General features: G+C 73.2%; 92 protein-coding genes, 1 tRNA gene and 1 pseudogene (2 of these 94 cut by a window edge). 43 read left to right on the forward strand and 51 right to left on the reverse strand.

Annotation, left to right across the window (positions count from 1 at the left end):
- From ACFYXU_RS07540 to uvrC, 5 genes are all read right to left on the reverse strand, one after another.
- Positions 1-813 carry the 5' end (the start) of a M14 family zinc carboxypeptidase gene (locus ACFYXU_RS07540; RefSeq protein WP_389408327.1) on the reverse strand. Its footprint begins 2139 nt before the window's first position, so the window shows 813 of its 2952 coding nt (coding positions 1-813); it begins with the start codon at positions 811-813; its stop codon lies off the left edge, out of view.
- A 166-nt stretch (positions 814-979) separates the two neighbouring features.
- Positions 980-1969 (reverse strand): DNA-binding protein WhiA, encoded by a 990-nt coding sequence (whiA, locus tag ACFYXU_RS07545; RefSeq protein ID WP_073806627.1) that lies wholly within the window; start codon positions 1967-1969, stop codon positions 980-982.
- A complete protein-coding gene (gene yvcK / locus ACFYXU_RS07550) occupies positions 1960-3102 on the reverse strand; it encodes a uridine diphosphate-N-acetylglucosamine-binding protein YvcK (protein ID WP_376517188.1) in 1143 nt (380 codons plus the stop codon). The genes whiA and yvcK overlap by 10 nt, the downstream gene beginning before the upstream one ends.
- Positions 2991-3953: an RNase adapter RapZ gene (gene rapZ / locus ACFYXU_RS07555; protein ID WP_376517180.1), complete on the reverse strand. Its 963-nt coding sequence runs from the start codon at positions 3951-3953 to the stop codon at positions 2991-2993. Before rapZ ends, yvcK begins: the two co-directional genes overlap by 112 nt.
- The gene (gene uvrC / locus ACFYXU_RS07560) at positions 3950-6085 is read right to left on the reverse strand and encodes an excinuclease ABC subunit UvrC (protein ID WP_376517178.1); all 2136 of its coding nucleotides are present in this window, start codon (positions 6083-6085) and stop codon (positions 3950-3952) included. Before uvrC ends, rapZ begins: the two co-directional genes overlap by 4 nt.
- Before the next feature lie 58 nt (positions 6086-6143).
- Here uvrC and ACFYXU_RS07565 point away from each other — a divergent pair, with 58 nt between their 5' ends.
- Positions 6144-6896 carry an SDR family NAD(P)-dependent oxidoreductase gene (locus tag ACFYXU_RS07565; RefSeq protein WP_389408326.1) on the forward strand — a complete coding sequence of 251 codons (753 nt, stop codon included), beginning with the start codon at positions 6144-6146 and terminating at the stop codon, positions 6894-6896.
- Positions 6897-7591: 695 nt separating this feature from the next.
- Here the strand turns inward: ACFYXU_RS07565 and ACFYXU_RS07570 are convergent.
- Together ACFYXU_RS07570 and ACFYXU_RS07575 are read right to left on the reverse strand one after the other, a co-directional pair.
- A complete protein-coding gene (locus tag ACFYXU_RS07570) occupies positions 7592-8383 on the reverse strand; it encodes a hypothetical protein (RefSeq protein ID WP_389408325.1) in 792 nt (263 codons plus the stop codon).
- Complete coding sequence (locus ACFYXU_RS07575) at positions 8380-8970, reverse strand: papain-like cysteine protease family protein (RefSeq protein ID WP_376517473.1); 591 nt, start codon at positions 8968-8970, stop codon at positions 8380-8382. The genes ACFYXU_RS07570 and ACFYXU_RS07575 overlap by 4 nt, the downstream gene beginning before the upstream one ends.
- Positions 8971-9207: 237 nt before the next feature.
- Here ACFYXU_RS07575 and ACFYXU_RS07580 point away from each other — a divergent pair, with 237 nt between their 5' ends.
- The gene (locus ACFYXU_RS07580; RefSeq protein WP_389408324.1) at positions 9208-10137 is read left to right on the forward strand and encodes a hypothetical protein; all 930 of its coding nucleotides are present in this window, start codon (positions 9208-9210) and stop codon (positions 10135-10137) included.
- 4 nt (positions 10138-10141) lie between these two features.
- On the opposite strand, the gene ACFYXU_RS07585 is transcribed toward ACFYXU_RS07580, so the two are convergent.
- Both ACFYXU_RS07585 and uvrA read right to left on the reverse strand, forming a co-directional pair.
- The gene (locus tag ACFYXU_RS07585) at positions 10142-10582 is read right to left on the reverse strand and encodes a Rieske (2Fe-2S) protein (RefSeq protein ID WP_376517468.1); all 441 of its coding nucleotides are present in this window, start codon (positions 10580-10582) and stop codon (positions 10142-10144) included.
- A gap of 424 nt (positions 10583-11006) precedes the next feature.
- The gene (gene uvrA, locus ACFYXU_RS07590; protein WP_389408323.1) at positions 11007-14042 is read right to left on the reverse strand and encodes an excinuclease ABC subunit UvrA; all 3036 of its coding nucleotides are present in this window, start codon (positions 14040-14042) and stop codon (positions 11007-11009) included.
- Between the two features lie 156 nt (positions 14043-14198).
- Here uvrA and ACFYXU_RS07595 point away from each other — a divergent pair, with 156 nt between their 5' ends.
- From ACFYXU_RS07595 to ACFYXU_RS07605, 3 genes are all read left to right on the forward strand, one after another.
- Entirely contained in the window at positions 14199-14888 is a 690-nt protein-coding gene (locus ACFYXU_RS07595; RefSeq protein ID WP_389408322.1) for a maleylpyruvate isomerase family mycothiol-dependent enzyme, read from the forward strand.
- 34 nt (positions 14889-14922) lie between these two features.
- Positions 14923-15579: an MBL fold metallo-hydrolase gene (locus ACFYXU_RS07600; protein WP_376517461.1), complete on the forward strand. Its 657-nt coding sequence runs from the start codon at positions 14923-14925 to the stop codon at positions 15577-15579.
- A 120-nt stretch (positions 15580-15699) separates the two neighbouring features.
- Positions 15700-16986 carry an MFS transporter gene (locus ACFYXU_RS07605; protein WP_389408321.1) on the forward strand — a complete coding sequence of 429 codons (1287 nt, stop codon included), beginning with the start codon at positions 15700-15702 and terminating at the stop codon, positions 16984-16986.
- Positions 16987-17072: 86 nt separating this feature from the next.
- On the opposite strand, the gene ACFYXU_RS07610 is transcribed toward ACFYXU_RS07605, so the two are convergent.
- The 5 genes from ACFYXU_RS07610 to ACFYXU_RS07630 all read right to left on the reverse strand — a co-directional run bounded on the left by ACFYXU_RS07610 (position 17073) and on the right by ACFYXU_RS07630 (position 24200).
- Positions 17073-18074 carry a TerC family protein gene (locus ACFYXU_RS07610; RefSeq protein WP_376514407.1) on the reverse strand — a complete coding sequence of 334 codons (1002 nt, stop codon included), beginning with the start codon at positions 18072-18074 and terminating at the stop codon, positions 17073-17075.
- A gap of 231 nt (positions 18075-18305) precedes the next feature.
- The gene (locus ACFYXU_RS07615; RefSeq protein WP_389408320.1) at positions 18306-20189 is read right to left on the reverse strand and encodes a TerD family protein; all 1884 of its coding nucleotides are present in this window, start codon (positions 20187-20189) and stop codon (positions 18306-18308) included.
- Positions 20190-20289: 100 nt separating this feature from the next.
- Positions 20290-20868 carry a TerD family protein gene (locus ACFYXU_RS07620; RefSeq protein WP_030692674.1) on the reverse strand — a complete coding sequence of 193 codons (579 nt, stop codon included), beginning with the start codon at positions 20866-20868 and terminating at the stop codon, positions 20290-20292.
- A 200-nt stretch (positions 20869-21068) separates the two neighbouring features.
- A complete protein-coding gene (uvrB, locus tag ACFYXU_RS07625) occupies positions 21069-23204 on the reverse strand; it encodes an excinuclease ABC subunit UvrB (protein ID WP_361399906.1) in 2136 nt (711 codons plus the stop codon).
- Between the two features lie 72 nt (positions 23205-23276).
- Positions 23277-24200 carry an MHYT domain-containing protein gene (locus ACFYXU_RS07630; RefSeq protein WP_389408319.1) on the reverse strand — a complete coding sequence of 308 codons (924 nt, stop codon included), beginning with the start codon at positions 24198-24200 and terminating at the stop codon, positions 23277-23279.
- Positions 24201-24451: 251 nt separating this feature from the next.
- Here ACFYXU_RS07630 and ACFYXU_RS07635 point away from each other — a divergent pair, with 251 nt between their 5' ends.
- Positions 24452-25018 (forward strand): methylated-DNA--[protein]-cysteine S-methyltransferase, encoded by a 567-nt coding sequence (locus ACFYXU_RS07635; RefSeq protein WP_389456834.1) that lies wholly within the window; start codon positions 24452-24454, stop codon positions 25016-25018.
- Between the two features lie 144 nt (positions 25019-25162).
- Positions 25163-26452, forward strand: coding sequence for an MFS transporter (locus ACFYXU_RS07640; RefSeq protein WP_389456836.1), 1290 nt, complete (start codon positions 25163-25165; stop codon positions 26450-26452).
- 14 nt (positions 26453-26466) lie between these two features.
- Here the strand turns inward: ACFYXU_RS07640 and ACFYXU_RS07645 are convergent, their stop codons facing one another.
- The 4 genes from ACFYXU_RS07645 to ACFYXU_RS07660 form a co-directional block, all read right to left on the reverse strand.
- Positions 26467-27447: a hypothetical protein gene (locus ACFYXU_RS07645; protein WP_389456839.1), complete on the reverse strand. Its 981-nt coding sequence runs from the start codon at positions 27445-27447 to the stop codon at positions 26467-26469.
- Positions 27448-27621: 174 nt separating this feature from the next.
- A complete protein-coding gene (locus ACFYXU_RS07650; RefSeq protein ID WP_389456841.1) occupies positions 27622-28893 on the reverse strand; it encodes an MFS transporter in 1272 nt (423 codons plus the stop codon).
- Entirely contained in the window at positions 28893-30233 is a 1341-nt protein-coding gene (locus ACFYXU_RS07655; protein ID WP_389456843.1) for a discoidin domain-containing protein, read from the reverse strand. Before ACFYXU_RS07655 ends, ACFYXU_RS07650 begins: the two co-directional genes overlap by 1 nt.
- Before the next feature lie 314 nt (positions 30234-30547).
- Positions 30548-30904 (reverse strand): cupin domain-containing protein, encoded by a 357-nt coding sequence (locus ACFYXU_RS07660; protein WP_361399927.1) that lies wholly within the window; start codon positions 30902-30904, stop codon positions 30548-30550.
- 275 nt (positions 30905-31179) lie between these two features.
- Here ACFYXU_RS07660 and ACFYXU_RS07665 point away from each other — a divergent pair, with 275 nt between their 5' ends.
- Together ACFYXU_RS07665 and ACFYXU_RS07670 are read left to right on the forward strand one after the other, a co-directional pair.
- A complete protein-coding gene (locus tag ACFYXU_RS07665; protein ID WP_389456845.1) occupies positions 31180-32112 on the forward strand; it encodes a pseudouridine-5'-phosphate glycosidase in 933 nt (310 codons plus the stop codon).
- Positions 32109-33023, forward strand: a complete 915-nt coding sequence (locus ACFYXU_RS07670; RefSeq protein WP_389456847.1) for a carbohydrate kinase family protein — start codon at positions 32109-32111, stop codon at positions 33021-33023. The genes ACFYXU_RS07665 and ACFYXU_RS07670 overlap by 4 nt, the downstream gene beginning before the upstream one ends.
- Before the next feature lie 135 nt (positions 33024-33158).
- On the opposite strand, the gene ACFYXU_RS07675 is transcribed toward ACFYXU_RS07670, so the two are convergent.
- Complete coding sequence (locus ACFYXU_RS07675; protein WP_376514452.1) at positions 33159-33794, reverse strand: uridine kinase; 636 nt, start codon at positions 33792-33794, stop codon at positions 33159-33161.
- Between the two features lie 106 nt (positions 33795-33900).
- Between ACFYXU_RS07675 and ACFYXU_RS07680 the strand changes: the two genes are divergently transcribed.
- From ACFYXU_RS07680 to ACFYXU_RS07690, 3 genes and pseudogenes are all read left to right on the forward strand, one after another.
- Positions 33901-34317, forward strand: a complete 417-nt coding sequence (locus ACFYXU_RS07680) for a VOC family protein (protein WP_376514425.1) — start codon at positions 33901-33903, stop codon at positions 34315-34317.
- Positions 34318-34369: 52 nt separating this feature from the next.
- Positions 34370-35122 carry an SDR family NAD(P)-dependent oxidoreductase gene (locus ACFYXU_RS07685; protein WP_389456849.1) on the forward strand — a complete coding sequence of 251 codons (753 nt, stop codon included), beginning with the start codon at positions 34370-34372 and terminating at the stop codon, positions 35120-35122.
- A gap of 26 nt (positions 35123-35148) precedes the next feature.
- Positions 35149-35493 (forward strand): annotated as a pseudogene (locus ACFYXU_RS07690) (MerR family transcriptional regulator); the annotation flags it as partial.
- Between the two features lie 5 nt (positions 35494-35498).
- On the opposite strand, the gene ACFYXU_RS07695 reads toward ACFYXU_RS07690, so the two are convergent.
- Positions 35499-36128, reverse strand: coding sequence for a winged helix-turn-helix transcriptional regulator (locus ACFYXU_RS07695; protein ID WP_376514429.1), 630 nt, complete (start codon positions 36126-36128; stop codon positions 35499-35501).
- Positions 36129-36229: 101 nt separating this feature from the next.
- On the opposite strand from ACFYXU_RS07695, the gene ACFYXU_RS07700 reads away from it, so the two are divergent.
- The 3 genes from ACFYXU_RS07700 (at position 36230) to ACFYXU_RS07710 (ending at position 38684) form a co-directional block, all read left to right on the forward strand.
- Positions 36230-37441 carry a pyridoxal phosphate-dependent aminotransferase gene (locus ACFYXU_RS07700; protein ID WP_389456852.1) on the forward strand — a complete coding sequence of 404 codons (1212 nt, stop codon included), beginning with the start codon at positions 36230-36232 and terminating at the stop codon, positions 37439-37441.
- Positions 37442-37510: 69 nt separating this feature from the next.
- Positions 37511-37969 carry a hypothetical protein gene (locus ACFYXU_RS07705; RefSeq protein ID WP_376514433.1) on the forward strand — a complete coding sequence of 153 codons (459 nt, stop codon included), beginning with the start codon at positions 37511-37513 and terminating at the stop codon, positions 37967-37969.
- Positions 37970-37982: 13 nt separating this feature from the next.
- Positions 37983-38684, forward strand: coding sequence for a DUF2293 domain-containing protein (locus ACFYXU_RS07710; protein ID WP_376514434.1), 702 nt, complete (start codon positions 37983-37985; stop codon positions 38682-38684).
- A 153-nt stretch (positions 38685-38837) separates the two neighbouring features.
- Here the strand turns inward: ACFYXU_RS07710 and ACFYXU_RS07715 are convergent, their stop codons facing one another.
- The 3 genes from ACFYXU_RS07715 to ACFYXU_RS07725 all read right to left on the reverse strand — a co-directional run bounded on the left by ACFYXU_RS07715 (position 38838) and on the right by ACFYXU_RS07725 (position 43974).
- Entirely contained in the window at positions 38838-39629 is a 792-nt protein-coding gene (locus ACFYXU_RS07715; protein WP_361399952.1) for a chaplin, read from the reverse strand.
- A gap of 185 nt (positions 39630-39814) precedes the next feature.
- On the reverse strand, positions 39815-41092 hold the full coding sequence (locus tag ACFYXU_RS07720) for an SWIM zinc finger family protein (protein WP_389456855.1): 1278 nt from the start codon (positions 41090-41092) through the stop codon (positions 39815-39817).
- Positions 41089-43974: a DEAD/DEAH box helicase gene (locus tag ACFYXU_RS07725; protein ID WP_389456857.1), complete on the reverse strand. Its 2886-nt coding sequence runs from the start codon at positions 43972-43974 to the stop codon at positions 41089-41091. The genes ACFYXU_RS07720 and ACFYXU_RS07725 overlap by 4 nt, the downstream gene beginning before the upstream one ends.
- Positions 43975-44151: 177 nt before the next feature.
- On the opposite strand from ACFYXU_RS07725, the gene ACFYXU_RS07730 reads away from it, so the two are divergent.
- Positions 44152-44487 (forward strand): hypothetical protein, encoded by a 336-nt coding sequence (locus tag ACFYXU_RS07730; protein WP_389408307.1) that lies wholly within the window; start codon positions 44152-44154, stop codon positions 44485-44487.
- A gap of 86 nt (positions 44488-44573) precedes the next feature.
- Positions 44574-44843, forward strand: a complete 270-nt coding sequence (locus tag ACFYXU_RS07735; protein ID WP_376514440.1) for a DUF6343 family protein — start codon at positions 44574-44576, stop codon at positions 44841-44843.
- Between the two features lie 20 nt (positions 44844-44863).
- Here ACFYXU_RS07735 and ACFYXU_RS07740 read toward each other — a convergent pair whose 3' ends face one another.
- The 3 genes from ACFYXU_RS07740 to ACFYXU_RS07750 form a co-directional block, all read right to left on the reverse strand.
- A complete protein-coding gene (locus tag ACFYXU_RS07740) occupies positions 44864-45232 on the reverse strand; it encodes a tetratricopeptide repeat protein (RefSeq protein WP_329856570.1) in 369 nt (122 codons plus the stop codon).
- A 137-nt stretch (positions 45233-45369) separates the two neighbouring features.
- The gene (gene coaE / locus ACFYXU_RS07745) at positions 45370-45984 is read right to left on the reverse strand and encodes a dephospho-CoA kinase (protein ID WP_329856572.1); all 615 of its coding nucleotides are present in this window, start codon (positions 45982-45984) and stop codon (positions 45370-45372) included.
- Between the two features lie 31 nt (positions 45985-46015).
- Entirely contained in the window at positions 46016-46954 is a 939-nt protein-coding gene (locus tag ACFYXU_RS07750) for a PAC2 family protein (protein WP_376514442.1), read from the reverse strand.
- 230 nt (positions 46955-47184) lie between these two features.
- Between ACFYXU_RS07750 and ACFYXU_RS07755 the strand changes: the two genes are divergently transcribed.
- Positions 47185-48132, forward strand: coding sequence for a right-handed parallel beta-helix repeat-containing protein (locus ACFYXU_RS07755; protein WP_376514444.1), 948 nt, complete (start codon positions 47185-47187; stop codon positions 48130-48132).
- Positions 48133-48279: 147 nt separating this feature from the next.
- Here ACFYXU_RS07755 and rpsA read toward each other — a convergent pair whose 3' ends face one another.
- Positions 48280-49794: a 30S ribosomal protein S1 gene (rpsA, locus tag ACFYXU_RS07760; RefSeq protein WP_030325237.1), complete on the reverse strand. Its 1515-nt coding sequence runs from the start codon at positions 49792-49794 to the stop codon at positions 48280-48282.
- A gap of 345 nt (positions 49795-50139) precedes the next feature.
- Between rpsA and ACFYXU_RS07765 the strand changes: the two genes are divergently transcribed.
- Together ACFYXU_RS07765 and hrpB are read left to right on the forward strand one after the other, a co-directional pair.
- Positions 50140-50979, forward strand: coding sequence for a class I SAM-dependent methyltransferase (locus tag ACFYXU_RS07765; protein ID WP_389408304.1), 840 nt, complete (start codon positions 50140-50142; stop codon positions 50977-50979).
- 112 nt (positions 50980-51091) lie between these two features.
- On the forward strand, positions 51092-53671 hold the full coding sequence (gene hrpB / locus ACFYXU_RS07770) for an ATP-dependent helicase HrpB (protein ID WP_389456860.1): 2580 nt from the start codon (positions 51092-51094) through the stop codon (positions 53669-53671).
- On the opposite strand, the gene ACFYXU_RS07775 is transcribed toward hrpB, so the two are convergent.
- The 3 genes from ACFYXU_RS07775 to ACFYXU_RS07785 form a co-directional block, all read right to left on the reverse strand.
- Complete coding sequence (locus ACFYXU_RS07775) at positions 53655-54650, reverse strand: DUF3068 domain-containing protein (RefSeq protein ID WP_389456862.1); 996 nt, start codon at positions 54648-54650, stop codon at positions 53655-53657. The genes hrpB and ACFYXU_RS07775 overlap by 17 nt on opposite strands.
- Before the next feature lie 10 nt (positions 54651-54660).
- On the reverse strand, positions 54661-54801 hold the full coding sequence (locus tag ACFYXU_RS07780; protein WP_329856585.1) for an SPW_0924 family protein: 141 nt from the start codon (positions 54799-54801) through the stop codon (positions 54661-54663).
- A gap of 377 nt (positions 54802-55178) precedes the next feature.
- Positions 55179-57020, reverse strand: coding sequence for a lytic transglycosylase domain-containing protein (locus tag ACFYXU_RS07785; protein WP_389456864.1), 1842 nt, complete (start codon positions 57018-57020; stop codon positions 55179-55181).
- A 223-nt stretch (positions 57021-57243) separates the two neighbouring features.
- Between ACFYXU_RS07785 and ACFYXU_RS07790 the strand changes: the two genes are divergently transcribed.
- Positions 57244-58161 (forward strand): DUF4184 family protein, encoded by a 918-nt coding sequence (locus ACFYXU_RS07790; RefSeq protein WP_389456866.1) that lies wholly within the window; start codon positions 57244-57246, stop codon positions 58159-58161.
- A gap of 130 nt (positions 58162-58291) precedes the next feature.
- Here ACFYXU_RS07790 and polA read toward each other — a convergent pair whose 3' ends face one another.
- Positions 58292-61003, reverse strand: coding sequence for a DNA polymerase I (gene polA / locus ACFYXU_RS07795; protein ID WP_329856590.1), 2712 nt, complete (start codon positions 61001-61003; stop codon positions 58292-58294).
- A gap of 122 nt (positions 61004-61125) precedes the next feature.
- On the opposite strand from polA, the gene ACFYXU_RS07800 reads away from it, so the two are divergent.
- The 7 genes from ACFYXU_RS07800 to ACFYXU_RS07830 all read left to right on the forward strand — a co-directional run bounded on the left by ACFYXU_RS07800 (position 61126) and on the right by ACFYXU_RS07830 (position 70560).
- Positions 61126-63408 (forward strand): FdhF/YdeP family oxidoreductase, encoded by a 2283-nt coding sequence (locus ACFYXU_RS07800; RefSeq protein ID WP_389456868.1) that lies wholly within the window; start codon positions 61126-61128, stop codon positions 63406-63408.
- A gap of 78 nt (positions 63409-63486) precedes the next feature.
- Entirely contained in the window at positions 63487-63990 is a 504-nt protein-coding gene (locus ACFYXU_RS07805; protein ID WP_329856593.1) for a hotdog fold thioesterase, read from the forward strand.
- 642 nt (positions 63991-64632) lie between these two features.
- A complete protein-coding gene (locus ACFYXU_RS07810) occupies positions 64633-65865 on the forward strand; it encodes an ABC transporter substrate-binding protein (protein WP_376509951.1) in 1233 nt (410 codons plus the stop codon).
- 128 nt (positions 65866-65993) lie between these two features.
- Entirely contained in the window at positions 65994-66923 is a 930-nt protein-coding gene (locus ACFYXU_RS07815; protein ID WP_329856596.1) for a branched-chain amino acid ABC transporter permease, read from the forward strand.
- Positions 66924-66928: 5 nt separating this feature from the next.
- A complete protein-coding gene (locus tag ACFYXU_RS07820; RefSeq protein WP_361394281.1) occupies positions 66929-68758 on the forward strand; it encodes a branched-chain amino acid ABC transporter permease in 1830 nt (609 codons plus the stop codon).
- A gap of 3 nt (positions 68759-68761) precedes the next feature.
- Entirely contained in the window at positions 68762-69847 is a 1086-nt protein-coding gene (locus tag ACFYXU_RS07825; RefSeq protein WP_389456870.1) for an ABC transporter ATP-binding protein, read from the forward strand.
- The gene (locus ACFYXU_RS07830) at positions 69844-70560 is read left to right on the forward strand and encodes an ABC transporter ATP-binding protein (protein ID WP_329856601.1); all 717 of its coding nucleotides are present in this window, start codon (positions 69844-69846) and stop codon (positions 70558-70560) included. The genes ACFYXU_RS07825 and ACFYXU_RS07830 overlap by 4 nt, the downstream gene beginning before the upstream one ends.
- A 70-nt stretch (positions 70561-70630) precedes the next feature.
- Here the strand turns inward: ACFYXU_RS07830 and ACFYXU_RS07835 are convergent, their stop codons facing one another.
- Entirely contained in the window at positions 70631-71284 is a 654-nt protein-coding gene (locus tag ACFYXU_RS07835) for a response regulator (RefSeq protein WP_329856602.1), read from the reverse strand.
- A 99-nt stretch (positions 71285-71383) separates the two neighbouring features.
- On the opposite strand from ACFYXU_RS07835, the gene ACFYXU_RS07840 reads away from it, so the two are divergent.
- Positions 71384-71456, forward strand: a tRNA-Leu gene (locus ACFYXU_RS07840).
- Positions 71457-71564: 108 nt separating this feature from the next.
- Entirely contained in the window at positions 71565-72344 is a 780-nt protein-coding gene (locus tag ACFYXU_RS07845; protein ID WP_389408298.1) for a helix-turn-helix domain-containing protein, read from the forward strand.
- A 4-nt stretch (positions 72345-72348) separates the two neighbouring features.
- On the opposite strand, the gene pyk is transcribed toward ACFYXU_RS07845, so the two are convergent.
- Complete coding sequence (pyk, locus tag ACFYXU_RS07850; protein ID WP_389456872.1) at positions 72349-73776, reverse strand: pyruvate kinase; 1428 nt, start codon at positions 73774-73776, stop codon at positions 72349-72351.
- A gap of 147 nt (positions 73777-73923) precedes the next feature.
- Complete coding sequence (locus ACFYXU_RS07855; RefSeq protein ID WP_376509959.1) at positions 73924-74607, reverse strand: SIMPL domain-containing protein; 684 nt, start codon at positions 74605-74607, stop codon at positions 73924-73926.
- A gap of 158 nt (positions 74608-74765) precedes the next feature.
- On the opposite strand from ACFYXU_RS07855, the gene ACFYXU_RS07860 reads away from it, so the two are divergent.
- Positions 74766-76568: a bifunctional metallophosphatase/5'-nucleotidase gene (locus ACFYXU_RS07860; RefSeq protein ID WP_389456874.1), complete on the forward strand. Its 1803-nt coding sequence runs from the start codon at positions 74766-74768 to the stop codon at positions 76566-76568.
- A gap of 3 nt (positions 76569-76571) precedes the next feature.
- On the opposite strand, the gene ACFYXU_RS07865 is transcribed toward ACFYXU_RS07860, so the two are convergent.
- The 6 genes from ACFYXU_RS07865 to ACFYXU_RS07890 all read right to left on the reverse strand — a co-directional run bounded on the left by ACFYXU_RS07865 (position 76572) and on the right by ACFYXU_RS07890 (position 84772).
- Complete coding sequence (locus ACFYXU_RS07865) at positions 76572-77984, reverse strand: lysine N(6)-hydroxylase/L-ornithine N(5)-oxygenase family protein (protein ID WP_376509963.1); 1413 nt, start codon at positions 77982-77984, stop codon at positions 76572-76574.
- Positions 77981-79360: a pyridoxal phosphate-dependent decarboxylase family protein gene (locus tag ACFYXU_RS07870; protein WP_389456876.1), complete on the reverse strand. Its 1380-nt coding sequence runs from the start codon at positions 79358-79360 to the stop codon at positions 77981-77983. Before ACFYXU_RS07870 ends, ACFYXU_RS07865 begins: the two co-directional genes overlap by 4 nt.
- Positions 79361-80023: 663 nt before the next feature.
- Positions 80024-82510 (reverse strand): aminopeptidase N, encoded by a 2487-nt coding sequence (pepN, locus tag ACFYXU_RS07875; RefSeq protein ID WP_389456878.1) that lies wholly within the window; start codon positions 82508-82510, stop codon positions 80024-80026.
- A 62-nt stretch (positions 82511-82572) separates the two neighbouring features.
- Positions 82573-83559 (reverse strand): asparaginase, encoded by a 987-nt coding sequence (locus ACFYXU_RS07880; protein ID WP_389456880.1) that lies wholly within the window; start codon positions 83557-83559, stop codon positions 82573-82575.
- Complete coding sequence (locus ACFYXU_RS07885; protein WP_361394250.1) at positions 83559-83873, reverse strand: chorismate mutase; 315 nt, start codon at positions 83871-83873, stop codon at positions 83559-83561. Before ACFYXU_RS07885 ends, ACFYXU_RS07880 begins: the two co-directional genes overlap by 1 nt.
- 11 nt (positions 83874-83884) lie before the next feature.
- Positions 83885-84772, reverse strand: a complete 888-nt coding sequence (locus ACFYXU_RS07890) for an AraC family transcriptional regulator (protein WP_329856618.1) — start codon at positions 84770-84772, stop codon at positions 83885-83887.
- Between the two features lie 81 nt (positions 84773-84853).
- On the opposite strand from ACFYXU_RS07890, the gene ACFYXU_RS07895 reads away from it, so the two are divergent.
- A complete protein-coding gene (locus tag ACFYXU_RS07895) occupies positions 84854-86617 on the forward strand; it encodes a beta-galactosidase family protein (RefSeq protein ID WP_389456882.1) in 1764 nt (587 codons plus the stop codon).
- A gap of 104 nt (positions 86618-86721) precedes the next feature.
- Here the strand turns inward: ACFYXU_RS07895 and ACFYXU_RS07900 are convergent, their stop codons facing one another.
- Positions 86722-87492: a serine protease gene (locus ACFYXU_RS07900; protein ID WP_329856919.1), complete on the reverse strand. Its 771-nt coding sequence runs from the start codon at positions 87490-87492 to the stop codon at positions 86722-86724.
- Between the two features lie 203 nt (positions 87493-87695).
- Between ACFYXU_RS07900 and ACFYXU_RS07905 the strand changes: the two genes are divergently transcribed.
- Entirely contained in the window at positions 87696-88580 is an 885-nt protein-coding gene (locus tag ACFYXU_RS07905) for a hypothetical protein (RefSeq protein ID WP_389408292.1), read from the forward strand.
- Positions 88581-88636: 56 nt separating this feature from the next.
- On the forward strand, positions 88637-90106 hold the full coding sequence (locus tag ACFYXU_RS07910; RefSeq protein ID WP_389408291.1) for an ankyrin repeat domain-containing protein: 1470 nt from the start codon (positions 88637-88639) through the stop codon (positions 90104-90106).
- Between the two features lie 18 nt (positions 90107-90124).
- Here the strand turns inward: ACFYXU_RS07910 and ACFYXU_RS07915 are convergent, their stop codons facing one another.
- Complete coding sequence (locus ACFYXU_RS07915; RefSeq protein ID WP_389408290.1) at positions 90125-90550, reverse strand: ribonuclease domain-containing protein; 426 nt, start codon at positions 90548-90550, stop codon at positions 90125-90127.
- Between the two features lie 556 nt (positions 90551-91106).
- Between ACFYXU_RS07915 and ACFYXU_RS07920 the strand changes: the two genes are divergently transcribed.
- Positions 91107-92003 (forward strand): tyrosine-protein phosphatase, encoded by an 897-nt coding sequence (locus tag ACFYXU_RS07920; protein ID WP_389456885.1) that lies wholly within the window; start codon positions 91107-91109, stop codon positions 92001-92003.
- Here the strand turns inward: ACFYXU_RS07920 and ACFYXU_RS07925 are convergent.
- The 6 genes from ACFYXU_RS07925 to ACFYXU_RS07950 form a co-directional block, all read right to left on the reverse strand.
- Positions 91928-93640 (reverse strand): DEAD/DEAH box helicase, encoded by a 1713-nt coding sequence (locus ACFYXU_RS07925; RefSeq protein WP_389456887.1) that lies wholly within the window; start codon positions 93638-93640, stop codon positions 91928-91930. The genes ACFYXU_RS07920 and ACFYXU_RS07925 overlap by 76 nt on opposite strands.
- Before the next feature lie 189 nt (positions 93641-93829).
- Positions 93830-94468 carry a TetR/AcrR family transcriptional regulator gene (locus ACFYXU_RS07930; RefSeq protein WP_361394336.1) on the reverse strand — a complete coding sequence of 213 codons (639 nt, stop codon included), beginning with the start codon at positions 94466-94468 and terminating at the stop codon, positions 93830-93832.
- A gap of 73 nt (positions 94469-94541) precedes the next feature.
- Positions 94542-95051 (reverse strand): pyridoxamine 5'-phosphate oxidase family protein, encoded by a 510-nt coding sequence (locus tag ACFYXU_RS07935; protein WP_376509982.1) that lies wholly within the window; start codon positions 95049-95051, stop codon positions 94542-94544.
- A gap of 161 nt (positions 95052-95212) precedes the next feature.
- Complete coding sequence (locus ACFYXU_RS07940) at positions 95213-95593, reverse strand: VOC family protein (protein ID WP_376509984.1); 381 nt, start codon at positions 95591-95593, stop codon at positions 95213-95215.
- 121 nt (positions 95594-95714) lie between these two features.
- Entirely contained in the window at positions 95715-96434 is a 720-nt protein-coding gene (locus ACFYXU_RS07945; protein WP_361394222.1) for a VWA domain-containing protein, read from the reverse strand.
- Entirely contained in the window at positions 96425-97009 is a 585-nt protein-coding gene (locus tag ACFYXU_RS07950; RefSeq protein ID WP_389456889.1) for a PadR family transcriptional regulator, read from the reverse strand. The genes ACFYXU_RS07945 and ACFYXU_RS07950 overlap by 10 nt, the downstream gene beginning before the upstream one ends.
- Positions 97010-97099: 90 nt before the next feature.
- Between ACFYXU_RS07950 and ACFYXU_RS07955 the strand changes: the two genes are divergently transcribed.
- Positions 97100-98215 (forward strand): LLM class flavin-dependent oxidoreductase, encoded by a 1116-nt coding sequence (locus ACFYXU_RS07955; protein ID WP_389456891.1) that lies wholly within the window; start codon positions 97100-97102, stop codon positions 98213-98215.
- A 107-nt stretch (positions 98216-98322) separates the two neighbouring features.
- On the opposite strand, the gene ACFYXU_RS07960 is transcribed toward ACFYXU_RS07955, so the two are convergent.
- The 3 genes from ACFYXU_RS07960 to ACFYXU_RS07970 form a co-directional block, all read right to left on the reverse strand.
- Positions 98323-99783, reverse strand: coding sequence for a glutamate synthase subunit beta (locus ACFYXU_RS07960; RefSeq protein WP_329856636.1), 1461 nt, complete (start codon positions 99781-99783; stop codon positions 98323-98325).
- Positions 99776-104335: a glutamate synthase large subunit gene (gene gltB, locus ACFYXU_RS07965; RefSeq protein ID WP_376509997.1), complete on the reverse strand. Its 4560-nt coding sequence runs from the start codon at positions 104333-104335 to the stop codon at positions 99776-99778. The genes ACFYXU_RS07960 and gltB overlap by 8 nt, the downstream gene beginning before the upstream one ends.
- 499 nt (positions 104336-104834) lie before the next feature.
- On the reverse strand, positions 104835-105563 hold the full coding sequence (locus ACFYXU_RS07970) for a VIT1/CCC1 transporter family protein (RefSeq protein WP_329856638.1): 729 nt from the start codon (positions 105561-105563) through the stop codon (positions 104835-104837).
- A gap of 252 nt (positions 105564-105815) precedes the next feature.
- On the opposite strand from ACFYXU_RS07970, the gene ACFYXU_RS07975 reads away from it, so the two are divergent.
- The 7 genes in view from ACFYXU_RS07975 to ACFYXU_RS08005 are tightly spaced (each overlapping or abutting the next) and all read left to right on the forward strand, a layout consistent with a single transcriptional unit that may run on beyond the window.
- Positions 105816-106811 carry an ADP-ribosylglycohydrolase family protein gene (locus tag ACFYXU_RS07975; RefSeq protein WP_361394206.1) on the forward strand — a complete coding sequence of 332 codons (996 nt, stop codon included), beginning with the start codon at positions 105816-105818 and terminating at the stop codon, positions 106809-106811.
- Positions 106808-108328 (forward strand): ADP-ribosylglycohydrolase family protein, encoded by a 1521-nt coding sequence (locus tag ACFYXU_RS07980; protein WP_389456894.1) that lies wholly within the window; start codon positions 106808-106810, stop codon positions 108326-108328. Before ACFYXU_RS07975 ends, ACFYXU_RS07980 begins: the two co-directional genes overlap by 4 nt.
- A complete protein-coding gene (locus tag ACFYXU_RS07985; protein ID WP_389456896.1) occupies positions 108294-109460 on the forward strand; it encodes an ADP-ribosylglycohydrolase family protein in 1167 nt (388 codons plus the stop codon). Before ACFYXU_RS07980 ends, ACFYXU_RS07985 begins: the two co-directional genes overlap by 35 nt.
- Positions 109457-110935: an ADP-ribosylglycohydrolase family protein gene (locus tag ACFYXU_RS07990; RefSeq protein ID WP_389456898.1), complete on the forward strand. Its 1479-nt coding sequence runs from the start codon at positions 109457-109459 to the stop codon at positions 110933-110935. Before ACFYXU_RS07985 ends, ACFYXU_RS07990 begins: the two co-directional genes overlap by 4 nt.
- Positions 110932-111852 carry a ribokinase gene (gene rbsK / locus ACFYXU_RS07995; protein WP_389456901.1) on the forward strand — a complete coding sequence of 307 codons (921 nt, stop codon included), beginning with the start codon at positions 110932-110934 and terminating at the stop codon, positions 111850-111852. Before ACFYXU_RS07990 ends, rbsK begins: the two co-directional genes overlap by 4 nt.
- Complete coding sequence (locus ACFYXU_RS08000; RefSeq protein ID WP_389456903.1) at positions 111849-113072, forward strand: CaiB/BaiF CoA transferase family protein; 1224 nt, start codon at positions 111849-111851, stop codon at positions 113070-113072. The genes rbsK and ACFYXU_RS08000 overlap by 4 nt, the downstream gene beginning before the upstream one ends.
- A protein-coding gene (locus ACFYXU_RS08005; protein WP_389456905.1) for an HpcH/HpaI aldolase/citrate lyase family protein crosses the window boundary here: on the forward strand, positions 113069-113867 show its 5' portion. It continues 125 nt past the right edge of the window; the window shows 799 of its 924 coding nt (coding positions 1-799); it begins with the start codon at positions 113069-113071; the stop codon falls past the right edge of the window. The genes ACFYXU_RS08000 and ACFYXU_RS08005 overlap by 4 nt, the downstream gene beginning before the upstream one ends.

Genomic DNA, 113867 nt, shown 5'->3' on the forward strand with positions numbered 1-113867 from the left:
GTCGTAGCCCCACTTGTAGGCGAAGTTCCGGTTGAGGTCGACTCCGTCGGCCGGGCCGATCCGCCCGTCGCCGTCGTTGTCCCGGAGGTTCTTCCGCCACTGCCGGTTGGCCGGGTCGGCGTGGGTGTAGTCGTAGCCGTCCGGGTTGGCGGAGAGCACGAACCACAGCTCGGTGGAGTCGACGATGCGGGTGACCCGCTCGTCCTTGCCGTAGCGGTCGAGGTAGTAGTGCATCAGCCGCCGGGTCATCTCCGGGGTGATCCACTCGCGCGCGTGCTGGTTGGACACGTACAGCGTGGCGGGCTTCGAGCCGTCCTCGGCGCGCCGGGCGCCCCTGGTCAGCTTGAGCGCGAGGATGTCCTGGCCCTTGACGGTCTTGCCGATGGAGACGACCTTGGTCAGCCCGGGGTTGGCCCGTGCGGTGTCGAGGATCTCCTGCTTGAGGCCGTTCGGGCCGCCGTACGGGCGGAAGACGCCGTCCCCGGCCGCGGCGACCCGCTTCTCGGCCTGGGCGCCGAGGGCGTGCTCGGTGAGCTCGACGCCCTGGCCGCGCAGCTGACCGGCCTGCCGGCCGGTGAGGAAGAGCTCGACCGTCGCGGAGCCCTTCGCCGGGACCCGCTCGGTGAGCTCGTGGGCGTCGGCGCCCGCGTCGAGGAGCAGCGGGACCTGCTCCTGGGTGACCTGGGCGCGCCACACGGTGAGGGCGTCACCGCCGTCCCCGTCGTTCGTCCGCGCTCCGGCGGCGGGTGCCGCCGCCACTCCGGCGATCAGCAGTGAAGCCGCGGCGAGGATCGATCTCGCTCTGCGTCTCATGAGCCCCCCTTGCTGTTGTCTGTCACGAAGGTGAACAGACGCCAGGCTCTTGGGCGCCCATGGGCCTGTCAAGGGTGCCTCGCGGGGCGTACGGAAAAGCTGCCGGTGCCTCAGAAAGGCACCGGCAGCCCGGAGTTCACTCTTCCGTGTGGATCACCCGTACGGGTCAGCCGACGAGGCTGTCGTCCAGCTCCTCCGTCAGATTGGACTCGGTCCCGGGGATCCCGAGGTCCTGCGCCCGCTTGTCGGCCATGGCGAGCAGCCGGCGGATCCGGCCGGCCACCGCGTCCTTGGTCAGCGGCGGGTCGGCGAGCGCGCCCAGCTCCTCCAGGGAGGCCTGCTTGTGCTCCATGCGGAGCCGTCCGGCGGCCGCGAGGTGCTCGGGCACCTCCTCGCCGAGGATCTCCAGGGCGCGCTGCACCCGGGCCCCGGCGGCGACGGCGGCGCGGGCCGAGCGGCGCAGGTTGGCGTCGTCGAAGTTGGCCAGGCGGTTGGCGGTGGCGCGGACCTCGCGCCGCATCCGCCGCTCCTCCCAGGCGAGCACCGACTCGTGCGCGCCGAGCCGGGTCAGCAGGGCGCCGATCGCGTCGCCGTCGCGGACGACGACCCGGTCCACGCCCCGTACCTCACGGGCCTTCGCGCCGATGGAGAGCCGGCGGGCCGCGCCGACCAGGGCGAGGGCGGCCTCCGGACCCGGGCAGGTCACCTCCAGGGAGGAGGAGCGGCCGGGCTCGGTCAGCGAGCCGTGCGCGAGGAAAGCGCCGCGCCAGGCCGCCTCGGCGTCGCAGGTCGCGCCGGAGACCACCTGCGGGGGGAGGCCCCGGATGGGACGCCCCCGGCCGTCCACGAGACCCGTCTGCCGGGCCAGCTGGTCGCCGCCCGCCACCACCCGCACCACGAAGCGCGAGCCGCGCCGCAGACCGCCGGGGGCCATCACGATGAGCTCGGAGCTGTGCCCGAAGATCTCCAGGATGTCCCGCTTCAGGCGGCGGGCCGCCATCGCGGTGTCGAGCTCCGCCTCGATCACGATGCGGCCGCTCACCAGGTGCAGCCCGCCCGCGAACCGCAGGATCGACGAGACCTCTGCCTTCCTGCAGCAGGTCCGGGTGACGGGAAGCCGGGAGATCTCGTCCTTCACCGCTGCCGTCATCGCCATGGGCCGATCCTTCCATGCATCCGAAAAATACGGTCGTACGCGGCGGCCAACAGCTCCGGGTCGTGCTTCGCGGAGCCGTCGGACCTGGCCACCGGCGCCAGCTCGACCGCGGCGCCGAGCCGCTTGGCGGCATCGACGAGGGGTTCCCTCGCTGACACGTCGGGCACGGCGGCCTCGTCGGCCAGCACCACGTCCAGGGCGAGTTTAGGGGCGTGTCGTCCCAAAACCTCCAAATGACGCTGCGGGGAGAAGCCCTCTGTTTCTCCGGGTTGCGGTGCGAGGTTCAGCGAGAGCACCTTCCGGGCCTTCGTCTCGGCCAGGGCGTCGAGGAGCTCGGGCACGAGGAGGTGCGGGATCACCGAGGAGAACCAGGAGCCGGGACCGAGGACCACCCAGTCCGCGTCCAGGACGGCGGCGACCGCCTCGGGCACGGCCGGCGGGTCGAGCGGCACGAGGTGCACGGACTGCACCTCGCCGGGGGTGAGCGCCACGGTCGCCTGGCCGCGCACGGTGTCCACGTCGTCCGGCCGCTCGGGGTCGTGGCCCCTGACCAGCGCCTGGAGCTCCAGGGGCACGGCGGACATGGGCAGCACCCGGCCCTGGGCGCCGAGCAGCCGGCCGACCAGGTCGAGGGCCTGGACGGGGTCGCCGAGCTGCTCCCAGAGGGCGACGATCAGCAGGTTCCCGACGGCGTGGCCGTTGATCTCGCCCTTGGACTGGAAGCGGTGCTGGATCACCCGGGCCCAGGTCTGGCCCCAGTCGTCGTCGCCGCAGAGCGCGGCGAGCGCCTTGCGCAGGTCGCCCGGGGGCAGCACGCCGAGCTCCTCCCGGAGCCGGCCGCTGGAGCCTCCGTCGTCGGCGACGGTGACGACGGCGGTGAGGTCGCCGGTGATCCGGCGGAGCGCGGCGAGGGAGGCCGAGAGGCCCATGCCGCCGCCCAGCGCGACCACCTTGGGCTGGGCTCCCCGCCTGCGGAGCGTGCGTCTCCCGGTGAGGGTGGAGGCACGCCGACGGTAGGGCTTCACTCGCGCCCCATGTCCCGGTGCACGACGACGGTCTCGACCCCTTCGGAGGCGAGGCGGGCGGCGAGGCGCTCGGCGGTGGCGACGGAGCGGTGCTTGCCGCCCGTGCAGCCCACGGCGATGGTCACGTACCGCTTGCCCTCACGGCGGTAGCCCGCGGCGATCAGCTGGAGCAGCTCGGTGTAGCGGTCGAGGAACTCCTTGGCGCCGGGCTGGTTGTAGACGTAGTTCGACACCTCCTCGTTGAGGCCGGTGAAGGGGCGCAGCTCGGGGACCCAGTGCGGGTTCGGCAGGAAGCGCATGTCGACGACGAGGTCGGCGTCGACCGGCAGGCCGTACTTGAAGCCGAAGGACATCACGGTGGCCCGGAGCTCGGGCTCCTCGTCGCCGGCGAACTGGGCGTCCATCTTGGCGCGCAGCTCGTGGACGTTGAGGCTGGAGGTGTCGATCACCAGGTCGGCGTCGCCGCGCAGCTCGCGCAGCAGGTCGCGCTCGGCGGCGATGCCGTCGGTGATGCGGCCGTCGCCCTGGAGGGGGTGCGGCCTGCGGACCGACTCGAAGCGCCGGACCAGGGCCTCGTCGGAGGACTCCAGGAAGACGATCCGCCGGGTGACCTGCTTGGCGTCCAGGTCGGCGAGGGACTCCCTGAGGTTGTCGAAGAACTGCCGGCCGCGGACGTCGACGACGACGGCGATCCGGGCGACGTTGCCCTGGGAGCGGGCGCCGAGCTCCACCATGGTGGGGATCAGCGCGGGCGGCAGGTTGTCCACGACGAACCAGCCGAGGTCCTCCAGACACTTCGCCGCGGTGGAACGGCCGGCTCCGGACATGCCGGAGATGATCACCAGCTCGGGAATGGCGGCCTCGGCGCCGTTGTCGCCGGGGGTCTCCTTCGTGCCCGTACTCACGTGTCCTGCTCCGTCTTCTCGGTCGTGCGGGTGGTGCGTGTCGCGCGCGCTCATGCGGTGGCGCCCCCGTCGTCTTCCATGATCTCTCCTGTGGCCGTGTTCACGGCGGGTGCGGCGGGGGCCGCCTGGGCCAGGGCCACGGCGACCGCCTCCGCGGTCTTCCGGCCGAAGCCGGGGACCTCACAGATCTGCTCGATTGTCGCCTGCTTCAGCCGCTTCACCGAGCCGAAATGCTTGATCAAAGCCTGTTTGCGCGACTCCCCGAGGCCGGGGACGCTGTCGAGCGGGCTGGTCCGGAGGCGTTTGGTCCGCTTGGACCGCTGGTAGCGGATGGCGAAGTCGTGAGCCGTGTCACGTACCCGCTGGAGCAGGTAGAGGCCCTCGCTGGACCGGGGCAGCACCACCGGGTCGTCCTCACCGGGCAGCCACACCTCCTCCAGACGCTTGGCGAGGCCGCAGACGGCGACGTCGTCGATGCCGAGCTCGTCGAGGGCACGGCGGGCCGCGGCGACCTGCGGCTGCCCCCCGTCGACGACGACGAGTTGCGGCGGGTACGCGAAGCGCCTGGGCCGCCCGTCGTCCTGGGCGTCCTCGGCGGGGACCTCCCCGCCGAGGGGCACGGCCCGGCCGCCGGGGATGGCCTGCGCACCGGCCAGGGGCTCCGTGCCGGGCGGGATATCCGCATCGGCTGGGGCCCCCACAGTGGCCAGGGGCTCCGTGCCGGGCGAGGTCTCCGCGCCGGTCGGGGTCTCCGCCTCCGCGGGGGTGACCCACTCCCCCGTGCGGTCCTTCTCGGCGAGGTAGCGCCGGAAGCGGCGGCTGATCACCTCGTGCATGGACCGGACGTCGTCCTGGCCCTCGAAGCCCTTGATCTGGAAGCGGCGGTACTCGCTCTTGCGGGGCAGTCCGTCCTCGAAGACGACCATGGAGGCGACGACGTCCTCGCCCTGGAGGTGCGAGATGTCGAAGCACTCGATCCGCAGCGGCGCCGAGTCCAGGTCCAGGGCCTCGGCGATCTCCTCCAGGGCCCGGGAGCGGGTGGTGAGGTCGCTGGCGCGCTTGGTCTTGTGCAGCACGAGCGCCTGCTGGGCGTTGCGCGCGACGGTCTCCATCAGGTCCTTCTTGTCGCCGCGCTGCGGGACGCGCAGCGAGACGAGGGAGCCGCGGCGTCCGGAGAGCCAGGCCGAGACGGACTCCGCGTCCTCGGGCAGCGCCGGGACCAGGACCTCCTTGGGGACCGCGTCGCCGCTCTCCTCGCCGTACAGCTGCTGGAGCGCGTGCTCCACGAGCCCCGCCGTGTCGACGGCCTCGACCTTGTCCGTGACCCAGCCGCGCTGGCCCCGGACGCGTCCGCCGCGCACGTGGAAGATCTGGACGGCGGCCTCCAGCTCGTCCTCGGCGAGGGCGATCAGGTCGGCGTCGGTGGCGTCGGCGAGGACGACCGCGCTCTTCTCCATGGCCCGGCGCAGGGCCCCTATGTCGTCGCGGAGCCGGGCGGCCTTCTCGTACTCCATGTCCTCGGCCGCGATCATCATCTGCTTCTCGAGCCGACGGATGTAGGTGCCGGTGCGGCCCGCCATGAAGTCGCAGAAGTCGTCGGCCAGTTCGCGGTGCTCCTCGGGCGTGACCCGGGCGACGCAGGGCGCGGAGCACTTGCCGATGTAGCCGAGGAGGCAGGGGCGTCCGGCCGAGGCCGCGTTCCGGAAGACGCCCGCCGAGCAGGTGCGGACCGGGAAGACCCGGAGCATCAGGTCGACGGTCTCGCGGATCGCCCACGCGTGCGCGTACGGCCCGAAGTAGCGCACGCCCTTCTTCTTGTGCCCGCGCATGACCTGGACGCGGGGGAACTCCTCGTTCATGGTCACCGCGAGGTACGGGTAGCTCTTGTCGTCCCGGTACTTGACGTTGAACCGGGGATCGAACTCCTTGATCCAGGAGTACTCCAGCTGAAGCGCCTCGACCTCCGTGGACACCACGGTCCACTCCACCGAGGCGGCCGTCGTCACCATGGTGGCCGTGCGCGGGTGCAGGCTCGCGAGCGGCTGGAAGTAGTTCGCCAGCCGCTGGCGCAGGGACTTCGCCTTCCCGACGTAGATCACCCGGCGGTGCTCGTCGCGGAACTTGTAGACCCCCGGGGAGTCGGGGATCTGACCCGGCTTGGGGCGGTAGCTGGAGGGGTCGGCCATGCTCCCCACCCTACTGGCGGGCACCGACACTCAGGGCGGGCACGCTCGTTGGCCGTGCATGGCTCAGGACACTTCAGGACGGCTGGCGGACCGGGTGTGCGTGATCACCGGCGCGGCGAGCGGGATCGGGCGGGCGACGGCGGAACGCTTCCTCCGGGAAGGCGCCCGGGTGGTCGCCGCGGACCTGGACGGGGACCGGCTCGCCACGCTCACGGGAGTGGTTCCGGTGGTCGGCGACGTCTCCCGGGAGGAGGACGCCCGGCGGATGATCTCCACGGCCGTGGAACGCTTCGGACGGCTGGACGTCCTGGTGGCGAACGCGGGCGTGATCCCGCTGCTCTCCGTCACCGAGGCGGAGGCCTCGGACTTCGACCGGGTGATGGCCGTCGACGGCCGGGGCATGTTCCTGACCTGCAAGTACGCGATCGACACGATGCTCGTCTCGGGCGGCGGGGCCATCGTGTGCACCTCGTCGGTCTCCGGCGTGGCGGGCCAGGCACGGCAGGCGGTCTACGGCCCGGCGAAGTTCGTCGCGACGGGCCTGACGAAGCACCTGGCGGTGGAGTGGGCGGAGCACGGCATCCGCGTCAACGCGGTCGCGCCCGGAACCATCGAGACGGAACGCGTCGCCGCCGTGCGCCTGGAGCCCGGCGGCCCCGAGTACCTGGCGGAGGCCGCCCGGGGCCACCCGATGGGCCGCTTCGGAACGCCGGAGGAGGTGGCGGCGGCGATCCTCTTCCTGGCGTCGGAGGAGGCGTCCTTCGTGACGGGCACGATCCTCCCGGTGGACGGCGGCTTCCTGGCGCGCTGAACGGGGGCGGTGGCCTGGTGTCCGGTACGGGGCCCGCCCCCGCCGACCGCACCTGCCCCGGACGGGCGGCGCCCTGCCGCCCACGCGGACCGGCCCGTCCGCCACCGGGGCCCGCCCGCCGGTCCGCACGGCGGCGCCTGTCCCTGGCAGCGGACGCCCCTGGCCCGTGCGGGCCGGCGGTACGCGCCCGGCGTGGCCCGCCGCCCGCTGCCCGCGCGGCGCGCGGTGTTCCCCCCGGCGGCGGTCGGCCAGGTCCCGCAGAGCCGCTGCCCGCGCGCCGTGTGCCTTGGCTGGCGCGCACCTGGACGGGGCCTACGCGCCCGGCCGCCCGTGCGGGCACGCGTCGAGGCAGGCCTGCGCCACTGGGCCGGTGCGACCCCCGCCCTGGCTGGGCGGTGCCCACGCCCGTGTGGGCAATCGTCCCGCTGGGCGGGACGGGTGGGCACACGGGACGGCGCCCTTTCGCGGCGCCTCCGCGTCCTGCGCCCGGACCCGCACCACCGGCGTGCTGCACCGGGGGTGCGGGTTCAGGCACTACAGCCTCTGGCGCCGGCAAGGGCGCCGTTCCGTTGTGCCCACCCGTTCCGCCCCTTGCGGAACGCCTGCCCACAACGGGGCCAGCGGGGCCGCCGCCCGCAACGGCCGGGTGCAGCCTGCTACGGGCGGGGCCCCAGCGGAGCGGCAGCGCGGCGTGGTCAGGCGCGGCGGCGGCGCCTCGCCGTCATCGCCAGCAGCAGCACCCCCAGCCCCGCGCCCGCCGCCACCGTGCCACCGACGCCACCGACGCCACCGGCTCCGTCCGTCGCCGTCGGGATCTCCGCGGCCGAGACGGCCGAGACCGCCGGCGACGCCGCGTCGTAACCGCCCGCCGCCCCCTTCCGCGCGTACGCCGAGCCCGGCAGCTTGTCGCCGTACGCGTGGGCGACGCGCGACCGGTAGGCCGCGAGGCTCGTCCCGTCGCGGCCGACGGCCCGTACCGCGTCCTCGTCCAGCGGCAGCACCTTCGTCCCCTTCTGGACGTACCACGCGTCGATCTGCGGCTCGCGGAAGACCAGACCGCCGCCGCCCTGCTCGGCGTAGCGGATCTCGTCGTCACCGGTGGCGATGTTCACCACCTGCCAGCCGCCCGCCTGCTTCACCGTCCACAGGGAGGCCTTCTGCCCGTCGGAGGCGACGGCCCTGCTGGCGCGGAACTCGACGCGGGCGACCGGAGCCCCGGGCTTCCCGGCGACGAAGTCCGGGGAGAGGATCCGCACCGGGACGGAGGCGCCTTCGACGCGCGGCGCCGCCGCCGTGCGCGCGAGGGCCCCGTCACGGGCGAAGAACCGGGACAGAGTGTCCAGCGTCTGCGGCGCCGACGCGGCCTGTTCGGGGGTCGGCGCGGCCGGGAGGCCCTCGGCGGCGGACGCCGGGAGCGCCCCGAGGGCGACGAGCGCGGTGAGCAGGCCGAGCGCGGCGGCGGTCCGTACAGTCCTCATCGTCGTCACGCCCCGATCCGGTAGAGCGAGTGGGTCCAGGAGAAGGAGCTGTTGTTGACGTACCAGGCGTGCGAGGCCCAGTTGTAGCGGTCGCTGGAGGGCCAGGGGTCGCCCCAGTAGACCCAGCTGTCGGCGTCGTCGTAGCCGTAGATCACGTGCATGTGGCCGCCGCCGCTGGACCACTGGATGCGGGTCTCGACGGGCCGGTCCGCGTTGATCTCGGTCTGGACGGTCGAGTAGCGCAGCCAGCCGTCGACGTACGAGCCGGAGCTGATGCCCGCCCACCGCAGCCCGGTCTGGACGTTGGCGAGGGTGGCCTGCGAGTTGGGGCAGTCGTAGCCCTGCTGGCGGTTGAAGGCGGCGTTGCAGAACTGGTTCTGGCTGTAGTTCCGGCCGTACCAGGTGGCGATGGTGTTGCCGCTCGCCGCCCAGCACCAGTTGGTCTTCTGCTGGGCCTGCATGGTGATGTCGAGCCGCTTGGAGGCGAGGGCCGAGTTCTCGCCGACGGGTGCGGCGGAGGCCGAGGCCGAGGTCGTGGGGACGAGGAAGAGGGCGGCGGCGACGAGTGCCGCGAGGTCGAGCCGTCTTCTGCGCATCGCGTTCCTCCCGAAGGTGGGGGGGTGGGGATGTGGGGGGTGGAGGAGCGCGTCCGGACGCTGGTCAGGAGCATCGGCCGTTGTCCGGAACGGGTCAACACGCTTCAATGCGGGGTGACATCGGACTGTGAACGGTGTGACCCGGGTGTGAACGGACACCCCGGGCCCACCTGCCCGCGCTCCCCACGCGGCACGACGGTCCGTGCCCCCACCGTGAACGTTCACTGAGGAGTCCTCGTGAGCCACACCGAGGCCGATCTGGCGCAGTTGCTGCACACCGGTCCCTTCCATCTGGCGCTGCGCACCGCGCTCGCCGTGCGCGGGCTGCCGCTCCAGCGGGTCCAGCACCATCTCGCGCACCGGGGCGTCAAGGTGGGGGTGACGAGCCTGAGCTACTGGCAGCAGGGCGCCCGCCGACCGCAGCGGCCGGAGTCCCTGAAGGCCGTCCGGGCCCTGGAGGAGGTGCTCCAGCTGCCCGGGAACTCGCTGCTGCGGCTCCTGACGGGGGACGCCGCCGCCCGCTCCGAGGTGGAGCGCCCGGCGGGGCGCTCGTACCGCTCACTGGTGGAGGCCTCGGGCTCGGTGGAGGAGCTGCTCGCCGAGCTGGAGTCACCGGCGGACGGCGGGCTGCACACCGTGGGGCACCACGAGCGGGTACGGATCGGGGCGGGGCGGGAGCTGGTGGGGCGCGAGTCGCAGCACGTGGTGCGCGCACACCGGGACGGCGTGGACCGCTACCTCGCGATCCACCACGGCGACCCCGGCTGCGATCCGTCCGGGGTGGTGGTGCGGGCCGTGGAGAACTGCCGGACGGGCCGGGTGCGGTGGCACGAGGGGACGGGCGTGGTGGTGGCGGAGCTGCTCTTCGACGCGCGGCTGCGGGCCGGGGACACGTACCTGTTCTCGTACGGCTTCGAGGACGGCACGGCGGGGCCGAGCGAGGAGTACGTGCGCGGATTCAGCTTCGCGGGCGGGCAGTACGTGCTCCAGGTCCGCTTCGACGAGGCGGCGCTCCCGGTGCGGTGCCGGAGGTTCGCGCAGGTCTCGGCGGGGGCGCCGCGCGGCGGCCGCGCGGAGCTGACCCTGAGCGGCCGGCACCGCACGGTGCACGTGGTGGAGCAGGGGGTGCGCCCGGGGATCCTGGGGATCGACTGGGACTGGGAGTGAGGTCTCAGGCCTTGGGTGCGGCGGACTCGGGTCCGGCCACGAGCCGGCCGTCCTCGACGCGGACGGGGACCTCGGGGAGCGGGACGGTGGCGGGGCCGCGCACCGCCTTGCCGGTGGTCACGTCGAATCGGCTGCCGTGGCAGGGACAGTTGCCGACGTTCTCCTCGATCTTGTCGAGGACGCAGCCGGCGTGGGTGCACTGGGCGCTGAAGGCCTTGTACTGGCCCTTGGCCGGGCAGCTCACCACGAGCCGCTGTTCGCGGTAGAGCTTGGAACCGCCGACCGGGACCTCGTCGGGCGCGCCGAGCGGGACCGGGGCGGTGGGGGTGGGCACCTCGGCGTGGCCGAGCTTGGAGTCGGTGGAGCAGGCGGCGACGCCCAGCCCGGCGGCTCCGGCGAGGGCCGCGCCTTTCAGTACGGTGCGGCGGCTGGACTGGCCGGACATGAGCGCTCCACGGTTCGCATCGGGGACAAGACCCCCCAGGACTGACCGAACCGACGATACCGGCGCCCCCTCCCCCACCGACGCCCGGCCCCGAGGCAGCGAGCGGAGCCCGGGAAGGGACCTGGGCAGGGCGCAGGCATGACCTTGTGGCAGAGAAACCCCCGGGGGGCCGGGGCAAGGCCCAGAGCGCCCCAGGTAGCTCCCGGACAGGCCCAGGTGGGGCCCCGGCCGGACCCGAGCAAGGCCACGGCCGGGCCCGGAAGGGGGCGCAGGCAGGACGGCTAGCCCCAGGCCCCGCAGGACCCGGGCAAGCCCCAGGCCCGGCAGGCCCCCGGGCGAGGACCAGGCGGGAAACCCGACAGGACCCCCGCCCGCCCCCCCCTTGGTCCCCGGCGGGGGTCCTCGTGGGCCCCCGCCCGGGACCTCAGGCCTTGCGGGTCCTGGCCGTCGACTTCTTGGCCGCGGCCTTCGTCGCGGTGGCCTTCGTGGCGGCCTTGGCCGCACCCGCCTTCGTCGCCGCCGCCTTCGTCGCGGTCTTCTTGGCCGGGGCCTTCGCCGCCGTCTTCTTCCGCGTCCCGCGGGCCGCCGGGATCGTCCCGCCGGCGTCGCTGATCCGGTCGGCGCCGAGGATCTCGCGGAGGAACTTGCCGGTGTGGCTCGCCGGGACCGAGGCGACCTCCTCCGGCGTGCCCTCCGCGACGACGAGACCGCCGCCGCTGCCGCCCTCCGGGCCCATGTCGACGACCCAGTCCGCGGTCTTGATGACGTCCAGGTTGTGCTCGATGACGATCACCGAGTTCCCCTTGTCGACCAGGTTGGACAGGACCTTGATCAGCTTCGAGATGTCCTCGAAGTGGAGACCGGTGGTCGGCTCGTCCAGCACGTAGACCGTGCGGCCCGTCGAGCGCTTCTGGAGCTCGGAGGCGAGCTTGACGCGCTGCGCCTCGCCGCCCGAGAGCGTCGGGGCGGACTGGCCGAGGCGGACGTAACCGAGTCCGACCTCGTTCAGCGTGCGCAGGTGCCGGGCGATCGTCGGGACGGCCTCGAAGAAGTCCAGGGCCTCCTCGATCGGCATGTTCAGGACCTCGGCGATGGACTTGCCCTTGTAGTGGACCTCCAGGGTCTCCCGGTTGTACCGGTCGCCGTGGCAGACCTCGCAGGGGACGTAGACGTCCGGGAGGAAGTTCATCTCGATCTTGATCGTGCCGTCGCCGGAGCAGTTCTCGCAGCGGCCGCCCTTGACGTTGAAGGAGAAGCGGCCGGGCAGGTAGCCCCGGACCTTGGCCTCCATCGTCTCGGCGAAGAGCTTGCGGACGTGGTCGAAGACGCCGGTGTAGGTCGCCGGGTTCGACCGGGGGGTGCGGCCGATCGGGGACTGGTCGACGTGCACGACCTTGTCGACGAGCTCGTCGCCGTCCACGCGCGTGTGCCGTCCGGGCACCGACTTGGCGCCGTTCAGCTCGCGCGCCAGGTGGGTGTAGAGGATGTCGTTGACCAGGGTCGACTTGCCGGAGCCGGAGACCCCGGTGACGGCGGTGAGGACGCCCAGCGGGAAGGAGACGTCGATGTCCCGCAGGTTGTTCTCACGGGCCCCGTGCACGGTGAGCCGGCGGCCCGGGTCCACCGGGCGGCGGATGTCCGGGGTGGAGATCGCCCGGCGGCCGGACAGGTACTGCCCGGTCATCGACTCCTCGTTGGCGAGGAGCTCCTTCAGGGAGCCGGAGTGGACGACCTTGCCGCCGTGCTCGCCGGCGCCGGGGCCGATGTCGACGACCCAGTCGGCGACCTTGATGGTGTCCTCGTCGTGCTCGACGACGATGAGCGTGTTGCCCATGTCCCGGAGCCGGACCAGGGTCTCGATGAGCCGGTGGTTGTCGCGCTGGTGGAGGCCGATGGACGGCTCGTCGAGCACGTAGAGCACGCCGACCAGACCGGAGCCGATCTGGGTGGCGAGCCGGATGCGCTGGGCCTCTCCGCCGGAGAGCGTGCCCGCCGCCCGGTTGAGCGAGAGGTAGTCGAGGCCGACGTCGACGAGGAAGCGCAGCCGCTCGTTGACCTCCTTGAGGACCCGCTCGGCGATCTTCTTGTCCCGCGCGTTCAGCTTGAGGCGCGAGAGGAACTCGGCGCAGTCGCTGATCGACATCGCGGAGACCTCGGCGATGGACCGGTCCATGACCGTGACCGCGAGGACGATCGGCTTGAGGCGGGTGCCCTCGCAGGTGGGGCAGGGCACCTCGCGCATGTAGCCCTCGAAGCGCTCGCGGCTGGAGTCGCTCTCGGCCTCGCTGTGGCGCCGCTTGACGAAGGAGACGGCGCCCTCGAAGGCCGGGGTGGTGTACGCCCGCTCGCGCCCGTACCGGTTGCGGTAGCGGACCTCGACCTGGGTCTTGTGGCCGTGCATCAGGGCCTTCTTGGCGCGCTGCGGCAGCCCGGCGTACGGGATGTCCGTGCGGAAGCCGAGGGCCTGGGAGAGGCCGCCGATGAGCCGGCCGAAGTACTCCTTGGTGTGGCCGTGCGACCAGGGGTGGATCGCTCCCTCGTCGAGGGACTTGTCCTCGTCGGGGACGATCAGCTCCGGGTCGACCTCCATGCGGGTGCCGATGCCGGTGCAGTCGGGGCAGGCGCCGAAGGGCGAGTTGAAGGAGAAGGAGCGGGGCTCCAGCTCCTCGAAGGAGAGGTCGTCGTACGGGCAGTAGAGGTGCTCCGAGTACATCCGCTCGCGCTCGGGGTCGTCCTCGGCGAGGTCGACGAAGTCGAGCACGACCATGCCGCCGGAGAGTCCGAGCGCGGTCTCGACGGAGTCGGTGAGCCGGCGCTTGGCGCTGTCCTTCACGGTGAGGCGGTCGACGACCACCTCGATCGTGTGCTTCTCCTGCTTCTTCAGCGTCGGCGGCTCGCTCAGCTGGACGGTCACGCCGTCGACCCGGGCCCGGCTGTAGCCCTTGGTCTGGAGGTCGGCGAAGAGGTCGACGAACTCGCCCTTGCGCTCGCGCACGAGCGGGGAGAGCACCTGGAAGCGGCTGCCCTCGGGCAGCTCCAGGACCTTGTCGACGATGGCCTGCGGCGACTGCCGGGAGATGGGCCGGCGGCACTCGGGACAGTGCGGCTTGCCGATGCGGGCGAAGAGCAGGCGGAGGTAGTCGTAGACCTCCGTGATCGTGCCGACCGTCGAGCGCGGGTTGCGCGAGGTCGACTTCTGGTCGATGGAGACGGCGGGCGAGAGCCCCTCGATGAAGTCGACGTCCGGCTTGTCCATCTGACCGAGGAACTGCCGGGCGTAGGAGGAGAGCGACTCGACGTACCGGCGCTGCCCCTCGGCGAAGATCGTGTCGAACGCGAGGGAGGACTTGCCCGACCCCGAGAGCCCGGTGAAGACGATGAGGGAGTCACGCGGGAGGTCGAGCGAGACGTTCTTGAGGTTGTGCTCGCGAGCGCCACGGACGATGAGACGGTCGGCCACGCCGGTCCGCACCTTTCTTGAGAGAGCGGATGTGCCTGACACATCCAACAACCAAGGATGCCGGATGCTTCCATCGAGCCTATAGCACGCACATTCGATTTCCGGCCGTCCCGAGACTGCTTCACCCGAACGAGTGGCGGCGCTAGGGTCGGCGCCATGATCGATCACGAACGTGACCTCGCCTCCGTGCACCAGGCGACGGACCGCCTGCTGGCCGCCGCCTCCTCCTGGGACAACGCGGCGACGGCCGAGCCGTCACGGCTTCCGGGCTGGACCCGCGGCCATGTCCTCGCCCACGTGGCCCGTAACGCCGACGCCCTCGTGAACGTCCTCCAGGGACGTCCCATGTACGCGGACGCCGCGACCAGGGACGCCGACATCGAGCGGGACGCCGCCCGTCCGCTCGACGTCCAGATCGCCGACCTGCGGGAGAGCGGCGACCGCTTCCGGGCCGTCGGCGCGGAGCCCGCCGACTGGAGCCGCACGGTGGAGCTCCGCAACGGGGTCACCGACAGCGCCTCCCGGATCCCCTTCCGGCGCTGGGCCGAGGTCGCCCTGCACCACGTCGACCTGGGCGCCGGTTACGAGCTGGAGGACCTGCCGGACGAGTTCGTCCTGCGGGAGATCGACTTCCTGGCGGAGCGGTTCGCCGGTCACCCCCACGTGCCCTCGACCGCCGTCCGCGCCGACGACGGCCGGGTCTGGACGACCGGCGGCGGCGCCGAGGGAGCCTCGGTGGGCGTCTCCGGCCCCGCCCCCGAGCTCCTCGGCTGGCTCGCCGGCCGCCGCGACGGCTCCGCCCTGAAGACCGAGGGCGGCCCCCTGCCGAAGCTTCCGGCGCTGTAGCCCCACCGTCACTCCCCGGGGCTAGTCTGAGGCCATGACGTACAGCGGAGTGGTGAAGGTCGGCGGCGCGGCGGACGTGCACGAGCTGACGGACCTGATGATCTCGAAGGTCGCGGTCGGCCCGATGGACAACAACGCGTATCTGCTGCGCTGCCGGGCCACCGGCGAGCAGCTACTGATCGACGCGGCCAACGAGGCCGGGACGCTCCTCACGCTGATCGGTGACGACGGCATCGCCGCCGTCGTCACCACCCACCGGCACGGCGACCACTGGCAGGCCCTGGAGGAGGTCGTGGCCGCGACCGGCGCCAGGACCTACGCGGGCGCGTACGACGCGGAGGGCGTCCCGGTCCCGACCGACGTGCCCGTCGAGGACGGCGACACGATCCGGGTGGGCCGGGTCGAGCTGACCGCGCGCCGGCTGGTCGGCCACACCCCGGGCTCGATCGCCCTGGTCTACGACGACCCGCACGGACACCCGCACGTCTTCACCGGCGACTGCCTCTTCCCCGGCGGCGTGGGCAACACGTGGAAGGACCCGGAGGCCTTCGCGAGCCTGATCCACGACGTGGAGACCAAGCTGTTCGCGGCCCTGCCCGACGAGTCCTGGATCTACCCCGGCCACGGCAGGGACACCACGCTCGGTGACGAGCGCCCGCACCTCGCGGAGTGGCGCGAGCGCGGCTGGTGATCCCCGGCGCGCGGCCCCCGAGCTGCGCGCCTCCGCACGCCCCCGTAACCGGGACGGCGGCGGGGTAGTTGGCGCCACATGCGCCAAAGTCACCCTCCGTCGCCGGTCCGGACGCCCTCGATGGGACGGCTCGCCGCCGCCTCGCTCGTCGGCACCGCCATCGAGTTCTTCGACTTCTTCGTGTACGGGACGGCCGCCGCCCTCGTCCTGGGGCCGCTCTTCTTCCCCACGTTCTCCCCGACGGCGGGGACCCTGGCCGCCTTCGGCACCTTCGCCGCCGGGTTCCTCGCCCGCCCCCTGGGCTCGGTCCTCTTCGGACACGTCGGCGACCGCCACGGCCGGCGGCCGGTCCTCTTCGCCTCGCTGCTCCTGACCGGCTGCGCCACCGTCGCGGTCGGCTTCGTCCCGACGTACGCGACGGTGGGCATCGCCGCGCCGGCGCTCCTGCTGACCCTCCGCTTCCTCCAGGGCCTCGGGCTGGGCGGCGAGTGGGGCGGGGCGGTCCTGCTCACCGCCGAGCACGCCCCCGAGCACCGGCGCGCGCTGTGGTCGAGCTTCCCGCAGATCGGGCCGTCGATCGGCTTCCTCCTGGCGAACGGGGTGATGCTGGCGCTCACCGCCGGGCTGAGCGACGCGGAGTTCCGCTCCTGGGGCTGGCGGGTGCCGTTCTGGGCGGCGGGGCTGCTGGCGCTCGTCGGACTGCTGCTGCGCTCCTCGCTGGCGGAGACCCCGCAGTTCGAGGCGCTGTCGGCGGCCGGGCGGCGCGCGGGCGCCCCGCTGGCCGAGATCGTGCGCGACCACTGGCGCCTCGTGCTGCTGACGGCCGGGGCGCTCGCCGTCGGGTACGCCGTCTTCTACTCGGTCTCCACCTGGGCGCTGGCCTACGGCACCGAGCGGCTCGGGGTGAGCAGCGCCGTGATGCTGGCCTGTGTGATGGCGGCGGTGGCCGTGATGGGCGTGGTGACCCCGTTCGTGGCGCTCCTCGGCGACCGGTGGGGCCGCCGCCCGCTCTGCATGGCGGGGTGCGCGGCCTCGGCGCTCTGGATGTTCCCGATGGCGGCCCTGCTGCACACCGCCCGGCCGCCGCTGATGTTCCTGGGGTTCCTGGGGGCGCTGCTGGCCTTCATCACGATGTTCTCGGTGGTCGCCGCGTACCTTCCGGAGCTGTACGAGCCCCGCGTCCGCTGCACCGGCGCCGCCGTCGGGTACAACCTGGGCGGTGTCCTGGGCGGTGCGCTGACGCCGATCGTGGCCACGACCCTCTCCGAGGGCGGCTCCGGCCCGCCCTGGGGCGTCGCGGCCTATCTGACCCTGGTCGCCCTGGTGAGCCTCGGCTGTTTCGCCCTCCTCCCGGAGACCCTTCCGGGCCGTGCCGGGGAACCGGCACCGGAGGCCGCCGTCATCTGAGCCCCCGGCACGGTGCGCGGGCCCCGCGGACACGGCGACGGCCGACCGGAGGGATCCGGTCGGCCGTCGGTGTGGGGGGAAGGGCGTCAGGCCTCGACGCTGTCCTTCTGGGTGTCCTCGGGGGCGCCCTCCGCGGCCTCGCGCTGTGCCTGCCTCCTGGAGGCGATCAGGCTGGTGATGGTCGTGATGACCAGGACACCGCCGATGAACGCCAGCGAGAACGGGATGGTGATCTCCGGGACGTGCACCCCGGACTCGTGCAGCGCGTGCAGCACGAGCTTCACGCCGATGAAGCCGAGGATCACCGACAGGCCGTAGCTGAGGTGGACCAGCTTCTTGAGCAGGCCGCCGATCAGGAAGTACAGCTGCCGCAGACCCATGAGGGCGAAGGCGTTGGCGGTGAAGACGATGTACGGGTCCTGGGTGAGGCCGAAGATCGCCGGGATGGAGTCGAGGGCGAAGAGGATGTCGGTGGTGCCGATGGCCAGCATGACGACCATCAGCGGGGTCATGATCCGCTTGCCGTTGTTGACGATGAAGAGCTTGGTGCCGTGGTAGCGGTCGGCGACGCCGAACCTCTTCTCGGCCATCTTGAGGAGACGGTTCTCCTCCCAGTCGTCCTCCTCCTCGTCGGAGCGCGCCTCCTGGATGAGCTTCCAGGCGGTGTAGATCAGGAACGCGCCGAAGATGTAGAACACCCAGGAGAAGCTCGCGATGATCGCGGCGCCCGCGGCGATGAAGATCGTGCGGAGCACCAGGGCGATCACCACGCCCACGAGCAGCACGCGCTGCTGGAGGTGCGAGGGGACCGCGAACTTCGCCATGATGAGGACGAAGACGAAGAGGTTGTCGACGCTGAGCGACTTCTCGGTGACATAGCCCGCGAAGAACTCGCCCGACGCCTGGCTGTTGCCGAAGACCAGCAGGCCGATTCCGAAGAGCACGGCCAGCACGATCCAGACGACCGTCCAGATTCCGGCTTCCTTGACCGACACGTCATGGGGCTTGCGCCCGATGAAGAAGTCGGCACCGATCAGGGCAGCGAGACCGAGAATGGTCACTACCCACAGGGTCATTGAAACGTCCACTGCGCCTCCGGCGTCGTACGGCTACTGATCAGCGTCGTCGCTGCCGGAGGTCTCTTCCACCCGGGCGGCCAACGGGCCGCCGGGCCGACGCCCCGGGATCGGATCGTTGAAGATCCGTCCGTATTGACGGGTACGCCGCGCAATGGGGAGTACTCCCCTCCGCACCAAGAAGACTACCCGAAAGACCAAGAGAAGGTAAAGGGAAGGGTAAAGAGCCCTCAAAAGACCAGGTCAGAGTGCCTTTCCGTGGCGGGCGATCGCCACCTGGGTGAGGACCTGGCGGAGGACCGTACTGCCCGGCGGAACCAGCGGCGGCTCGTACGACCAGGCGTGGCCGACCCAGGGATCGGCGAGGTGGTCGTCGGCCACGGGGGTGAGCCGCAGGAGCGAACGCCACAGGGGGTCGAGCAGCGGCCCGTACGCCGCCGCGTCCTCCCGGTCCGCGACCATCAGCAGGTGGACGCCGACCGAGGGGCCCTCGTCGGCGAGGTACCGCAGCCGGGTGACCGCCCGGTCGTCGAATCCGTGCGGGAAGTCGTGCACGATCAGCAGTTGCCGGGCCGCGTCCAGACCCGGCGGCAGCGCGTCGGCCGCACCGCCCCGCAGGGCCATCTGCAACAGGTCGACCCGCTCGGTGAGCTGCTCCAGGACCGCCGAGACACCCGCCGCTCCCCGGGCGGGCGGCGCGGCCGCCCCCGACTCCACGAGCGGCGCGAGAGCGGCGGCACCCGCGCCCGCCGGGTCGACGAGATGGACGGTGAAGGCGCCGGCGGGGTGCGCCGCGAGGAGCCGCGCCGCGTGCGCCACCGCGCAGTCCAGGGCGAGCCGCCGCAGTTCGGCCTCGTCGAGGAAGGCGGCCGCCTCGCTCCCGCCCCGGCCGGAGTCCACCCAGAGCCCACGCTCCAGCGGCAGCCGGAGGAGCATGGGGATCCGCAGGTCGGTCCGCTCGGGAAGGTGCAGGTCGCCGAGGCGGACGGCCATCGGCTCCTCCTCCGGGACGCGGTACGCCTGCCAGACGGGGCTGTCCCAGCGGGCGTACGCGACGGGCAGCGCCGGCTCGACGACCTCGGACTCGGCGGCGAGCTGGGCGAGGTCCCGGTCCAGCGCCTCGCGGGCGCGCCCCACGAGCTCGTCGTGCCGGGCGCGGGCCGCGGCCCGCGCGGCGTCGTTCGCGCCGCCGGCCCGGGCCCGGTAGTCGGTGAGCGTCTCGTCGAGCTCCCGGTCGAGCCGGGACTCCGCGAAGTCGCGGGCGCTGCGATAGGCGGCCGCGGTGCGGGCCAGGTCCTCGAACATGCCCCACACCTGGTTGTAGAGCCGCTCGTCCATGGACCAGCCGGAGGCGTCCCCGGCGACCGGCGCGGGCGGCGCCTGCCGGGGCTCGGGGGCGGGGGCGGCCGCGCGCCGGGGGTGCGCGTAGTTCAGGGGCCCGCCGGACGCCGGTGCGGGGGCGGGCGCGGGGGTGGGGACGGGTGCCGACGGGGGCGCGGCGGTCGGCTCCGGCGAGGGCGGCGCCGTGTGGTGGACCCGCTCCGGCTGCGGCAGACGGGGGGCGGCGGGCTCGGCCGGCCGGCCCCGCTCGGGTGCCACGGCCGCCAGGATCGACGCGGCCAGCTCCTCGGGGCGCTCCAGGCCCTGGTCGCCGAGGAGGGCGGCGAGCCCGCCCTCGTACCCCTGGCCCATGGCGCGGACCTTCCAGGTGCCCTGGCGGCGGTAGAGCTCCAGGGCCACGACGGCGGTCTCGCGGTCGAGTCCGGTGAGGGTGTAGCTGGCGATCTCCTCGCCGTCGGCCCCGGCGACGGCGACGAAGGGGGCGGCGAGGGCTCCGAAGCGGGTGGCGGCGCCGGTGAGCGCGAGGAGGACGGAGACCCGGTGGACGGCGTCGGGGACCGCGTCCAGGTCGACGGTGAGCCGGTGGTCGGCGGCGGCCCGTCCGGGCACGCCGATCCCGGGGACGGCGGGTGCGCCGGGGTGGGCGATCCGCTCCGCGCCGGTGACCCGGCCCTGTTCGTCCCCGAGGGTGACCCCGGCGACGACGGGGTGGCCGGCCGACACCCGGATCTCCAGTCGGGTCTCGGGCAGGGGGTGGTTCTGTCCCCGGACCAGCTCGGCCGTCATCGTCTCTGTCCCCTCAGCGGTTCCTGGTGCGCGTTCATGCGGGACAGCTCCCGGTGGCCTGGTGCCTCCGGGAGCTGCGGGTGTGCCGGGCGGGGCCCGACTACAGGTGCGGCAGGATCGCCGGCATGAGGTCCTGGAAGGTGCGGCCGTTGGCCGGGTTGCCCAGGGCGGTCATCTGCCAGCCGGAGCCGACCCGGTGCACCTTCGCCATGATCTGCGCGGTGTAGTTGCCGCCGCCGTCGAGGGTGTAGCGGGCGAGCTCCTGCCCGTTCGTCTCGTCGACGATCCGGCAGAAGGCGTTCTGTACCTCCTGGAACGTCTGGCCGGTGAAGGAGTTCACCGTGAAGACGATCTGGTCGATGTGGACCGGCACCCGCTCCAGGTCCACGAGGATCGCCTCGTCGTCGCCGCCCTGGCCCGCGCCGCCGACCAGGTTGTCACCGGTGTGCTTGACCGAGCCGTCGTCGCTGACCAGGTGACGGAAGAAGACGACGTCGACCGGCTGCTTCTCGGCGAAGAGCACGGCCGAGGCGTCCAGGTCGATCTCCCGCGTGCGCGAGCCGAAGAGGCCGCGGCGCGGCGCCGCCTGCCAGCCGAGCCCCATCCGCACCTGGGTGAGGCTGCCGCCGCCCCTCTTCTCCAGGCTGATGGCCTGACCCTTGGTCATGTTGACCGACACGCGCTTGCCCCTCTCGTTGGCGATTCCCCGCGCCCGCTGTCCGGTGCGTGCGGTTGTGTCGAGCACCCTACGCAGCGGCACCGACACCGAGGAGACTCGGTCCGGTTTTGTGTCGGTCTTGCAACACACCGGACCGTCCCCCGCGCCCGCCCCCGGCCGGGTCGGCTCCCGGCCGGGGGCGTCGGACCGCCGTCGCCCCGTCAGGCGAGTCCCGCCTCCTTCATCTGGCGCAGCTCCTTCTTCAGCTCGCCCACCTCGTCCCGGAGCCGGGCCGCGACCTCGAACTGCAGCTCCGCGGCGGCGGCGCGCATCCGGTCCGTCATCTCCTCGATGATCGCGGCCAGTTGGGTGGCGGGCCGGTCGCCGAGCTCGACGGTCGACCCGGCCTTGCCGCCCTTGCGGCCCGTGGGGCCGTGCGCGGCGAGCGAGGGCACGGGGGCCTTCGCGGCCTTGCCCTCCTTGCCCTGCCGGTAGCCGGTGCCGAGCAGCTCCTCGGTGTCGATCTCCTCGCGCGCGATGGTCGCGACGATGTCGTTGATCTTCTTGCGGAGCGGCTGCGGGTCGATGCCGCGCTCGGTGTTGTACGCGATCTGCTTCTCGCGGCGCCGGTTGGTCTCCTCGATGGCCTGCTCCATCGCCGGGGTGATCCGGTCCGCGTACATGTGGACCTGTCCCGACACGTTGCGCGCGGCGCGGCCGATGGTCTGGATGAGGGAGGTCCCGGAGCGCAGGAAGCCCTGCTTGTCGGCGTCGAGGATCGCGACGAGGGACACCTCGGGCAGGTCGAGGCCCTCGCGGAGCAGGTTGATGCCGACGAGGACGTCGTACTCCCCGGCCCGCAGCTCGCGCAGCAGCTCGATGCGGCGCAGGGTGTCGACATCGCTGTGCAGGTAGCGGACCTGGATGCCGAGCTCCAGGAAGTAGTCGGTGAGGTCCTCGGCCATCTTCTTGGTGAGCGTGGTGACGAGGACCCGCTCGTCGCGCTCGGCGCGCAGCCGGATCTCGTGGACGAGGTCGTCGATCTGGCCCTCGGTGGGCTTGACCACGACCTCGGGGTCGACGAGTCCGGTGGGGCGGATGATCTGCTCGACGAAGCCGTCGCCGCGCGAGAGCTCGTACGTCCCGGGGGTGGCGGAGAGGTAGACGGTCTGGCCGATCCGCTCCTGGAACTCCTCCCACTTCAGGGGGCGGTTGTCGAGGGCGGAGGGGAGCCGGAAGCCGTGGTCGACGAGGGTCCGCTTGCGGGAGGCGTCGCCCTCGTACATGGCGCCGATCTGCGGCACGGTGACGTGCGACTCGTCGATGACGAGGAGGAAGTCCTCGGGGAAGTAGTCGAGGAGCGTGTTGGGCGCGGAGCCGGGCTCGCGGCCGTCGAAGTGCATCGAGTAGTTCTCGATGCCGGAGCAGGAGCCGATCTGGCGCATCATCTCGATGTCGTAGGTGGTGCGCATGCGCAGACGCTGGGACTCCAGGTGCTTGCCCTGCTTGTCGAGCTCGGCGAGGCGGCCCTCCAGCTCGCGCTCGATGTCGTTGACTGCCCGCTCCATGCGCTCGGGGCCCGCGACGTAGTGGCTGGCGGGGAAGACGTACAGCTCGTCGTCGTCGCTGATGACCTCGCCGGTGAGCGGGTGGAGGGTGGAGAGGGCCTCGATCTCGTCGCCGAACATCTCGATGCGGACGGCGAGCTCCTCGTACACCGGGAAGATCTCGATGGTGTCGCCGCGCACCCGGAAGGTGCCCCGGGTGAAGGCCAGGTCGTTCCGGGTGTACTGGATGTCGACGAAGCGGCGGAGCAGCTGGTCGCGGTCGATCTCCTCGCCGACCTTCAGCGGGACCATCCGGTCCACGTACTCCTGGGGGGTGCCGAGGCCGTAGATGCAGGAGACGGAGGCGACCACGACGACGTCCCGCCGGGTGAGCAGCGAGTTCGTCGCGGAGTGGCGAAGCCGCTCCACCTCCTCGTTGATGGAGGAGTCCTTCTCGATGTACGTGTCCGACTGGGGGACGTACGCCTCGGGCTGGTAGTAGTCGTAGTACGAGACGAAGTACTCGACCGCGTTGTTCGGCAGGAGCTCGCGGAACTCGTTGGCCAGCTGCGCGGCCAGCGTCTTGTTCGGCGCCATCACCAGGGTGGGGCGCTGGAGCTTCTCGATCATCCAGGCGGTGGTCGCCGACTTGCCGGTGCCGGTGGCGCCGAGGAGCACGACATCCTTCTCGCCCGCGCGGACGCGCCGCTCGAGGTCGGCGATGGCGGTCGGCTGGTCGCCGCTGGGCTTGTACTCGCTGACGACCTCGAAGGGCGCCACCGAACGTTCGATCTTGGAAACGGGCCGCATGCAACCACCGTACGACCCGGCACCGACAGTCGTGCGCCGATCGGCCCGGCGTCCGGCCTCAGGGGCCCCCGCTCACCAGTCCTGGGAACGGTGCACGGCGCGCGGGACGCTCCGGCCGGCCGCCCGGCGCCCGGGGCGTCGGGCGGGGTGCCGGGTGGGGCGGGAGGTCCAGTTGGCGGGCTCGCCGTAGGACGGCACGTGGCGCGGGGCGGGCACGCCGGGCCGGTGCGGGGGCCGGGCGGCCGGCCGCTGCCAGTCCGGGTCGCCCATCACCAGCAGCGGGTCGAACATGACGACGACGGCGGCCAGGATCAGGAAGACCGCCGGGCCGATCAGCATGGGCAGGAGGAGCGAGGTGGCGGTGTCCCCGGTCCCGGGGCGGGCCCCGGCGCCGTGCAGGTGGACGCTGACGGCCGCCATGGCCGTGTAGTGCATACCGCTGACGGCTCCGCCCATCACCAGGCTCGCGCCGAGACTGGCCAGGAAGCCATGGACCGAGGCGGCCGCCCAGAGGGCCGCGGTCGCGGCGACGACGGCGATGACCACGGAGGCGGCGACGGTGAGCGGGTCGTACTCGATCCGGCCCTGGAAGCGCATTCCGGCCATGCCGAGGTAGTGCATGGTGGCGACGCCGAGTCCCGTGATGGTGCCGCCGGTGACCAGCGTGAGGGCGGTCGCGCCGCGATAGCCGACGATGAAGATGCCGACGCCGACCATGAGGACGGCGACGCCCAGGCTGGCGAAGGTGAGCGGGCGGTCGTAGCCGACGGGCGCCTGCTGGACGGAGAAGCCCATCATCGCGATGAAGTGCATCGTCCAGATGCCGGTGCCGATCGAGGTGGCGCCGAGGGCGAGCCAGCCCGCCTTGAAGCTGTCCCGGTGACGGAGCGATCTGGTGGTGCACCGCAGGCCGAGGGCGCCGCCGAGGCAGGCCATGAGAAAGGCGGCCACCGGCGTCACGAGCCCGTAGCTGAATCCGTCGACCGTGCCCTGCATGAGCGTCTGTCCTCCACCCCTGGTGGTGCAACGTCGTCCGAAAACAGTCGGTACCGCTGGGTAGTACTACCGGGGCGAGATTATGGCGCGCGCGGCGCCCGGCGACCACGTGACCGGGGAATTTCCGTTCGCGAGACCGGAGCGAGACCGCTCCGTGATCTCGGCCGGGGGTCCGGACCGGCCCGTCGGCCCCGCTCGCGCTTCTGGCCGACGGCCGGGGGTTGTCGGTGGCGGGCCGTACCGTGGGCGGCATGGACATCGACACGGAGGCGGCGGGCCCGGAGCGGGCCGGCACGGTGGAGTGGACGGTCGTGGAGAGCGCCATCGGGCCGCTCCTCCTCGCCGCGACCGGGCGGGGGCTCGTGCAGGTCGGTTTCCACGCCGACCCGGCGCGGCGCGAGCGGATGCTCGACCGGCTGGCGGGGCAGCTCGGCGCGGAGCCGGTGGAGTGCGCGTCGGGACGGCTCGCGGAGGCGGTGCGGCGGCTCGACCGGTACTTCGCGGGCGAGCGGGACGCCCTCGACCTGCCGCTGGACTGGACCCTGACGACCGGCTTCCACCGGCAGGTGCTGCGCGAGCTGGCGACGGGCGTCCCGTACGGCACGGTCGTCGGGTACGGGGAGCTGGCGAGGCGCGTGGGGCAGCCGGGCGCGGCGCAGGCGGTCGGCGCGGCGATGGGCGCCAATCCGCTGCCGCTGGTGGTGCCCTGCCACCGGGTGGTGGAGAGCGACGGCGGTCTCGGGGGCTTCGGGGGCGGCCTGGAGACGAAGAGACAGCTGCTGGCCCTGGAGGGCGTGCTGCCCGCCCCGCTCTTCTGACCTTCCGGACAGGGGGAGCGGGCGGAGGCGGTGCTTCTGGCCTTCCGACAGAAAAGCGGGCGGAGGCGACCCTCTGGCCCTCCGGGCAGGGGGCGGACAGAGGCGGCGTTCCCATCCTGTGGGACGGCTGGCACACTCACGTAAGTGACACATACCCCCAGTGCCCCTGACTCCGTCGCGCCCGGCCACAGATCCTTCCCCGTCACCCCTGACGCGCTGCCCGCGCTCCGACGGCGGGTCCAGGCCGGACTGATCGCCACCCAGATCCTGGGCGGCCTCGGCATCGCGATCGGCTTCGCGCTCGCCGCCGTGCTGGCGCGGGACGTGAGCGGCACCGAGGCGCTGTCCGGTCTGGCGTCGACGGCGTCGGTCGCCGGGTCCGCGCTGGTCGCCATGCCGCTGGCCACGCTGATGACCCGGCGGGGCCGCCGGGCGGGGCTCGTCCTGGCCTATCTCCTCGCGGCGGTGGGCGCCGGTGTGGTGGTGCTGGGGGCCGTCCTCGGGAACTTCCCCCTGCTGCTGGCCGGGCTCGTCGGCTTCGGGGCGGGGTCCTCGGCGAATCTGGCGGCCCGCTTCGCCGCCGCCGACCTGGCCGAGCCGGACCGCAGGGCCCGGGCCATCTCCACGGTGGTGTGGGCGACCACGATCGGCGCGGTGCTCGGCCCGAACGTCGCCGCGCCCGCCGGGAAGAGCGTCTCGGGCCTGGGCATACCGGCCGCCGCGGGCCCGTTCGTCTGGGCCGCCGGCGTCTTCGTGCTCGCCGCCGCCGTGGTGGCCGTGCTGCTGCGCCCGGACCCGCTGCTCACCGCCCGCGCCCTGGACGCCGGGGCGGGCGGGGCGCCGGAGGGGCGCTCCCTGCGGGCCGGGATGGAGGCGGTCCGGAGGTCCCCTCGGGCCCGGATCGCGCTGGTCACCATCGCGGGCGCGCACACCGCCATGGTGTCGATCATGTCGATGACGCCGGTGGCGCTCACGCATCACGGCGCCGGCATCCAGCTGGTCGGACTCGTCATCAGCGGGCACATCACCGGGATGTACGCCTTCTCGCCGCTGATGGGCTGGCTGTCCGACCGGCTGGGCCGCCTAGCGGTCATCGGACTCGCGGTCGGGCTGATCGGCACGGCGGCGCTCGTCGCGGGCACGGCGGGAGCGTCGCACGGCCGCACCGCCCTGGGCCTGTTCATCCTCGGCCTGGGCTGGTCGGCGGGGCTCGTGTCGGGATCGGCCCTGCTCACCGACTCGGTGCCGCAGGCGGCGCGGGCCGCGGTCCAGGGGCTCTCCGACTTCGTGATGAACACGGCCGCCGGGCTCGGCGGCCTCGCGGCGGGCCTGATCGTCGCGAAGGCGGGCTACGGTCCGCTGAACGCGATCGCCGCCTGTCTGCTCCTGCCGATGGCGGCGCTCGCGCTGCGGGGCGCGGTCCGCAAGGCCTGACCGGGTCCGGCCCCTCACCGCGGCGCCGCCGGGGACGAGGCCCCGTCGGCCAGCCGCCGCGGGGCGCCCGTGCCGTCGGCGGGCACCGACCAGACGGCGCCTCCGTATCCGTACGCGAGGGTCCGCGCGTCCGTCCACAGCGCCTGGTCGTCGATGCCGCGCCGCTCGGCGACGGCGTGCTCGCGTCCGGTGCGCAGGTCGTACACGTAGAGCCGCCAGGGCTCGCGCGGGCCGTCGGACACCCGCTTCTTGAAGGCGACGCGGCTTCCGTCCGGGGAGAGCGAGGGGCATTCGACGTTCTCCCGCAGGGCCCGGGCGGACCAGTTCCGCAGGTCCCCCTCGACCAGCCGGGTCCGGCCGCCCGTCGAGACGGTGGCGTAGAAGCGGTTGTCGTCGGAGGCGAAGCTGACGCCCCAGTAGTTGACGTCGGGGGCGTGGTGGCGACGGCCGTCGAGGGTGAGCGGGATCTGCTCGATGTTCTTGACCAGATAGCCGGTGCGCAGGTCGAGGATCGAAGTGCGGGTGGAGAAGGCCGAGCGCGCGTACGAGTCGCCGGTGGCGAACATCGTCCAGGACAGCACGCGCCCCGAGGCGGAGACCCGGGCCCGGCTCGGGATGCCCGGCAGGCCGATGCGGCGCACCTCGCGGAGCCGCCGGTCGAGCACCAGGACGTACGAGCGGGCCGGGACGCCCGGCCGCCGCCGGAGGCAGAGGGCGGTGCCCCCGGCGGCGTGGAAGCGGTCGCAGGAGGGGCCTCCGGCCACCCGTCCGCCGGGCGCGGCGGGGTCCACGCGGGCGACCCGCCCGCTCGCGGTGTCCCGGACGTAGAGCGCGCCGGGACCGGCGTCCAGGCCGAAGCCGGGGTCGGCGGTCCCGGCGGCGGCGGCCCGCCCGGAGGCGGCCCGCAGGGTGTAGGCGGTGGCCCCGCCGCCGAGCAGCAGGAGGGCGAGGACGAGGATCGCCGCACGCGCGCGCGTGGAGGCGGGAACGTTCATGTCGGGGTCCCTTCGGGATGCGGCCCGGACGGCGACGGCCTGACCAACGGCCCGGACGACGACGACCTGACGGACGGCCCGGACGACGACGATGACTGCGACTGCGACTGCGACTGCGACTGCGACTGCGACTGCGACTGCGACTGCGACGACGGTGACCACAGCGGCGCCGGATCACCCGCCCCCTCCCCTGGTCGGCCCGTCCCCGGCCCCCTTCGGCAGCAGCCGGGCGGCGGCGCACAGGGCGGCCGTGAGGGCGAGGAGCGCCGCCACGAGGGCCGTCTCCGGTCCGCTCGCCGTCCAGACGGCGCCGAAGGCGACGGCGGCACCGAGCCGGGCGAGGGCCTGCGCGGTCTGGACGACGGCGAGGCCGCCCGCCGGCCGCTCCTCGGCGAGGAAGGGTCCGGTGAGGGCCATGAGGACCCCGTCGGTGGTGGCGTAGAAGACGCCGAGGAGCACGAGGACGCCCACCAGGGCCACCGCGCCGGGTACGGGGGCCAGGAGGAGCCCGTAGGCGAGGAGCAGGGCCCCATGCCCGTACAGGAACGGCCCGCGGCGCCCGAGGCGGTCGGCGAGCCGGCCCGCCGGGACGGCGAGCAGCAGATAGACCCCGGCCGCGCCGAGCGGCAGGAAGGGGAACCAGGTCGGGTCGAGGGCCAGGCGCCGCTGGAGCAGCAGGTAGAGGAAGGAGTCGCCGACCGTGGCGGCGCCGAGGAGGGCGGCGCAGAGCACGATCCGGCGGTACGCGGGCGCGTGCCGGAGCCCGGCGAGGAGTGCGCCCCGCGCGCGTGGCGCGGCCTTCTCGCCCGACGGCGGGCTCGGCGTGCGTCCGGGGACGAGGAGCAGCCACAGCAGCACGCCGAAGGCGCCGGCGCAGAAGCTGACGGCGAAGACCGCCTCGTACGTCTCGGCCGTGGCCCACAGCAGCGCGAAGGCCGCGAGCGGTCCGAGGAGGGCGCCGGTGGTGTCCATGGCACGGTGGACCCCGAAGGCGCGGCCCAGGTCCTCGGGCGGGCTGTGCAGGGTGATGAGCGCGTCGCGCGGGGCGGTGCGGACGCCCTTGCCCAGCTTGTCGGCGGCGAGCGCCCCGGCGATCCAGCCGGTCGCCCCGCCGGCGAGGAGGAGGCCGAGCCGGGAGCAGGCGGAGAGGGCGTAGCCGAGTCCGCCGATCCGCTTGTGGTGGCCGCCCCGGTCGGCGGTGGCGCCGCCGAGCAGCCGCACCAGCGCGGTGGCGCCGGTGGAGAGGCCGTCGAGGAGCCCGAACTGGAGCGGGGAGAGGCCGAGTCCGAGGACGAGGTAGAGGGGCAGGACGGCGGTCACCATCTCCGAGGAGACGTCGGTGACGAGGCTGACCGTGCCGAGGGAGAGGACGGCGCCGGGGACGCGCCGCCGGGTCCCGTGGGGACGGGGCGGCGCGTCGCGGCGACCGGTGGTCGCGAGGTACATCAGTGGCAGGTGTAGGTCGGGCCGGAGTCCTTGACCTGGTCGTCGGTGCCGACGTACTGCCAGGTGTAGGTGGTGTCGGTGAGGTCCAGCTTCAGGACGCCGTACGGTCCGCTGATCCGCTTCTGGCTGTTCGGCTGGACGGTCTCGATGGGGTAGGGCTCGGCGCCGCCCATGCCGCCGACGATCTCGACGATGCCGTCGGCGGTGGCCCGCCCGTTCGGGTCCTGCGGGGCGAAGCGCTCGTAGTGGTGGTCGTGTCCGTTGAGGACGAGGTCGGCTCCGGCTCCGTGGAGGATCTGCCAGACGGGCTGGGAGACGGGGTCGTTGCCGTGGCCGCCGGAGGAGTAGAGCGGGTGGTGGAAGTAGGCGGCGACGCAGCCCTTGGTGTTCCGCGCGAGGTCGTCCTTGAGCCACTGGATCTGCGCGGCGTCGTCGAAGGTGTTGGAGTCGAGGGCGACGAAGTGCCAGTTGCCCTTGTCGTAGCTGTAGTACGGCTTGCCCTGCGGGTAGGCGATCGCGCCGAAGTACGACTTGTAGCCGGCGAAGGCTCCGGCCGGGTCGTAGGACTCGTGGTTGCCGGGCACGGGCCGGGTCTGCGCCTTGAAGGCGCCCCAGGTCTTGTCGTAGTAGTTCCGGAAGTCCGTCAGACGGGCGTCGTCGTACTGGTTGTCGCCCATCGTCAGGTAGAAGGACGGCGCGATCCGCTGGGCGAGCGCGGCCGTCTTCGGGTGGGCGCAGGAGCTGCTGGAGGCGGTGCACTGGGCGGCGATGTCACCGGCCGCGACGACGGTGAAGGCGCCGGTGGGCGGGGGCGTGGTGGAGGTGGTGCCGTAGACCTCGACGGTGTGGAGCGAGTAGCCGTACGAGGTGCCTCGGGCGGTGCCGTACACGCGCAGGTGGCGGCCGGTCCCGGTGAGTCCGGTCCAGTCGTCCGTGCCGCCGTTGCCTGCGGTCTCGGTGGCGAGCCGGGTCCAGGTGGTGCCGTCGGCGGAGATCTCGACGCGGTAGGCCTTGGCGTAGGCGGCCTCCCAGACGAGCTTGACGCGGGAGACGGTGGCGGAGGCGCCGAGGTCGACGCGGATCCACTGGGGGTCGGACCCCTCGGCGCTGGCCCAGCGGGTGGTGGCGTTGCCGTCGAAGGCTTTCTCGGGGCCGAAGGTGCTGTCCTCGACGGAGGAGGAGGTGGCCGGCCTGCCCTGCGAGATCAGGGTGTCGGCGGCGGCCCCGGCGCGGTCCGGGAGGGCGAGCAGGAGTCCGCCGACGAGCAGCAGCACGGCGGCGAGGACGAGGTGCGGACGGTCGGTGGTGCGGCGTGGTGGGGCGGAGGCGAACAGGCGCATACCTGGGCTCCCTGGCCTGGGGGCGGCGAGAGCTGGACACCGGTGCGGGGCACCTCGGCCGCGCGCCGGACGGCACGGACCGGGTCGCCCGTGCCGCGCGGTGCGGGCACGGGCGACCGGCCGGGTGGCGATTCGGGCGCCACGCGGTGGAGCGGTGCTCGGCGGCCGGGTCAGAGCTCTCGCTGAGCGCGTCACGCCCCTCGGGTGGGGCGCCGCGCCGAGCCGCTGACGGGGAGAGTAGCGGACAGGAAGGTTTCCTACCAGACCCTCGACTCCCGCTCCCCCCGGCGGAGTTCACGCGGCACGGGCGGGGCTCAGAGGCTGATGTGGTACGCCTTGCGCAGGGTCTCGTGCACGGTCCAGGTCGTCCGGTCGCCCTCCCGGAGCACGCACGCGTCACCGGGTCCGATCTCCAGGGTGGCGCCGCCCTCGACGGCGACGGTCGCGCGCCCGGACACCACCACGAAGAGCTCGTTGGCCTCGGTGTCGGTGACGACGCCGGGCGTGATCTGCCAGATGCCGCGCAGCTGCTTGCCGTCGGCCGACTCCCACAGCACCTTGCCCGTCACCTCGGGCGTGCCGGAGACGATCTGGTCGGGGTCGAGGGGCTCGGCCTCCAGCTCCGCGTCGGGGATGTGCACGGCGAAGGAAGGCAGGTCATGAGTCGTCATGGCCGGTGACTGTAGCCGGACTCCGGAGGGGTCCCGAGGCCGGGACCACCTGGAGGAATCGCCTCCGTTTCGGCTCCCACCAGGCGCGATGCCGAGGACCGGCCCCGGCGACGAAATCCGCACCGGCCCTCCGGCAGGGCGCGCCAAGGGCCTCGGGCCCCTCCCGGTCGCCGCGGTCCGGCGGTCCGTCACGGATTCCGCGGCGGCCTTCCGGTGCGTGGCGGGAGGTCGCCGACGAGGTTTGCGGGGCGGGTGGGCGCGCCAAGGAATGGGACATGTCCACACTGGTGTCCGAAGAGGTACGAGAAGCGCTCCACGAGGGCCGGCCCGTCGTCGCGCTGGAATCGACGCTCATCGCCCACGGTCTGCCGCGCCCGCGCAATCTCGCCGTGGCGGCGGAGCTGGAGGAGTCGGTACGGGCCGCGGGCGCCGTCCCGGCCACCATCGCCGTCGTCGACGGCACGGCCAGGGTCGGCCTCGACGGGGCGGCCCTGACCCGGATCGCCGAGGACCCGGCGTTGCGGAAGCTGGGCCACCGCGACCTGGCCCCGGCCCTCGCGACCGGGGCGACCGGGGCGACGACGGTCTCGGCGACCGCCTGGCTGGCGGAGGCGGCGGGCGTCCGGGTGTTCGCCACGGGCGGGCTCGGCGGCGTGCACCGCGAGTGGAGCGAGACCCAGGACGAGTCCGCCGACCTGCGGCTGCTCGCCCGCGTCGGGATCACCGTGGTGTGCGCCGGGGTCAAGTCGATCCTCGACGTGCCCGCGACGCTCCAGCGCCTGGAGACGCTGGGGGTGACGGTCGTCGGATACGGCACGGAGCACTTCCCCGGCTTCTACCTCTCGTCCTCGGGCGAGCCGGTCGACTGGACCCTGCGCACCCCGGCGGAGGTGGCCGGGGTGATACGCGCGCAGGACCGTCTCGGCGGGCCGCGGGCGGCGCTCGTCGTGGCGAACCCGGTGCCGGTGGCCGAGCAGCTGGACCCCGCCCTGCACGACCGGGTGCTCGCGCGGGGCCTCGCGGCGGCGCGGGAGAAGGGGATCACCGGACAGGCGGTGACGCCGTTCCTCCTGGAGTACCTGATGGTGCACACCGAGGGGGCGTCCCTGGAGGCCAACCTCGCGGCGGTCCGCGGGAACGTGCGGCTCGCGGCGGACATCGCGGGCGCGTACGCCTCGGGGGCGGCGCCCGGCGCCGGCGGACGGTGACCCGGACCGGGGGCGCGCTGCTCGTCGTCGGGGACGTCGTCACCGACGTCGTCGCCCGGCACCGGACCCCGCTCGCGCCCGCCACCGACACGGCGGCGGACATCCGGACCCTCCCCGGCGGCGCCGGGGCCAACGCGGCCTGCTGGGCGGCGCGGGCGGGCGGCCCCGAGGTGCGGATGCTCGGCCGGGTGGGCACGGACGCGGCCGCGTGGCACGACCGGGCGCTGCGGAGGGCGGGCGTGCGCCCCCTGCTCGTCCCGGACCCGGAGGCGGCGACGGCCACCGTGATCGCGCTCGTGGACGGCTCGGCGGAGCGCACCTTCCTGACGGACAGCGGGGCGACGCTGCGCCTCTCCCCCGCCGACTGGTCGCCCGCCCTTCTCGACGGCGTGGCCCGGCTGCACCTCTCGGGGTACCTGTTCTTCGCCGCGACCAGCCGCGAGACGGCCCGCCGGGCGCTGCGGGACGCCCGCGAGGCGGGCGTCGCGGTCAGCGTGGACCCGGCGTCCGCGGGGTTCCTGGCGGAGCTGGGGGCGGACCGGTTCCTGGCGGCGGCGGAGGGCGCCGAGACGCTGCTGCCCAACGCCGACGAGGCCGCCTCCCTCACCGGGCGGGCGGAACCGGGCGCGGCGGCGGCGGAGTTGAGCCGGCGCTTCCCGCTGGTCGTGGTCACCCTCGGGGCGGCGGGCGCCCTGGTCGCCGAGGGCGGCGCGGTGACCGCGCGGGTGGCGGCGCCCCGGGCGCGGCCGGTGGACTCGACGGGCGCGGGCGACGCCTTCACCGGAGCGTTCCTGGCGGCGCGGCTGGCCGGCGCGGACGCGGCGGAGGCCGCCGGGGCGGGCTGCCGGGCGGGCGCGGAGGCGGTCGCCACGGTGGGCGGCCGACCCCCGTCGGGACCGCGTGACGACTGACGCGGTGACCGGCCGACGGGGTGACGGGGGGGGGACGCGGTGACGCGCCGCCCGGCTGACGGGGTGACGGAGTGACGCGTGACCGGCTGACGCCGTGACGCGGTGACGTTCCGGGCCTTCCCCGGCCGGCCCGCGCTACGACCGGAGGCCCGTCCAGGCGGGGTGGCGCGGGTCGTCGGCGCGCACGACGGCGTCGGCCGTCTCCTCGGGGCCGACCTCCTCCTCGTACCGGGCGAAGGCGGGCAGCGTCCAGGGCTCCTCCGTGCGCCGGGCGAGCGCGGCGGGCGACAGGCGCAGGTGCACGGTGAGGTCGAAGGGGAACCAGTGACCGAGCAGGAAGGGCCCGTGCAGGACGAGCACCCCGCGCGGCGGCAGTGTGACGTAGGGGCTGCGGGTCGCGCGGTCCGTGGCCGGGTCCCACAGGTCGGGCAGGACCCGCCCGGTGCCGCCCGGGTCCAGCGGGCCGAAGACCTCCCGCCAGAGGGCCCCGGTGTCGGTCCACCCGCTGTAGTAGGCGTCGGGGTCCCGCTTGCCGTACTCGTACCGGAGGGAGGCGGGCCGCAGGAAGCCGCCCGTGCCGACGACGTGGACCGCGCGCCCCCGGGTGCGCAGCTCCTCCGCGAGGAGGCCGGCGAGCCGGTCCCCGGGCGCGGCGGGCGGCCCGTCGACGCCCACCTTCAGCCAGGCGTCGCCCGCCGCCGCGGGGGACGCGTCGAGGTGGCCGGCGAGTGCCTCCGCCAGCCGGTCCCAGGTGATCGCCTCGTATCGCATCCCGCTCATCCTGCCCGTCGCTCCCCTGACGTGTACCGGCTGCCGTCCACCGCATTACGGTGACCTGGCCGTGCGACCGTACGGCACCCCGGCCGGAGAGGTCCGCATGAGCCCGCGTCAGGAAGCGCTGCCCTACGACACCACGGAGACGACGACGCCCTTCGGCCTCGGGCTGCACCACGTGCAGCTCTCCCTGCCGCCGGGCGAGGAGGAGGTGTGCCGCCGCTTCTACGTGGACGTGCTCGGCATGACCGAGATCCGGAAGCCGCCGGTCCTCGCGGCGCGCGGCGGCCTCTGGGTGCGCTCGGACGCACTGGAGATCCACCTGGGCGTCGAGGACGACTTCCGGCCGTCCCGGAAGGGGCACCCGGGCATCCTGGTCGGCGATCTCGACGGCCTGGCGGAGCGGCTGACCGGCCGGGGGACCGCGGTGACGTGGGACGACGACTTCCCGGGCCACCGGCGGTTCTACGTCGCGGACTGCCACGGGAACCGGCTCGAGTTCCTCAGCCCCGCACACTGATCCGCCTCCCGGCTTGACCTTGTCACTGGCGTCACGGTCCGACCATCGGTCCATGGACACCACCACACCCACCAGGGTCGTCGTCGTCACCGGCGCGGGCACCGGCATCGGCCGGGCCACCGCGCGCTTCTTCGCCGGGCAGGGGGCGACGGTCGTCGCCGTCGGCCGCCGGGAGCAGCCGCTGCGGGAGACCGCCGAGGGGCACCCGGGCATCCACCCGTTCACCGCCGACGTCACGGCGGACGGCGCGGCCGAGGAGATCGTCGGGTCCGTGCTGGCGGCGCACGGGCGTCTCGACGTGCTCGTCAACAACGCCGGGATCGCCACCGGCGGCCCGCTCGGCACACTCGACCGCTCCGTGATCGCCCCGCTCCTGGAGACCAACCTCGTCGCCCCGGTCCTGCTCACGCAGGCGGCCGTCCCAGCGCTGCGCGCGTCCCGGGGCGTCGTCGTGAACGTGACGACGACGATCGGTCAGCGCGGCTGGCCCGCCAACTCCGTCTATCCGGCCACCAAGAGCGCCCTGGAGACCCTGACCCGCTGCTGGGCGGTGGAGCTCGCACCGTCCGGCGTCCGGGTCGTGGCGGTCGCGCCCGGCGCGATCGAGACGCCGATCGCGGACCACACCGCCCTCTCCCCCGAGCGGCGGAAGGCGCTGCGGGCGTGGCAGATCGCGCACACCCCGCTGGGGCGGATCGGCCGGCCCGAGGAGGTCGCCTGGGCCGTCACCGCGCTCGCCGCCCCGGACGCGGCCTTCCTGACCGGAACCGTCCTGCCCGTCGACGGCGGTGCGCTGGTCGCGTGATACGACTGCGCGCGGAGGTGGCGTCCTTGCGCATCGGTGAACTGGCCCGGCGGACCGGGGTGTCGGCCCGCGCGCTGCGGCACTACGAGCGGGCGGGGCTGATCTCGTCGGTCCGCGCGGCCAACGGGTACCGGGTGTACGAGGAGGTCGCGGTGGTGCGGGTGTCGAACATCCGGTACCTGCTGGACTCGGGGTTCACCCTGGACGACGTGTCCGCGTTCCGGACCTGCCTGGACGGGGACGTCTCCGCGGTGCCGCCGTCCGCCCGCGCGCTGGAGATCGCCCGGGACCGGCTCGCCGTGATCGACGCGCGCATCGCCGCGCAGACGGCGGCCCGCGACCGGCTGGCGCGCGCCCTGGCCGCGCGGGGCGTGGTTCAGGCCGGCGCGCCCGCCGGAGCGGGGCGTTCGAGCGCGGCGCGGCCGGCCGCGACGGCCTCGCCCAGCGACAGCTCCCCGGAGGCCAGGGCCCGGCAGGTCGCCGTGTCGGTCCGCAGCCGGACGTCCGGGTCGGCCACTTCTCCGTCTCCGTAGGCCGCGCCGCCGTCGGCCCCGATGCGTACGTGGAACTCCCCCTCGTCGACGGTCACCTGGACGAGGCCCGCGCCGAGTTCGGCGAGCGCGCCGAGCAGCGGGATCGCGTACCAGTGGGCGCGGACGGCGTCGGTGGGCCGCGGCTCCCCGAGGTCGGGGGCGCCCCAGACGGCCAGGGCGCGCAGGACGGGCAGCAGGTCGCGTCCGCGCGCGGTGAGTTCGTACACGGAGGCCGAGGCGGGCGGGGGCAGCCGGCGCCGGGTGACGAGCTCGGCGCCCTCCATGTCCTTGAGCCGCCCGGCGAGCATGTCGGTGCTGACACCCGGCAGATCGGCGTGGAGGTCGGTGTAGCGGCGCGGCCCGGCGAGGAGTTCACGGACGACGAGCAGGGTCCAGCGGTCGCCGACGAGGTCGAGGGCGCGCGCGGCGGCGCAGTGCTGGTCGTAGCTGCGGCGGCGTGGCTGACGTGGCATGCGACGCAGTCTAGACATGTTGTTGGACTTTCCAAGCTCAAACTTGGTAAAACCAAGCAACACCACGCATCACTGATTCCGGGGACCTGGGGAGGTCGGACATGGAGTTCCGGCAGTCGAGCAAGCTGAGCGAGGTCTGCTACGAGATCCGCGGCCCGGTGATCGAGCACGCCAACGCGCTGGAGGAGGCCGGCCACAGCGTCCTGCGCCTCAACACCGGCAACCCGGCGCTCTTCGGCTTCGAGGCGCCCGAGGAGATCGTCCAGGACATGATCCGGATGCTCCCCAGGGCCCACGGCTACACCGACTCGCGCGGCATCCTCTCCGCCCGCCGCGCGGTCGCCCAGCGCTACCAGTCCATGGGCCTGCCGGACGTGGACGTCGACGACATCTACCTCGGCAACGGCGTGTCCGAGCTGATCTCGATGGCCGTCCAGGCCCTCCTGGAGGACGGCGACGAGGTGCTCGTCCCCGCCCCCGACTACCCGCTGTGGACGGCGGTGGTCACCCTCGCGGGCGGCAGGCCGGTGCACTACCTGTGCGACGAGGCGGCCGACTGGTACCCGGACCTCGACGACATGGCGTCCAAGATCACCGAGCGGACCAAGGCCGTCGTCGTCATCAACCCGAACAACCCCACCGGTGCCGTGTATCCGAAGGAGGTCCTGGAGGGCATCTTCGAACTCGCCCGCCGCCACGGCCTGATGGTCCTCGCCGACGAGATCTACGACCAGATCGTGTACGACGACGTCGTGCACCACCCGGCCGCCTCCCTCGCCCAGGACCTGGTCGTCCTCACCTTCGGCGGACTCTCCAAGACCTACCGGGTCGCGGGCTTCCGCTCCGGCTGGCTGGTCGTCACCGGGCCGAAGCAGCACGCGAAGAACTACCTGGAGGGCCTCACCATGCTGGCCTCCATGCGGCTCTGCCCCAACGCCCCCGCCCAGTACGCCATCCAGGCCGCGCTCGGCGGCCGGCAGTCCATCCACGAGCTGACCGCCCCGGGCGGCCGGCTGCGCGAACAGCGCGACCGGGCCTGGGAGAAGCTCAACGAGATCCCGGGCGTCTCCTGCGTGAAGCCGAAGGGCGCCCTGTACGCCTTCCCGCGCCTGGACCCCGCCGTGCACCGGATCCACGACGACGAGAAGTTCGTCCTCGACCTGCTGCTGCGGGAGAAGATCCAGGTCGTGCAGGGCACCGGCTTCAACTGGCCGCGCCCCGACCACTTCCGCATCCTCACGCTGCCCCACGCCGACGACCTCGACGCCGCGATCAGCCGCATCGGCCGCTTCCTGAGCAGCTACCGGCAGTGACGTCCGCCCCCCTCTCCTGTCATGATCTACGGATCTGGAGGGCCGAGGGAAACGGGAGGGCGGCCGGTCATGGATGCGGCGCTGATAGCCGTGGCGGGAACCCTGTTGGGCGTCGTCTTCACGCACTGGTTCCAGGGGCGGGCCACCGAGCGCACGGCCGCCCTCGCCCGCACCGAACAACTCCGGCAGGAGCGGATCGCGACCTACAGCGCCTTCGCCGGCGCCGTCGTCGACTACCGGCACAGCCAGAACGACCGCTGGTTCCGGGCGCTCCGGCAGCCCGGCTCGGAGGAGGCGGAGGAGTCCCGGCACGCCTCCTACCGGCAGCGCACCGCCGCCCGGCAGGCGCTCTTCCGCGTCCAGCTGGTGTGCGACGACCCGGAGGTCCGACGACTCGCCGAGGAGGCCTTCGTGGACTCCCACTGCATGCACGAGGCCGTCGACGAGGCGGACCGCGCCCGCCGCTCCGCGCAGGCCAAGGAGGCGCTCGCCGTGTTCATCGCCGCCGCCGCGCCCGGCGTCCGCTGAGCGGGGAGCGGCCGTGGACCTCGTCGCCCCCGTCGTCGTCGAACCGCTGAGGCGCCGCCGCTGCTCGGAATGCCACCGGGGGCCCTTGGAGCGGATGATCGTCGAGTTCAACGCGCCGGTCTGCCTGGACTGCGCCGACCTCGGCCATCTGGTCTTCCTGCGCCGGGGCGACACGGCGCTCACCCGCCGCGCCCGGGAGGCCAGCACGCTCTGGGCCGTGGTGGTACGGCACAACCGGCGGCGCACCCGGTACGAGCGCCAGGGCCTGCTCGTCGAGGAGGCGGCCCTCGCCGACGCGGAACGGGCCTGCCTGGCGGACGCGGACGCGCGGGCCGCCCGGCGGGCCCGGGACGCGGTGCGGCGCGCGGCCCTCGACGCCGCGATCACCGAGGTCCTGCGGACCGAGATCCTCCGGCTCTTCCCGTCCTGCCCGGCGGACCGGGCCACGGAGATCGCCGTCCACGCCTCGGCGAAGGGCACGGGCCGGGTGGGCCGGACCGCGGCGGGGCGCTCGCTGGACCGCGGCGCGGTCACCGCCGCGGTACGAGCCTCCGTGCGGCACGTGGACACGCCGTACGACACGCTGCTGATGCAGGGCGTGCCCCGGCACCAGGCCCGGACCAGGATCGGGCCCGCCGTCGAGGCGGTCCTCCGGACCTGGCGCGGGGACGACGGGCCGGGCGGCGGGCCGCGCGGCGGCCTGACGCACGGCTGACGGCTCGGGCGTCAGCCGTGCCGGCCGGGTCGCGCGGAGGCGGACCCTCGGACCTGGCCGGGCGGATCCTCAGGCCGGGTCGCGCGGGGGCGAACCCTCAGGCTTGACCGGCACGGGGGCGGATCCTCAGGCCCGGCCCCGCGGAGGGGCCCCTCAGGCCTGGTCGCCGGCGCGGCGTCCCCGGCGGTACAGCACGGCGCCGCCGAGGAGCAGCGCGGCGCTTCCGGCCGCGGCGAAGCCCATGGCGTCCGAGCCCGTGTGGGCCAGCGAGGCCGTGCTCCTCTCACCCTGCGGCGCGGGGGCCGGGGCGGGCGGGGTCACGGTCTCGGCCTGCGGCACCGGCACGTGCTTCACCGGGGGCTGCGGGCGGGGCGTCGGCTTCTCGATCGGCTGCTGGGGCTTGGCCGGGCCGTTCACCCCGGTGTTCCCGATGGCCGGGTTGCCGATGCCGACCACGTTGACCGAGTTCCCGACGACGTTCACCGGGAGGTCGATGGGCAGCTGGAGGCCGTTCCCGGAGAGGACGCCCGGGGAGCCCTGGGCGTGGGTCTCGGCGGTGGACCCGCCCCCGTTGGAGGAACCGCCGTGCGAGGAGCCGCCGTGGGAACCGCCGGCCTGCTCGCCGCCGCGCGGGGTGCCGGGCTGGTCCTTGTGGATGCGGCCGCCGCCCTCGTCGCCGTAGCCCCCGTTCTCGTGCGTGGCCGAGCGGTTGGCGCAGCTGTTGCCCGCAGCCGGGTTGAGCAGCCCGACCACGTTGACCGTGTTCCCGCAGACGTTGACCGGCACGTGCACCGGCAGCTGAAGCGTGTTGCCGGAACCGACTCCCGGCGAACCGACCGCGGCGCCCTGCGCACCGGCGTCGGCGTGCGCGGCGCCCGCCGAGAGGGCGAGTGCTCCGCCCGTGACCAACAGTGTGGCCAGACCACTTCGGCGAATCTGCCTCATGGCTTCCTGCCTTCCGGAGGTATACACGGGCAAGCGCCCGTACCGGAATCAACGCGTCAAACGTGCGTGCCGGATCCGCCCGTTGACGGGTTTCACTCCATCGAGTGGGACTCCGTTCGAGTGTCGGGTCAACGTCCGTCGACGCTTTCCCGCACCGGGGAGGCCCCCCGGCGCCTCGACTCCCGTCAGCGGCCCAGGAGATCGGTGAGCGCGCCGACCGGGTCGGGGTCGGGTGCGCCGCGCGGCCACCAGTCCTCGCGGCCGGCGTCCGACTCGTACCCGTACCAGAGGCCGTCCCGGCCGAGCCGGAGCTGGAGGGTGTCCCCGGAGAGGTGGTTGCGCCAGGGCCGGAACGCCGGGAAGTCGGCGGCGAGCAGGGCGGGTCTGGCCCGGTCGAACGGTCCGGCGGGCGGGTCCCAGGGCTCTTCGAGGACCGAGAGGCCCGCCGCGCCGCCCTGCCGCCAGGCGGCGACGGCGCGGGCGAGGTCCGTGGGGGTGCGGTCGAGGGCGTACGCCAGGTCGCGGTAGAGCGCGCGGGAGGACGCGGTCAGCCCCGAGCCGGGGTGCGCGGCGGCCAGTCGGACCGCGTCCTGCCAGGGGGTGAGCGCGGCCACCGGGTCACGCCCGGTGGCGAGGAAGGCGTGGGCGCGGGCGGCGGCCTCCGTGGCCAGGAGGTCGAGCGCGAGCGGATCGGGGGCGTGCGGATCCGGCGGGAAGACCGGGGGGCGGCCGGGCCGGTCCGGGACCGGCAGCTCGGGAGGCAGCGGCGGGAGCCCGGCGCCGGTGGCCGCGCCGACCGCGATCCGGGCGGGGACGGTCGGCATCGGCGGGGCGGCGGCCGCCTCCACGGCGCCGCGGGCGGCATTGCGGCGGGTGAGTTCGGCCAGGAGCTCCTGCTCCCCGCGCCCGCGCATCAGGAAGAGGACGAACGGGTCCTCGTCGAGGAGGCGGGCGGCCTGGTAGCAGAGGGCGGCGGCGTGCTTGCAGGGCCAGCCGTCGTCCGGGCAGGTGCAGTCGGGCACGAGGTCGCCCGGCGCGGGCAGCAGTCCGGTGACGGCCTCCAGGGCGTGCGGCACGTCCTTGTCGAGGAGGGCCGCGATGTGGTCGGGGCGGGCGGTCGCCTCGTCGAGGAACCGCTCCCAGCCGTCGTCGCCGAGGGTCCGCATCCTGATCTCGGTGCGGTACGGGCGGGGCCTGCTGCCGTGGACGTAAGCGACGACCCGGCCGGGCGTGACCGTGATCGCGTCGACGTGGCCGCGCCCCGCATAGGCCTTGCCGCGCGCGAGCCTGGCCTGGTCGAGGGCGGTGGCCTCCAGGGCGGCGACCCAGGCGTTCCCCCACCAGGAGGAGGCGAACCGGCCGTCGGGAGCCGTGCGGGGCGCGACCTGCGGGAAGCTGCGGCGGCGGTCGTCGTGGCGGGGGGCGGCGCCCCGTGCGGCGCGAGGGCCCCGAGGACGGTTCACGAGGGCCTCCTCAGGGACACCAGGTCGGCGAGCTCCCGGTCGGTGAGCTCGGTGAGGGCGGCCTCGCCGGAGCCGAGCACGGCGTCGGCCAGGGCCCGCTTGGCGCGGAGCATCTCGGCGATGCGGTCCTCGACGGTCCCCTCGGCGATGAGCCGGTGGACCTGGACCGGCTGGGTCTGCCCGATCCGGTAGGCCCGGTCGGTGGCCTGCTCCTCCACGGCCGGGTTCCACCAGCGGTCGTAGTGGACGACGTGGCCGGCCCGGGTGAGGTTGAGCCCGGTGCCCGCGGCCTTGAGGGAGAGCAGGAAGACGGGAACCTCGCCGGCCTGGAAGCGGTCGACCATCCGCTCCCGCTCGGCCACCGGGGTGCCGCCGTGCAGGAGTTGGGCCGGGATGCCGCGGGCGGCCAGGTGGTCCGCGAGGAGCCGCGCCATCGACACGTACTGGGTGAAGACGAGGACGGACCCGTCCTCGGAGAGGATCGTGTCGAGCAGCTCGTCGAGCAGGGCGAGCTTCCCCGAGCGTCCGGCCAGCCGTGCGGTGCCGCTGCCGCGCGGCGCCTGCTCCTTGAGGTACTGCGCGGGATGGTTGCAGATCTGCTTGAGGGAGGTCAGCAGGCCCATGACGAGGCCCCGGCGGGCCATGCCCTCGGCGCCCTCGATGCGCGTCATGGTCTCGCGGACGACCGCCTCGTAGAGCGAGGCCTGCTCCCGGGTGAGGGCGACGGGGTGGTCGGACTCGGTCTTGGGCGGGAGCTCGGGGACGATGCCGGGGTCGGACTTGCGGCGGCGCAGCAGGAAGGGCCGGACGAGCCGGGCGAGCCGCTCGACGGCCTCCGCGTGCTCGATCTCCTCGTTGTTCTCGACGGCACGGGCGTGGCGGGAGCGGAAGGCCTTGAGCGGGCCGAGGAGGCCGGGGGTGGTCCAGTCGAGGAGCGCCCAGAGCTCGGAGAGGTTGTTCTCCACGGGGGTGCCGGTGAGGGCGACCCTGGCGGGTGCGGGGATCTCCCGGAGCGCCTTGGCGGTGGCGGAGAACGGGTTCTTGACGTGCTGCGCCTCGTCCGCGACGACCATCCCCCACTCCCGCTCGGCCAGTCGCGCGGCGCTGGTGCGCAGGGTGCCGTAGGTGGTGAGGACGAAGCCGCCCTCCGTACCGTCGAGGTCCCGGTCGGTGCCGTGGAAGCGGCGGACGGGCACGTCGGGGGCGAACTTCCGCACCTCGCGCTGCCAGTTGCCGAGGAGGGAGGCGGGGCAGACGACGAGGGTGGGGGCCCGGCGGGCGCGGCGGAGGTGGAGGGCGATGAGGGTGACGGTCTTGCCGAGCCCCATGTCGTCGGCGAGGCAGCCGCCGAGGCCGAGCGAGGTCATCAGGTCCAGCCAGGCCAGGCCGCGCAGCTGGTAGTCGCGCAGGGTGGCGGTGAGGCCGGGTGGGGCCTGCACGTCCTCGGGGCCGGCCAGGAGCCGGTCGCGGAGGGCGGCGAGGGCCCCGACGGGGACGGCGGGCACGGACTCGCCGTCCACCTCGGCGGTGCCGGTGAGGGCGGCGGCGAGGGCGTCGACCGGTTCGAGCAGGCCGAGTTCCCGCTTGCGGGCCTTGCGGACGAGGGCGGGATCGACGACGACCCACTGGTCGCGGAGGCGCACGATCGGCCGGTGGGCCTCGGCCAGCAGGTCCATCTCGCGCTCGGTGAGCGGATCGCCGTCGAGGGCCAGCTGCCAGTTGAAGCGCAGGAGCTCCTCGCTGTCGAAGAAGGAGGTGCCGTCGGTGGCCGAGCCGGGCGCGGCCTGAGCCGGCCGGACGACCGCGGAGGCGCTGAGCGAGCGGGCGAGCTCCCGCGGCCAGTGGAGGGCGACCCCGGCGTCGGCGAGCCGGGCGGCGGCCGGGCCGAGCAGCTCGTACAGCTCGTCCTCGGTGACGGCGAGGACGTCGGGCACGTCCCGCTCCAGGAGCCGGGTGAGCGGGGGCCAGACCCGGGCGGCCCGGCGCAGGGCGAGGACGGCGTCGATCCGGGCGCGGGGCCCGAAGTGCTCGCCGTCGCCCGCCCACAGCTCCGCCGCGTCGATGACGAGGGTCGGGTCGGCCAGGCTGTGGATCTGGAGCAGCGCGGCGGCGGCGTGACGCTCTCCGGCGAGCGCCCCGCCCCCGGGCCCGCGCTCCGTGGCGTCGGGGCTGTCGGGGCTGTCGGGGCTGTCGGGGCTGTCGAAGAGTTCGTACGGCGACAGGTCGAGACGGAGCGAGACCCGCACCCCCGCGTCCATCCCGGCCGCGGCCTCGGCGGCCCAGGCGCGTGCCCGGGGCAGGTGCTGCGGCTCGCGCGCCGCGAACGGCGCGCCGGCCGCGTGCGCCGCGGCCGGGGTGCGGGGCAGGACGTCGGCGACCGCGTCGAGGAACGCGCGGACCAGCGCCTCCGGCTCGGGGAGCCGCAGCGGCCCCCGGCCGGGCACGGGCACGGCGTATCCCTCGTGGGGCAGGGCGGCGGCGACGGCCCGCAGGTGGGCGATGTCCTCGGCGTCCAGGGGTCCGGCCCGCCAGGCGTCCAGGTCGTCGGCGGTCAGTCCCGGGAGCAGCCTCCCCCGCGCGGCGAGGTGCAGGGCGTGCAGGGCGGCGGCGCCCCAGCCGGCGGTGGCGGGGTGCGCGGCCGGGTGGTAGCGGGCCGCGACGAGATGCGGCAGGGCCGCCGCGACGGGCAGCGTCACGGCGGGGACGGCGCGGCTCCGGGCGCCGCTGCCGTGCCGCCGGGCCACGGTCAGCTCGATCCGCTCCGCGTCGGCTCCGGGGTCCGGGAGCGCACCGCCGTCGGGGGCCCAGAAGGCGATCCTGCCGTCACGGGGGAGGGCGGCCGGCAGGAAGACGGCGGCGCTGGTCGTCCAGGTGTGTGCCACGGCTCCGCCCTCCTTCCGCTGTCCGTCGTCCGTCGTTTCCCGACTGGACCTCCGACCTTACGGGTGGGGTCTGACAACGGGCGCCGGACGGTTCCCCCGGGCGGCCCAACAGCGGATGACAGCGGTCGTGGCGGGCGGGATGGTGGCCTGAAACGACCCGACAGAAGAGGATCCGCCATGTCCGTTCGCCGGCGTCTCACGACCGCCACCGGGGCCGTGCTGCTCACTCTCGCCGTCGCCGGCTGCTCGGGCCTCGGCCGTACCGCCGTGGGCACGATCAAGTCCGAGACGCAGCACAGGTTCGTGGTGACCGTGACGAGTCCCCTGGTGAGGGGCTGCCACCGCCTGCCGCCCTCGGGCGTGACCAGGATCGAGAACAACGCCCTGACCGACATCATCATGTACCGGACCCGCAACTGCGACGGTCCGAACTCGATCTACGTCCCCACCAACTCCGCGAACCGGATCGCCCCGAACACCCTGCCCTGGCGCAGCTACAGCGTCGTGCACTGAGCGGCCTGACGGCAGCCGTTCCGTTTCCTCCGCCCCGGGTCCATGCTGGAAGTGGCCCCGGGGCTTCGTGGGGAGGTGCGACCGTCATGCGGACCGGGAACGAGCCGGCGAACGCGCGGAGCGCGCTGCGTCTGCGGTTCTGGCTGAGCTTGTGGGGGCTGCTCTGGGCCGCCTTCGGCACGACCGTGTTCTCCCTGCTGGACCGTCCGGGCTGGGCGGCGGCCTGCGGGGTGCTGTTCCTGGTGGCCCTGGTCGACCTGGCGGTGGTGGCGCACCACCTGCACCGGGGAGCGCACTGGCAGCCGGGCCGGGGCATCCCTCCGTACGAACCGGATCACGGCGGTGGGCGACGCTGAGGCCGGCTCTTCCGGACGTCTCAGTTCCGGGTGTCGAAGCCCGCGGCCTGGAGGTACTCCGGCTTCGGGTCGAGTGCGGCAGCGAGCCTGAAGTGGCGCGTGGCCTGGGCCGTCAGGCCGGACCGCTCGAAGGTCCTGGCCAGCGCGAAGTGCGCGAAGGCGTTGTCCGGCTCGCGCTCCAGGACCAGCTCGAACTCCAGCTGCGCGGGTCGCAGCTGCGCGGCGGCGAAGAAGGCACGGGCCCGCAGCAGGCGCGCCGCGGTGTTCTCGGGATGGGCGGCGATCACCGAGTCCAGCAGCTTCACGGCCCCGCGAGGGTCCCGCGCGGCCAGCAGGTGCTCGGCGGCGCGGAAGTCGATGACGTGCGTTTCCGGGTTCCTGTCGGCCACGATGGAATCCTTCCCCTCGATCCGGTGGTTGAACACCGGACCGGGCAGGCGCATTCCGCCGGAGGGCGGTCCCAGGGCCCGTCGTGCCACTCCCGTCGTCGCCCGGAGAGCAGCCCCGCGGCGCCCGACGACACGCTCTAGCCCTCCCCGGCCGCGGCCTCGGCGCGGCGCGCCAGCTCGTCCCAGACCTTCCGCACCTGCGGTTCGAGCGCGTCGAGCGGCCCGTCGTTGTCGATGACGAGGTCCGCGACGGCCAGCCGCTGGGCGCGCGAGGCCTGGGCCGCCATCCGGGCCTCGGCCTCGGACGCGGCCATCCCCCGCAGCCGTACGAGACGGTCGAGCTGGGTCTCCGGGGACGCGTCCACGACCACGACCAGGTCGTACAGCGGCGCCAGGCCGTTCTCGGCGAGCAGGGGCACGTCGTGGACGACGACGTCTCCGGCGCCCGCGCGGGCCTCCAGCTCCGCCGACCGTGCCCCGACCAGCGGGTGGACGAGGGCGTTGAGGGTGGCCAGGCGCTCGGCGTCGGCGAAGACGATGGAACCGAGTTTCGGCCGGTCGAGCGTCCCCTCGGCGGTGAGGACGCCGTCCCCGAAGGCGCCGACGACGGCCGCGAGCCCCGGGGTCCCGGGCTCGACGACCTCGCGCGCGATCCGGTCCGCGTCGATCAGCACCGCTCCGTAGGAGACGAGCAGCTTGGACACTTCGCTCTTGCCGGCGCCGATCCCGCCGGTCAGGCCCACCTTCAGCATGAGCGGCAGCTTAGGGCCTGCCCCGGCGGGGCTAGGAGTCGCCCTCCCGCTCCGCGAGGAAGCGCTCGAACTCACGGCCCAGCTCGTCGGCCGACGGCAGGTCGACCGGCTCGGCCACCAGGCTGCCGCGGGTCTCGGCTCCGGCCGCGGCGTCGTACTGGTGCTCCAGGCCCTGCACGAGCGCGACGAGCTCCTCGTCGCCCTCGCCGATCTGGCGGTCGATCTCGGTCTGGGTGCGGCGGGCCTCGGTCCGCAGCGCGTGCGCGACACCGGGCAGGACGAGCCCGGTGGCGGCGGTGACGGCCTCCAGGGCGGTCAGCGCCGCGTCCGGGTACGAGGACCGGGCCACGTAGTGCGGGACGTGCGCCGCGACACCGAGGGTGTCGTGGCCGGCCTCGGAGAGCCGGTACTCGATGAGGGCCTCGGCGCTGCCGGGCACCTGGGCCTCGTCGAACGGGCTGCGGTGGCCGGGCATCAGGTCGGTGCGGCTGCCGTGCGGGGTCAGGCCCACCGGACGGGTGTGCGGCACGCCCATGGGGATGCCGTGGAAGTTGACGGAGAGGCGCACGCCGAGGCGCTCGACGATCTGGCGGACGGCGACGGCGAAGCGCTCCCACTCCACGTCCGGCTCGGGACCGGAGAGGACCAGGAAGGGGGCGCCGGTGGCGTCCTGCACGAGACGGACCTCGATGGACGGCGTCTCGTACGCGGTCCAGCGGTCGCGCCGGAAGGTCAGCAGCGGGCGGCGGGCACGGTAGTCCACGAGCCGGTCGTGGTCGAAGCGGGCCACCAGCTGGTGCGGGAGGGTGTCGAGCAGTCCCTCGACGATCTGCTCGCCGGTCTCCCCCGCGTCGATGTAGCCGTCGAAGTGGTAGAGCATGACCAGCCCCGCCGACTCCTGCGCCAGGGCCAGGTCGACGACGGCCACGCCCTTCGGGTCCCATTCGTACAAATCCTGGGGATCAAGCACGATTACCGCTCCTCCTCGTGTTCTCTCTGAGAACGCGGGGCACGGCACGACCATTCCCGGGTCGGGCGGTCTTCCGGGGCGGGAGCCGCGCGGACCGGCGGCGAACATTGGTCCAGACCTTGACATGCCCATGGGCTCTCCCTACCGTCTCGGGACAGCGTCGCGTTCAGCACCTCGATCACCGTGCACATACAGGAACACTCCTCTGTCCGCCGCCCGGAAGGCATCCCATGCGCACCCGAACGCTGCTCCTCCCCCTGCTCCCGGCGCTCCTCGCCGTCCCCCTCGCCACCGTCCCGGCCGCCGCGGCGACCGTCGAGGTCTCCACCGCGTCCCAGCTCAAGACGGCACTCGCCAACGCCCGGCCCGGCGACACGATCCACCTCGCGGACGGCACGTACACCGGGAACTTCAAGGCCACCGTCCCGGGCACCTCCTCGGCCCGCATCACTCTGACCGGCTCCCCGCGCGCGGTGCTCACGACGGGCGGCGGCTACGGGCTGCACCTGAACGGCGCCTCGTACTGGACGGTGGAGGGGATCACCGTGACCGGCGGCCAGAAGGGGATCATGGCGGACGCCGCGGACGGCGTGGTGATCGACGGGGTGACCGTGCACGGCCTGGACATGGAGGGCGTGCACTTCCGCAATTCCAGCAGGAACGGGATCCTCAGGAACTCGCGGATCTACGACACCGGGAACGACGGCCGGGGCATGGGCGAGGGCGTGTACGTCGGCACGGCCGGCAACCTCTCCGACCGGAGCGACGGCGCGCAGATCCTGAACAACGTGATCGGACCGGACGTCGGCGGCGAGAGCGTGGACATCAAGGAGGGCACGACCGGGGCCAGGATCGTCGGCAACACCTTCGACGGGCGCGGGCTGACCGGCGCCAACTACGACGACTCCTGGGTCGACGTGAAGGGCAACGGCGTCCTGGTGGCGGACAACACCGGCGTGAACACGACGAACAACGGCTTCGAGACCCACACCCAGCAGAGCGGCTGGGGCTGCGGGACGGTCTTCCGGGGCAACCGCTCGGACCTGACCGGCGCGACCGGGGCCCAGCGGCTCGCGATCAACGTCACGAACCAGAGCGGCGGCTGCGCGACGACGGTCTACGCCTCGAACACGGTGACCGGCGGGAACGGCCTGACGAACATCGCCGTCACTCCCTGAACAGGTGCGGTACCTGAACGAGCGCCGTCCCTGAAGGGCGCGGTCCCTGGACGGCCGCGGGCCATCCCCGGAAACGACCGAGGCCCGCTTCCCCGAAGGGAAGCGGGCCTCGGTTCGCTAGCGGCTAGCGCTCAGCGGAGAGCCTGTTCAGCTCTGGCCGCCGGCGAGCTTCTCGCGGAGGGCGGCGAGCGCCTCGTCCGACGCCAGGGCGCCGGAGTTGTCGTCCGACTCCGAGGAGTACGAACCACCCGAGATGCCCGCACCGGCGTTGCCACCGGCGGCCGGGGCGGCAGCGCCCTCGGCAGCGGCGGCCTCGTCGGCCTCGCGGGACTTGATGACCTGAGCCTGGTGCTGCTCGAAACGAGCCTGCGCCTCGGCGTACTGGGTCTCCCAGGCCTCGCGCTGGGTCTCGAAGCCCTCGAGCCAGTCGTTGGTCTCGGGGTCGAAGCCCTCGGGGTAGATGTAGTTGCCCTGGTCGTCGTAGGACGCGGCCATGCCGTACAGGGTCGGGTCGAACTCGACCGAGGCCGGGTCGGCACCGAAGGACTCGTTGGCCTGCTTCAGCGAGAGGCTGATGCGACGGCGCTCGAGGTCGATGTCGATGACCTTGACGAAGATCTCGTCGTTGACCTGGACGACCTGCTCCGGGATCTCCACGTGGCGCTCGGCCAGCTCGGAGATGTGGACCAGACCCTCGATGCCCTCGTCCACGCGGACGAACGCACCGAACGGAACCAGCTTGGTGACCTTACCCGGGACGACCTGACCGATCTGGTGGGTCCGGGCGAACTGCTGCCACGGGTCCTCCTGCGTCGCCTTCAGCGACAGGGAGACACGCTCGCGGTCCATGTCGACGTCGAGAACCTCGACGGTGACCTCCTGGCCGACCTCGACAACCTCGGAGGGGTGGTCGATGTGCTTCCAGGACAGCTCGGAGACGTGCACGAGGCCGTCGACGCCACCCAGGTCCACGAAGGCACCGAAGTTGACGATCGAGGACACGACGCCGGAGCGGACCTGACCCTTCTGGAGGGTCGTGAGGAAGGTCTGGCGAACCTCGGACTGGGTCTGCTCCAGCCAGGCGCGGCGGGACAGGACCACGTTGTTGCGGTTCTTGTCCAGCTCGATGATCTTCGCCTCGAGCTCCTTGCCCACGTAGGGCTGGAGGTCGCGGACGCGACGCATCTCGACGAGGGAGGCCGGCAGGAAGCCACGGAGGCCGATGTCGAGGATGAGACCACCCTTGACGACCTCGATGACGGTACCGGTGACGATGCCGTCCTCTTCCTTGATCTTCTCGATGGTGCCCCAGGCGCGCTCGTACTGGGCACGCTTCTTCGAGAGGATCAGGCGGCCTTCCTTGTCCTCCTTCTGGAGAACCAGGGCCTCGATCTCGTCGCCGACCTTGACGACCTCGTTCGGGTCGACGTCGTGCTTGATCGAGAGCTCGCGGCTCGGGATGACACCTTCGGTCTTGTAACCGATGTCGAGCAGGACCTCGTCCCGGTCGACCTTCACGATGACGCCGTCGACGATGTCGCCGTCGTTGAAGTACTTGATCGTCTCGTCGATCGCGGCGAGGAAGGCTTCCTCGTTACCGATGTCGTTGACCGCAACCTGCGGGGTGGTGCTGGTGGCGGTGGTCTCGGTGCTGCTCGTCATGTGGGAAAGGGCTCCGGTTACGGACAGAAAGTCGTAGGTACTGCTACGCCGAGAGCCCGTATCGCACCAAGAAGCCGGACAGCAATGAAGTCCCCTTCCGCGAACGGGAGGGAACCTCGAAAACCGAGGGGACATACAACAGGTACGAGCGCGGCCTGCTCCGTCTGAGGCGCGCAGGCCCGCAGCGCAACCTTTAGCATACGGGGGCGGCCGGACAGGGTCAATGCGCGAAGCGCGCACCCTGGGGAGATCTGCCCAATTCCGGCAGAAGTCATGGCTCTTGCCCCACCACAGCGGTGGTCCGCCGCACGGCGGCACTGAGCGCAAACTACATCGGCGGGCGAGATGAACCAAGAGTACGGACACGAAGACGCGGTCGACGGGGACGCCGACGAGAGCGAGGCGACCCGCCGTGACGCGGGGGACGCGGAGAGCAGCCGGGCGAGCCGCGGCTGGTGGGACCGGAACGCCGACGAGTACCAGAGCGAGCACGGTTCCTTCCTCGGCGACGACCGCTTCGTGTGGGGTCCCGAAGGGCTGGACGAGGCCGACGCCGAGCTCCTCGGGCCGGCCGCCGCACTGAAGGGCCTCGACGTCCTGGAGATCGGCGCGGGCGCGGCACAGTGCTCGCGCTGGCTGGCCGCTCGGGGGGCGCGCCCGGTGGCCCTGGACCTCTCGCACCGGCAGCTCCAGCACGCGCTGCGGATCGGCGGGGAGGTCCCGCTGGTGGAGGCGGACGCGGGGGCGCTGCCCTTCCGGGACGGGTCGTTCGACCTGGCGTGCTCGGCCTACGGCGCGGTGCCGTTCGTGGCCGATCCGGTCCGGGTCTTCCGCGAGGTGCGGCGGGTTCTGCGGCCGGGCGGCCGCTGGGTCTTCTCCGTGACGCACCCGATCCGCTGGGCATTCCCGGACGAGCCGGGGCCCGAGGGCCTCTCGGTCGCCGCCTCGTACTTCGACCGCACACCGTACGTCGAGCAGGACGAGCGCGGACGGGCGGTGTACGTGGAGCACCACCGGACCGTCGGGGACCGGGTGCGCGACGTGGTGGCCGGCGGCTTCCGCCTGGTGGACCTGGTCGAGCCGGAGTGGCCCGCCTGGAACAGCCAGGAGTGGGGCGGCTGGTCCCCACTGCGGGGGAACCTGATCCCCGGGACGGCGATCTTCGTCTGCGAGCGGGACGCCTAGCCCCGCTCGCCTGTCGTACGGGACGACCGGCCACCGACCGCTTGTCGTACTTATGGAGGGCCCTGTGGACAACGGGGCCCTCCGTCTTCTCCGCGCGTACGAGACTGAGTGCGTGATCCGAAACGACGCTCTCGACCGTCTGCCCGTCCGCCATGCCGTCCCCGAGCTGCTCACCGCGCTCGCGGAGCGCGGCACGGCGGTGCTGTCCGCTCCTCCCGGCACCGGCAAGACGACGCTGGTGCCGCTGGCGCTCGCGGGGCTCATAGGGGACGGACCTCGGCGCCGGGTGCTCGTGGCCGAGCCGCGGCGGATGGCGGCGCGGGCGGCCGCCCGGCGGATGGCCTGGCTGCTCGGCGAGGAGGTCGGCGGCACGGTCGGGTTCTCGGTGCGGGGCGAGCGGCGGGCCGGTCCCGCGACCCGGGTCGAGGTGGTGACCACGGGCATCCTGCTCCAGCGGCTCCAGCGCGATCCGGAGCTGGCCGGCGTGGACGTGGTGCTGCTCGACGAGTGCCACGAGCGGCATCTCGACGCCGACACGGCGATGGCCTTCCTGGTGGACGTGCGGGCCGCGCTGCGGCCGGAGCTGAAGCTGATCGCCGCGTCGGCGACGAGCGACGCGGCGGCCTGGGCGGACCTCCTCACGGTCCTGGACGGCAGCGGGCCCGCGCCGGTGGTGTGGAGCAAGGGGGAGGGCCACGGCTGCCGGGTCCTCTTCGCGGAGCCGCCGCCGGGCATCCGGCCCGCGCACGGCACCTGGGTGGATCCGGCGCTGCTGCGGCACGTCGCCGCGACGGTCCGGCTCGCGATGGAGCGCCACGAGGGCGACGTCCTCTGTTTCCTGCCCGGCACGGGGGAGATCGCGCGGACGGCGGGGATGCTGGCCGGCGTCGACGCGGAGGTGCTCCAGCTGCACGGTCGCGCCCCGGCGGCGGTGCAGGACGCGGTGCTGCGCGGCGCCGAGCCCGGCGGGCGGCGCAGGGTGGTGCTGGCCACCTCGGTGGCGGAGTCCAGTCTGACGGTGCCGGGGGTACGGATCGTCGTGGACTCGGGCCTCGCCAGGGAGCCGCGCATGGACCACGCCCGAGGGCTGGGTTCGCTGGCGACGGTGACGGTCTCCGAGGCGACGGCGACCCAGCGGCTCGGCCGGGCGGGCCGCGAGGCCTTCGGGTTCGTGTACCGCTGCTGGGCGGAGGCGGGCGACGGCGGCAGGCCGCGGTTCCCGTCGCCGGAGATCAAGGTCGCCGACCTGGCGGACTTCGCCCTGCGGGTCTCCTGCTGGGGCGATCCGACGGCGGAGGGGCTCGCGCTGCTCGACCCGCCGCCGGCCGGGGCGATGGCGGCGGCCCGCGCGGTGCTGGGGTCGATCGGGGCCGTCGACGGGGACGGCCGGACCACGGAGCGGGGCGTCCGGATGTCCCGGCTGGGGCTGCACCCCCGGCTGGGGCGCGCGCTCCTGGACGGGGCGACCGAGGTCGGGGTGCGGCGTGCGGCGGAGGTCGTGGCGCTGATCGGCGAGGAGCCGCCGCGCGACTACGGGGACGACCTGGTGGGTGCCTGGCGTGCGGCGCGGCAGGGCTCCGACGGGTACGGCGCCCGGTGGCGGACGGAGGCGCGCCGCCTGGAGCGGTCGGCCGCCGAGGCCCTGGGCGGGGACGGGCGCGGTGGCGCCGGGGAGCGGGGCGGCGACGGGGGCGACGGGGAGGGGGGCGGTGATGACGCCGTGGCGGGTCTGGTGACGGCGCTGGCGTTCCCGGAGCGGGTGGCCAGGGCCCGCGAGCAGGGCGGCTATCTCATGGTGTCGGGGAGCGGGGCGCGGCTCGCCGACGGTTCCCGGCTGCGGTCCAGCCCGTGGCTCGCGGTGGCGGTGGCCGACCGCACCGCCCGGGACGCCACGGCGCGGGTGCGGCTCGCGGCCGTGGTGGACGAGGCCGTGGCGTGCCGGGCGGCCGGGCATCTGCGCAGCGGGGGCGAGGAGGTCCGCTGGGAGGACGGGGACGTGGTGGCCCGCTCCGTGGACCGGCTCGGCGCGGTCGAGCTGACCGTCCGCCCCCTGGGGTCCGGGGCGGCGCCGGATCTCGTGCGGGAGGCGCTGCTGGACGGCCTGCGGCGCGAGGGGCTCGGGCTGCTGCGGTGGCGCCGGGAGGCGGAGGAGCTGCGCGCGCGGCTGGCGTTCCTGCACCGGGAGCTCGGTGAGCCGTGGCCGGACGTGTCGGAGGGGGCGCTGGTCGACCGGGCGGACGAGTGGCTGGAGCCGGAACTGTCCCGGGCGGCGCGGCGGGCCGGTCTCGGGCGGATCGACGCCGGGGAGTGCCTGCGGCGGCTGCTGCCGTGGGCGTCGGGCGAGGCGGTGCGGCTGGACGAGCTGGCGCCGGAGCGGATCGAGGTGCCGAGCGGCTCCCGGATCCGGGTCGAGTACGGGGATGGGCGGCCGGTGCTGGCGGTGAAGCTCCAGGAGATGTTCGGGCTGGCCGAGACGCCCCGGGTGGCGGGGGTCCCGGTGCTCGTCCACCTCCTCTCCCCCGCCGGCCGTCCGGCGGCGGTGACGGCCGATCTGGCGTCGTTCTGGCGGGACGGCTACCGGGCGGTGCGGGCGGAGCTGCGGGGGCGCTATCCGAAGCACCCGTGGCCGGAGGATCCGTCGGCGGCGGTGCCGACCCGGCACACCAGCGCCCGGCTCAGAGGGGAGCGCTGACGGGGACGGGCGCGGGGGCGGCGGGCGGTTCGGGCCGGGGGCGGCGCGAGCGGGCCTCCAGCCAGAGGGCGAGAGCGAGGAGGACGAGGGCGAGGGCGGTGAGGCTCCAGGGGATGTAGGAGACGAGCATGAGGACCATGAGGCGGTTGGAGGAGACCAGTTCGCCGACGCTCTCCAGATAGTCCTCGCGCATCTTCACGTGGCCCGCGAAGACGGTGAGGGTGTCCTGTCCCATCAGCTTCTTGGCGTTGCGGAGCTCCTCCTCGTGGATCTCCTCGCCGTTGACGGGGGCTCCGGTGACGGGCTCGATCCAGAACATGCGCTTGGTCGTGTACCAGCGGGTGAGGCCCGAGTCGGCGAGGATCTCGGGGGTGATGCCCTTGACCGGCATGGTCTTGGGCAGGGGGACCTTGGTCCAGGGGACGGTCTGCTCGAAGTAGTAGACCTCCATGCCGCGGAAGGTGCGGGTGCCCTTGTAGTGGATGGGGGCCGCGGTGCGGGTCTGGGCGTCGAAGTACTGGTAGTCCCGTTTCTCGGTGAGAAAGGGGAACTTGAACTCGATGCCCTCGCGCCGGACCGGGTCGCCGTCGACGGATTCGCCGGTGGCGTGGACGGGGTCCTGGGTGTGGGCGTCGAAGATGTACCGCTCCGGGACCTGGGAGACCATTTTTCCGTCGGGTCCGGTGACGTAGGCGAGGGCGTCCCAGACGACGACGTCCCGCCCGGCGTCGCGCTCGATGCGCCGCGACTCCTCCACGTTGCCCTTGAGCGTCTGGATGATCGTGATCTTGTCGACCTTCTCGGCCTTGAGGGTCGCGTAGTTGAGGAGGGTCGCGGGCCGTGCTTCCAGCACGGTGTCCTGGTACTGGTTCGCCGGGATCTTCGCGAGGCGGGGGAAGGCGTACCAGCGCAGGGTCGGGGCCATGGCGGCGCAGAAGACGGCGAGGGCGAGGAGGACGAGGCTGGCTCGGCGGCGCACGGTCCGCCCCCTACTTCCGGGGGCCGGGATCGGCGGTCAGCAGGGGCTTGGGCGAGGTGGGCCCGTCGGGCGGCAGATCGACCACGGCGAGGAGCAGGACGAAGAGGAGGACTGGGGCGAGTCCGATGGCGGCGGCGACGAGGGCGCGCATGGTCGGCCTCCCGGGATGCGATCTGATAGGTCGTCAGGGCGGGGGCACCGTAGCAACGCGACGGCGAGATGAGAACACGTTGCACCCGGGTGACGCGAAGGGCCGCCCGCCCGTTCGCACCGGACGGCGAAGCGCGCCGCTTCCCCGTCCCCGTGCGAACGGCGAAGCGCCGCCTCCCGGTCCCCGTACGAACAGCGAAGCGCCGCCTCTCCATCCGGCGCGAACGGCGAAACGCGCCCCGCCTCCCGTCCGGCGCGAACAGCGAAGCGCCGCCTCCCCGTCCGGTGCGGACGGGGAGGCGGCGCGGAGGAACGCGGTACTGCGTGGCGCGGCGGGCCCGGTCGCCGGTGCCTCACCGGTGACCGGGCGCGAGTGGGTCAGGCCGAAGGGGAGGAGCTGGGCGAGGCGGAAGAGCTGGCCGAGGCGGAGGAGCCGGGCGTGGGGGTGGACTCGGGCGTGCCGCTGCCGGTGGGCGTGGGCTCGGGGGTCGCGCCCGGGTCCGGCGTCGCGGCCGCGGTGACGGTGAGGTCGACGTAGGTGGTGCCGCCGCCGGGCGCGGTGAGCCGGAGGAAGAACGCGCCCGCCTTGGCGCCCGCGAGGAGGTCGCCCGAGGCGAAGGTGAGGAGGCCGTTCGTCCCCGTCCGGAGGGTGACGGTGCGGACGGGCGCGCCGTCGGCGCCCTTGAAGGACGGGCCTTCGGTGGCCGCGGCGGAGTCCGCCTTGGCGGCGACGATCACCGCGGTGACGAGGACGCCGGGGGCGAGGGCGCCCTTGTCGGTGGCCTTCACCTGGACCTGCTGCGTGAAGGAGGTGCCGGTCGTGGCCGAGAGGGCGTCGCCGTCGACCCGGGTGAGGGTGTCCGCCTGGCGCTCGGTGACGGTCGCGGCGAAGTCGGCCGCGGTCAGGGTGCGGCCCACGACGGTGGCGCGCACGGTGAAGGATCCGGTCTTGTCTCCGGCCCGGAGGGCGGGCGAGGAGGCGAGGCCGGTCGCCCCGGTGGTGACGGTGGCGGTGGTGCCTCCGGCGGCGAAGCGGGTGTCGGTGGTCCCGGTGATCTCGAAGCGGACCTTCACCCCGGCGACGGGCTTGCCCGCCGCGTCGAGCGCCGCGACGCGCGGCGCTCCGGTGAAGGCGCTGCCGGTGGTGGCGGTCAGCTTCTGGTTGGCGACGACCGCGAGCTGCGCGACCCTGGCCGCCGGCGGGACGCTGGGCGGCGTCACCGGCGGGGTGACCGGGGGCTTGGTGGGGACCGTCGGGGGCTTGGTCGTGCCGGGGCGGGTCTCCGAGGGCTTCGGAGTCGGCGTGACCGGCTTGGGCGACGGGGTCGGCGTCGTGGGGACGGTCGGGAGCGGGGTGAAGGGGCGGTCGCCCCGGCCGCCGCCGCCCCGGCCCACGGGCAGGACGCCCGTGCCGTCCGGGACCTGGTGGGTGCCGCGCTCGTAGTAGGCGACCCAGGACAGCACCGTGTTCAGGTACTCCCGGGAATGGTTGTAGCTGAGGATCGCCGCGTCGAGGTCGGCCTTGAGGGCCAGGTTCCGGTTATTGGCGCAGAGGTAGGCGCCGGCGGCCTGGGCCGCGTCGTAGACGTTGTTCGGGTCCTTCTTCCCGTCGCTGTTGGCGTCCTGGCCCCAGATGGCCCAGGTGGACGGGATGAACTGCATGGGGCCGACGGCCCGGTCGTGGACCTTGTCGCCGTCGTAGGCGCCGCCGTCGGTGTCGGTGATGTTGGCGAAGCCGTTGCCGTTGAGGGCGGGACCGAGGATCGCGGGCGACGCCGTTCCGTTGGCGTCGACCCGGCCGCCGTTGGCCTGGCCGGACTCGACCTTGCCGATGCCGGCGAGCAGCTGCCAGGGCAGGTTGCAGCCGGGGTCGGTCGAGCGTATGGACAGCTCGGCGCGCTTGTAGGCGGAGTAGACGGACGCGGGTATGCCGGCCTCGGCGGGTCCCGCGACGATCGGCAGACCGGTGCTGATTCCGGGCTGCTTCGGCGAGTTCAGCGGCGGCAGGTCCAGGTAGTACGGGGTGTCGCCCGTCGCGGAGTGGTCCACCGCCGGCGGCACGGTCTCGCCGGCGCCGATGGCGCGGTCCCCGCCGGTGTTGTCCGCGGCGGGCGGGATCGCCTCCGGTGCCTGCGAGGCGGCCAGCGCGGCGACCGCCGCTGCCATCACCACACCGCTGGTGGCCCCCTTGCGCAGCCGGTGGCCGATGTGCGCTGCCATGTCCGTCGTCCCCTCCCCGTCGACGCGGCCCCATACTCCCCGCGTGAAACCTCAGGCGACCCTATGCCAACTCCGGACCGGTGAGTACCGGCCCCTGACCGTGTTTCACGGTTTCGCCACTCTTGGACGCCTGCCGACCGAGTGGGGTCGGGAACCGACCGGAGCGTCAAGGCACTCTTGCACTCCGGCCGCCGCCGTCACCGCACCCCTGGGGGAACTCCCGTTGCCGTTCACGCTGAGCCATGCCGCCGCCGTGCTGCCCGCACTGCGGCGGGACGGGACCGCACGCGGACCGCTGGTCGCGTCCGCGCTCGTCGCCGGGTCCTTCTCGCCCGACATGACCTACTTCGCCGCGACCGCGTTCCCCGACGCGATGACGTTCGGGGACGTCACCCACTCCCCCCTCGGGATCGTCACGGCCGACGTGCTGATCACCGCCGCGCTGCTGGCCCTGTGGCTGGTCGTGCGCGAGCCGCTCGTCGTGCTGCTGCCCACCCGGTGGCGCGGCAGGGTCCACCGGCTCGTCCGCGGGCGGCCCTGGCGTGAGCGGCGTCCGGCCGCGCTCGCCGGGTGGTTCTGTCTCTCGGCCATGCTCGGGGCCACGACCCACGTGGTGTGGGACTCCTTCACCCATCTCGACCGCTGGGGCACGCACGCGATCCCGTTCCTGGGCGATGTCGTGGCCGGGTTCCCCGTCTACCTCTACGCGCAGTACGGGAGTTCGGCGCTGGCCCTCGGCCTGCTGGGCTGGTGCACGGCGCGGGCCCTGCGCTCCCCCGCCGCCGGGGCGGAGCCGCCGTCCGGGTTCGCGGTGCCGGGCCGGCGCGGGCGGCTCGTCGCCGCGGCGCTGATCGGCGGCTGCGTGCTGGCGGGTATCGCGCACCGGGTGCTGCGCTGGGCCGCGTACTGGGGCTGGGACCGGATCGAGACGCCCCTCGACGTCGTCCCGACGGCCTGCTTCGGCGCCGGCGCGGGGCTCGCCGTCGGGCTCGTGCTGTACGGAACGGGGGCGCGGCTCCTGGGACCGAGGCTCCGGACGGAGTCTCCGGCGGCGCCGGTGAGGCGGGAACGTCCCGGAGTCCCCGGCGCCGGCCCGGACCGGGACGCGCTGTCGGAGCGCTCCCCTCAGGGATCCCGCTGATCCGCTCCGGAGGGATGCGGGCGCACCCGCCTGCCCCACGGCGCTCGGGGAGGGCGGCCCGCTCCGGGGACACCGTCCCCGGGCGGGCAGCCGTCCCCCGGTGCGGAACGGCTGCCCACGACGGGCCGGTTCAGTGCGCGGCCGAGTCCCAGTTCGGGCCGACGCCCACCGAGACGTCCAGCGGGGCACGGAGGTCGGCGGCGGCCGACATCTGCTCGCGGAGGAGGGCCTCGACCTGCTCGCGCTCGCCCGGGGCGAGTTCGAGCACGATTTCGTCGTGGACCTGGAGGAGCATCCGGGAGGCGAGGCCCGCACCGGTCAGCGCCCGGTCGACGTTCAGCATGGCGACCTTGACGATGTCGGCGGCGGTGCCCTGGATGGGGGCGTTGAGCGCCATGCGCTCCGCGGCCTCGCGGCGCTGCCGGTTGTCGCTGTTGAGGTCCGGGAGGTAGCGGCGGCGGCCGAGCATCGTCTCGGTGTACCCGGTGGCGCGGGCCTCGTCGACGACGCGGCGCAGGTAGTCCCGCACCCCGCCGAAGCGCTCGAAGTAGGTGTCCATCAGGCCGCGGGCCTCGCCCGGGTCGATGTTCAGCTGCTGCGAGAGGCCGAACGCCGAGAGGCCGTACGCCAGGCCGTACGACATGGCCTTGATCTTGCGGCGCATCTCCGCGTCGACGGCGGACCGCTCGACGCCGAAGACCTGGGAGGCGACGGTGGTGTGCAGGTCCTCGCCGGAGGTGAAGGCCTCGATGAGGCCCTCGTCCTCGGAGAGGTGCGCCATGACGCGCAGCTCGATCTGGCTGTAGTCGGCGGTCATGAGGGCCTCGAAGCCCTCCCCGACGACGAAACCGTGCCGGATGGCGCGGCCCTCGTCCGTCCGCACCGGCACGTTCTGCAGGTTCGGGTCGGTCGAGGAGAGGCGGCCGGTCGCGGCGACCGTCTGGCTGAAGGTGGTGTGGATGCGGCCGTCGGCGGCGACGGTCTTGATGAGCCCCTCGACCGTGGAGCGCAGCCGAGCCTGCTCGCGGTGCCGGAGCATGATCACCGGGAGCTCGTGCTCGGTCTGGCCGGCCAGCCAGGCGAGCGCGTCGGCGTCCGTGGTGTACCCGGTCTTGGTCTTCTTGGTCTTCGGCAGGTTCAGCTCGCCGAAGAAGACCTCCTGGAGCTGCTTGGGCGAGCCGAGGTTGAACTCGTGGCCGACGGAGGAGTGGGCCTCCTTCACCGCCTGCTGCACCGCACCGGCGAACTGCTGCTCCATGGCCTCCAGGTGGTCGCGGTCGGCGGCGATGCCGTGCCGCTCCAGGCGGGCGAGGAGGGCGGAGGTGGGGAGCTCGACCTCGTGGAGCAGCTCGCGGGCGCCGACCTCGCCGAGCCGCTCCTCGAAGGCCTCGCCGAGGTCGAGGACGGCCCGCGCCTGGCTCATGAGGGCCTCGGCCTCGGCGGTGTCGTCGGCGCCGAAGGCGAGCTGGCCGTCGGCGGCGGACGCCGGGGCGAGCTCGCGGTGGAGGTACTCGACGGTGAGCGCGTCGAGGGCGAAGGAGCGGCGGCCGGGCTTGACCAGGTAGGCGGCGAGGGCGGTGTCCATGGTGACGCCCGCGATGCTCCAGCCGTGCTCGGGGAAGACCCGCATGGCGCCCTTGGCGTTGTGCATGACCTTCGGCCGGCCGGCGTCCGAGATCCACGCGGCCCAGGCCCGCTCGTCGGCCTCGTCGAGGGCGCTCGGCTCGAACCAGGCGGCGGCTCCCCCGGCGGCGGCGAGGGCGACCTCGCTGACGTTCCCCGTGCCGAGGGCCCAGCTGTCGACGGTCGCGATACCGAGGGGCTCGGTGCCGTGCTCGGCGAGCCAGGGCGCCAGCTCGCCGGCGCCGAGGACGGTGAAGTCGAGCTCGACACCCGCGGCGGGGGCGGGCGGGGCCTCCTCGGCGGCGCCCGGGTCGACGGCGAGGAGCCGCTCGCGCAGCGACGGGTTGCGGATCTCCAGGGTGTCGAGGACGAGGGCGAGCGCCGTGCGGTCGTACGGCTCGCGGGCGAGGTCGGCGACGGTCTTCGGCAGCTCGACGTCCCGGACCATCTCGGTCAGGCGGCGGTTGAGCTTCACCGACTCCAGGTGGTCGCGGAGGTTCTGGCCGGCCTTGCCCTTGACCTCGTCCGCGCGCTCGACGAGCTCGGCGAAGGAGCCGAACTGGTTGATCCACTTGGCGGCGGTCTTCTCGCCGACGCCGGGGATGCTCGGCAGGTTGTCGGACGGGTCGCCGCGCAGGGCGGCGAAGTCGGGGTACTGCGAGGGGCTCAGACCGTACTTCTCCTGGACCTTCTCCGGGGTGTAGTGGGTCACCTCGGAGACGCCCTTGATCGGGTAGATCACGGTGGTCCGGTCGGAGACCAGCTGGAAGGAGTCCCGGTCGCCGGTGAAGATCGAGACGTCGAAGCCCGCGGCCTCGGCCTGGGTGGTGAGGGTGGCGATGATGTCGTCCGCCTCGAAGCCGTCGACGGCGAAGCGCGGCACGCGCATCGCGTCGAGGACCTCGCCGATCAGCTCGACCTGCCCCTTGAACTCGTCGGGGGTCTTGGAGCGGTTCGCCTTGTACTCCGGGAACTCCTCGGACCGCCAGGTCTTGCGGGAGACGTCGAACGCCACCGCGAAGTGCGTGGGCGCCTCGTCGCGCAGCGTGTTCGCCAGCATCGAGGCGAACCCGTAGATCGCGTTCGTCGGCTGTCCCGTCGCGGTGGTGAAGTTCTCCGCGGGCAGCGCGAAGAACGCCCGGTACGCGAGCGAGTGCCCGTCCATGAGGAGCAGGCGGGGGCGGGTGTCTGCGGGGTTCTTCGATGCTGTCTCGGCCACACGACGATCCTGCCACGGCCCGCTGACAATCCCGTCCACACCGGTCGGGGTGCCGGTCCGGCGGTGCCGCGTGACAGGATCGGAGACGTACGCCGCAGGATTACCGCTCAAGGGAGAGCGCGATGGTCAGCAAGCCGCCCGCCGGTGACCCGGTCCAGGACGCGCCGCAGGTCACGGAGCCGCAGCACGCCGCCGCCGGCCTGCCCGCCATCGGGCACACCCTGCGGATCGCGCAGGAGCAGATGGGCCTGGCGCGGACCGCGCGGACCCTGCTCAAGGTCAACCAGAAGGACGGCTTCGACTGTCCCGGCTGCGCCTGGCCGGAGGGCGACAAACGGCACGTGGCGGAGTTCTGCGAGAACGGCGCGAAGGCGGTCGCCGAGGAGGCGACGCTGCGCCGGGTGACCCCGGAGTTCTTCGCCGCGCACCCGGTGGCCGACCTGGCGACCCGCAGCGGCTACTGGCTGGGGCAGCAGGGCCGCATCACGCGGCCGATGCTCCTCGACGAGGGCGGCGAGCGGTACGAGCCGGTGACCTGGGAGCGGGCCTTCGCGATCATCGCGGAGGAGCTGCGCGCCCTGTCCTCCCCCGACGAGGCGCTCTTCTACACCTCGGGGCGCACGAGCAACGAGGCGGCGTTCCTGCTCCAGCTCTTCGCCCGCGAGTTCGGCACGAACAACCTGCCGGACTGCTCCAACATGTGCCACGAGTCCTCGGGCTCGGCGCTGACGGAGACGATCGGCATAGGCAAGGGCAGCGTCTCCCTGGAGGACCTGCACCGCGCGGACCTGATCATCGTGGCCGGACAGAACCCGGGGACGAACCACCCGCGCATGCTGTCCGCCCTGGAGAAGGCGAAGGCCTCCGGCGCGAGGATCATCTCCGTGAACCCGCTGCCGGAGGCGGGCCTGGAGCGCTTCAAGAACCCGCAGACCCCGCAGGGCATGATCAAGGGCGCGGCGCTCACGGACCTGTTCCTCCAGATCCGGATCGGCGGCGACCAGGCCCTCTTCCGTCTCCTGAACAAGCTGGTCGTGGAGACGGCCGGGGCGGTCGACGAGGAGTTCGTACGCGCGCACACGCACGGCTACGAGGAGTTCGCGGCGGCCGCGAAGGCGGCCGACTGGGACGAGACGCTGACCGCGACCGGGCTCGGGCGGGCCGAGATCGAGCGGGCCCTGGAGATGGTCCTCGCCTCGGAGCGGACGATCGTCTGCTGGGCGATGGGCCTGACCCAGCACAAGCACTCCGTGCCGACCATCCGCGAGGTGGTCAACCTCCTGCTCCTGCGCGGGAACATCGGGCGGCCCGGGGCGGGCGTGTGCCCGGTGCGCGGCCACTCGAACGTGCAGGGCGACCGCACGATGGGGATCTTCGAGCGTCCCGCGCCGGCCTTCCTCGACGCCCTGGACAAGGAGTTCGGGATCGTCTCGCCGCGCCACCACGGCTTCGACGTCGTCCGCTCCATCCAGGCCCTGCGGGACGGCGAGGCGAAGGTGTTCTTCGCGATGGGCGGCAACTTCGTGGGGGCCACGCCGGACACGGAGGTGACGGAGGCGGCCATGCGGAACGCGCGCCTGACCGTGCACGTCTCGACGAAGCTGAACCGTTCGCACGCCGTGACGGGCACCCGCGCGCTGATCCTGCCGACGCTCGGCCGCACCGACAAGGACGTGCAGCGGAGCGGCCGGCAGGTGGTGACGGTCGAGGACTCCATGAGCCTGGTGCACGCCTCCCGCGGCAACCTGCCGCCGGCCAGCCCGCACCTGCTGTCCGAGCCGGCGATCGTGGCCCGGATGGCCCGCGCCGTCCTCGGCGGCGGATCGGCCACGCCCTGGGAGGAGTTCGAGGCGGACTACGCCACGATCCGGGACCGCATCGCGCGCGTGGTGCCCGGTTTCCAGGACTTCAACGCCCGCCTCGCGGCGAACCCGGGCGGCTTCGCGCTGCCGCACGCCCCGCGCGACGAGCGGCGCTTCCCCACGAAGACCGGCAAGGCCAACTTCACCGCCGCGCCCGTCGAGTACCCGAAGGTGCCCGAGGGCCGGCTGCTGTTGCAGACGCTGCGCTCGCACGACCAGTACAACACCACGATCTACGGCCTGGACGACCGCTACCGGGGCATCAGGGGCGGCCGCAGGGTGGTGCTGGTGCACCCCGAGGACGCGGCGGCGTCCGGCCTGGAGGACGGGGCGTACGCGGATCTGGTGAGCGAGTGGACGGACGGCACCGAGCGGCGGGCGCCCGGCTTCCGGGTGGTGCACTACCCGACCTCCCGGGGGTGCGCGGCGGCCTACTACCCGGAGACGAACGTGCTCGTTCCACTGGAGTCCACGGCGGACGTCAGCAACACCCCCGCGAGCAAGTCCGTGATCGTGCGTCTGGAACAATCGCAGTCCGCCTAAGCGTTCGCTCAGGCGGTGGCGACGCGACAAGCGCCGGACGCGACACACAGCCGAACGAACTCGAACGGAGCCGGGCCCATGGGTGAGCAGCAGCACGTGAAGTTCCCGCAGGAGATCCTCGACGAGTACGCGGCGCTGGGCGTCGACCTCCCGGCGCTCTTCTCGGCCGGACACCTCGGGAACCGGATGGGCGTCCAGATCCTGGAGGCCTCGGCCGACCGGGTCGTCGGCTCGATGCCGGTGGAGGGCAACACCCAGCCGTACGGGCTGCTGCACGGCGGCGCCTCCGCGGTGCTCGCCGAGACGCTCGGCTCCATCGGGTCGATGCTGCACGGCGGGGCCTCGAAGATCGCCGTCGGCGTCGACCTCAACTGCACCCACCACCGCGGGGTGCGCAACGGCCTGGTGACCGGCGTGGCGACGCCGGTGCACCGCGGGCGCAGCACCGCCACGTACGAGATCGTGATCAGCGACGAGCAGGACCGGCGGGTCTGCTCGGCGCGGCTCACCTGCCTGCTGCGCGACGTCACCGCCAAGGACGCCGGGAGCCTCCCGGAGCCGGGGGCGACCGCGGGCGCCTGACGCGCGACGGACGGACCACGAAGGGGCGGCACCCACGGGTGCCGCCCCTTCGGCGTCCCCGGCCGTACGGGCCGCCCCTTCGGCGTTCCCCGCCGCACGCGCACCGTCCCTTCGGCATTCCCGCCGCACGCGCACCGCCCCTTCGACGCCCCCCCCCGCAGCGCCCCGCCGCACCCGTACCGCATCCCGCCCGTCCATCACTCTCCGTGATCTTCGCACGATGTGGAAAAGGGGAAAGGACCTGAGCCGTTCCGTCCGCTCAGCTTTCTGCCACTGTCCGATATCCGGAGAGTCACGCGAGCGGCGCGACAGGACCAAGATTCGCTCAAGCCCCTTAGCGGAACTGCGCGTTCTCAGTATGTGAACACCGCATTACCGACCCCTATGTCCCGGTTTTCCCAGTCGGCGCGCACACTCTTTCCCCGTCGGCATAACAAGACAGTCACATCCTGACCTCGCCGCTCCCCGACCCTCCCCACCTGCGCTTAGAGTCACCGCCAGTCACCGCGCCGCCGGGCGCGTCCTACTGCACGGCCCTGTACCAACCCAGTACGGCCCGGCGTACCAAAACGGCACCCCTCGCTCCGCAGCTTCACGGCACCGCCTCATTCCGAGGGGGCCGCGCCAGGGAAAGGACCCTTCGTGCGAAACCGTTCGTTGCTCATACTCACCACCGCGGTCACCGCGGGAGCGCTCACGCTCACCGCCTGTGGTTCGCGTGACGACAAGGGCGGCGCCCAGAACGGCGACAGCGGCAACGTCACCGTGACCATCGGTCTCGACGCCCCGCTCACGGGTGAGCTGTCCGCCCTCGGCCTCGGCATCAAGAACTCGGCCGACCTCGCGGTCAAGACGGCCAACGAGAAGGCCTACGTCAAGGGCGTGACCTTCAAGCTGGAGTCCCTGGACGACCAGGCGCAGCCCTCCGCCGGCCAGCAGAACGCCACCAAGTTCGTCGCCGACAAGGCCGTCCTCGGCGTCGTCGGCCCGCTGAACTCCTCGGTGTCCGAGTCGATGCAGAAGGTCTTCGACGACGCCAACCTGGTGCAGGTCTCCCCGGCCAACACCAACCCGTCGCTCAGCCAGGGCGCCAACTGGGCCACCGGTGACAAGAAGCGCGGCTACAAGGCCTACTTCCGCACCGCGACCACGGACGCCATCCAGGGCCCGTTCGCCGCGCAGTACGTCGTCAAGGAGGCCAAGAAGACCAAGGCCTTCATCATCGACGACAAGAAGACCTACGGCGCCGGCCTCGCGGGCACCTTCAAGGGCGAGTTCGAGAAGCTCGGCGGCAAGGTCCTCGGCACCGAGCACATCAACCCCGACACCAAGGACTTCTCCGCGGTCGCGACCAAGGTGAAGAGCTCCGGCGCCGACGTCGTCTACTACGGTGGCGAGTACCCGGCCGCCGGCCCGCTGGCCAAGCAGATCAAGGAGGCCGGCGCGAAGGTCACCGTCGTCGGCGGTGACGCGATCTTCAGCCCCGAGTACGTCAAGCTCGCGGGCGCCCCGGCCGCCGAGGGCGACATCGCCACCTCCGTCGGCTCGCCGATCGAGTCCCTCCCGTCCGCCAAGGACTTCCTGGCCAACTACAAGGCCAAGGGCTACAAGGAGGCCTACGAGGCCTACGGCGGCTACGCGTACGACTCCACCTGGGCCATCATCGAGGCCGTCAAGAAGGCCACCGAGGGCAACGGCGGCAAGGTCCCGGAGCGCGCCAAGGTCGTCGAGGCCATGCAGACCGTCTCCTTCGAGGGCGTGACCGGCAAGGTCGCGTTCGACGAGTTCGGTGACACCACCAACAAGCAGCTGACCGTCTACAAGGTCACGGGCGGCGCCTACAAGCCGGTCAAGTCCGGCACCTTCGGCGGCTGACCCTCAGCACCCGTCACCGAAAACCCAGCACCACCCAGCACCACTCAGCACCACTTTCACCGCGCGGGGGGCCGCACCAGGCGCCCCGCGCGGTGTCACATCCGTCGAAAGTCTCGGAGGACAATGCGGTGAACGAACTGCCGCAGCAGCTGGTCAACGGCCTGCTACTGGGATCCATGTACGGGCTCGTCGCCGTCGGCTACACGATGGTCTACGGCATCGTCCAGCTCATCAACTTCGCCCACGGCGAGATCTTCATGACCGGCGGCTTCGGGGCGCTCACGGTCTGGCTCATCCTGCCCGGCGGCACCAGCATGTGGGTCGCGCTGCCCGTCATGCTCATCGGTGCCGTGCTCGTCGCGACCACCATAGCCATCGGGGCGGAACGGTTCGCCTACCGCCCGCTGCGCGGCGGCCCCCGCCTCGCCCCGCTCATCACGGCCATCGGTCTCTCCCTCGCCCTGCAGTACGCGGTGTGGGTGTGGTACCCCGAGGCGAAGTCCGCCCGGACCTTCCCGCAGATCCCCGGCGGCCCGATCGAACTCGGCCCGGTGACCATCCAGACCGGCGACGTCTTCCTTCTCATCGCCGCCCCGATCTGCATGGCCGTCCTCGCCTTCTTCGTCATGCGGACCCGCGTCGGACGCGGCATGCAGGCCACCGCGCAGGACCCGGACACCGCCAAGCTCATGGGCGTCAACACCGACCGCATCATCGTGATCGCGTTCGCCCTCGGCGCCGCCATGGCCGCCGTCGGCGCCGTCGCCTACGGCCTCAAGTACGGCGTCGTCGACTACAAGATGGGCTTCCTCCTCGGACTCAAGGCCTTCACGGCCGCCGTCCTCGGCGGCATCGGCAACATCTACGGAGCCATGATCGGCGGAGTGGTCCTCGGCATCGCCGAGACCATGGCCACGGCCTACATCAGCCACATCCCCGGTATGGATCAGCTCGGCGGCCAGTCCTGGGCCGACGTCTGGGCCTTCGTACTCCTCATCGTCGTACTCCTCGCCCGGCCCCAAGGCCTCCTCGGCGAGCGCGTCGCGGACAGGGCGTGAGCACCATGACCACCATCTCCGAGAACACGACGGCGCCCACCGCGCCCGAGCCGGAAGAGTCCACCGGCCTCATCGGCTTCATACCGGCCAGGATCGCCCGCGCCCTCACCCTGGGCGGCGGCCTCCTCACCATCGCGAGCTGCTTCCTCTCCTGGACGTGGACGCCCACCTTCCCGGGCGACCTCACCTACTACGGCTCCCCCGCCGGCCTCCAGATGCAGGTCCTCGTCCTCGGCCTGCTCACCGTCCTCTTCGCCCTCTCCACCTACGGCGTCAAGGGCACCCGCTGGCTGACCCCGGCCGGCGGCGACGCGGCCCTCAAGCTCGCCGCACTCGCCTCCTTCGGCACCGCCTGGTTCACCGTCGTCGCCATCAGCATCGAGCTCGGCGGCCCGGTCAACCTGGAGCCGGGCGGCGCGGTCGTCGCACTCGCCACCCTGGTCGCCCTGCTCGGCGCCCTCGCCCTCCCCTTCGAGCGGCCGAAGCTGCTGCCCGTGGACCCCGAGGACACCGGCTGGGACCAGTTCAAGCACGACATGGGCAACAACTGGGCCACCTTCAAGGCGGCCTTCGCCACCGGCCCGGTGCGCAAGCTGCCCACGATGCACTCCTCCCTCGAGATCCTCATCATCGCGGGCGTCCTCGCCGTGGCCCTCGGCGTCTTCACCTACGGCGTCGGCACCGAGTACGACGAACTGTTCCTCGGCTTCCTCATCACCGCCGGCCTCGGCTTCGCCGCCGTCAGCAAGTCCGGCCTCATGGCCCAGGCCACACAGCTCACCGGCAAGCACCAGAACCTGTCCATCGCGGGCGCGTTCACCGCCGCGGCGCTCTTCCCCTTCACCCAGACCGACGACCAGTACGCGACGCTCGGCGTCTACATCCTGATCTTCGCCACCGTCGCCCTGGGCCTCAACATCGTCGTCGGCCTCGCCGGCCTCCTCGACCTCGGCTACGTCGCCTTCCTCGGCGTCGGCGCCTACGCGGCGGCCCTCGTCTCGGGCGCCCCGACCTCCCCCTTCGGCGTCCACTTCCCCTTCTGGGCCGCCATCCTGGTCGGCGCCGGAGCCTCCCTGGTCTTCGGCGTCCTCATCGGCGCCCCGACCCTCCGCCTGCGCGGCGACTACCTCGCCATCGTCACGCTCGGCTTCGGTGAGATCTTCCGCATCGCGGTGATGAACACCGACGGCACCTCCGGCCCCGACATCACCAACGGCTCCAACGGCATCGCGTCCATCCCGAACCTCAGCATGTTCGGATTCGACTTCGGCGCCGAGCACACCATCGCCGGATTCACCATCGGCCGCTTCGCGAACTACTTCTTCCTGATGCTGCTGATCATGGCGGTCGTCGTCCTCGTCTTCCGCCGCAGCGGCAACTCCCGCATCGGCCGCGCCTGGGTCGCCATCCGCGAGGACGAGACCGCGGCACTCGCCATGGGCATCAACGGCTTCCGGGTCAAGCTCATCGCCTTCGCCCTGGGCGCCTCCCTCGCCGGCCTCGCCGGCACCGTCCAGGCCCACGTCACCTACACCGTGACCCCCGAGCAGTACCTCTTCGCCGGCCCCATCCCGCCCAACTCCGCCTTCCTGCTCGCCGCCGTCGTCCTCGGCGGCATGGGCACCATGAGCGGCCCCCTGGTCGGCGCGTCCCTGCTCTTCCTCATCCCGAACAAGCTCCAGTTCATGGGCGAGTACCAGCTCTTCGCCTTCGGCGTCGCACTCATCCTGCTCATGCGCTTCCGCCCGGAGGGCATCATCGCCAACCGGCGCAACCAGCTGGAGTTCCACGAGAAGGACGAGACGCCCGCCACGCTCGCCAAGGCAGGTGCCTGAACCATGACGACCACCACCAACCAGGCAGACACCACCACGGAGACCGCCGCCGGCACACCCGTGCTCGACGCACGCGGGGTCACCATGCGCTTCGGCGGCCTCACCGCCGTGCGCGACGTGAACCTCACCGTCAACAGCGGCGAGATCGTCGGCCTCATCGGCCCCAACGGCGCCGGAAAGACGACCTTCTTCAACTGCCTCACCGGCCTCTACATCCCCACCGAGGGCGAGGTCCGCTACAAGGGCAAGGTCCTGCCCCCGACCTCCTTCAAGGTCACCGACGCGGGCATCGCCCGCACCTTCCAGAACATCCGCCTCTTCCACAACATGACCGTCCTGGAGAACGTCCTCGTCGGACGCCACACCCGGATGAAGCAGGGCCTCTGGGCCGCACTGCTCCGCCTCCCCGGCTTCAAGAAGACCGAGGCCGAGGCCGAACAGCGCGCCATGGAACTCCTGGAGTTCATCGGCCTCCAGGACAAGGCACAGCACCTCGCCAAGAACCTCCCCTACGGAGAGCAGCGCAAGCTGGAGATCGCCCGCGCCCTCGCGAGCGACCCCGGCCTGATCCTCCTCGACGAGCCCACCGCCGGCATGAACCCGCAGGAGACGCGGGCGGCGGAGGAACTCATCTTCAAGATCCGGGACATAGGCGTCGCCGTGCTCGTCATCGAGCACGACATGCGCTTCATCTTCAACCTCTGCGACCGGGTCGCCGTACTGGTCCAGGGCCAGAAGCTGATCGAGGGCGACAGCACCACCGTCCAGGGCGACGAGCGCGTCATCGCCGCGTACCTCGGCGAGCCGGTCACGCCGGAGGAAGCCGCCGCGGTGGCTCCGGAGACCGAGGCGGCCGCGGCGGTCGAGACCGTCGAGACCGTCGAGGCCGTCGAGGAAGCCACGGAGACCGAGGAGGCCGCGGAGATCCCCGCGGCCGACGCGGCCCCCGAGGCCGATCCCGAGGAGGCGACCCCCGCCGACGACGCCCCCTCGGACGCCGCCGCTCCCGCCGGCGGGACCCCCGCCGACGAGACGCCCTCGGCGGACACCAAGCACGACCCTGCTTCGGGCAAGGAGAACGACGCATGACCGCACTGCTCGAAGTCGAGGACCTGCGCGTCGCCTACGGAAAGATCGAGGCCGTCAAGGGCATCTCCTTCTCCGTCGACGCCGGTGAGGTCGTCACCCTCATCGGCACCAACGGCGCCGGGAAGACCACCACCCTGCGGACCCTCTCGGGCCTCCTCAAGCCGGTCGGCGGACAGATCAAGTTCGAGGGCAAGTCCCTCCGCAAGATCCCCGCGCACAAGATCGTCTCGCTGGGGCTCGCCCACTCCCCCGAGGGCCGGCACATCTTCCCCCGCATGTCGATCGAGGAGAACCTCCTCCTCGGCGCCTTCCTGCGGAAGGACGCCCCCGGCATCGCCAAGGACGTCCAGCGCGCCTACGACCTCTTCCCGATCCTGGGAGAGCGTCGCAAGCAGGCCGCCGGCACCCTCTCCGGCGGTGAGCAGCAGATGCTCGCGATGGGCCGCGCCCTGATGTCGCAGCCGAAGCTGCTCATGCTCGACGAGCCCTCCATGGGCCTCTCGCCGATCATGATGCAGAAGATCATGGCGACGATCGCCGAGCTGAAGGCCCAGGGCACCACGATCCTGCTCGTCGAGCAGAACGCCCAGGCCGCGCTCGCCCTGGCGGACCAGGGTCACGTGATGGAGATCGGCAAGATCGTGCTCTCCGGCACGGGGCAGAACCTGCTCCACGACGAGTCCGTCCGCAAGGCGTACCTCGGCGAGGACTAGCACCACGAACCGAAGGCCCGCCCCACAGAGCCGTGGGGCGGGCCTTCTCGTCGTACGGGGCGGGCGGCGGTTACTGCCCCTTGGCCGCCTTCTTCTCCTCGGCGTCCTCGATGACGGCCTCGGCGACCTGCTGCATCGACAGGCGGCGGTCCATCGAGGTCTTCTGGATCCAGCGGAACGCCGCCGGCTCCGTCAGGCCGTACTGGGTCTGGAGGATCGACTTGGCGCGGTCCACGAGCTTGCGGGTCTCCAGGCGCTGGGAGAGGTCGGCGACCTCCTTCTCCAGCGCGCGGAGCTCGGCGAAGCGGGAGACGGCCATCTCGATGGCCGGCACGACGTCGCTCTTGCTGAAGGGCTTCACGAGGTACGCCATGGCGCCGGCGTCCCGGGCCCGCTCGACGAGCTCGCGCTGCGAGAAGGCGGTCAGCATGAGGACCGGGGCGATGGACTCGCCGGCGATCTTCTCGGCGGCGGAGATGCCGTCGAGGACGGGCATCTTCACGTCGAGGATGACGAGGTCGGGGCGGTGCTCGCGGGCGAGTTCCACGGCCGTGGCTCCGTCTCCGGCCTCGCCGACGACCGTGTAGCCCTCTTCTTCCAGCATCTCTTTGAGGTCGAGGCGGATGAGGGCCTCGTCCTCGGCGATGACGACGCGGGTCGTCAGCGGCGGAACGTGCGACGCCTCGGCGTCGTCGGCGGGCTGGGGCGACTCGGGGGCGGTCACGGGGGCTCCTCGTTGCGGGGCAGGTACTGCTACCTGAGCCTACCTAGGTCCTGTATGTTTGAGACACAGCAGGTTGCCACTCACCTTCGTTTCGAAGGGGCCCCGGTAGCCCAGAGGCAGAGGCGATGGTCTCAAACACCATTTAGCGTGGGTTCGAATCCCACCCGGGGCACTTTACCTTCAAATCCAAGGAAGCTCTCCCGTTGGCGATCTTCACTCGCCACGGTGAACACCTCTTCGATTCGGCACATGCGGACCGCCGCCGGTCCACTCTGCCCCCATGGGACAGCACACTCCTTCGATGCGCGAAGAAGCGCTCGCACTGCTCGGCCGGGGCCTGAGCAACAAGGCGGTCGCCGAGCGGCTCAACGTGCCGCGCGGCACAGTCGGTTGGTGGCTCTCGGAGGATCGGCGGCGACGCGGCGTCCGGTACCAGCGGCCCACGGATTGCCCCAGGTGCACCGGCAGAACATGTGACGCATCGGCCTACGCCTACCTCCTGGGGCTCTATCTCGGGGACGGTCATATCGTCTCCAGGGCGAAGCAGCACCACCTGTCGATCTTCTGCACCGCGTCTTGGCCGGCGTTGATCGACGCGGCCGAGGACGCCATGCGACGGGTCATGCCGATGCCCAGTGTTCGACGACGGTTCAGGCAGGGGTGCGCCGAGGTGAAGTCCTTCACCAAGCACTGGACATGCATGTTCCCCCAGCACGGTCCCGGCAAGAAGCACGAACGCGAGATCAGGCTGGAGCCCTGGCAGCAGAAGATCGTCGATGCGCAGCCCTGGGACTTCATTCGCGGACTGATCCATTCGGACGGCTGCCGGACCGTGAACTGGACCACTCGCGTCGTGAACGGGGAACACAAACGCTACGAGTATCCGCGGTACTGGTTCACCAACGTCTCTGATGACATCCGGCAGCTCTACACCGACACCCTCGACACCCTGGGCGTCCAATGGACCTCATGCACCCGCCACGGAAAGCCGTACAACATCTCCGTCGCCCGCAAAGCCTCCGTCGCTCTCATGGACGCGCACGTGGGGCCCAAGCACTGAGCCCCTACGTCAGCGACTCGCCGATGTGGTGCACGCGGACCAGGTTCGTGGAGCCCGCGACGCCCGGCGGGGAGCCCGCCGTGATGACCACGATGTCGCCCGGCCGGCAGCGGCCGATCCGCAGGAGCTCCTCGTCGACCTGGGCCACCATCGCGTCCGTGGAGTCGACGTGCGGGCCGAGGAAGGTCTCGACGCCCCAGGTGAGGTTGAGCTGCGAGCGGGTCGCCGGGTCCGGGGTGAAGGCGAGCAGCGGGATGGGCGAGCGGTAGCGGGAGAGCCGCTTGACGGTGTCGCCGGACTGGGTGAAGGCGACCAGGAACCGGGCTCCGAGGAAGTCGCCCATCTCGGCGGCCGCGCGGGCGACGGCGCCGCCCTGGGTGCGGGGCTTGTTCCGGTCGGTGAGCGGCGGGAGGCCCTTGGCGAGGACGTCCTCCTCGGCGGCCTCGACGATCCGGCTCATGGTGCGGACGGTCTCGATGGGGTGGCGGCCGACGCTGGTCTCGCCGGAGAGCATCACGGCGTCGGTGCCGTCGATGACGGCGTTGGCGACGTCGCTGGCCTCGGCGCGGGTGGGGCGGGAGTTCTCGATCATCGAGTCGAGCATCTGGGTGGCGACGATGACCGGCTTGGCGTTCCGCTTGGCGAGTTTGACCGCGCGCTTCTGGACGATCGGCACCTGTTCCAGGGGCATCTCGACGCCGAGGTCGCCGCGGGCGACCATGATGCCGTCGAAGGCGGCGACGATCTCCTCGATGTTGTCGACGGCCTGGGGCTTCTCGATCTTGGCGATGACGGGGAGCCGGCGGCCTTCCTCGTCCATGATCCGGTGGACGTCGTCGATGTCGCGGGCGTTGCGGACGAAGGAGAGGGCGACGACGTCGGCGCCGATGCGCAGCGCCCAGCGCAGGTCCTCGATGTCCTTCTCGGAGAGGGCGGGGACGGAGACGGCGACGCCGGGGAGGTTGAGGCCCTTGTGGTCGGAGACCATGCCGCCCTCGATGACCCGGGTGTGGACGCGGGGGCCGTCGACGGAGGTGACTTCGAGGGTGACGCGGCCGTCGTCGACGAGGATGCGTTCACCGGCTGTGACGTCCTGGGCGAGGCCGGAGTAGGTGGTGCCGCAGGTGTGGCGGTCGCCTTCGGTGGGTTCGACGGTGATGGTGAACTCGTCGCCGCGTTCAAGGAGTACGGGGCCTTCGCGGAAGCGGCCGAGGCGGATCTTCGGGCCTTGAAGGTCGGCGAGGATGCCGACGCTGCGGCCGGTTTCGTCGGCGGCCTCGCGCACGTGCTGGTAGCGCTTCTCGTGTTCGGCGTAGCTGCCGTGGCTGAGGTTGAAGCGGGCCACGTCCATTCCGGCCTCGATCAATGCCTTGATCTGGCCGTATGTTTCGGTGGCGGGCCCAAGGGTGCAAACGATTTTCGCTCGGCGCATGAGTCGAGCCTAGGCCTTACCGGCCAGTAGGAAATTGGCTGGGCATGACTACTCAACAACCTTTCCATGAAGGGTTGTTGACAAGTCTTGAATCTGTGCGCCGGGGTGCTCCGATGAGCGATTTTCGCGCCCCCCCACGCTCCCGTCTCAGAGTGCGGGCGGCTCCATGGTGAACCGGGCCACCACCTCGGCCGTCACCGTCTGCCGCTGCGGCTCCAGGTCGAGCGGCGGTGCCTCGCCGCCCGCCTCCGCCGAGAAGGCCACGGCCGCCGTGCCGAACGCGGCGCGCCTCGGCATGGGTCCCCGGTCGAGTCCCGCGTCCGACAGTTCGAGGAGTGAGGAGAGGGAGGTGCCGAGCGCGGCGGCGTAGGCGCGGGCCCGCTGGACGGCTTCCTCGACCGCGAGGCGGCGGGCCTCCGCGTAGACGGGCGAGGCGGGGCGCAGTTCCCAGGACGGGCCGTCGACGCTGGTCATCTCCAGGTCGGCGAGGCGGGTCACGAGCTCGCCGAGCGCGGTGAAGTCGGTGAGTTCGGCCGTCACGCGCACCCGGCCGGTGTAGGCGTGCACGCGTTCGCCGCGTCCCTTCCTGGTCAGTTCCGGGGTGAGGGAGAGGCTTCCGGTCTCGACGTGGTCGACCGCGTCGCCGAGTGCCTTGATCAGGTCGAGCACGTGGGCGTTGCGGCGGGTGAGGTCGGTGATCGTCTCGGTGCGGTCGGTGCCGCGCGCGGAGACGGTGACCCAGATCCGGGCGAGCTCCGGCTCGGCCTCCAGGCGTCCTTCGCCGCGGACCGTCACCTGGGGCGCGTCCGGGGTCCCGTGTGCGTAGGTCACGTCTGAGTCCTCCGTGTTCGGCAGCGATCGTGCTTCCGAACACTTTCCCACTCCGTAACCCGAAAGGTCTGTTGCCGACGTGTGGTCTGAGCCAGAATCTACGCGCGTTGTGCGCCACGGTCGGCGCCCGCGCCACAGAACCAAAGGGGAGAAGTCACATGCCGCTGAACCGCAGGACGTTCCTGGAGCGCTCGGCCGCCGCCGGGGCCGGAGTGGCCGTCGCCGGGGCCGTCGCCGTTCCCGCCGAGGCCCACGGCGGCCACGGCCGTCCGCGTCCGCGGAAGCGGTACTCGTTCACCGTGATGGGCACCACCGACCTGCACGGGAACGTCTTCAACTGGGACTACTTCACGGACAAGGAGTTCGACGACAAGGCGCACAACGACGTCGGCCTCGCCAAGATCTCCACGCTGGTCGACCAGGTCCGGGCGGCGAAGGGTCGCCGGAACACGCTGCTGATCGACGCCGGTGACACCATCCAGGGCACCCAGCTGTCGTACTACTACGCCAAGGTCGACCCGATCACCGCCCGGCGCGGCCCCGTCCACCCCATGGCCCAGGCGATGAACGCCATCGGTTACGACGCCGCCGCGCTCGGCAATCACGAGTTCAACTACGGCATTCCGGTGCTGCGGAAGTTCGAGGAGCAGTGCGACTTCCCGCTGCTCGGCGCCAACGCGCTCGACGCGAAGACCCTGCGCCCGGCCTTCGCCCCGTACAGCATGCACCGGCTGCGCACCCCGCACGGCAAGGACGTCAGGGTCGCGGTCCTGGGTCTGACCAACCCGGGCATCGCCATCTGGGACAAGGCGAACGTGTCCGGGAAGATGGTCTTCCCCGGTCTGGAGGAGCAGGCCGCGAAGTGGGTGCCGAGGCTGCGGTCGATGGGCGCCGACGTCGTGATCGTGTCGGCGCACTCCGGTTCCAGCGGCACGTCGTCGTACGGTGACCAGCTCCCGTACGTGGAGAACGCGGCCGGGCTGGTCGCCGAGCAGGTGCCGGGCATCGACGCGATCCTGGTCGGGCACGCGCACACCGAGATCCCTGAGTACCGGGTGCGGAACAAGGAGACGGGCAAGGACGTCGTGCTGTCCGAGCCGCTGAAGTGGGGTCAGCGCCTCACGCTCTTCGACTTCGACCTGGTGTGGGAGAAGGGCCGCTGGGTGGTCGAGAAGGCCGGCGCGCAGGTCCTCAACTCGAACACCGTCGCGGAGGACCCGGAGATCACCGGTCTGCTCGCGGACGAGCACAAGAAGGTCGTGGCGTACGTCAACCAGGTCATCGGCAGCTCCACGGCGGTCATGACCACGGCCGACGCGCCGTGGAAGGACGAGCCGATCATCGACCTGATCAACGTCGTCCAGGCCGAGACGGTGAAGGCGGCGCTCGCGGGCGGCGCGTACGCCGCCCTGCCGGTGCTGTCGCAGGCCTCCTGCTTCTCGCGCACGGCGCGGATCCCGGCCGGTGCGATCAGCATCAAGGACGCCGCGGGTCTCTACCCCTTCGAGAACACGCTGGAGGCGCGTCTGCTGACGGGCGCCCAGCTGAAGGACTACCTGGAGTTCTCGGCGCGGTACTACGTCCGGACTCCGGCGGGCGCGCCCGTCGACACGTCGAAGCTCACGAACGCGGACGGCACGCCGGACTACAACTACGACGCCGTGTCGGGTCTGACGTACGACATCGACATCGCGAAGCCGGTGGGGCAGCGGATCACGGGTCTGTCCTTCGAGGGCAGGCCGCTCGACCCGGCGGCGAAGTTCGTCCTGGCGGTGAACAACTACCGGGCGAGCGGTGGCGGCGCGTTCCCGCACGTCGCGGGCGCGCAGCAGCTGTGGGCGAACTCGGACGAGATCCGCAACACCATCATCCAGTGGGTGAAGGCCAGGGGGACGGTCGACTCGGGCACCTTCGCGTCGGTGGACTGGAAGCTGACCCGGGACGGCGTGCCGGTCTTCTAGCGGTCAGTGCTGTACGAGGGGCGTCAGCTTCCGGTCCTGGGACGGGATGGCCGGCGCCTCTCGCGTCTCCAGGCCGAAGCGGGTGAAGGCGGTGCGGCGCGGCAGCGGGTAGGGCTCCGCGCCGGTGACGGAGTTGAGGATGGTCGCGCTGCGCCAGGCGGCCAGGCCGAGGTCGGGGGCGCCGACGCCGTGGGTGTGCCGTTCGGCGTTCTGGACGTGGACGGAGCCGGTGACGGAGGGGTCGAGGACGAGGCGGTAGTGCTCGTCGATGCGGGGGCGCCCGGCGGAGTCGTGCCGGAGGTACGGGTCGAGGCCGGCGAGCATCCGGCCCACCGGGCGTTCGCGGTAGCCGGTGGCGAGGACGACGGCGTCGGTGGTGAGGCGGGAGCGGCTGCCCTGCTGCACGTGCTCCAGGTGGAGTTCGACCTGGGTGGTGGCGACGCGTCCGGCGGTGCGGACCCGGACGCCGGGGGTGAGGACGGCGTCGGGCCAGCCGCCGTGGAGGGTGCGGCGGTAGAGCTCGTCGTGGATGGCGGCGATGGTGTCCGCGTCGATGCCCTTGTGCAGCTGCCACTGGCGGGGCATGAGTTCGCCGCGGACGGGCTCGGGCAGGGCGTGGAAGTAGCGGGTGTAGTCCGGGGTGAAGTGTTCCAGGCCGAGCTTGGAGTACTCCATGGGGGCGAAGGCCTCGGTGCGGGCCAGCCAGTGGATCCGCTCGGCTCCGGCGGGGCGGGCCCGGAGCAGGTCGAGGAAGACCTCGGCGCCGGACTGCCCGGAGCCGATGACGGTGACGTGTCCGGCCCGCAGGAGGGTCTCGCGGTGGGTGAGGTAGTCGGCGGAGTGGATCACCGGGACGCCGGGGGCGTCGGCGAGGGGCCGGAGCGGATCGGGGACGTACGGTTCGGTGCCGACGCCCAGGACGACGTTGCGGGTGTAGGCGCGGCCCAGGGCCTCGGCCTCGCCCTCCGGGTCGAGCTGGGTGAAGTCGACTTCGAACAGGCGGCGTTCGGGGTTCCAGCGGACGGAGTCGACCTGGTGGCCGAAGTGGAGGCCGGGCAGCCGCTCGCTGACCCAGCGGCAGTAGGCGTCGTACTCGGCGCGCTGGATGTGGAACTTCTCGGCGAAGTAGAAGGGGAAGAGGCGCTCGCGGGTCTTCAGGTAGTTGAGGAAGGTCCAGGGGCTCGCGGGGTCGGCGAGGGTCACCAGGTCGGCGAGGAAGGGCACCTGGAGCGTGGCGCCGTCGAGGAGGAGTCCGGGGTGCCAGTGGAAGGCCGGCCGCTGCTCGTAGAAGGTGGCGGCGAAGTCGCCGGGGATGCCGTGGGCGAGGGCGGCGAGGGAGAGGTTGAAGGGGCCGATGCCGACGCCCACCAGGTCGTGGGGCTGATCGAGGTCCTGCTGGGGGGTGCTGCCGGTCATCGGTGCGTGCTGCCTTCCGCGAGGGTCACGAGGGTGAGGATCTGGGCCAGGTCGGCGGGGGTGGCGTGGGGGTTGAGGAGGGTGGCCTTGAGCCAGAGGAGGCCGTCGGCCGGGGCGCGGCCGAGGACGGCGCGGCCCTGGGCGAGGAGGGTGCGGCGGATCGCCGCGACGGTCCGGTCGTCGGCGCCGGACGGCCGGAAGAGGACGGTGGTGAGGGTGGGCCGTGCCCTGAGGTCGAGGCCGGGGGCCTTCTCGACCAGGTCGGCGAGGTCCTGGGCGAGGTCCATGCAGGTGTCGACGAGGGCGCCGAGGCCGGTGCGGCCGAGGGCGCGGAGGGTGACGGCGGTCTTGAGGACGTCGGGTCTGCGGGTGGTGCGCAGGGAGCGGCCGAGGAGGTCGGGCAGGCCGGCTTCGGTGTCGTCGTCGGCGTTGAGGTAGTCGGCGGTGTGGCCGAGGGCGGCGAGGTCGGTGGCGTCGCGTGCGGCGAGGAGTCCGGCGGCGGCCGGCTGCCAGCCGAGCTTGTGGAGGTCGACGGTGACGGTACGGGCGCGGTCGAGGCCGTCGAGGAGGTGGCGGTGGGTCGGGCTGAGGAGGACGGGTCCGCCGTACGCGGCGTCCACGTGCAGTTCCGCGCCGTGGGCGGCGCAGACGTCGGCGAGTGCGGGGAGCGGGTCGATGAGGCCCTCGTCGGTGGTGCCGGCGGTGGCGGCGACGAGGACGGGGCCTTCGGTGCGGGCGAGGGCGTCGGTGAGGGCCGCCGGGGTGAGGGTGCCGTCCGGGGTGGGGACGGTGACGGGGTCGGGCAGGCCGAGGAGCCAGGCGGCGCGGCGGATGGAGTGGTGGGCGTTGGCGCCGACGACGGTGCGCAGTCCCGGGCCGTGCCGCTCGCGGGCGAGGAGGAGGGCCAGTTGGTTGGACTCGGTGCCGCCGGTGGTGACGAGGGCGTCGGGGTGCTCCGCGCCGGGGAAGACCTCGGCGGCCAGGGCGGCCGTGACCTCGGCCTCCAGGGCGGAGGCGGCGGGTGCCTGGTCCCAGGAGTCCATGGAGGGGTTGAGGGCGGAGGCGGCCAGATCGGCGGCGGCGGCGAGGGCGAGGGGCGGGGTGTGGAGGTGCGCGGCGCAGAGGGGGTGGGCGGGGTCGGCGGCGCCTTCGGCGAGGGCCTGGACGAGGGTGCGGAGGGCCTCGTCGGGGCCGGCGCCGGTCTCGGGGAGTACGGCTCCGAGCCCCGCGATCCGCCGGGCCACGGCCTCGGGCCCCCCTGCGGGCAGCGGCCCGCCCCTGGCCTGGGCGCCCTCCCGGAGGGCGTCGAGGACGGTGCCCAGGTGGCGGTGCAGGGCGTGGGGGTCGGCGGCGAGGGGCGGGGGTGCGGCACGCATGGACGACAGGGTGACGGGCGGCGGGGGGTGCTGTCCGGCGAGTGGGGGGTTGTGACCCGAATGGGGGACGACGGGGGGCGGCTCTACGGTCCCTGGTTGGAGCCGCGCCGATGTGATCCCGCGCGCGTGGTCCCGTCGCCCACGCCCGCGCAGCACCTCGCCCCTCTGTCGTGCGGGCCGCGCCCGCGTAGGCACCTCGCCCCTCTGCCATGCGGGCCCGCGCCCGCGCCCCGTGTGGGTCCGTCGCCCACGGCCGTGTGGGCCCGTCGCCTACGCCCGCGTAGCACCTCGCCCCTCTGTCGTGCGGGCCGCGCCCGCGCCCGCGCCCGTGTGGGCCCGTCGCCCACGCCCGTCGCCCGCGCCCGCTTCGGTGGGGCCGTCGCCCGCTGCCCGTGTGGGCAATCGTCCCGCTGGGGCGGGACGGGTGGGCACACGGGACGGCGCCCTCGCGCGGCGCCTCCGCGTTCCGTGCCCTGGCCCGCACCACCGGGTGCTGCACCTGGTGGTGCGGGATCAGGCGCTACAGCCTCTGGCGCCGGCAGGGCGCGGGTCCGTTGTGCCCACCCGTTCCGCCCCTTGCGGAACGCCTGCCCACAACGGCGGGCGCGGGCCCGCAAGGGGCGGGGCCCACGACGGGCCCGCGGGGCGCCGCCCCCGCACACGTCAGGTCGTGCGGATGTTCAGGGCTCGGGTCAGGTCGTCGAGTTGGTCGACGAGCTTGCGGTGGAGCGCCGGGATCATCGTGCCGGACTTGAGGTGGGACTCGCCCAGCGCCAGCGACTCCGCGTCGATCGCGTACGCGGGGAAGGCGTAGCGCCCGGCGGCCTCGGCCATGGCGGGCCCGCGCCGGTCGCCGAGCGCGACGGCCGCCTCGTAGAAGCGCGGCACGTACTCCCGTACCAGCGCGGCCTGTTCGGGCTGCCAGAACCCCTGGGCGGTGGCGGTGAAGAGGTAGTTGGAGAGCTCGTCGGAGTCGAAGAGGGCGGACCAGGCGGCGGCCTTCGCGTCGGGGTCGGGGAGGGAGGCGCGGCAGCGGGCCGCGCCCTCCTGGCCGGTGGCGCTCGGGTCGCGTTCGGCCTCGGCGGCGATCACGGTCTCGTCGGTGGCGCCGAGGACGGCGAGGCGGGCGAGGATCCGCCAGCGCAGCTCGGGGTCGAGCTCGGGGCCGCCGTGGACGGTGCCCTCGTCCAGCCAGGAGGCGATCTTGTCGGGGGTGGTGGCGCTGTCGACGCAGGCGCGGACGGCGGTGAGGCGGAGGCCGGGGGCTTCGCCGTCCTCGGTGCGGCGCAGCAGGGCGCGGGCGATCTCGCCGATGGTGGCGAGGGCGGCGGGGCGCTCCTCCTGGGAGGTGTAGCGGTCGGCGATCTGGGTGCGGGCGAACCCGAGGACGCCTTGGACGAGGGCGAGTTCGGTCTCGTCGGGCAGGTGGGCGAGGGCGACTTCGAGGTAGTCGGCGGGGGCGAGTTCGCCGTCGCGGACCATGTCGCGCAGGGCGTTCCAGACGACGGCCCGGGTGAGGGGGTCGGGGATGCGGGAGAGGCCGCGCAGGGCGGTCTCCTCGGAGACCTCGTCGAAGCGGAGCTTGGCGTAGGTGAGGTCGCCGTCGTTGAGGACGACGAGGGCGGGGCGGGGGCCGGTCAGTTCGGCGGGTGCCTGCTGGGACACGTCGAGGTCGAGGCGCTCGCGCAGGGCGAGTTCGCCGTCGGGCTGCCGGTCGTAGATTCCGGCGCGGATGCGGTGGGGGCGGCTGCCGTCGCGGTCGACGTGGAGGCGCCACTGGGTGCCGTCGCCTTCGAGGCGGGGGGTGAGGGTGTCGACTCCGGTGGTGCGCAGCCACCGCTCGGCCCAGGCGTGGACGTCGCGGTCGGTGGCGGCGGCGAGGTTGTCGATGAAGTCGGCGAGGGTGGCGTTGCCGAACTTGTGGCGCTTGAAGTGGATGTTGATGCCGGCGAGGAAGTCGTCCTCGCCGAGCCAGGCGACGAGCTGGCGCAGGGCGGAGGCGCCCTTGGCGTAGGAGATGCCGTCGAAGTTGAGGAGGGCGGAGGCGGTGTCGGGGACGGCTTCCGGGTCGGGGGCGACGGGGTGGGTGGAGGGGCGCTGGTCGGCCTCGTATCCCCAGGACTTGCGGGTGACGCCGAAGTCGATCCAGGTGTCGGGGAAGAGGTCGGAGCAGGCTTCGTTGACGGTCTGGAAGCCCATGTACTCGGCGAAGGACTCGTTCAGCCAGATGTCGTCCCACCAGCGGAGGGTGACGAGGTCGCCGAACCACATGTGGGCCATCTCGTGGGCGATGACCATGGCGCGGGTCTGGCGCTCGGTGACGGTGACGGCGGAGCGGAAGACGAACTCGTCGCGGAAGGTGACGAGGCCGGGGTTCTCCATGGCGCCGGCGTTGAACTCGGGGACGAAGGCCTGGTCGTAGGAGTCGAAGGGGTAGGGCTCGTCGAACTTCTCGTGGTACCGGTCGTAGCAGGCCTTGGTGACGGCGAGGATCTCGTCGGCGTCGGCGTCGAGGTGGGCGGCGAGGGAGCGGCGGCAGTGGATGCCGAAGGGCAGGCCGGCGTGCTCGGTGCGGACGGTGTGCCAGGGGCCGGCGGCGACGCAGACGAAGTAGGTGGAGAGCAGTGGGGTGGGTGCGGCCTGCCAGCGTCCGTCGGGCTGCTGTTCGGTGATGCCGTTGGCGAGGACGGTCCAGCCCTCGGGTGCCTTGACGCTCAGCTCGAAGACGGCCTTGAGGTCGGGCTGGTCGAAGGCGGCGAAGACGCGCTGGACGTCTTCCATGAAGAGCTGGGTGTAGACGTACGACTCGCCGTCGGTGGGGTCGGTGAAGCGGTGCATGCCCTCGCCGGTGCGGGAGTACCGCATGGTGGTGCTGATGCGGAGGGTGTGCTCGCCCTCGGTGAGGCTCAGCGGGAGCCGGTTGCCGTCGAGGGTGCTGAGGTCGAGCGGCGTGTCGTCGAGGCGGGCGGAGCGGAGCGTCTCGGGCTTGAGCTCGACGAAGGTGTCCCCCGCGGCGCGGGCCGTGAAGCGGATGAGGCTGTGTGACCCGAAGGTCTCGTCGCCGGTGGTGAGGTCGAGGTCCACGCGGTAGTGGTGGACGTCGATGAGCTGGGCACGGGTCTGCGCTTCGTCGCGCGTCAGTACGGACATGGGCCCTATGCTGCCCGATCGCCGGGTCCCGGGGCAGGGGGTGGGGCGTACCCGGGGGGCGGTCAGGCCAGGCCGGATCCGTTCAGGTGGGCGAAGGCCGCGGTGATGCGGGGGCGGTCGTAGCCGGTGGGTGCGGCGGCGCCGCTGGAGATCAGGGTGTGGAGCAGGATCCGGGCCTTGGCGGGGTCGAGCGGGCCGGCCGGGATCAGTCCGTGGTGCAGCAGGTCGTGCTCGGAGCCGGGGCTGCGGTAGGTGTCGGTGAGGGTCGCGCCGCCGCCGGTGCGGGAGGCGAGGACGACGGGGATGCGCCGGGCGAGGTCGGCGAGGGGTTCGACGAGCGGTGCGGGGGCGTGTCCGCCGCCGAGGGCGGCGACGACGAGGCCCTGGAATCGGTCGTCGACGGCGTCGAGGAGTTCGCCGCGGTCGCCGAGGGAGAGGGTCACGAGGGCGACGCGTACGGACGGGTCGAGCTTCAGGGAGCAGAGCCTGGTGGGGACGGCGGGGCGGAGCAGGATGCGGGGTTCGCCCTCGACGACGGCGCCGAGGGGGCCCGCGCCGGGTGAGGCGAAGGTGGCGACGGAGGTGGTGTGGGTCTTGCGGGCGAGGCGGGCGGCGTGGATCTCGTCGGCGAGGACGACGAGGACGCCGAGGTTGCGGCAGGCGGGGTCGGCGGCGACGGCGAGGGCGGCGGCGAGGTTGGCGGGGCCGTCGGCGCCGGGCAGGTCGGGGCGGCGCATGGCGCCGGTGACGGCGATGGGCTGTTCGGTGGTGCAGAGCAGGTCGAGGAGGAAGGCGGTCTCCTCCAGGGTGTCGGTGCCCTGGACGACGACGACGCCGGAGCCGTCGGCGACGGCCTCGCGGACCTCGTCGGCGAGGGCCGCGAGGTCTTCGAAGGAGAGGGTGGAGCTGGGGACGCGCCGGAAGTCCCGCAGGGCGACGTCGGCGGGGGCGCCGAGGCCCGCGAGGACCTCCTGGCCGGTCATGCGGGCCGCGTCACCGCCTCGTGCGGAGATGGTGCCTCCGAGGGTGAAGACCGTGACGCGGCCCATCAGCGTGCTCCGTCCGCAATCGTCTCGTGGTGCCGGATGACCTCCGCGATGATGAAGTTGAGGAGCTTCTCCGCGAAGGCCGGGTCCAGTTTCGCGCTCTCGGCGAGTTCCCGCAGCCGGGCGATCTGGCGGGCTTCGCGGGCGGGGTCGGCGGGCGGGAGCTGGTGCTCGGCCTTGAGGAAGCCGACCTGCTGGGTGCACTTGAAGCGCTCGGCGAGCATGTGTACGACCGCCGCGTCGATGTTGTCGATGCTCTCGCGCAGCCGGGTCAGCTCGGCGGTGACGTTCGGGTCGATGGCACTGGTGTCGCTCATGATCTGCGAGCTTAGACGGATCTCGCGGGGATCGTGGGCGGGTGTTCGGGATCCGGAACGCTGTCGCTCCAGCCGCCGTGCACGGTCCGCCCCTGCTGCTCGCGGAATCGGACGGGCGCGATGCCGACGCGGCGGGTGAAGAGGCGGGAGAAGTAGGCGGGGTCGTCGTAGCCGACGCGGCGGGCGACGGCGGCGACGGGCAGTTCGGTGGCGGCGAGGAGTTCCTTGGCGCGGCCGAGGCGGACGGTCAGCAGGTAGTCCTTGGGGCTGCACCCGGCGGCGCGGCGGACGGCGCTGCGCAGCTCGGCGGCGGTCATGCCGTGGCGGGTGGCGTGCTCGGCGACGGAGAGCGGCTGGAAGGCGTCCCGGGCGAGGGCGGCGAGGACGGGGTCGCCGTCGGCGTTGGTGTCGGCGCGGGCGCGGCGCAGGGCGACGAGCAGCTCGTGGACGGCGGCGCCGGTCTCGACCTCCAGGAGGGGGTTGCCGGGGCGGGCGGCGCGGGCGATGCGGCTGATGGCGGCGCGGGCGGGGGCGGCGTCGGAGAGCGGGACGACGGGCCGGTCGGGCTCGATGCAGCCGAGTTCGGTGTAGGTGGCGGTGGCGGGGCCGGTGAAGTCGACGAAGGCCTCGTCCCAGCCGGTGCCGGGGTCGGCGGAGTAGTGGTGGGGGGTGCCGGGGGTGAGCCAGATGAGGGCGGGGGCGGTGACGGTGGTGCGGCGTCCGTCGGCGCCCCGGTACCAGCCGGTGCCGGCGGAGACGACGACGGCGACGTGGTGGTCGAGGGTGCGCGGGCCGACGGTGGGCAGGGTGCCGTGCTGGAGTCCGACGCCGAGGCAGACGAGGCCGAGGCGGTGGTGGACGGGGCTGGGCGTGAAGTAGCGCATCCAGGTGTGGTACATCGCCGGGCCTCTCCGTAACGTCCAAACTGCGACGATCTTTGTCCATGGACCGTCCCTCCGCCAGGGGGTCAGGGTGAGGCCATGAGCACGTTCGCTGTGGGTGACGAGGACTTTCTGCTGGACGGGCGGCCGGTGCGCCTGCTGTCGGGGGCGCTGCACTACTTCCGGGTGCACGAGGGGCACTGGGAGCACCGGCTCGGGATGCTGCGCGCGATGGGCCTCGACTGTGTCGAGACGTACGTCCCGTGGAACCTGCACGAGCCGGAGCCGGGGCGGTACGCGGACGTGGAGGCGCTCGGCCGGTTCCTGGACGCGGTGGGGCGGGCCGGGATGCGGGCGATCGTGCGCCCGGGGCCGTACATCTGCGCCGAGTGGGAGAACGGCGGGCTTCCGCACTGGCTGACGGGGCCGCTGGGGCGGCGGGTGCGGACCCTGGATCCGGCGTTCCTGGGGCCGGTGGAGGCGTGGTTCCGGCGGCTGCTGCCCCAGGTGGTGGAGCGGCAGGTGGACCGGGGCGGTCCGGTGGTCCTGGTGCAGGTGGAGAACGAGTACGGGAGTTACGGGAGCGACCTGGCGTATCTGGAGTGGCTGGCGGGGCTGCTGCGGAGCTGCGGGGTGGGCGTGCCGCTGTTCACCTCGGACGGGCCCGAGGACCACATGCTGACGGGCGGTTCGGTGCCGGGGGTGCTCGCGACGGCGAACTTCGGTTCGGGGGCGCGGGAGGGTTTCGCGACGCTGCGGCGGCACCGGCCGTCGGGGCCGCTGATGTGCATGGAGTTCTGGTGCGGCTGGTTCGACCACTGGGGCACGGAGCACGCGGTGCGGGATGCGCGGGACGCGGCCGGGGCGCTGCGGGAGATCCTGGAGTGCGGGGCGTCGGTGAATGTGTACATGGCGCACGGCGGGTCGAACTTCGGCGGCTGGGCGGGGGCGAACCGGGACGGCGAGCTGCACGACGGTCCGCTGCGGGCGACGGTGACCTCGTACGACTACGACGCGCCGGTGGACGAGGCGGGGCGGCCGACGGAGAAGTTCCGGGCCTTCCGCGAGGTGCTCGCGGCGTACGCGGAGGGGCCGCTGCCGGAGGTCCCGGAGCCGCCGGTCCGGCTGGCGGCGCCGGTGTCCGGTGTGCTCGACGGCTTCGCGTCCCTGGACGAGGTGGTCGAGGTGCTCGGCGGGGAGGAGGTGGTGGCGGCGGTGCCGCCGACCTTCGAGGAGCTGGGCGTGGACCGGGGCGTGGTCCGCTACCGGGTGGCGGTGCCGGGGCCCCGGCAGCCGTATCCGCTGGGCGTGACGGGGCTGCGGGACCGGGCGGTGGTGTGGGTCGACGGGCGGGCCGCGGGGGTGCTGGACACGTCGGACGGGGAGGACGTCGTGCTTCCCGGGCCGGTGGCGGGTCCGGCGCGGGTGGACCTCTGGGTGGAGTCGCTGGGCCGGGTCAACTACGGGCCGAGGCTCGCGGAGCCGAAGGGGATCACGGGCGGGGTGCGGCACGAGCGGCAGTACCTGCACGGGGTACGGGCCCGGGGGCTGCGTCTTGACGCCTTCGAGGCGGCGGCGGTCGGCAAGGTGCCGTTCGGTCCGGTCCCGGGCGGCCCGGGCCTGTGCCGGGGGGTGCTCGACGTGACCGGGGCGGGCGACGCGTGGCTGCGGCTGCCGGGCGGGACGCGGGGCTTCGTGTGGGTGAACGGCTTCTGTCTGGGGCGCTACTGGGCGGCGGGCCCGCAGGAGGCGCTGTTCGTGCCGGGTCCGGTGCTGCGGGAGGGCGCGAACGAGGTGTGGGTCCTGGAGCTGGAGGGCGGGGCGCCGTCGTCGGTGGAGCTGGAGGTGCTTCACGACGCATGACCGGATCAGGCGCGTGGGTGCTTCACGACGCATGACCGGTATCAGGCGCGTGAAGGTGCTCCGGAGCCGAGGCCGCTCCGGAGCACCGGTTCATCGCTCCGCGGCTACAGCGTGGCGGCGGCGGAGTTGATCGCGGCGGCGAAGGTGGAGACCTCCGTGTAGACGCCGGGGTAGCCGGCGCGGGCGCAGCCCTCGCCCCAGCTCACGATGCCGACCTGGATCCAGGCGTTGTTGTTGTCCTTGCGGAACATCGGGCCGCCGGAGTCGCCCTGGCAGGTGTCGACCCCGCCCTGGCTGTAGCCGGCGCAGATCTCCTCGGCCGGGACGAGGTCGCTGCCGTAGGAGGCCTGGCAGGAGGCGTCCGAGACGAAGGGGACGTTGGCCTTGAGCTGGTAGCGCTGCTGCGCCCCGCCCTCGCGGGCCGCGCCCCAGCCGGCGATGGTGAAGGTGCCGTTGTTGTAGGCGGTGGTGTCGGCGATCTTCAGGTTGGGCAGCGAGGTGATGGGGCTGGCGAGCTTGATGAGGGCCCAGTCCTTGCCCTGGCCGTTGTAGCCGGGGGCCTGGAGGACCTTGGTCGACTTGACCTTGATGGCGCTGCTCGACTGGAGGTCCACGACTCCGGCGGTGGCGGTGATGCTGGTGTTGTTGCCGGAGCCGCTCACACAGTGCGCGGCGGTGAGGACGACCTGGGGCTTGATCAGGGAGCCGCCACAGCCCATGGAGAGCCTGACCATCCAGGGGAACTCGCCCTGGGCGGCGCGGGTGCCTCCGACGACGGGGGCGGGGGCGGCGGAGGCGGTGGTGGTGGGCTGGAGGCTGACGGCCGCCAGGACGACGGCGCCGGCGGCGGCCAGCTTCTGGAGGGCACGGACCATGCGGTTCTGCTTCACGTGTCTTCCTTCTCTCGTGGGGGGTCGGTCTCGACGGGCGGTGCCGGGCGGGCGGGGACCCACCGCAATGACATGCGCTCGTCAAGGCATGTCCGGATTATGGACAGCGCTCAACTGCCGCCACAAGAAAGCCTTTTCGGCCAGATCCGGTGGTGGGACCGTACAGTGGAACCGAGGGGGGATCCGGCATGCCGAACCGTCATGAGGCCGACCGTGTCATCCACGGCTTCCCGCACCGCGCCACGGTGCGGGCCTCGCTCACCGCGATCTACCGCCGCCTCTCCCCCGACGGAGTACACCGCTACCCGTCCAGCGTGACCGCCGACGACGTGGCGCTCGGCGACGACGAGGACCTCCACCTGGGCACCCAGCGGGTGGCCCGCGCCCTCGTCCGGCACCTGCGGCTGCCCGAGGCGCGCGTCGTGGTGAGCTTCCGGCCGATGGAGTACGCGGCGGCCGTCGAGCTCACGGCCGGCCCCGAGTACTTCGTGGAGCTGAACGACCGCTTCCGGACCCGCCGCCGGGACATCGGCGCCGCGCTCGCCCACGAGATCACCCATGTGCTGCTGCACCGGCTCGGCCTCGGCCTCCCCTCCACCGCCGAGAACGAGGTCCTCACCGACGTCACCACGGCCTATCTGGGCGCCGGCTGGCTGCTCCTCGACGCCTACCGGCGGGACGGCGTGGAGAGCCAGAAGCTCGGCTACCTGACGCCGGAGGAGTTCGGCTACGTCCTCGCCAAACGGGCCGAGGTCTTCGGCGAGGACCCCTCGCCCTGGTTCACCAGCGCCGTGGCCTACGAGGCGTGGGTACGGGGCCGGGCGGAGGCCGCGCGCGAGCGGACCGCTCCCCCGCTGGCGGCGGCGGCCTGGGCCGAGCGCCGCCGCTACGGCTGGGAGCGGCGCCGGGGCAGGGCCGCCCGGGACGCCCCGTACGCCTTCGAGGGCGGGGCCCCGGCCACCGGCGTCTCCTTCCCCTGCCCGACCTGCCTCCAGCGCCTGAGGGTCCCCGCCGGGCGGTCCCTGCGGGCCCGCTGCGGGGTCTGCGGGTCGGTCCTGGAGTGCGCCTCCTGAGCCTCGGGGCGCGCATCGATTTGCGCCATGTGCCGACGGCGCGTCAGGGTCGGGGCATGAGCACGCTGTTCGACGCCATCCGGGACGGGGACGAGGACGGGGCCGTGCGCGTCCTGCGGGGCGGGGCGGACCCCGAGGGGCGGGAGGACGGGGAGACCGCGCTGTACCGGGCCGCCGTCGGCGACGAGGCCGGGATCGTGCGGGTGCTGCTCGCCGCCGGCGCCGACCCCGCCCGGGGCAGCGGCGAGGACGGCGGGGACCTGCCGCTGTGCGGGGCCGCCTGCGGCGGGCACACCGAGGTGGTGCGGGCACTGCTCGCCTCGGGCGCGCGGGCCGACCAGGAGGAGGCCTACGGCTTCACCGCGCTCGCCTGGGCCCTGCGCCTCGGCCACGCCGACACGGCCCGGGTCCTCCTGGAGCACGGCGCCGACCCGGACCGGCCGGGACCCGACGGGCTGGTCCCGCTCGTCGCCGCCGCCCGGCGCGGCTCGACCGGCTCCGTGCGGGCGCTCCTCGACCACGGGGCGCGGGCCGGGGAGGCGGCGCTGCGGGAGGCCCGGCGGTGGATCGGCGCCGACATCGCGGCCGAACTGCGGCGCGGGCTCGTCGCCGGGAACGAGGGCGGGCAGACCTACGAGGCGGCCGTGCGGCGGGTCCGGGAGGACGGCGGCGTCACGGTCGTCGTCGAGCTGCTGCGCGAGGACGGGGCGCCCGGGCGGGGTGACGACCGGCAGACCGGCCACGCGGCGATCTCCACGCTCCTGGAGGCCTCGCTCGGGCTGCGGACCGATCCCGAGGAGCTCGCGGCGCGGGCGCTGCGCTGCGGCGACCCCGAGCTCGACGACTGGACGACGGCGGTGGCGGAGCTGGCGGGCCGGGCCGACGAGGAGACCTTCGTGGCGGCAGCCGGCTGGTGCGCCTACCGGGATCCGCTGCGCCGGGCGCTCGGGGCGCGGGTGCTCGGGGCGCTGCCGGGCTTCGGACCGGGCGCGGTCCCGGTGCTGCGACGGCTGGTGGCGGAGGCCGTGCCCCCGGCCCGGGAGCCGCTGCTCTCGGCGGTCCTGGCGCTCGGGGAGTGCGGGGACGCGTCGGCGGTGCCCGAACTGCTCGCGGTGGCGGGGCATCCGGACGCGGTGGTGCGCCGGGCGGTCGCGTCGGCGCTCGCCGGGATCGTGCCGGCCGGGCACGTCGAGGCGCTCGGGGTGCTGCTCGCGCTGAGCCGGGACGGCGACGCGCGGGTGCGGGACTGGGCGACGCTGGCGCTCGCCGAGCTGCCCGACGACACCCCTCTCGTACGGGAGGGGCTCGCGGAGCGGCTCGGCGACACCGACCCGGAGACCGCGGCCGAGGCGGCGCGCGGCCTGGCGATCCGTCAGGATCCGCGCGCCGTGGACGCGCTGGCGTCGATCCTGGCGGACGGGGAGGCGGACGGCGCGGCGCGGGAGACGGCGCTCGCCGCCCTGGAGCACGTCCGCGACCCGCGGGTCAGGACCCGCCTGGAGTGGACGACCCCGCGCCGGGGCTGACGCCCGCGCCGCCGCCGGTCAGCAGCCGTGGTCGACGAGGTCGAACGTGGCGTAGTGGTCGGAGGTGTAGTAGTCCTCGTCCGTCGCGCCGCCGGTCACGATCCGGCGGGCGCCGCGGGTGGGGACGCCCGGGGTCGTGACGGTGTACTCGTGGTAGTAGCCGGACGCGTGGGCGGGCAGGACGCCCTCCCGGTTCTGGAAGACGACGCCGTCCTGGCTGTACGGGAAGGGGCCGCCCGCGTCGATCAGCCGCAGGGTGTCGTGCGCCTGGCTGGGCAGGGCCGAGTAGCAGATGTCGCCGACGGACGCGGTCGCCGCGCGCGGGGACACGACGGACGCGGGCGCGGGGGCCGGGGCGGCGGTGACCGGCGCGGCGAGGAGGAGGGAGGAGAGGAGGGCGGTGGCGACACCGCCGGCGAGGGTGAATCGAGGGGGGATTCGCATACGGAGATGCTGACGCGCGTAGACGTGGCCCCGGAAGCCCGATCGCCTTCAATTCGCCGGACGTTCACCGTCTCTCACGGGGCGTCCGCACCACCCCTCCGTTCGTCCACGCGTGCGGAGAGGACGTCGACGATCGGTGCCGTCGCGGCCACGGGCGGGGAGGGACGGTGGACGGCGTGCCGGGGCGGTCCCCCCGCGCGCCGGGAGGCCGGAGCGGGCGTGGGGCCTCCCGGTCACCCGGCGGCGTGGGCCCGGACGGGCGCCGCCGGAAGGCCGGAGCGGGCGTGGCGCCTCGCGGCCACCCGGCGGCGTGGGTCCGGACGCGCACCGCCGAACGCCCGGCCCCAGGGCGGTCGGCGCGGCCGAGTGCCGCACACCCCTCCCTTTCGGCCCGTCCGGCTGCTACGTTCCTTGCCGCCAGGTCACCTAACTAACGTTTGATGGAAAAGTGGCCGCGCGTTCCGCGGGCCCGTCCGCCCACGGCTGTCCCACCCGAGTCCGTCTGCCGTACGGCCCTGTGCGCCGTACGTCCGTCAGTCCGTAAGGGAGTCCAGCCATGCCCCTGTCCCGCCGCGCACTGCTCACCACCACCGGTGCCGCCGCCCTGCTCTCGGCCCTGCCCGCGGAGGCGAGCGCCCGCCCCCGCGTCCCGGACGCCATCCGGCAGATCCCGCTCCAGGGCGCGGTCAACGTCCGCGACCTCGGCGGCTACGTCACCTACGACGGCGCCCGGGTCCGGCACGGCCTCGCCTACCGGAGCGACCACCTCGCCAAGCTGACCGACGCCGACCTCACCACCCTCGCCGGGCTCGGCCTCGGCACGGTGGTCGACCTGCGGATCCCGCTGGAGGTCCAGAACGACGGCGCCGACCGGCTGCCCGCCGGCCCGGTCCGCGTCGCCCGGCCCGTCACCGACAACGGTCTCTTCGGGCAGCTCATGGCCGCGATCGGCTCCCGCGACCCGGTCCGGCAGGAGGAGATGCTGGGCGGCGGGCGGGCCGCCGCCTTCATGCGCGAGGTGTACCGGACCTTCGTCACCGACGCGGCGAACCGCGCCGCCCTCGCGGCCACCCTGCGGGACCTGGCCGACCGCCGCCGGGGGCCGCTGCTCCTGCACTGCACCTCCGGCAAGGACCGCACCGGATGGACGAGCTACCTCCTGCTCACCCTGCTCGGGGTGCCGGAGAGCTCCGCCCGCGCGGACTACCTGGCCTCCAACGCCTTCCGGGCCGCGTACGACGCCCGGGTGCGGGAGGGCCTGAAGCAGGGCGGACTGATGCGGAACCCGGAGCTGATCGTGCCGCTCCAGGAGGTGCGGACCGAGTACCTGGACACCGCCCTCGGCCAGGTCCGCACCTCCTACGGGAGCCTCTTCCGTTACGTGTCGGTCGGCCTCGGCCTGGAGCCGCGGGAGCTCGCGGCGCTCCGCGTACGGCTCGTGCCGGGCGCCTGACGGCCGCCCCTGCCGCCGCCGGCCGCCGCACCGCGGCCGGCACCCGCACCGGTGCCGGCGCCCCGTCCGGCACCGGAGCCCCGGCCCGAACCGGCGGCGGCACCGGAGCCACGGCCGCCGGACGCGGCGGACCCCCGGCCCGCGGACACGCCCGAGCCCCGGGCCGCGCCCGTCGCCGCCGTGCCCGTACCGCCGCTTCCGGCTCCGGATCCGGCCGGACGGCGACGGCGACGGCCGCCGCCCGCGGCGCCGCCGGCCGAGGCCGCCGCCTTGCGCGGCGGGGTCGGCTGCGGCGTCTCGATGACGACCGGGACGCCCGAGGGCTCCCGGGCGCCGGTGAGCTCGGCGAGCTCCTCGTCGCTGGACTTGATCTGCGCCGTGCGGGGGCTGATGCCCGCGTTCGACATCAGCCGGCCCATGTCCCGCTTCTGCTCGGGCAGGACCAGGGTGAAGACGCTGCCGGACTCGCCGGCGCGGGCCGTGCGGCCGCCCCGGTGCAGGTAGTCCTTGTGGTCGATCGGCGGGTCGACGTTCACGACCATGTCGAGGTCGTCGACGTGGATGCCCCGGGCCGCCACGTTCGTCGCGACGAGCGCGGTGACCTGGCCCGTCTTGAACTGGTCCAGGGTCCGGTTGCGCTGCGGCTGCGAGCGGCCGCCGTGCAGCCCGGAGGCCCGGACGCCGTTGGCGAGGAGCCGCTTGACCATCCGGTCCACGGACCGCTTGGTGTCCATGAAGAGGATCGTGCGGCCGTCACGGGCCGCGATCCGCAGCGTGACGGCCTTCTTGTCGGTCTCGTCGGCCACGTAGAGCAGGTGGTGCTCCATCGTGGTCACCGCGCCGGCCGAGGGGTCGACCGAGTGCACGACCGGGTCGTCGAGGAACATCTTGACCAGCCGGTCGATGTTCCGGTCCAGGGTCGCGGAGAACAGCAGTCGCTGCCCGCCCGGCTCGACCTGCTTGAGCAGCTTCGTGACCTGCGGCAGGAAGCCCATGTCGGCCATCTGGTCGGCCTCGTCGAGGACCGTGACGGCGACCTGGTCCAGACGGCAGTCACCGCGCTCGATGAGGTCGTGGAGGCGGCCCGGCGTGGCGATGAGGACCTCGGCGCCGCGCCGCAGGGACGAGGACTGGCGGGAGATCGACATGCCGCCGACGACCGTGGTGATCCGCAGCCGCAGCCCGGAGGCGTACGGCGTGAGGGCGTCGGTCACCTGCTGGGCGAGCTCGCGGGTCGGCACCAGGACCAGCGCGAGGGGCGCGGTCGGCTCGGCGCGGCGCCCGGCGGTGCGGGCGAGGAGCGCGAGCCCGAAGGCGAGGGTCTTGCCGGAGCCGGTGCGCCCCCGGCCGAGGACGTCGCGCCCGGCGATCGAGTTCGGCAGGGTCGCGGCCTGGATCGGGAAGGGCTCGGTGACGCCCTGCTCGGTGAGCGTCCGCAGCAGCGCGGCCGGCATGTCCAGGTCCTCGAAGGAGGCCACGGGCGGCAGCGCGGGCGTCACCGTCTCCGGCGGAGTGAACTCCTGCGGCGGCGGGGGCGCGGCGGGACGACGGCCGCCGCGGGGGCCCTTCGGCTGGGACGTGGACTTCGCCTGGGCGGTGCGGGGGCCTCGCCTCTGGGAACGTTCGGAGCGGGTCATTCGTGCCTTCCTGGCCGGTGCTCGGCACAGCGGGGGCCCGCACCTGCGCGGTGCGGGCCCCGGCTGTTCTACCCGGAACACGAGAAACGGGCCCCGGCTGTCTCGGCCGGAGCGCGCTGTGCGGCCCCGGCTGTCTCCCGGAAAACGCGATACGGATCCCGGATGTCTCTACCGGAACAATAGTGCGCCTCAGGACCTTCCCGCCCCGGCCCCCCGATCCCCGGACGCCCCGGACGCCTCCGGAGCGCGTACGGCGATCCCGTCCAGGACCATGGACAGGTACTGGCGGGCGATCTCCTCGGGGCTGTGGTGTCCGCCCGGCCGGTACCAGGACGCGGCGACCCAGACGGTGTCGCGGACGAAGCGGTAGGTGAGGCGTACGTCGAGGTCGGCGCGGAAGACCCCGGCGGCGACCCCGCGCTCCAGGGTGCCCAGCCAGGCCTTCTCGAACCTGCGCTGCGATTCGGTCAGGTAGCCGAACCGGGGCAGGTCGACGAGGTGCAGGGACTCCTTCTGGTAGATGGCGACGGCGGCGCGGTGCCGGTCGATCTCCCGGAAGGACTCGGTGACCAGGGCCTCGATCGTCTCGCGCGGACCGAGCCCGGCGTCGAGGACGGCGTCGTACCCCTCCCACAGCTCGTTCAGGAAGGTGGCGAGGATCTCGTCGAGCATCGACTCCTTGGAGTCGAAGTGGTAGTAGAGGCTGCCGGCGAGCATCCCGGCGGCGTCCGCGATCTTGCGGACGGTGGTGGCGTTGTACCCCTGGGCGGCGAAGACCTCGGCCGCCGTGTCCAGGAGCTCACGGCGCCGCTCGGGCCCCCCGCCCATCTGGGTCTTCTTCTTGCTTGCTGTGTTCGGCACGTGCCCATTGTGGTCCCCTCCGCTTCGGGCCGGTCGGCGGTCAGGCGTCCTCGCGGGGCGGGCTGTCGTCGTTGCCGCGCCGGATCGTCCGCGGCGGGCGTCCCGGCGTCCAGCTCCGGAAGACGATCTCCTCGCCGTCCACCCAGGTCCGCACGACCTCGGTCGGCTCCACCCGGAACAGGTGGAACGGCTGGGGCGCGCCCGCCTCGGCCGCGTACCGGTCCAGCGCCGCCGGGTCGGTGATCTCGACGGCCCGCCCGGAGATCCGGACGTCGCCGCCGCCCATATCGGTGCCGGGTCCGGGGTTGGCGAGCAGCGAGAACCGGGGGTCGCGGCGCAGGTCGAGGGCCTTGCGGGAGCCGGGCATCATGCCGAGCCAGAGCTCGCCGTCGCGGAAGTCGGCCTCGATGCCGCTGAGACGCGGCGAGCCGTCCTTGCGGAGGGTGGCGAGGGCGTGGTGGGTGTACGAGCCGAAGCGCTCCCGCACGGTCGCGGCGAAGTCGGGTTCGGCGGCCTCGAAGGCGGGCCAGGTGGTTCCGGTGTCTCCCATGGATCCAGGAAACACCGGATACCCGACAGCCTCTGTCCGGATGACGCCGGACAGCGCCGCGCGCCGCCGGGCCGGTTACGGGCACAGGGGCGGGCAGGGGCGGGGCACAGGCCGGCGCACCGGCACCGGCTCGCGCCGCTGCGCCGGGCCGGGCCGGGCCGTCAGGAGGTGGCCGTGCGCTCCGCCGCGCTGCGCTCCACGCAGAACTCGTTGCCCTCCGGATCCGCCAGGGTGGCCCAGCCGGTGCCGTCCGCGTTCCGGCGGTCGTCGAGGAGCGTGGCGCCGAGGCCGAGCAGCCGCTCGACCTCCTCGTCGCGGGTGCGGTCCTGCGGCTGGAGGTCGAGGTGGACGCGGTTCTTCGTCGCCTTGGGCTCGGGGACCTGGATGAAGAGGAGGCCCGCGCCGGCCGACTCGACGAGCGCCTCCTCGTCCCCGGGCTCGTCGTCGTCGGAGACCTTGGAGTCGAGGACCTTCGCCCAGAAGGTCGCCAGGGCGTAGGCGTCGGCGCAGTCGATGGTCACGTGTCGCACGAGAGAGCTCATGGCCCCATGATCGCCTCCGGCCGCGAGCGGTTCCACCGGATTCCGCGCGCCCGGCCGCTCCGCCCCTCCGCGGCGGCGGGCCGGGCCGGGCCCGCGCCGGCCGCGTACCGCGCGGGCGGTCTCATGACCGGACGACGCCCTGGGCGCGGGCCGCGGCGAGCCACGCGGGGAACTCGGCGACGAGCCGGTCGTAGAGCTCCGCGTCCGGGACCCGGCCCGGGTCCTGTCCGGCGTGGAAGAAGCCGGCGTTGTCGAGGGGCCGTTTCGCCGGCACGTCGAGCTCGTCGAGCCGGCGCAGGAACTCGAACTGGCGGCTGCCGGGGTCGCCGAAGCCGATGAACTGCCAGAAGATCGGCAGCCGGGCCGCCTTGCAGACGTACCGCTCGGCGGCGAGCTTGTTGATCGGTCCTCCGTCGGTCTGGAAGACGACGAGCGCGGGCGCGGTGGAGCCGCTGTCCAGGTAGTGGTCGATGACGGCGTCCATGGCCAGGTGGTAACTGGTCTTCCCCATGTGGCCGAGACCGGCGACGATCCGGTCGATCCTGCCGACGTGGTCGTCGAGGCGGATGTCGGTCTCGGCGTCGATGTCGGTGGAGAAGAAGACGACCGGGACCCGTCCGTCGTCGTCGAGGTGCGCCGAGAGCCCGAGGACCCGGTCGGCGAGGGCCTGCACGGAGCCGTTCGCGTAGTACGGTTTCATGGAGCCCGAGTAGTCGACGACGAGGTAGACGGCGACGCGCTGTCCGCTGACGCCGTGCCGCTCCAGTGAGGCTCCGGCCTCCTTGTAGAGGCTCACGAGCGCGGGTGCCGTCTCCTCGACCTTCCGCAGGCTCAGTGGCATGACTGGTCCCCCTCCAACTCCTCGATGTCCGCGAGCATGGCGTCGGCCAGGTCGCGTTCGGCCGCGTAGTACCGCTCGGCCCAGGTCAGGGTGAGCCGGGGGTAGGCCCAGGCCTCGTCCGCTCCGGCGTCCGCCACGTCGGCCTCCGCGCGCCGGCGCATGCCCTCGGCGTACTCCCGGTGCGCGGCCAGGATCTCGCGCATCCGTTCGGGTTCGAGGAGGTGGCCGAGCCAGAGCCGCAGCATCGGTCCGTGCTTGAGGACGGGCGGGTCGAGGGGGGCGGTGCGGGCCCAGGTGCGGACGGCGTCGAGTCCCTCGCCGGTGATGCGGTAGACGCGTTTGTCGCGCGTGCCGGCTTCGGGGGCGACGAGCCGCGAGGTGGCGTAACCGGCGTGCTCCAGCCGCTTCAGCTCGCTGTAGATCTGGCTGAAGGAGGGGCTCCAGTAGAAGAGGCCGAGGGACCGGTCGGACCACTTCTTGACGTCGTAGCCGGACAACTCCCGCCCGTGGGACAGCAGTCCGAGCACCGCCCAGCCGGTCGCGGGAAGCCCTGGCACGTTCTCTCGGTCCACCACGGACGGCAGTCTACGACCCTTCCCTCCCTTCACTATGCCTGCTAGAAGTATTTCGATTAGGCATATAAGGCCTACCGGGAGGAGCGTCCCGTGAAGTTCTCCATGATCTTCGAAGCACAGCTCGTCGACCCGACCCCCGACCGTGAGCGCCAGGTCCTCCACGACTGCGTCGAACAGGCCGTGTTCGCCGAGGAGATGGGCTTCGACCGGATCTGGGCGGTCGAGCACCACTCCCTCACCCAGTACGCGCACATGAGCGCGTCCGAGATCTTCCTGACCTGGGTCGCCGCCCGCACCCGGACCCTGCGCGTCGGCCACGGCGTGGTCACCATGCCCTTCGGCTACCAGCATCCGGTCCGGGTAGCCGAGCGCGCCGCCATGCTCGACGTGCTCTCCGGCGGCCGGGTCGACATGGGCGCGGGCCGGGGCGCGACCCGCCAGGAGACCCGGATGTTCGGGGTCCGTCAGGAGGACACCCGCCCGCAGACCGAGGAGGCCCTGCGGATCTTCGCCGCCGCCTGGCGGGAGCCGGAGCTGGAGTGGCACGGCACGCTGGACATCGGCCCCGGCGCGGTCCTGCCCCGCCCCGTGCAGACGCCGCACCCGCCGCTCTTCATGGCCTGCTCCCAGCACGACTCCCTCCGGCAGGCGGCCGAACTCGGCATCGGGGCGCTGGTGATGGGCTTCGCGGGCGCCGAGGACGTCCGCGCGATGCGGGCGGTGTACGACGAGGCCATCGCCGCCAGGGACGGCTCCCGGTTCGTCTCCACCGAGGTCAACGACCACTTCTCGGCGCTCTGCCCGACGATCGTCCTGGACGACGCCGCCCGCGCCCTGCGGCTCGGCACCCGGGGCCAGCGCTTCTTCGCCGAGTCGATCGCCCACTGGTACGGCGGCGCGCCCGCCCCCACGGGCTACGCGGAGGACGAGGACCACACGGGGGCCCTGGACGAGCAGCGCCGGAAGCTGATCGCCCGCCTGCACCAGGCGGACATCCCGGCCCGCCCGGTCGACACGGGCACGTACCACACCGACCACGCCTACGGGGACGCGGAGACGGCGGTCGCCTACGTGGAGCGGCTCCGGGAGATCGGCGTCGACGAGGTGATGTGCCTGATCCAGATGGGCACGGTCTCGCAGGACGTCTGCCTGGAGACGATCCGGCAGTGGGGCACGGAGGTCATCCCGCGGTTCCGCGCCGCCTGACCACGCGCCGCAGCGCCCCCACGTCGTCCGGTCGGGGACCTTCTGGGGGCGCTGCGCTCAGTTCCGCACGTCGTTGTACGGGACGTTCTCGGGGTGATCCGGTGGGATCAGACCATCAGCGAACGGTCCGTCGGACGGATCGGGGCCGGCAGGGAGCTGGCGCCGGTCAGGTAGCGGTCCACGCCGCGGGCGGCCGAGCGGCCCTCGGCGATGGCCCAGACGATGAGCGACTGGCCGCGGCCGGCGTCACCGGCGACGTACACGCCCTCGACGTTGGTGGCGAAGTCCGCGTCACGGGCGATGTTGCCCCGCTCGTCCAGGGCCAGGCCGAACTGGGCGACCAGGCCGTTCTCCACGTCCGTGCCGGTGAAGCCCATCGCGAGCGTGACGAGCTGGGCGGGGATGCTGCGCTCCGTGCCCGGCTTCTGGGTCAGCTTGCCGTCGACGAACTCGACCTCGATGAGGTGGAGGGACTGGACGTTGCCGTCCTCGTCGCCCTCGAAGTGGGTGGTGGAGACGGAGTAGACCCGCTCGCCGCCCTCCTCGTGCGCCGAGGTGACCTTGTAGAGCATGGGGAAGGTCGGCCAGGGCTGGCCGGCGTTCCGGTCCTCGCCCGGCTTCGGCATGATCTCCAGCTGCGTGACCGAGGCCGCGCCCTGGCGGTGTGCCGTACCGACGCAGTCGGCGCCGGTGTCGCCGCCGCCGATGACGACGACGTGCTTGCCCTCGGCGGTGATCGGCGGGGCCACGAAGTCGCCCTCGACGACCTTGTTGGCGAGCGGCAGGTACTCCATCGCCTGGTGGATGCCGTTCAGTTCCCGGCCCGGGACGGGCAGGTCGCGGGCGGTGGTGGCACCGGCGGCGACGACCACGGCGTCGAACCGCTTGCGCAGGTCCGTCGAGGTCAGGTCGCGGCCGATCTCGATGCCGGTGCGGAACTTGGTGCCCTCCGCGCGCATCTGCTCGATGCGGCGGTTGATGTGCCGCTTCTCCATCTTGAACTCGGGGATGCCGTAGCGCAGCAGGCCGCCGATGCGGTCGGCGCGCTCGTACACGACCACGGTGTGGCCGGCCCGGGTCAGCTGCTGGGCGGCGGCGAGACCCGCGGGGCCCGAGCCGATGACGGCGGCGGTCTTGCCGGAGAGGCGCTCGGGGACCTGCGGCGTGACGTCGTTCGCGTCCCAGGCCTTGTCGATGATGGAGACTTCGACGTTCTTGATGGTGACGGCCGGCTGGTTGATGCCGAGCACGCACGCCGACTCGCAGGGAGCCGGGCACAGGCGGCCGGTGAACTCCGGGAAGTTGTTCGTGGCGTGCAGCCGCTCCGACGCCGCCGCCCAGTCCTCGCGGTAGGCGTAGTCGTTCCACTCGGGGATGAGGTTCCCGAGGGGACAGCCGTTGTGGCAGAACGGGATGCCGCAGTCCATGCAGCGGCCGGCCTGCTTGCTGATGATCGGGAGCAGGGAGCCGGGGACGTAGACCTCGTTCCAGTCCCTGACGCGCTCGCCCACCGGCCGGGTCTGGGCGACTTCGCGCCCGGTGGTCAGGAAGCCCTTGGGGTCAGCCATGGGACGCAGCCTCCATCATCTTCTCGGTGGTCTCGGTCTCGGAGAGACCGGCGAGCTCAGCGGCGTCCTTGGCGGCGAGCACGGCCTTGTACGTGGTGGGGATGATCTTGCTGAACCGGGCCGCGGCGGCGTCCCAGTCGGCGAGGAGCTTCTCGGCGACGGTCGAGCCGGTCTCCTCGAAGTGGCGGCGCACGACCTCGTGCAGCCAGGCCTTGTCGGTGTCCGACGGGGCTTCGATCGCCTCCAGGTTCCCGGAGTTGACGTTGTCCCGGTCGAGGTCGACGACGTAGGCGACACCGCCCGACATGCCGGCCGCGAAGTTGCGGCCGGTCTCGCCGAGGACGACCGCCGTGCCACCGGTCATGTACTCGCAGCCGTGGTCGCCCACGCCCTCCGAGACGACCAGGGCGCCCGAGTTGCGGACGCAGAAGCGCTCGCCGGTGCGGCCGCGGAGGAACAGCTCGCCGCCGGTGGCGCCGTAGCCGATGGTGTTGCCCGCGATGGTCGAGTACTCGGCCAGGTGGTCGGCGCCCCGGTCCGGGCGGACGATCACACGGCCGCCGGAGAGGCCCTTGCCGACGTAGTCGTTGGCGTCGCCCTCCAGGCGGAGCGTGACGCCGGACGGCAGGAAGGCGCCGAAGGACTGGCCGGCGGAGCCGGTGAAGGTGATGTCGACGGTGTCGGCCGGGAGCCCCGCGCCGCCGAACTTCTTCGTCACCTGGTGGCCGAGCATGGTGCCGACCGTGCGGTTGATGTTGCGGATCGCGACCTGGGCGCGGACCGGCTGGGCCTCCTCGGCGGAGGCGGCGTTCAGGGCCTCGGCGGCGAGCTGGATCAGCTCGTTGTCGAGGGCCTTCTCCAGGCCGTGGTCCTGCTCGATCCGGGCGTGGCGGACCGCGCCCTCGGGCAGCTCCGGCACGTAGAAGAGCGGCTCCAGGTCGAGACCCTGCGCCTTCCAGTGCGTGACCGCGCGGCTGGTGTCGAGGAGCTCGGCGTGGCCGACGGCCTCCTCGATGGTGCGGAAGCCCAGCTCGGCGAGGAGCTCGCGGACCTCCTCGGCGATGAACTCGAAGAAGTTGACGACGAACTCGGCCTTGCCGGAGAAGCGGTCGCGCAGGACCGGGTTCTGGGTGGCGATGCCGACCGGGCAGGTGTCCAGGTGGCAGACCCGCATCATGACGCAGCCGGAGACGACGAGCGGCGCGGTCGCGAAACCGAACTCCTCGGCGCCGAGCAGCGCGGCGATGACCACGTCGCGGCCGGTCTTGAGCTGGCCGTCGGTCTGGACGACGATCCGGTCGCGCAGGCCGTTGAGCAGCAGCGTCTGCTGGGTCTCGGCGAGGCCGAGCTCCCAGGGGCCGCCCGCGTGCTTCAGGGAGGTGAGCGGGGAGGCGCCCGTGCCGCCGTCGTGGCCGGAGATGAGGACGACGTCCGCGTGGGCCTTGGAGACACCGGCGGCGACCGTGCCGACGCCGACCTCGGAGACCAGCTTCACGTGGATGCGGGCGACCGGGTTGGCGTTCTTGAGGTCGTGGATCAGCTGGGCGAGATCCTCGATGGAGTAGATGTCGTGGTGCGGCGGCGGCGAGATGAGGCCGACGCCGGGCGTCGAGTGACGCGTCTTGGCGACCCACGGGTAGACCTTGTGGCCGGGCAGCTGGCCGCCCTCGCCGGGCTTGGCGCCCTGGGCCATCTTGATCTGGATGTCGTCCGCGTTGACCAGGTACTCGCTGGTGACGCCGAAGCGGCCGGAGGCGACCTGCTTGATCGCGGAGCGACGCGCCGGGTCGTAGAGGCGGTCCGGGTCCTCGCCGCCCTCACCGGTGTTGGACTTGGCGCCCAGCTGGTTCATGGCGACGGCGAGCGTCTCGTGCGCCTCGCGGGAGATGGAGCCGTACGACATCGCGCCGGTGGAGAACCGCTTGACGATCTCCGAGACGGGCTCGACCTCGTCGATCGGGATCGACGGGCGGTCGGAGGTGAGACCGAAGAGGCCGCGGAGCGTCATGAGGCGCTCGGACTGCTCGTTCACCCGCTCGGTGTACTTCTTGAAGATGTCGTACCGCTTGTTGCGCGTGGCGTGCTGGAGGCGGAAGACGGTCTCCGGGTCGAACAGGTGCGGCTCGCCCTCGCGGCGCCACTGGTACTCGCCGCCGATCTCCAGGGCGCGGTGCGCCGAGGCGACGCCGGAGACGGGGTACGCCTTGGCGTGGCGGGCGGCGACCTCCTTGGCGACGACGTCGAGGCCGGCGCCGCCGATCTTGGTGGCCGTGCCGTTGAAGTACGTGGCGACGAAGGTCTCGTCCAGGCCGACGGCCTCGAAGACCTGGGCGCCGCGGTAGGAGGCGACGGTGGAGATGCCCATCTTGGACATGACCTTCAGGACGCCCTTGCCGAGCGCGTAGATCAGGTTCCGGATGGCCTGCTCGGGCTCCAGGCCCTCGATGAAGGTGCCGTCGCGGACCAGGTCCTCGACGGACTCCATCGCCAGGTACGGGTTGACCGCCGCGGCGCCGTAGCCGATGAGCAGGGCGACGTGGTGGACCTCGCGGACGTCGCCGGCCTCGACCAGCAGGCCCACCTTGGTGCGCTGCTTGGTGCGGATGAGGTGGTGGTGGACGGCCGCGGTGAGCAGCAGCGAGGGGATCGGCGCGTGCTCGGCGTCGGAGTGCCGGTCGGAGAGCACGATCAGGCGGGCGCCGCCCTCGATGGCGGTGTCGGCCTCGGCGCAGATGGCCTCGATGCGGGCGGCGAGGGACTCGCCTCCGCCGGAGACGCGGTAGAGGCCGGAGAGGGTCACGGCCTTCATGCCGGGCATGTCGCCGTCGGCGTTGATGTGGATGAGCTTGGCCAGCTCGTCGTTGTCGATCACCGGGAAGGGCAGGGTGACGCTGCGACAGGAGCCGGCGGTGGGCTCCAGCAGGTTGCTGCCGGGGCCGAGGGAGGAGCGCAGCGAGGTGACGAGCTCCTCGCGGATGGCGTCCAGCGGCGGGTTCGTGACCTGCGCGAACAGCTGCGTGAAGTAGTCGAAGAGCAGCCGCGGGCGGGAGGAGAGGGCCGCGATGGGCGAGTCCGTGCCCATGGAGCCGAGCGGCTCGCCGGCGGTGCGGGCCATCGGCGCGAGGATGACGCGGAGCTCTTCCTCGGTGTAGCCGAAGGTCTGCTGGCGGCGGGTGACCGAGGCGTGGGTGTGCACGATGTGCTCGCGCTCGGGGAGGTCGGAGAGCTCGATCTCGCCGGTCTCCAGCCACTCCTCGTAGGGGTGCTCGGCGGCGAGTCCGGCCTTGATCTCGTCGTCCTCGACGATGCGGTGCTCCGCGGTGTCGACGAGGAACATCTTGCCGGGCTGGAGGCGGCCCTTGCGGACGACCTTGGCGGGGTCGATGTCGAGGACGCCGACCTCGGAGGAGAGGACGACGAGGCCCTCGTCGGTGACCCAGTAGCGGCCGGGGCGCAGACCGTTGCGGTCGAGGACCGCGCCGACCTGGACGCCGTCGGTGAAGGTGACGCAGGCCGGGCCGTCCCAGGGCTCCATCATCGTGGAGTGGTACTGGTAGAAGGCGCGGCGGGCCGGGTCCATGGTCTCGTGGTTCTCCCACGCCTCCGGGACCATCATCAGGACCGCGTGCGGCAGGGAGCGGCCGCCGAGGTGGAGGAGCTCCAGGACCTCGTCGAAGGAGGCCGAGTCGGAGGCGTCCGGGGTGCAGATCGGGAAGATCCGCTCCAGGGAGCCCTCGCCGAAGACGGTGGAGTCGAGCTGCGCCTCGCGGGCGGTCATCCAGTTCCGGTTGCCCTTGACGGTGTTGATCTCACCGTTGTGGGCGACGAAGCGGTACGGGTGGGCCAGCGGCCAGCTCGGGAAGGTGTTGGTGGAGAACCGGGAGTGGACCAGGGCCACGGCGGTGGCACAGCGGCGGTCCGACAGGTCCGGGAAGAAGGGCTCCAGCTGGCCGGTGGTCAGCATGCCCTTGTAGACGATGGTGCGGGCGGAGAGCGACGGGAAGTACGTCGCGGCCTCGCGCTCGGCGCGCTTGCGCAGGACGAAGGCCTTGCGGTCCAGCGCGATGCCCGTGTGCTCGCCGTCGGAGACGAAGAGCTGGCGGAAGACCGGCATGGTGGCGCGGGCGGAGGCGCCGAGCAGCTCGGGGGCGACGGGGACCTCGCGCCAGCCGAGGACGGTGAGGCCCTCTTCGGCGGCGATGGTCTCGATCTTCGCGACGGTCTCGTCGGTGCCGTCCTCGGGGAGGAAGGCGATGCCGACGGCGTAGGCGCCGGCCTCGGGGAGCTCGCATCCGGCGACCTCGCGGAGGAAGGCGTCCGGGACCTGGAGCAGGATGCCGGCGCCGTCACCGGAGTCGGGCTCGGAGCCGGTGGCGCCGCGGTGCTCGAGGTTGCGCAGTACGGTCAGCGCCTGCTCGACCAGCGCGTGGCTGGCTACACCGGTGAGGGTGGCCACGAACCCGACACCACAGGCGTCGTGTTCGTTACGGGGGTCGTACATCCCCTGCGGAGCGGGGCGACCGTCCATGGGCGACCAGGCGTCGGAACGCATCGGCTCTCCCGTCGTCGTCGTGGCATATGCAACTGCCGAGGGACGACGTTGGCCCTCCGCGAAATTTCGTGCAGGTTACATGATGGCTGGCTTCTCGCGAAGTGGATAGCTCATTCCAGCATGCGGACACCGCCGATACGGAGCGGAGGTGTGGTTCACCTGTGGGTTTGCGGCGACAGAGACTGTCCCGCGGGGGACGGATCGGGGGTCCGGAAGGCCTTGGGGCCTCCGGCGACCCGTCACTGGGGGTGGGCTTCGTTGCCCGATGACGCTCAGGCCTCATTCCCGCTGGTCACGGATTCGAAACCGCCGAGTAACCGGCTACTTATGTGGCGTCCCGCATAGTGTCTCATCGCGGCGGCGGATCGGACCAGGGAGATACGTCACAGCCCTTATGGGTGGTACGTACCGGAATGGCGGTACGAAAAGACCGAGAGGTCCCTTTCCGGGGCCTCTCGGTCTTCTGCGGGGTACGGAATCCGCAGCTCCGCGGAGCGGGCTACAACGCGGCTCCGAAGAGCATGCCGAGCCCGTACGTGACGGCCGCGGCGGCGCCGCCCAGGACGAGCTGGCGCATGCCGCTGAAGAGCCAGCCGCGGGCGGTCACGCGGGCCACCAGCGCGCCGCAGGCGAAGAGCCCGACGAGGGCGAGCAGGACGGCCGGCCAGAGCGCGGTCGCCCCGAGCAGATAGGGCAGGACGGGGAGGAGCGCGCCGAGCGCGAAGGAGCCGAAGGAGGAGACGGCCGCGACCGTCGGCGACGGCAGGTCGTCCGGGTCGATGCCGAGCTCCTCGCGGGCGTGGATCTCCAGCGCCTGCTCGGGGTCCTTGGATAGCTGCATCGCGACCTCGCGGGCGAGCTTGGGCTCGACGCCCCGGGAGACGTAGAGCGCGGCGAGCTCTTCCATCTCGTCGACGGGGTGCTTGCGCAACTGACGCCGCTCGACGTCCAGTTCCGCCTGGACCAGCTCGCGCTGCGAGGCGACGGAGGTGTACTCGCCGGCCGCCATGGAGAAGGCGCCGGCCGCGAGGCCCGCGAGACCGGTGATGACGACGGTCTGCGAGGAGACCGAGCCACCGGCGACACCGGTCATCAGGGCGAGGTTGGAGACCAGTCCGTCCATCGCGCCGAAGACCGCCGGACGGAGCCAACCGCCGTTCACGTCACGGTGCGTGTGGTTGTCGCGGTGGGCCTCGTGCAGTGGTGCCTGAGCTTCGATGATGGACATGACTCTCCCCTCGTTCCGGCGGGCCGGGTTGCACCCGCCGCCCCCAACACCCTCGAAAGTACGCGCGATGTAAGGGTCCCGCCAGCAAGCCAGGCCGTACTTACTAAGGCCCGCCTCACTGAGGTCACCCCTATCTGGCGAGGTGTCAGCCGGGTGACAGAGACGTTTCTTCGGCGAGTTCGCGGCCCGGGGTGGCACAGATGCAGCATCGGGGCGCCGCTGTCGGCGCCCCCACCGAGGAAGGGGCGCGAGATGGTGAATAGCACGGCCTGCGACACGCGTGAACGGGCGAGAGGGGCACTCCTCGGCCTCGCCGTCGGCGACGCGCTCGGCGCCCCCGCCGAGAACATGCGGCCCTCCGAGATCCGCCGCCGCTGGGGCCGCATCGAGGGCTTCGTGACGGACAGCCCCGCGGGCACCGACGACACCGAGTACGCGATCTTCTCGGCGCTGCTCCTCGCCCGGCACGGCTCCGCCCTCACCGTCCAGCACGTGGAGCGGGCCTGGCACCACTGGATCGCCGACCTCGACGAGGGCCCGTTCCGCGGCGCGGGCTTCTCCGAGCGCGGCACCCTGGAGAACCTGCGCCGGGGTCTTGCGGCCCCCATCTCGGCCCAGCACCGCCACGCGTGGAGCGACGGCCTCGCGATGCGCGCGGCACCCTTCGGGGTGTTCGCGGCGGGCCGCCCCGCGGAGGCGGCCCGGCTCGTCGCGATCGACGGCAGCGTCAGCCACGACGGCGAGGGCATCTACGGCGGCCAGGCGGTGGCCGCGGGGGTGGCGGCGGCGATGGCGGGAGCGAGCGTCACGTCCGTGATCGCGGCGGCCCTCTCGGTCGTCCCGATGGACTCCTGGACGGCCCGCTCGCTGCGCCGCGCGGTCGTCGCGGCCCAGCGCGTCCAGCCGGACCCGCTCACCCGGGAACGCCAGGTCCGCTCCGCGGTGGTCATCGGCGGCTACCCCTGGACCGACCTGGCCCCGGAGGCGGTCGGGCTGGCGTTCGGCGCCTTCGCGGCGGCCCGGGGCGACTTCCGTACGGCGGTGCTCACGGCGGTCAACATGGGCCGCGACGCCGACACGACGGCGGCGGTGGCGGGCGCCCTGGCCGGCGCGGCGGGCGGCGTGGACGCGATCCCGAGGGACTGGGCCGCGGCGATCGCCCCGGTGACGGGCAGCTGCCTCCCCTCGATGCGCGGCTACCACGTCCTGGACATCGCGGACCTGCTCACCCCGGAGGAGGCGGCATGAGCGCCGACGTGACCACCACCGCGGGCGGCCCCCCGGGACCGCCCGACGCCGCCCCGACGCGAGACGCGCATGTGCTGGACCTGGCCCCGTCCGCCCGGACGCGGGACGCCGAGCTGCTCGGTACGGCCCCGGACAGCAGGACGCTGGCGGCTGAGCTGCTGGAAACATTCCCGCACGACCCCACTCCGGCGCCGGACTCTTACGTGCTCGACCTGGCCGCGCCCGTCCCGACGCGGGACCCCGGCCTCGCCCACCCGGCCCCACCCGGCCACGGCCATGTCCACGGCCCCGGTCCCGTCCGTGGGACCGGTTCCTGGGGCGGTGTCCGGACGGACCCGCACCCCGATGCCCCGCCGAGGCCGACCCGCGACAGGGCCGAGGGGCTCCTCCTCGGGATCGCCGCGGGCGACGCCGCCGGCTGGCCCGCCGCCCGGCACCGTGCCGCCCGCATGCCCGAATGGACCCGCCGCCTCACCCGTGAACTGGACACCTTCGCCGAGCAGAACGCCACGACCACCCTCCCCGTCCCCATCGCCCTCAACCAGCCCCCGGAGCCCCTCCGACTCGGCCCCTCCGACGACGCCGAGTGGGCGGCCTTCACCGCCGAGGCGGTCCTCGCCGCCGCGGGCCCGGTCTTCGCGGGCCTCCCACGGGACCGCCGGCTCCGCGCCGCCGTCGACCTGGCCTGGAACGCCCTCGCGGGACAGGTCGCCGCCGCCGCGGCCCGCGCCCCCGAGGTGGAGTCGGCCGTGCTCCCCCTCCGGGCCCGGATCTCGGTCCGGGCGGGCCTCGGCAATCTCGCCACCGGGCTGCGCCCACCGGCCACCGGCCACGACAACCCGCACTTCTTCGACGACGCGGCCTGCGTCCGGGCCGCGGTCCTCGCCGTCGTCCACCCCGGCGATCCCCGCGCGGCCGCCGCGCTCGCCGAGTTCGACGCGCGGTACACCCAGGACGGCGACGGCGTCCACGGCGCCCGCGCCACGGCGGCCGCCGTCGCCGCGGCCCTCGGCGGGGCGACGGTCGACGAGGCCGTGGAGGCGGCGCTGGCCGAACTCCCGCCCGCGACCGAGATCGGGCGCAACGCCCGGTACGCCGTCACCCTCGCCCGGGCCGCCGGCTCGGCGTTCGAACTGGTCCCCGTCCTGGAGCACCAGATCGTGGACCACGTCTACAGCTACGGCATCGCCGCCGCCGAGACCGTCCCGGTCGCCCTGGCCCTCGCCACCGCCGCCCGGGGGGAGATGACGGCGGCGGTGCCGGCCGCCGCCTGCCTCTCCCGGGTCGCCGACTCGGCCCCGGCGCTCGCGGGCGCGCTCACCGGCGCGCTGGGCGGCGGCCGTTCGGTCCCGGCGAGCTGGCGGGAGGCGTGCAGGACGCTCGCGGGCTGCGCGCTCCCCCGGCTCGCGGGGACGGACCTGGTGGAACTCGCCGGGCAGCTGGGAGCCACGGAACCGGCCGCCCCAGGTGGACAATTCCGGCATGACACCCACACCGGATGTGCCCACCCTGGATGACCGGATCACCGGCAGTCTCCTCGGGGCCGCCGTCGGCGACGCGCTCGGCGGCCCCGTGGAGGGCTACACCCCCGACCAGATCCTGGAGCGGCACGGCGGCCGCGTCACCGGGATCGTCGGCCCCTGGAACGGCGGCGAGTGGCGCACCGCCCGGCCCATCGCGCCGTACCACAAGGGCGACGGACACGTCACCGACGACACCCTGATGACCCACGCGCTGATCCGGGTGTACGAGAAGGTCCGCTACCACCTCGACGCGTACGCGGTCGCCGACCACCTCGTCCCCGAACTCATGGGCTCCCCCGTCTGGATCCCGGAGCTGGAGGCCGAGGCGCTCCCCCTCCAGCGGATCTTCCTCGCCGAGAAGTGGATCGTGACCCGGCTCCACTACGGCCACGCGGACCCCCGCGAGGCCGGCCACGGCAACGTCGTCAACTGCGGCGCAGCGATGTACATGGCGCCGGTCGGCCTGGTCAACGCCGCCCACCCGGCGGCCGCGTACGCCGAGGCGATCGACCTGACGGGAGCGCACCAGTCCTCGTACGGCCGGGAGGCGGCGGGGGTCTTCGCGGCGGCCGTCGCGGCGGCCTGCGCCCCGGGCGCGACACCGGCGTCGGTGGTCGCCGCGGCGCTGTCGCTGGCGAAGGACGGCACGCGCGAGGCGATCGGGGCGGTCGTCGAAGTCGCCGCCGACCACACGGACTTCGAGACCGCGCTCATCCCGCTGCGCAGGGCGGTGGCCCCCTTCGACACGGTCGGGCCCGACTACCGCGCCCCCTCCCTCGGCGCCCGCAGGCCCTCCCGGCTGCACGCGATCGAGGAACTCCCGATCGCCCTCGGGATGCTGCTCGTCGGCGGCGGCGACTTCCGGCGCACGGTCCTGGGCGCGGTCAACTACGGCCGCGACTGCGACTCCATCGCCACGATGGCGGGCGCGATCGTGGGCGCCCTGCACGGCGAGTCTGCGGTGCCCGCCGCGTGGGCAAAGCAGGTGGCGGAGGCGAGCCGGCTGGACCTGCACGCCCCGGCGCGGGCGCTTGCGGCCGTGGCCCGGGAGGTCTTCGCCCGGGACACGGACGCCCGCCGGGCCCACGAGTCGGCCTTCGCGACGCTGACGAGCGCCGACCGGTGACCCTGCGCCTGACCTGGGTCCAGCCGGAGGACCTGGTCGGCCACGAGCTCCGCCAGGCGGCGGAGGACGGCCGCGACGCCCGGGCCCTCGCGGCCCGCTGGTCGAAGGCGGGCGGGCCCCCGGCGCCCGCCTCGGCAGGCGCCTCCGGGACCCCGCGCCCGGAGCTCCGCGCCCTGGCGGAGGAACTCCTCGACGCCCTGGTGTCCCTCCCGTCCCCCCTGGCGGCCGACGAGCCCACGGCGCTCCCCGCGATCCAGGCCCTGGCGGCGCACCCCCGTGGGGACGGGCGTCCCGCGACGGCGCCCCCGGCCGCGCCCGGGCTCGCGCCTCCGGACCGGCACCATACGGGCGGCGCCGAGGAGGCCGCGACCGCCCGCTTCGCCCCGGGGCAACGCCGGCCCACAGCGGGCACGGACGGCGCCCTCCGCGACCGGCTCCACGCCGCCTGGCTCGGACGGGCCGTCGGGTGCCTGCTCGGCAAGCCCGTCGAGAAGCTGCCCCTCGCCGGCCTCCGCGCCCTCGCCCGCGCCGCCGGCAACTGGCCCCTCACCACCTGGTTCACCGCCCGGGGCGTCCCGCCGGAGCTGCTCGCCGCCCACCCCTGGAACCGCCGCTCCTCCTTCACCTCACTCGCCGAGAACATCGACGGCATGCCCGAGGACGACGACCTCAACTACCCCCTCCTCAACCTGCTGCTCCTGAAGCGGTACGGCCGCGGCTTCACCACCGCCGACGTCGCCCGGCTCTGGCTCGACGAACTTCCCGCCGGCCGCACCTTCACGGCCGAGCGCGTCGCCTACCGCAACCTCCTGGACGGCGTGGAACCCCCGCTGTCCGCCGTCCGCCGCAACCCCTTCCGGGAGTGGATCGGCGCCCAGATCCGGGCCGACGTCCACGGCTGGACCCACCCCGGCGACCCGGCGGCCGCCGCCGCCCAGGCGCACCGGGACGCGGTGCTCACCCACACCGGCAACGGCGTCTACGGCGCGATGTTCGTCGCCGGCACCCTCGCCGCCGCCGCGACCGGCACCGCCGACGTCCACCGGTCGCTCGCGGCCGGCCTCGGCGTGGTCCCACCGCGCTCCCGCCTGGCCGAGGCCGTCCGGCTGGGCATCACCACGGCCCGGGCCACGGCCGACTTCGAGACCGTCGTCGACCGCCTGCACACCGAACTCGGCGGGTACCACTGGGTGCATGCCGTCCCCAACGCCGCGCTGCTCGCCGCCGCCCTCACGCACGCCGACGGCGACTTCTCCCGCTCCGTCTGCGCGGCGGTCTCGGGCGGCTGGGACACCGACTCCAACGGCGCCACGGCCGGTTCGGTCGCCGGGCTGCTCGCCGGCCACCCGGACCGGCTGCCCGAGCGCTGGACCTCCCCCCTCAAGAACCGGCTGTCGACCTCGGTGCCGTCCTTCGACGGCATCGGCTTCGACAGCCTGGCCGAACTGACACACACGGAGGCAGTACGCCCATGACCAGCATCGTCGTGCTCGGCAGCGCGAACATGGACCTCGTCACCTATGTGCCGCGGGCCCCCGCCCTCGGGGAGACGGTGACCGGCCGCTCCTTCCGTACGATCCCCGGCGGCAAGGGCGCCAACCAGGCCGTCGCCGCCGCCCGCGCGGGCGCCGAGGTGGCGATGATCGGGGCGGTCGGCACCGACGACTTCGGGGTACGGCTCCGCGCCACCCTGGAGCACTGCGCGGTGGACACCGACCTGCTGCGCACCGCCGAGGGCTCCTCCGGCACCGCCCACGTCGTGGTCGACGACGACGGCGGCAACGCGATCGTCGTCGTCCCCGGCGCCAACGGCACCGTCACCTCCCTCTCGCACGGCGACGAGGCCCTCATCGGCACCGCCGACGCCCTGCTCCTCCAGCTCGAACTCCCCCTGTCCGTCGTCGTCGAGGGCGCCGTCACCGCCCGGCGGCTCGGCGTCCGCACCGTCCTCACCCCCGCCCCCGCGCAGCCCCTGCCGCCGGAACTCCTGGCCGCCACCGACCTGCTGGTCCCCAACGAGCACGAGGCCGCCGCGCTCACCGGGCTCACCGACCCGCGCGCCGCCGCCCAGGCCCTGCTGCGGGACGTCCCCGAGGTGGTCGTCACGCTGGGCGCGGCCGGCAGCCTGTACGCGGCGCGCGGCGCCGAACCGCTCGCCGTGCCCGCGCCCCGGGTCCGGGCCGTGGACACCACGGGGGCGGGCGACACCTTCGTCGGCGCCCTCGCGGTCGCCCTCGGGGAAGGCCGTCCCGCCCCGGAGGCGCTCGCCTGGGCGCAGACGGCCGCCGCGCTCTCCGTCCAGCGCGAGGGCGCGTCGACCTCGATGCCGTACCGCGTCGAGATCGAGGGCGCCTTCCGCTCCCCCCACATCCTGGAGGCGGACGCCGTATGACCTCCCCCGCCCCGGCCGCCGCGCCGGAAGAGCCCACCGGGCCCCTGCGGGGGCTGCGCGTCCTGGATCTGGCGACGCTGTTCGCCGGCCCCCTCGCGGCCATGATGCTGGGCGACTTCGGCGCCGACGTCGTCAAGGTCGAGCACCCCCGCAAGCCGGACCCCTCCCGGGGCCACGGCCCCGCCAAGGACGGCATCGGCCTGTGGTGGAAGGTCCTCGGCCGGAACAAGCGGACGATCACCCTCGACCTCTCCTCGCCCGGTGGCCGCGACACGCTGCTGGCGCTCGCCGCCGACGCGGACGTCATCGTGGAGAACTTCCGCCCCGGCACCCTGGAGCGCTGGGGTCTGGGCTGGGAGGAGCTCTCCGCCGTCAACCCGCGTCTGGTGCTGGCCCGGGTCACCGGCTTCGGCCAGTTCGGGCCGTACGCCCACCGCCCCGGCTTCGGCACCCTCGCCGAGGCGATGAGCGGCTTCGCCGCGATCACCGGCGAGCCGGACGGCCCGCCGACCCTTCCCCCCTTCGGCCTCGCCGACTCCGTCGCCGCCCTCGCCACCGCGTACGCGGTGATGACCGCGCTCACCGCCAGGACGGCGACCGGCCACGGCCAGGTCGTCGACATGGCGATCATCGAACCGATGCTCTCCGTCATCGGACCCCACTCCCTCTGGTACGACCAGCTCGGATACGTCCAGCCCCGGACCGGCAACCGCTCCCGCAACAACGCCCCGCGCAACACCTACCGGACGGCGGACGGCTCCTGGGTCGCCGTCTCCACCTCCGCCCAGTCGATCGCCGAGCGGGTGCTGCGGCTCGTCGGCCGCCCGGAGCTGATCGACGAGCCCTGGTTCGCCGACGGGTCGGGCCGGGCCGCGCACACGGACGTCCTGGACGAGGCGGTCGGCTCCTGGATCGCCCGCCACACCCGTGACGAGGCGATGGCGGCGTTCGAGAAGGCGGAGGCCGCCATCGCCCCCGTCTACGACATCCGGGACGTCGTCGCCGACCCCCAGTACCAGGCGCTCCGCACCGTGACCGAGGTGGACGACCCGGAGCTCGGCCCGATCAGGATGCAGAACGTCCTCTTCCGGCTCTCCGAGACGCCCGGAGCCATCCGCTGGTCCGGCCGCCCGCACGGCGCGGACACCACCGCCGTCCTCACCGAACTCGGTCTCGGCCCCGCCCAGATCGACGCCCTCCGCGAGCAGGGAGCGGTATGAGCCCCCTCAACGGCCCCGCCGACGACGAACGGCCGATCACGGGCGAACGGACGGACGCGGGCGAACGGACGGGCGCCGACGAGCGGCCGGCCACGGGCCGCCGGACAAGAGCCGTCGAACGGACGCGCGCGCCCCTCACCTGGCTGTACGCCCCCGGTGACCGGCCCGACGTGGTCCGCAAGGCCCTGGCCTCCGGCGCCGACGTCGTGATCGTCGATCTGGAGGACGCGGTCGCCCCGCACCGCAAGGCGTACGCCCTCGACGCCACGGCCGATCTCCTCGCCGACGAGCACCCCGTCCCGGTGCACGTCCGCGTCCACACCCCGCACGACATCCCCACCCTGGCCCCCCTCCCCGGCCTCCGCGGCATCCGTGTACCCAAGGTGACACACGCCACTGACATCCACCGGATCGCGGCCCTCGCCCCGGGGCTGCCCCTCTACCCGCTCCTGGAGAACGCCCTCGCCGTGGAGCACGCCTACGCCATCGCCACCGCGCACCCCGACGTCCGCGGCATCTCCCTCGGCGAGGCGGACCTCCGCGCCGACCTGGGGGTGCGGGAGGACAGCGGCCTCGACTGGCCGCGTGGGCGCGTGGTGGTCGCGGCCCGGGCCGCCGCCCTCCCGCCGCCCGTCCAGTCGGTCCACCCGGACGTCGGCGACCTGGACGCGCTGGCCGCCGGGTGCTCCCGGGGCCGTGCCATGGGCTTCCTCGGGCGTGCGGCCATCCACCCCCGCCAGCTCCCGGTGATCGAGCGCGCCTACCTCCCCACCCCGCAGGAGGTCGACGCGGCCC

The organism is Streptomyces sp. NPDC002232, assembly GCF_042890295.1.
Lineage (GTDB): Bacteria > Actinomycetota > Actinomycetes > Streptomycetales > Streptomycetaceae > Streptomyces.

Bases quoted from the DNA above. Each gene is read 5' to 3' on its own strand.
- whiA (WP_073806627.1), bottom strand. From the start codon at position 1,969: ATGGCGATGACGGCAGCGGTGAAGGACGAGATCTCCCGGCTTCCCGTC.
- rapZ (WP_376517180.1), bottom strand. From the start codon at position 3,953: ATGAGCGCGCGCGACACGCACCACCCGCACGACCGAGAAGACGGAGCA.
- uvrC (WP_376517178.1), bottom strand. From the start codon at position 6,085: ATGGCCGACCCCTCCAGCTACCGCCCCAAGCCGGGTCAGATCCCCGAC.
- ACFYXU_RS07565 (WP_389408326.1), top strand. From the start codon at position 6,144: ATGGCTCAGGACACTTCAGGACGGCTGGCGGACCGGGTGTGCGTGATC.
- ACFYXU_RS07575 (WP_376517473.1), bottom strand. From the start codon at position 8,970: ATGCGCAGAAGACGGCTCGACCTCGCGGCACTCGTCGCCGCCGCCCTC.
- ACFYXU_RS07585 (WP_376517468.1), bottom strand. From the start codon at position 10,582: ATGTCCGGCCAGTCCAGCCGCCGCACCGTACTGAAAGGCGCGGCCCTC.
- ACFYXU_RS07595 (WP_389408322.1), top strand. From the start codon at position 14,199: ATGATCGATCACGAACGTGACCTCGCCTCCGTGCACCAGGCGACGGAC.
- ACFYXU_RS07600 (WP_376517461.1), top strand. From the start codon at position 14,923: ATGACGTACAGCGGAGTGGTGAAGGTCGGCGGCGCGGCGGACGTGCAC.
- ACFYXU_RS07605 (WP_389408321.1), top strand. From the start codon at position 15,700: ATGGGACGGCTCGCCGCCGCCTCGCTCGTCGGCACCGCCATCGAGTTC.
- ACFYXU_RS07615 (WP_389408320.1), bottom strand. From the start codon at position 20,189: ATGACGGCCGAGCTGGTCCGGGGACAGAACCACCCCCTGCCCGAGACC.
- uvrB (WP_361399906.1), bottom strand. From the start codon at position 23,204: ATGCGGCCCGTTTCCAAGATCGAACGTTCGGTGGCGCCCTTCGAGGTC.
- ACFYXU_RS07630 (WP_389408319.1), bottom strand. From the start codon at position 24,200: ATGCAGGGCACGGTCGACGGATTCAGCTACGGGCTCGTGACGCCGGTG.
- ACFYXU_RS07635 (WP_389456834.1), top strand. From the start codon at position 24,452: ATGGACATCGACACGGAGGCGGCGGGCCCGGAGCGGGCCGGCACGGTG.
- ACFYXU_RS07645 (WP_389456839.1), bottom strand. From the start codon at position 27,447: ATGAACGTTCCCGCCTCCACGCGCGCGCGTGCGGCGATCCTCGTCCTC.
- ACFYXU_RS07650 (WP_389456841.1), bottom strand. From the start codon at position 28,893: ATGTACCTCGCGACCACCGGTCGCCGCGACGCGCCGCCCCGTCCCCAC.
- ACFYXU_RS07655 (WP_389456843.1), bottom strand. From the start codon at position 30,233: ATGCGCCTGTTCGCCTCCGCCCCACCACGCCGCACCACCGACCGTCCG.
- ACFYXU_RS07660 (WP_361399927.1), bottom strand. From the start codon at position 30,904: ATGACGACTCATGACCTGCCTTCCTTCGCCGTGCACATCCCCGACGCG.
- ACFYXU_RS07665 (WP_389456845.1), top strand. From the start codon at position 31,180: ATGTCCACACTGGTGTCCGAAGAGGTACGAGAAGCGCTCCACGAGGGC.
- ACFYXU_RS07675 (WP_376514452.1), bottom strand. From the start codon at position 33,794: ATGCGATACGAGGCGATCACCTGGGACCGGCTGGCGGAGGCACTCGCC.
- ACFYXU_RS07680 (WP_376514425.1), top strand. From the start codon at position 33,901: ATGAGCCCGCGTCAGGAAGCGCTGCCCTACGACACCACGGAGACGACG.
- ACFYXU_RS07685 (WP_389456849.1), top strand. From the start codon at position 34,370: ATGGACACCACCACACCCACCAGGGTCGTCGTCGTCACCGGCGCGGGC.
- ACFYXU_RS07695 (WP_376514429.1), bottom strand. From the start codon at position 36,128: ATGCCACGTCAGCCACGCCGCCGCAGCTACGACCAGCACTGCGCCGCC.
- ACFYXU_RS07700 (WP_389456852.1), top strand. From the start codon at position 36,230: ATGGAGTTCCGGCAGTCGAGCAAGCTGAGCGAGGTCTGCTACGAGATC.
- ACFYXU_RS07705 (WP_376514433.1), top strand. From the start codon at position 37,511: ATGGATGCGGCGCTGATAGCCGTGGCGGGAACCCTGTTGGGCGTCGTC.
- ACFYXU_RS07715 (WP_361399952.1), bottom strand. From the start codon at position 39,629: ATGAGGCAGATTCGCCGAAGTGGTCTGGCCACACTGTTGGTCACGGGC.
- ACFYXU_RS07730 (WP_389408307.1), top strand. From the start codon at position 44,152: ATGTCCGTTCGCCGGCGTCTCACGACCGCCACCGGGGCCGTGCTGCTC.
- ACFYXU_RS07735 (WP_376514440.1), top strand. From the start codon at position 44,574: ATGCGGACCGGGAACGAGCCGGCGAACGCGCGGAGCGCGCTGCGTCTG.
- coaE (WP_329856572.1), bottom strand. From the start codon at position 45,984: ATGCTGAAGGTGGGCCTGACCGGCGGGATCGGCGCCGGCAAGAGCGAA.
- ACFYXU_RS07755 (WP_376514444.1), top strand. From the start codon at position 47,185: ATGCGCACCCGAACGCTGCTCCTCCCCCTGCTCCCGGCGCTCCTCGCC.
- rpsA (WP_030325237.1), bottom strand. From the start codon at position 49,794: ATGACGAGCAGCACCGAGACCACCGCCACCAGCACCACCCCGCAGGTT.
- ACFYXU_RS07765 (WP_389408304.1), top strand. From the start codon at position 50,140: ATGAACCAAGAGTACGGACACGAAGACGCGGTCGACGGGGACGCCGAC.
- ACFYXU_RS07780 (WP_329856585.1), bottom strand. From the start codon at position 54,801: ATGCGCGCCCTCGTCGCCGCCGCCATCGGACTCGCCCCAGTCCTCCTC.
- ACFYXU_RS07785 (WP_389456864.1), bottom strand. From the start codon at position 57,020: ATGGCAGCGCACATCGGCCACCGGCTGCGCAAGGGGGCCACCAGCGGT.
- ACFYXU_RS07800 (WP_389456868.1), top strand. From the start codon at position 61,126: ATGGTCAGCAAGCCGCCCGCCGGTGACCCGGTCCAGGACGCGCCGCAG.
- ACFYXU_RS07805 (WP_329856593.1), top strand. From the start codon at position 63,487: ATGGGTGAGCAGCAGCACGTGAAGTTCCCGCAGGAGATCCTCGACGAG.
- ACFYXU_RS07820 (WP_361394281.1), top strand. From the start codon at position 66,929: ATGACCACCATCTCCGAGAACACGACGGCGCCCACCGCGCCCGAGCCG.
- ACFYXU_RS07825 (WP_389456870.1), top strand. From the start codon at position 68,762: ATGACGACCACCACCAACCAGGCAGACACCACCACGGAGACCGCCGCC.
- ACFYXU_RS07830 (WP_329856601.1), top strand. From the start codon at position 69,844: ATGACCGCACTGCTCGAAGTCGAGGACCTGCGCGTCGCCTACGGAAAG.
- ACFYXU_RS07845 (WP_389408298.1), top strand. From the start codon at position 71,565: ATGGGACAGCACACTCCTTCGATGCGCGAAGAAGCGCTCGCACTGCTC.
- pyk (WP_389456872.1), bottom strand. From the start codon at position 73,776: ATGCGCCGAGCGAAAATCGTTTGCACCCTTGGGCCCGCCACCGAAACA.
- ACFYXU_RS07860 (WP_389456874.1), top strand. From the start codon at position 74,766: ATGCCGCTGAACCGCAGGACGTTCCTGGAGCGCTCGGCCGCCGCCGGG.
- ACFYXU_RS07865 (WP_376509963.1), bottom strand. From the start codon at position 77,984: ATGACCGGCAGCACCCCCCAGCAGGACCTCGATCAGCCCCACGACCTG.
- ACFYXU_RS07870 (WP_389456876.1), bottom strand. From the start codon at position 79,360: ATGCGTGCCGCACCCCCGCCCCTCGCCGCCGACCCCCACGCCCTGCAC.
- pepN (WP_389456878.1), bottom strand. From the start codon at position 82,510: ATGTCCGTACTGACGCGCGACGAAGCGCAGACCCGTGCCCAGCTCATC.
- ACFYXU_RS07880 (WP_389456880.1), bottom strand. From the start codon at position 83,559: ATGGGCCGCGTCACGGTCTTCACCCTCGGAGGCACCATCTCCGCACGA.
- ACFYXU_RS07885 (WP_361394250.1), bottom strand. From the start codon at position 83,873: ATGAGCGACACCAGTGCCATCGACCCGAACGTCACCGCCGAGCTGACC.
- ACFYXU_RS07890 (WP_329856618.1), bottom strand. From the start codon at position 84,772: ATGTACCACACCTGGATGCGCTACTTCACGCCCAGCCCCGTCCACCAC.
- ACFYXU_RS07895 (WP_389456882.1), top strand. From the start codon at position 84,854: ATGAGCACGTTCGCTGTGGGTGACGAGGACTTTCTGCTGGACGGGCGG.
- ACFYXU_RS07900 (WP_329856919.1), bottom strand. From the start codon at position 87,492: ATGGTCCGTGCCCTCCAGAAGCTGGCCGCCGCCGGCGCCGTCGTCCTG.
- ACFYXU_RS07905 (WP_389408292.1), top strand. From the start codon at position 87,696: ATGCCGAACCGTCATGAGGCCGACCGTGTCATCCACGGCTTCCCGCAC.
- ACFYXU_RS07910 (WP_389408291.1), top strand. From the start codon at position 88,637: ATGAGCACGCTGTTCGACGCCATCCGGGACGGGGACGAGGACGGGGCC.
- ACFYXU_RS07915 (WP_389408290.1), bottom strand. From the start codon at position 90,550: ATGCGAATCCCCCCTCGATTCACCCTCGCCGGCGGTGTCGCCACCGCC.
- ACFYXU_RS07920 (WP_389456885.1), top strand. From the start codon at position 91,107: ATGCCCCTGTCCCGCCGCGCACTGCTCACCACCACCGGTGCCGCCGCC.
- ACFYXU_RS07925 (WP_389456887.1), bottom strand. From the start codon at position 93,640: ATGACCCGCTCCGAACGTTCCCAGAGGCGAGGCCCCCGCACCGCCCAG.
- ACFYXU_RS07930 (WP_361394336.1), bottom strand. From the start codon at position 94,468: ATGGGCGGGGGGCCCGAGCGGCGCCGTGAGCTCCTGGACACGGCGGCC.
- ACFYXU_RS07935 (WP_376509982.1), bottom strand. From the start codon at position 95,051: ATGGGAGACACCGGAACCACCTGGCCCGCCTTCGAGGCCGCCGAACCC.
- ACFYXU_RS07940 (WP_376509984.1), bottom strand. From the start codon at position 95,593: ATGAGCTCTCTCGTGCGACACGTGACCATCGACTGCGCCGACGCCTAC.
- ACFYXU_RS07945 (WP_361394222.1), bottom strand. From the start codon at position 96,434: ATGCCACTGAGCCTGCGGAAGGTCGAGGAGACGGCACCCGCGCTCGTG.
- ACFYXU_RS07960 (WP_329856636.1), bottom strand. From the start codon at position 99,783: ATGGCTGACCCCAAGGGCTTCCTGACCACCGGGCGCGAAGTCGCCCAG.
- gltB (WP_376509997.1), bottom strand. From the start codon at position 104,335: ATGCGTTCCGACGCCTGGTCGCCCATGGACGGTCGCCCCGCTCCGCAG.
- ACFYXU_RS07970 (WP_329856638.1), bottom strand. From the start codon at position 105,563: ATGTCCATCATCGAAGCTCAGGCACCACTGCACGAGGCCCACCGCGAC.
- ACFYXU_RS07975 (WP_361394206.1), top strand. From the start codon at position 105,816: ATGGTGAATAGCACGGCCTGCGACACGCGTGAACGGGCGAGAGGGGCA.
- ACFYXU_RS07980 (WP_389456894.1), top strand. From the start codon at position 106,808: ATGAGCGCCGACGTGACCACCACCGCGGGCGGCCCCCCGGGACCGCCC.
- ACFYXU_RS07985 (WP_389456896.1), top strand. From the start codon at position 108,294: ATGACACCCACACCGGATGTGCCCACCCTGGATGACCGGATCACCGGC.
- rbsK (WP_389456901.1), top strand. From the start codon at position 110,932: ATGACCAGCATCGTCGTGCTCGGCAGCGCGAACATGGACCTCGTCACC.
- ACFYXU_RS08000 (WP_389456903.1), top strand. From the start codon at position 111,849: ATGACCTCCCCCGCCCCGGCCGCCGCGCCGGAAGAGCCCACCGGGCCC.